Annotated in this window: 92 protein-coding genes; 44 read left to right on the top strand and 48 right to left on the bottom strand. The window is 73.3% G+C overall.

The window, feature by feature from the left end; translation table 11 throughout:
* Positions 1-560: SDR family NAD(P)-dependent oxidoreductase (locus tag ABD324_RS26910; RefSeq protein WP_344422959.1), on the top strand; the 560-nt coding region annotated here is incomplete at its 5' end.
* On the opposite strand, the gene ABD324_RS26905 is transcribed toward ABD324_RS26910, so the two are convergent.
* A complete protein-coding gene (locus tag ABD324_RS26905; RefSeq protein WP_344422956.1) occupies positions 561-1889 on the bottom strand; it encodes an MFS transporter in 1329 nt (442 codons plus the stop codon).
* 85 nt (positions 1890-1974) lie between these two features.
* On the opposite strand from ABD324_RS26905, the gene ABD324_RS26900 reads away from it, so the two are divergent.
* Positions 1975-2970: a LacI family DNA-binding transcriptional regulator gene (locus ABD324_RS26900; RefSeq protein ID WP_344422953.1), complete on the top strand. Its 996-nt coding sequence runs from the start codon at positions 1975-1977 to the stop codon at positions 2968-2970.
* Here the strand turns inward: ABD324_RS26900 and ABD324_RS26895 are convergent.
* The 3 genes from ABD324_RS26895 to ABD324_RS26885 form a co-directional block, all read right to left on the bottom strand.
* Positions 2967-3755 carry an SDR family NAD(P)-dependent oxidoreductase gene (locus ABD324_RS26895; protein WP_344422950.1) on the bottom strand — a complete coding sequence of 263 codons (789 nt, stop codon included), beginning with the start codon at positions 3753-3755 and terminating at the stop codon, positions 2967-2969. The genes ABD324_RS26900 and ABD324_RS26895 overlap by 4 nt on opposite strands.
* Positions 3752-4543, bottom strand: coding sequence for an alpha/beta hydrolase (locus ABD324_RS26890; RefSeq protein WP_344422947.1), 792 nt, complete (start codon positions 4541-4543; stop codon positions 3752-3754). The genes ABD324_RS26895 and ABD324_RS26890 overlap by 4 nt, the downstream gene beginning before the upstream one ends.
* A 61-nt stretch (positions 4544-4604) precedes the next feature.
* Positions 4605-7430, bottom strand: coding sequence for an ATP-binding protein (locus ABD324_RS26885; protein WP_344422945.1), 2826 nt, complete (start codon positions 7428-7430; stop codon positions 4605-4607).
* Positions 7431-7535: 105 nt separating this feature from the next.
* On the opposite strand from ABD324_RS26885, the gene ABD324_RS26880 reads away from it, so the two are divergent.
* Positions 7536-8891, top strand: a complete 1356-nt coding sequence (locus ABD324_RS26880; RefSeq protein ID WP_344422943.1) for a PLP-dependent cysteine synthase family protein — start codon at positions 7536-7538, stop codon at positions 8889-8891.
* Positions 8892-9011: 120 nt separating this feature from the next.
* On the top strand, positions 9012-9584 hold the full coding sequence (locus tag ABD324_RS26875; protein WP_344422942.1) for a hypothetical protein: 573 nt from the start codon (positions 9012-9014) through the stop codon (positions 9582-9584).
* A gap of 141 nt (positions 9585-9725) precedes the next feature.
* Here ABD324_RS26875 and ABD324_RS26870 read toward each other — a convergent pair whose 3' ends face one another.
* From ABD324_RS26870 to ABD324_RS26860, 3 genes are all read right to left on the bottom strand, one after another.
* The gene (locus tag ABD324_RS26870) at positions 9726-11096 is read right to left on the bottom strand and encodes a protein adenylyltransferase SelO (protein ID WP_344422940.1); all 1371 of its coding nucleotides are present in this window, start codon (positions 11094-11096) and stop codon (positions 9726-9728) included.
* A 55-nt stretch (positions 11097-11151) separates the two neighbouring features.
* Positions 11152-11778: a PaaI family thioesterase gene (locus tag ABD324_RS26865; protein WP_344422938.1), complete on the bottom strand. Its 627-nt coding sequence runs from the start codon at positions 11776-11778 to the stop codon at positions 11152-11154.
* Positions 11779-11921: 143 nt separating this feature from the next.
* A complete protein-coding gene (locus ABD324_RS26860) occupies positions 11922-12935 on the bottom strand; it encodes a LacI family DNA-binding transcriptional regulator (RefSeq protein WP_344422936.1) in 1014 nt (337 codons plus the stop codon).
* Between the two features lie 104 nt (positions 12936-13039).
* Between ABD324_RS26860 and ABD324_RS26855 the strand changes: the two genes are divergently transcribed.
* The 3 genes from ABD324_RS26855 to ABD324_RS26845 are packed head-to-tail and all read left to right on the top strand — an operon-like array spanning position 13040 to position 15857.
* Positions 13040-13984: a sugar phosphate isomerase/epimerase family protein gene (locus ABD324_RS26855; RefSeq protein ID WP_344422933.1), complete on the top strand. Its 945-nt coding sequence runs from the start codon at positions 13040-13042 to the stop codon at positions 13982-13984.
* Positions 13984-14973: a Gfo/Idh/MocA family protein gene (locus ABD324_RS26850; protein WP_344422929.1), complete on the top strand. Its 990-nt coding sequence runs from the start codon at positions 13984-13986 to the stop codon at positions 14971-14973. The genes ABD324_RS26855 and ABD324_RS26850 overlap by 1 nt, the downstream gene beginning before the upstream one ends.
* Complete coding sequence (locus ABD324_RS26845) at positions 14970-15857, top strand: sugar phosphate isomerase/epimerase family protein (RefSeq protein ID WP_344422926.1); 888 nt, start codon at positions 14970-14972, stop codon at positions 15855-15857. The genes ABD324_RS26850 and ABD324_RS26845 overlap by 4 nt, the downstream gene beginning before the upstream one ends.
* A gap of 3 nt (positions 15858-15860) precedes the next feature.
* On the opposite strand, the gene ABD324_RS26840 is transcribed toward ABD324_RS26845, so the two are convergent.
* The 24 genes from ABD324_RS26840 to ABD324_RS26725 form a co-directional block, all read right to left on the bottom strand.
* Positions 15861-16622, bottom strand: a complete 762-nt coding sequence (locus ABD324_RS26840; RefSeq protein WP_344422923.1) for a dienelactone hydrolase family protein — start codon at positions 16620-16622, stop codon at positions 15861-15863.
* On the bottom strand, positions 16619-19093 hold the full coding sequence (locus tag ABD324_RS26835; protein ID WP_344422920.1) for a hypothetical protein: 2475 nt from the start codon (positions 19091-19093) through the stop codon (positions 16619-16621). Before ABD324_RS26835 ends, ABD324_RS26840 begins: the two co-directional genes overlap by 4 nt.
* 98 nt (positions 19094-19191) lie before the next feature.
* Positions 19192-20034, bottom strand: coding sequence for an HpcH/HpaI aldolase/citrate lyase family protein (locus ABD324_RS26830; RefSeq protein ID WP_344422916.1), 843 nt, complete (start codon positions 20032-20034; stop codon positions 19192-19194).
* On the bottom strand, positions 20034-21494 hold the full coding sequence (locus ABD324_RS26825) for a dihydroorotase (RefSeq protein WP_344422913.1): 1461 nt from the start codon (positions 21492-21494) through the stop codon (positions 20034-20036). The genes ABD324_RS26830 and ABD324_RS26825 overlap by 1 nt, the downstream gene beginning before the upstream one ends.
* 33 nt (positions 21495-21527) lie before the next feature.
* Positions 21528-22940, bottom strand: a complete 1413-nt coding sequence (locus ABD324_RS26820) for an MmgE/PrpD family protein (protein WP_344422910.1) — start codon at positions 22938-22940, stop codon at positions 21528-21530.
* Positions 22937-23788 (bottom strand): cyclase family protein, encoded by an 852-nt coding sequence (locus tag ABD324_RS26815; RefSeq protein ID WP_344422907.1) that lies wholly within the window; start codon positions 23786-23788, stop codon positions 22937-22939. Before ABD324_RS26815 ends, ABD324_RS26820 begins: the two co-directional genes overlap by 4 nt.
* A 33-nt stretch (positions 23789-23821) precedes the next feature.
* Positions 23822-25018, bottom strand: coding sequence for a CaiB/BaiF CoA transferase family protein (locus tag ABD324_RS26810; RefSeq protein WP_344422904.1), 1197 nt, complete (start codon positions 25016-25018; stop codon positions 23822-23824).
* Positions 25018-25830 (bottom strand): IclR family transcriptional regulator, encoded by an 813-nt coding sequence (locus ABD324_RS26805; RefSeq protein ID WP_344422901.1) that lies wholly within the window; start codon positions 25828-25830, stop codon positions 25018-25020. The genes ABD324_RS26810 and ABD324_RS26805 overlap by 1 nt, the downstream gene beginning before the upstream one ends.
* Positions 25831-25912: 82 nt before the next feature.
* Complete coding sequence (locus ABD324_RS26800; protein WP_344422898.1) at positions 25913-26743, bottom strand: alpha/beta fold hydrolase; 831 nt, start codon at positions 26741-26743, stop codon at positions 25913-25915.
* Positions 26740-28134, bottom strand: a complete 1395-nt coding sequence (locus ABD324_RS26795; RefSeq protein WP_344422895.1) for a M20/M25/M40 family metallo-hydrolase — start codon at positions 28132-28134, stop codon at positions 26740-26742. The genes ABD324_RS26800 and ABD324_RS26795 overlap by 4 nt, the downstream gene beginning before the upstream one ends.
* Before the next feature lie 48 nt (positions 28135-28182).
* Positions 28183-28947: an SDR family NAD(P)-dependent oxidoreductase gene (locus ABD324_RS26790; RefSeq protein ID WP_344422893.1), complete on the bottom strand. Its 765-nt coding sequence runs from the start codon at positions 28945-28947 to the stop codon at positions 28183-28185.
* On the bottom strand, positions 28944-29795 hold the full coding sequence (locus ABD324_RS26785) for an ABC transporter permease (RefSeq protein ID WP_344422890.1): 852 nt from the start codon (positions 29793-29795) through the stop codon (positions 28944-28946). The genes ABD324_RS26790 and ABD324_RS26785 overlap by 4 nt, the downstream gene beginning before the upstream one ends.
* Before the next feature lie 11 nt (positions 29796-29806).
* Positions 29807-30634, bottom strand: coding sequence for an ABC transporter ATP-binding protein (locus tag ABD324_RS26780; protein ID WP_344422887.1), 828 nt, complete (start codon positions 30632-30634; stop codon positions 29807-29809).
* Positions 30635-30674: 40 nt separating this feature from the next.
* Positions 30675-31790 (bottom strand): ABC transporter substrate-binding protein, encoded by a 1116-nt coding sequence (locus ABD324_RS26775; RefSeq protein WP_344422884.1) that lies wholly within the window; start codon positions 31788-31790, stop codon positions 30675-30677.
* Positions 31787-32194: a nuclear transport factor 2 family protein gene (locus ABD324_RS26770; protein WP_344422881.1), complete on the bottom strand. Its 408-nt coding sequence runs from the start codon at positions 32192-32194 to the stop codon at positions 31787-31789. Before ABD324_RS26770 ends, ABD324_RS26775 begins: the two co-directional genes overlap by 4 nt.
* Positions 32194-32505 (bottom strand): hypothetical protein, encoded by a 312-nt coding sequence (locus ABD324_RS26765; RefSeq protein WP_344422878.1) that lies wholly within the window; start codon positions 32503-32505, stop codon positions 32194-32196. The genes ABD324_RS26770 and ABD324_RS26765 overlap by 1 nt, the downstream gene beginning before the upstream one ends.
* 3 nt (positions 32506-32508) lie before the next feature.
* Positions 32509-33579: a class I SAM-dependent methyltransferase gene (locus ABD324_RS26760; RefSeq protein ID WP_344422876.1), complete on the bottom strand. Its 1071-nt coding sequence runs from the start codon at positions 33577-33579 to the stop codon at positions 32509-32511.
* A gap of 38 nt (positions 33580-33617) precedes the next feature.
* On the bottom strand, positions 33618-35645 hold the full coding sequence (locus ABD324_RS26755; protein ID WP_344422873.1) for an oxidoreductase: 2028 nt from the start codon (positions 35643-35645) through the stop codon (positions 33618-33620).
* A gap of 136 nt (positions 35646-35781) precedes the next feature.
* Entirely contained in the window at positions 35782-36288 is a 507-nt protein-coding gene (locus ABD324_RS26750) for a nuclear transport factor 2 family protein (protein WP_344422870.1), read from the bottom strand.
* A complete protein-coding gene (locus ABD324_RS26745) occupies positions 36285-37580 on the bottom strand; it encodes a cytochrome P450 (protein ID WP_344422867.1) in 1296 nt (431 codons plus the stop codon). The genes ABD324_RS26750 and ABD324_RS26745 overlap by 4 nt, the downstream gene beginning before the upstream one ends.
* Before the next feature lie 42 nt (positions 37581-37622).
* Entirely contained in the window at positions 37623-38465 is an 843-nt protein-coding gene (locus ABD324_RS26740) for an SDR family NAD(P)-dependent oxidoreductase (protein ID WP_344422864.1), read from the bottom strand.
* 3 nt (positions 38466-38468) lie between these two features.
* Positions 38469-38978, bottom strand: a complete 510-nt coding sequence (locus tag ABD324_RS26735; RefSeq protein WP_344422861.1) for a (2Fe-2S)-binding protein — start codon at positions 38976-38978, stop codon at positions 38469-38471.
* A gap of 1 nt (position 38979) precedes the next feature.
* Positions 38980-41292, bottom strand: a complete 2313-nt coding sequence (locus ABD324_RS26730) for a xanthine dehydrogenase family protein molybdopterin-binding subunit (protein WP_344422858.1) — start codon at positions 41290-41292, stop codon at positions 38980-38982.
* A 116-nt stretch (positions 41293-41408) separates the two neighbouring features.
* A complete protein-coding gene (locus ABD324_RS26725) occupies positions 41409-42092 on the bottom strand; it encodes an SDR family NAD(P)-dependent oxidoreductase (RefSeq protein ID WP_344422855.1) in 684 nt (227 codons plus the stop codon).
* Between the two features lie 107 nt (positions 42093-42199).
* Between ABD324_RS26725 and ABD324_RS26720 the strand changes: the two genes are divergently transcribed.
* Positions 42200-43642: an FAD-dependent oxidoreductase gene (locus ABD324_RS26720; protein ID WP_344422852.1), complete on the top strand. Its 1443-nt coding sequence runs from the start codon at positions 42200-42202 to the stop codon at positions 43640-43642.
* A 27-nt stretch (positions 43643-43669) separates the two neighbouring features.
* Here the strand turns inward: ABD324_RS26720 and ABD324_RS26715 are convergent, their stop codons facing one another.
* Genes ABD324_RS26715 through ABD324_RS26700 form a run of 4 tightly spaced genes read right to left on the bottom strand, consistent with a single transcriptional unit; the run spans position 43670 to position 46732 of the window.
* Positions 43670-44146 carry a nuclear transport factor 2 family protein gene (locus ABD324_RS26715; RefSeq protein ID WP_344422849.1) on the bottom strand — a complete coding sequence of 159 codons (477 nt, stop codon included), beginning with the start codon at positions 44144-44146 and terminating at the stop codon, positions 43670-43672.
* A complete protein-coding gene (locus ABD324_RS26710) occupies positions 44143-45138 on the bottom strand; it encodes an LLM class flavin-dependent oxidoreductase (protein ID WP_344422846.1) in 996 nt (331 codons plus the stop codon). The genes ABD324_RS26715 and ABD324_RS26710 overlap by 4 nt, the downstream gene beginning before the upstream one ends.
* Positions 45135-45518 (bottom strand): nuclear transport factor 2 family protein, encoded by a 384-nt coding sequence (locus tag ABD324_RS26705; protein ID WP_344422843.1) that lies wholly within the window; start codon positions 45516-45518, stop codon positions 45135-45137. Before ABD324_RS26705 ends, ABD324_RS26710 begins: the two co-directional genes overlap by 4 nt.
* Positions 45515-46732, bottom strand: a complete 1218-nt coding sequence (locus ABD324_RS26700; RefSeq protein WP_344422840.1) for a cytochrome P450 — start codon at positions 46730-46732, stop codon at positions 45515-45517. Before ABD324_RS26700 ends, ABD324_RS26705 begins: the two co-directional genes overlap by 4 nt.
* A 73-nt stretch (positions 46733-46805) precedes the next feature.
* On the opposite strand from ABD324_RS26700, the gene ABD324_RS26695 reads away from it, so the two are divergent.
* The 7 genes from ABD324_RS26695 (at position 46806) to ABD324_RS26665 (ending at position 54804) form a co-directional block, all read left to right on the top strand.
* Positions 46806-47705 carry a TIGR03621 family F420-dependent LLM class oxidoreductase gene (locus tag ABD324_RS26695; RefSeq protein WP_344422837.1) on the top strand — a complete coding sequence of 300 codons (900 nt, stop codon included), beginning with the start codon at positions 46806-46808 and terminating at the stop codon, positions 47703-47705.
* An 84-nt stretch (positions 47706-47789) separates the two neighbouring features.
* Positions 47790-49250 (top strand): FAD-dependent oxidoreductase, encoded by a 1461-nt coding sequence (locus ABD324_RS26690; protein ID WP_344422834.1) that lies wholly within the window; start codon positions 47790-47792, stop codon positions 49248-49250.
* 9 nt (positions 49251-49259) lie between these two features.
* Positions 49260-50282 (top strand): LLM class flavin-dependent oxidoreductase, encoded by a 1023-nt coding sequence (locus tag ABD324_RS26685; RefSeq protein WP_344422831.1) that lies wholly within the window; start codon positions 49260-49262, stop codon positions 50280-50282.
* Complete coding sequence (locus tag ABD324_RS26680) at positions 50279-51277, top strand: Gfo/Idh/MocA family protein (protein ID WP_344422828.1); 999 nt, start codon at positions 50279-50281, stop codon at positions 51275-51277. Before ABD324_RS26685 ends, ABD324_RS26680 begins: the two co-directional genes overlap by 4 nt.
* A gap of 15 nt (positions 51278-51292) precedes the next feature.
* Positions 51293-52513 carry a cytochrome P450 gene (locus ABD324_RS26675; protein ID WP_344422825.1) on the top strand — a complete coding sequence of 407 codons (1221 nt, stop codon included), beginning with the start codon at positions 51293-51295 and terminating at the stop codon, positions 52511-52513.
* A gap of 70 nt (positions 52514-52583) precedes the next feature.
* The gene (locus tag ABD324_RS26670; protein ID WP_344422823.1) at positions 52584-52808 is read left to right on the top strand and encodes a ferredoxin; all 225 of its coding nucleotides are present in this window, start codon (positions 52584-52586) and stop codon (positions 52806-52808) included.
* A gap of 64 nt (positions 52809-52872) precedes the next feature.
* Positions 52873-54804 (top strand): ABC1 kinase family protein, encoded by a 1932-nt coding sequence (locus tag ABD324_RS26665; RefSeq protein ID WP_344422821.1) that lies wholly within the window; start codon positions 52873-52875, stop codon positions 54802-54804.
* A 12-nt stretch (positions 54805-54816) separates the two neighbouring features.
* On the opposite strand, the gene ABD324_RS26660 is transcribed toward ABD324_RS26665, so the two are convergent.
* Positions 54817-55803 carry an amidohydrolase family protein gene (locus ABD324_RS26660; RefSeq protein WP_344422818.1) on the bottom strand — a complete coding sequence of 329 codons (987 nt, stop codon included), beginning with the start codon at positions 55801-55803 and terminating at the stop codon, positions 54817-54819.
* On the bottom strand, positions 55796-57154 hold the full coding sequence (locus ABD324_RS26655) for a metal-dependent hydrolase family protein (RefSeq protein WP_344422815.1): 1359 nt from the start codon (positions 57152-57154) through the stop codon (positions 55796-55798). Before ABD324_RS26655 ends, ABD324_RS26660 begins: the two co-directional genes overlap by 8 nt.
* A gap of 203 nt (positions 57155-57357) precedes the next feature.
* Here ABD324_RS26655 and ABD324_RS26650 point away from each other — a divergent pair, with 203 nt between their 5' ends.
* Entirely contained in the window at positions 57358-58164 is an 807-nt protein-coding gene (locus tag ABD324_RS26650; RefSeq protein ID WP_344422812.1) for an SDR family NAD(P)-dependent oxidoreductase, read from the top strand.
* 58 nt (positions 58165-58222) lie between these two features.
* Positions 58223-59116, top strand: a complete 894-nt coding sequence (locus tag ABD324_RS26645; RefSeq protein WP_344422809.1) for a TrmB family transcriptional regulator — start codon at positions 58223-58225, stop codon at positions 59114-59116.
* Between the two features lie 82 nt (positions 59117-59198).
* On the opposite strand, the gene ABD324_RS26640 is transcribed toward ABD324_RS26645, so the two are convergent.
* From ABD324_RS26640 to ABD324_RS26630, 3 genes are read right to left on the bottom strand one after another with little or no spacing between them, the layout of a single operon-like run.
* A complete protein-coding gene (locus tag ABD324_RS26640; RefSeq protein WP_344422806.1) occupies positions 59199-60194 on the bottom strand; it encodes a zinc-dependent alcohol dehydrogenase in 996 nt (331 codons plus the stop codon).
* Positions 60195-60237: 43 nt separating this feature from the next.
* Complete coding sequence (locus tag ABD324_RS26635) at positions 60238-61023, bottom strand: sugar phosphate isomerase/epimerase family protein (RefSeq protein WP_344422803.1); 786 nt, start codon at positions 61021-61023, stop codon at positions 60238-60240.
* Positions 61020-61961 (bottom strand): ketopantoate reductase family protein, encoded by a 942-nt coding sequence (locus ABD324_RS26630; protein WP_344422800.1) that lies wholly within the window; start codon positions 61959-61961, stop codon positions 61020-61022. Before ABD324_RS26630 ends, ABD324_RS26635 begins: the two co-directional genes overlap by 4 nt.
* Positions 61962-62093: 132 nt before the next feature.
* Here ABD324_RS26630 and ABD324_RS26625 point away from each other — a divergent pair, with 132 nt between their 5' ends.
* The 10 genes from ABD324_RS26625 (at position 62094) to ABD324_RS26580 (ending at position 72108) form a co-directional block, all read left to right on the top strand.
* The gene (locus ABD324_RS26625; protein WP_344422798.1) at positions 62094-62849 is read left to right on the top strand and encodes a class II aldolase/adducin family protein; all 756 of its coding nucleotides are present in this window, start codon (positions 62094-62096) and stop codon (positions 62847-62849) included.
* A gap of 5 nt (positions 62850-62854) precedes the next feature.
* Positions 62855-64000: an alpha-hydroxy acid oxidase gene (locus ABD324_RS26620; protein ID WP_344422794.1), complete on the top strand. Its 1146-nt coding sequence runs from the start codon at positions 62855-62857 to the stop codon at positions 63998-64000.
* Positions 63997-65961, top strand: coding sequence for an oxidoreductase (locus tag ABD324_RS26615; protein WP_344422792.1), 1965 nt, complete (start codon positions 63997-63999; stop codon positions 65959-65961). The genes ABD324_RS26620 and ABD324_RS26615 overlap by 4 nt, the downstream gene beginning before the upstream one ends.
* Complete coding sequence (locus tag ABD324_RS26610) at positions 65958-66755, top strand: SDR family NAD(P)-dependent oxidoreductase (RefSeq protein ID WP_344422790.1); 798 nt, start codon at positions 65958-65960, stop codon at positions 66753-66755. The genes ABD324_RS26615 and ABD324_RS26610 overlap by 4 nt, the downstream gene beginning before the upstream one ends.
* A gap of 142 nt (positions 66756-66897) precedes the next feature.
* Positions 66898-68109, top strand: a complete 1212-nt coding sequence (locus ABD324_RS26605) for an ABC transporter substrate-binding protein (protein ID WP_344422786.1) — start codon at positions 66898-66900, stop codon at positions 68107-68109.
* Positions 68110-68149: 40 nt separating this feature from the next.
* Complete coding sequence (locus ABD324_RS26600) at positions 68150-69013, top strand: branched-chain amino acid ABC transporter permease (protein WP_344422783.1); 864 nt, start codon at positions 68150-68152, stop codon at positions 69011-69013.
* Positions 69006-70082, top strand: a complete 1077-nt coding sequence (locus tag ABD324_RS26595; RefSeq protein WP_344422780.1) for a branched-chain amino acid ABC transporter permease — start codon at positions 69006-69008, stop codon at positions 70080-70082. The genes ABD324_RS26600 and ABD324_RS26595 overlap by 8 nt, the downstream gene beginning before the upstream one ends.
* Complete coding sequence (locus tag ABD324_RS26590) at positions 70079-70873, top strand: ABC transporter ATP-binding protein (protein WP_344422777.1); 795 nt, start codon at positions 70079-70081, stop codon at positions 70871-70873. The genes ABD324_RS26595 and ABD324_RS26590 overlap by 4 nt, the downstream gene beginning before the upstream one ends.
* Complete coding sequence (locus ABD324_RS26585; protein ID WP_344422774.1) at positions 70857-71561, top strand: ABC transporter ATP-binding protein; 705 nt, start codon at positions 70857-70859, stop codon at positions 71559-71561. Before ABD324_RS26590 ends, ABD324_RS26585 begins: the two co-directional genes overlap by 17 nt.
* Before the next feature lie 13 nt (positions 71562-71574).
* A complete protein-coding gene (locus tag ABD324_RS26580) occupies positions 71575-72108 on the top strand; it encodes a hypothetical protein (RefSeq protein WP_344422771.1) in 534 nt (177 codons plus the stop codon).
* Positions 72109-72201: 93 nt separating this feature from the next.
* Here the strand turns inward: ABD324_RS26580 and ABD324_RS26575 are convergent, their stop codons facing one another.
* Entirely contained in the window at positions 72202-73044 is an 843-nt protein-coding gene (locus ABD324_RS26575) for a helix-turn-helix transcriptional regulator (protein ID WP_344422768.1), read from the bottom strand.
* A gap of 103 nt (positions 73045-73147) precedes the next feature.
* Between ABD324_RS26575 and ABD324_RS26570 the strand changes: the two genes are divergently transcribed.
* Positions 73148-74089, top strand: a complete 942-nt coding sequence (locus tag ABD324_RS26570; protein ID WP_344422765.1) for an SDR family NAD(P)-dependent oxidoreductase — start codon at positions 73148-73150, stop codon at positions 74087-74089.
* Here the strand turns inward: ABD324_RS26570 and ABD324_RS26565 are convergent.
* From ABD324_RS26565 to ABD324_RS26555, 3 genes are all read right to left on the bottom strand, one after another.
* Positions 74076-74840 (bottom strand): SDR family NAD(P)-dependent oxidoreductase, encoded by a 765-nt coding sequence (locus ABD324_RS26565; protein WP_344422762.1) that lies wholly within the window; start codon positions 74838-74840, stop codon positions 74076-74078. The genes ABD324_RS26570 and ABD324_RS26565 overlap by 14 nt on opposite strands.
* Before the next feature lie 36 nt (positions 74841-74876).
* Complete coding sequence (locus tag ABD324_RS26560) at positions 74877-75575, bottom strand: ThuA domain-containing protein (protein ID WP_344422759.1); 699 nt, start codon at positions 75573-75575, stop codon at positions 74877-74879.
* Between the two features lie 258 nt (positions 75576-75833).
* The gene (locus ABD324_RS26555) at positions 75834-77219 is read right to left on the bottom strand and encodes an MFS transporter (RefSeq protein ID WP_425565909.1); all 1386 of its coding nucleotides are present in this window, start codon (positions 77217-77219) and stop codon (positions 75834-75836) included.
* A 164-nt stretch (positions 77220-77383) separates the two neighbouring features.
* On the opposite strand from ABD324_RS26555, the gene ABD324_RS26550 reads away from it, so the two are divergent.
* From ABD324_RS26550 to ABD324_RS26540, 3 genes are all read left to right on the top strand, one after another.
* Complete coding sequence (locus tag ABD324_RS26550; RefSeq protein WP_425565905.1) at positions 77384-78034, top strand: TetR/AcrR family transcriptional regulator; 651 nt, start codon at positions 77384-77386, stop codon at positions 78032-78034.
* Positions 78035-78165: 131 nt separating this feature from the next.
* Positions 78166-79362, top strand: a complete 1197-nt coding sequence (locus tag ABD324_RS26545; RefSeq protein ID WP_344422753.1) for a homogentisate 1,2-dioxygenase — start codon at positions 78166-78168, stop codon at positions 79360-79362.
* 71 nt (positions 79363-79433) lie between these two features.
* A complete protein-coding gene (locus ABD324_RS26540) occupies positions 79434-81014 on the top strand; it encodes a class I adenylate-forming enzyme family protein (RefSeq protein WP_344422750.1) in 1581 nt (526 codons plus the stop codon).
* Between the two features lie 91 nt (positions 81015-81105).
* Here ABD324_RS26540 and ABD324_RS26535 read toward each other — a convergent pair whose 3' ends face one another.
* The gene (locus ABD324_RS26535) at positions 81106-82992 is read right to left on the bottom strand and encodes a putative nucleotidyltransferase substrate binding domain-containing protein (protein ID WP_344422747.1); all 1887 of its coding nucleotides are present in this window, start codon (positions 82990-82992) and stop codon (positions 81106-81108) included.
* A gap of 13 nt (positions 82993-83005) precedes the next feature.
* Positions 83006-84541 carry an amino acid permease gene (locus tag ABD324_RS26530; RefSeq protein ID WP_344422745.1) on the bottom strand — a complete coding sequence of 512 codons (1536 nt, stop codon included), beginning with the start codon at positions 84539-84541 and terminating at the stop codon, positions 83006-83008.
* Positions 84542-84759: 218 nt separating this feature from the next.
* On the opposite strand from ABD324_RS26530, the gene ABD324_RS26525 reads away from it, so the two are divergent.
* The 7 genes from ABD324_RS26525 to ABD324_RS26495 all read left to right on the top strand — a co-directional run bounded on the left by ABD324_RS26525 (position 84760) and on the right by ABD324_RS26495 (position 91175).
* Entirely contained in the window at positions 84760-85755 is a 996-nt protein-coding gene (locus tag ABD324_RS26525) for a TAXI family TRAP transporter solute-binding subunit (protein ID WP_344422742.1), read from the top strand.
* Positions 85756-85967: 212 nt separating this feature from the next.
* Positions 85968-87890: a 2-oxo-4-hydroxy-4-carboxy-5-ureidoimidazoline decarboxylase gene (gene uraD / locus ABD324_RS26520; protein WP_344422739.1), complete on the top strand. Its 1923-nt coding sequence runs from the start codon at positions 85968-85970 to the stop codon at positions 87888-87890.
* Positions 87887-88351 (top strand): 2-oxo-4-hydroxy-4-carboxy-5-ureidoimidazoline decarboxylase, encoded by a 465-nt coding sequence (uraD, locus tag ABD324_RS26515; RefSeq protein WP_344422736.1) that lies wholly within the window; start codon positions 87887-87889, stop codon positions 88349-88351. The genes uraD (ABD324_RS26520) and uraD (ABD324_RS26515) overlap by 4 nt, the downstream gene beginning before the upstream one ends.
* A 70-nt stretch (positions 88352-88421) precedes the next feature.
* The gene (gene uraH / locus ABD324_RS26510; RefSeq protein WP_344422733.1) at positions 88422-88715 is read left to right on the top strand and encodes a hydroxyisourate hydrolase; all 294 of its coding nucleotides are present in this window, start codon (positions 88422-88424) and stop codon (positions 88713-88715) included.
* A 1-nt stretch (position 88716) separates the two neighbouring features.
* Entirely contained in the window at positions 88717-89544 is an 828-nt protein-coding gene (gene pucL, locus ABD324_RS26505; RefSeq protein WP_344422729.1) for a factor-independent urate hydroxylase, read from the top strand.
* A gap of 91 nt (positions 89545-89635) precedes the next feature.
* Positions 89636-90043: a YciI family protein gene (locus ABD324_RS26500; RefSeq protein WP_344422726.1), complete on the top strand. Its 408-nt coding sequence runs from the start codon at positions 89636-89638 to the stop codon at positions 90041-90043.
* Complete coding sequence (locus tag ABD324_RS26495; protein ID WP_344422723.1) at positions 90033-91175, top strand: RNA polymerase sigma factor; 1143 nt, start codon at positions 90033-90035, stop codon at positions 91173-91175. The genes ABD324_RS26500 and ABD324_RS26495 overlap by 11 nt, the downstream gene beginning before the upstream one ends.
* Positions 91176-91245: 70 nt before the next feature.
* Here the strand turns inward: ABD324_RS26495 and ABD324_RS26490 are convergent, their stop codons facing one another.
* The gene (locus ABD324_RS26490; RefSeq protein ID WP_344422721.1) at positions 91246-92124 is read right to left on the bottom strand and encodes an endonuclease domain-containing protein; all 879 of its coding nucleotides are present in this window, start codon (positions 92122-92124) and stop codon (positions 91246-91248) included.
* A 139-nt stretch (positions 92125-92263) separates the two neighbouring features.
* Entirely contained in the window at positions 92264-93781 is a 1518-nt protein-coding gene (locus ABD324_RS26485; RefSeq protein ID WP_344422718.1) for a PucR family transcriptional regulator, read from the bottom strand.
* Positions 93782-93874: 93 nt separating this feature from the next.
* Here ABD324_RS26485 and ABD324_RS26480 point away from each other — a divergent pair, with 93 nt between their 5' ends.
* From ABD324_RS26480 to allB, 6 genes are all read left to right on the top strand, one after another.
* Positions 93875-94756 (top strand): FAD binding domain-containing protein, encoded by an 882-nt coding sequence (locus tag ABD324_RS26480; RefSeq protein WP_344422715.1) that lies wholly within the window; start codon positions 93875-93877, stop codon positions 94754-94756.
* Positions 94753-95244 (top strand): (2Fe-2S)-binding protein, encoded by a 492-nt coding sequence (locus tag ABD324_RS26475; RefSeq protein WP_344422712.1) that lies wholly within the window; start codon positions 94753-94755, stop codon positions 95242-95244. The genes ABD324_RS26480 and ABD324_RS26475 overlap by 4 nt, the downstream gene beginning before the upstream one ends.
* A complete protein-coding gene (locus tag ABD324_RS26470; RefSeq protein WP_344422710.1) occupies positions 95241-96581 on the top strand; it encodes an 8-oxoguanine deaminase in 1341 nt (446 codons plus the stop codon). Before ABD324_RS26475 ends, ABD324_RS26470 begins: the two co-directional genes overlap by 4 nt.
* Positions 96578-98848 carry a xanthine dehydrogenase family protein molybdopterin-binding subunit gene (locus ABD324_RS26465; RefSeq protein ID WP_344422707.1) on the top strand — a complete coding sequence of 757 codons (2271 nt, stop codon included), beginning with the start codon at positions 96578-96580 and terminating at the stop codon, positions 98846-98848. The genes ABD324_RS26470 and ABD324_RS26465 overlap by 4 nt, the downstream gene beginning before the upstream one ends.
* Before the next feature lie 57 nt (positions 98849-98905).
* Positions 98906-99265: an allophanate hydrolase-related protein gene (locus ABD324_RS26460; protein WP_344422704.1), complete on the top strand. Its 360-nt coding sequence runs from the start codon at positions 98906-98908 to the stop codon at positions 99263-99265.
* Positions 99262-100392, top strand: a 1131-nt coding sequence (gene allB / locus ABD324_RS26455) for an allantoinase AllB (protein WP_344422701.1), incomplete at its 3' end; no start/stop codon positions are given. The genes ABD324_RS26460 and allB, both read left to right, overlap by 4 nt.

Below are 100392 nucleotides of genomic sequence, written 5' to 3'. Positions count from 1 at the left end.
GCGTCGTCGACGAGGCGGTCGCGCGGCTGGGCCGGATCGACGTGCTGGTGAACAACGCGGCCCGGGCGCCGTCGGGGTCGACCCGGCATCGCGTCACGGACACCGGGTACGACGAGTGGGTCGAGGCCTGGCGCCGGACGCTGGAGGTCAACCTGCTCGGCGCCGCGAACGTCACCTGGGCCGTGGTCCGGCACCTGCTCGGACGCGGCGCCGGCGGCAGCATCGTCAACGTCGGGTCGAGGGGCGCCTACCGCGGCGAGCCCGACCATCCCGCGTACGGGGCGAGCAAGGCCGCGCTGCACGCGTTCGGCCAGTCGATGGCGGTCGCGCTGGCACCGCACGACATCTCGGTGGCGTCCGTGGCTCCGGGGATCGTGGCGACCGAGCGCCTGGAGCCGGCGCTGGAGGCCGACGGCGACCGGTTCCGCGCGCAGAGCCCCTTCGGTCGCGTCGGCACTCCCGAGGACGTGGCAGCCGCGGTGCTGTACCTCGCCTCGCCCGGGGGCCGATGGAGCTCGGGTGCCGTCCTCGACGTGAACGGCGCCTCCCACCTGCGGTGATCAGCGAACGCCGGCCGGGCTCACCTGGCGGACGACCGCCCGGCACGCGGTGGCGAACCGGCTCGGCGCGCGCCCCTGGGCCCGTCGGACGACGCGGCGGTTGACCAGGATGCCGACCACCGCGAGACCCCAGATCGGGTACTGCAGCAGCCACGCCACCCGGAAGGCCTCCGGGGTGAAGCCGCCGAGCGCGGTCAGCACCGCCCCGACGGCGGCCAGCAGCACCAGCGAGGCGCTGTAGCCGCCGATGTTCACCATTCCCTGCGCCACCGCGAGCGCGCTGCGGGGATTGTGGGTGCGGGCGAGGTCGAACCCCACGACGGAGCCGGGCCCGTTGGTCGCGAGCACCAGGACCAGCACGACCAGCAGCCAGCCCGGCGCGCGGCCGGGCCACAGCAGCACCACGGTCCAGGCGGTCGCGGTCAGCGCGATGACGCCGAGCAGGATCGTCGAGCGGTTGCCGGGCAGCCGCGCGGTGAGGGCGCCGATCAGCGGGCCCACGCAGACGGACGCGACGACGAGCATCGTGAGGAGCCACCCCGCGTCGACCGCCGACCAGCCCTGGGCCGAGACGAGGTACGGCACGCCCCAGAGCAGCGAGAACGTCATCATGGAGAACTGGGTGCCGAGGTGGCCGAAGAAGCCGAGCCGGGTACCCGGCCGTCGCCAGATCGCCCGGACCTGGGCGAGGAGCTCGCGGACCGGCACGGGGTCGGTGGGCACGGCGGGGTGCGGTCCGTTGCGCACGAGGAGGCCTGCGACCACGGCGCCGACGATGCTCGCGGCGGCCGCGACGGTGAAGGCGAGGGTCCAGCCGCCGGAGTGCACGAGCAGCAGCAGCGGAATCAGGGACAGCACCTGTCCGGCCTGCCCGACCAGGGTGGTGAGCTGGGTCAGCAGCGGCACCCGGTGGCCGGGGAACCAGCGGGGGACCACGACCATGATCGACGCGAAGACCAGCGCATCACCCGAGCCCACCAGCACCCGGGCGACGGCGGCCGACGGGAGCGAGCCCGCGGTCGCGAGCAGGACCTGTCCGCCGCCGAGCAGCACCCCCGCGACCGCCAGGACCCACCGTGGCCCGAAGCGGTCGACCAGGAGGCCGGCCGGGATCTGCCCCAGCGCGTAGACGCCGATCTGGAGGAACACGAACGCCGACAGCGCCGACGGGCTGATCCCGAAGCGCTCCGCCGCGTCGATCCCCGTGGCACCCAACGACGTCCGCTGCATGACGGCGAGGACGTACGCGAGCAGCGCGGCCGCCCAGACGAGCCAGGCCCTCCTCCCGATCGCCGAGTCCCGTGCCGGTCCACCGGTGGTGGCGCGCATGTGTGTCCCGCTCCTCGTGCTCGATCCGGAGCCCAGTATGGCAACCGGTTGCCATGAGTTGCCAGCCTGCTGGCAGACTCGCGGCATGGATCACAGCGGTGGGGACGGGGGCCGCCGGGCCGTCACCATCTACGACGTCGCCCGCGAAGCCGGCGTGGCCACGTCCACCGCCTCGCGGGCGCTGTCGAACCCGGGCCGGGTCAGCGAGCGGACGCGGCGGCACGTCGAGGAGGTCGCGTCCCGGCTCGGCTACCGCGCCAACCGGCTCGCGCAGGCCCTGCCGTCGGGGCGGACGCGGATGCTGGGCCTGGTCGTCCCGGACGTCACCAACCCGCACGTGTTCGGCCTGCTGCGCGGCGCCGAGGCCCAGGCCGCGGCCGCGGGGTACACGGTGGTGTTCGCCGACAGCGAGGAGCGGCCGGAGCTCGAGGCCGCGCACGTGGAGCGCCTCTCGTCCTTCGTGGACGGTTTCGTCCTGTCGCCCCGCGGCGACGACGCGGCCCTGCGGGCCCTCGCGCAGGTGCGGCCCGTGGTGCTCTTCAATCGCTCGCTGGCGCCCGTGCCGGGGGTGACCTTCGACTTCGACGACTCCAGCCGGCAGATCGTCGACCACCTCGTGGCGCTGGGCCACTCCCAGGTGGCGTACCTGCGTGGGCCCGTGACGTCGTGGGCGGACGGGCGGCGGCGGGCCGCGCTGGCCCGTCACTGCGGCGTACACGGGGTCACGCTCACCGAGCTGGGCCCGTTCGCCCCGACCCTCGGTTCGGGGCCCGCGGCGGCGGACGCCGCGCTGGCCGGACCGGCGACCGCCGTCGTCGCGTTCAACGACCTGCTCGCGATCGGTGTGCTGCAACGCCTGGAGGCCCGCGGGGTCTCGGTGCCGGGGGAGCTGAGCGTGGTCGGCGGCGACGACATCTTCGGCGCCTCGTTCTGCCATCCGCCGCTGACCACGATCGCCGCGCCGACCGAGCAGGCGGGGAGGCTGCTGGTCGACATGCTGACGGGCCGGGTCCCCGGCGACGAGCTGGTGCTGCACGCCCCGCTCGTCGCCCGGGGGTCCACCGGCCCGCCGCGGGTCTAGAGGGTGCCGACCATGCCGCCGTCGATCACCACGTCGGCGCCGGTGACGTTCCCGGCGGTCTCCGAGGCGAGGAGCAGCACCAGCTGGGCGACCTCCGAGGGTCGGCTGAACCGCCCGGTCGGGGTGCCCGCGACGGCGGCCGCCCGGATCGCGGCCGGGTCGGCCCCCTGGGCCTTGCCGAGGGTCTCGGCCACGCCCCCGGCACCGAGCCACAGCGCCGTCTCGACCGGGCCCGGGCTGACGGTGTTGACCCGGATCCCCAAGGGCCCCAGCTCCTTCGACAGCGACTTGCACACGCTGTGCAGGGCGGCCTTGGCCGCGCTGTAGTCGATCACACCGGGATCGGGCAGCGTGGCGTTCACCGAGCAGACGGTGACGATCGCCGACGGGGTGCGCCGCAGGAGATGGGGGACCGCGGCCCGCGTCGCGCGCACCGCGGACAGCAGGTTCACCTCCCAGGACCACTGCCAGTCGTCGTCGGTGACCTGGACGAACCCGCCGGTGCGGGGCCGGACCCCGCCGACGTTGTTGACGAGGATGTCGATGCCGCCGAACCGTGCGACCGCCTGCTCGACGAGGGTCTCGCAGCCGGCGGTGGTCGTCAGGTCGTCGAGGACCACGATCATCTCGCCCTCGTCGGCGAGCGCGGTCAGCTCCGGGGAGCCGTTGAGCGCGCCGGCCGCGACCCGTACACCCTCCCCGACCAGGGCCTGCGCGATCGCCAGCCCGATGCCGCGGCTGGCCCCGGTCACCACCGCCGTCCGTCCGGCGAGGTCGAGCTTCACAGCTGGTGTTCCTTCAGCCAGGTCAGGCAGACGTCCGCGATCTCGGGCCAGCCGGAGTCGATGATCAGCGAGTGGCCGCGGTCGGGGAAGGTCGTGATGTCCGTGACGGCGGCGGAGTGGCGGTACTGCTTGAGCGTCGCGCGCGTGACCGACTCGGGGACGGTGTGGTCCTTCCCGCTGGCGATCAGGAGCAGCGGGCCGCGGTTCTCGTTGCCGGTGGCGATCTTCGCGGGCGAGTGCGGGTCGAAGTTCGCCGACGCGGCCTCGAACAGCGGGCGCCCCGGCGCGGGGATCGTCCAGCGGTCGAAGAGCTCGCCCGACTCCTCCTCCGGCACCGCGTTGGCGAAGGCGAACCGGAACTGCTCGGCCGTCAGCGACACCGAGCGGTGCCGGTTGGCCGGGTTCTTGAACACCGGCAGGGTCGCCCGCAGCGCGGACAGCGGCACCGGGAGGACGCCCTTGATCTGGGCGGCGTCGATCGCGACGGCGGCAAGCGCGCGGTCCTGTCCGAGCAGCTTCTGGGCGATCAGGCCGCCGAAGGAGTGCCCGACGAGGATCGGGGCCGACGGCAGCGTGTCGATGATCGCCGCGAAGTGGGCCACCACGTCGTCGATGCCGTGGTCGGCGATCGCGTCGGGATCGCTGCGGGAGGCCTCCACCGTGTCGCCGTCGCCGGGCCAGCCCGGTGCCTGCGGCTCGTAGCCCGCCTCCCGGAACCGTGCGATCCACGGATCCCACGAGGTGGCGTGCAGCCAGAGGCCATGGATGAACAGCACCGGTGTGCCCACGGGATTCTCCTTCGTCGAGCCGGACGACGACGACGCTAGGCAGGCCGTGGGCCGGCCGGCTTCAGTCTCCGCGACGGGGCAGCGACGGGGTACCGCCCGGCGGGCTAGCGTCGGACGACTGCACGTCGAGGGTGCCCGCGAGCTGGGTGCGGCTGGTGACCCCGAGCTTCGGGAAGATCCGGTACAGGTGCGAGCCCACCGTGCGGTGGGACAGGAACAGCCGTTGGCCGATCTCCCGGTTGGACAGCCCCTGGGCGGCGAGCTCCGCGATCTGGGTCTCCTGCGGGGAGAGCTGCTCGCGGGGGTTGCGGGCCGGCCGCCATCCCCGTTCGCCCGTGGCCCGCAGCTCGCGGTCGGCGCGGTCGGCCCAGGGGTGGGCGCCCACGGCGTCGAACGTGCTGCGGGCGGCCCGCAGCGGTCCGCGGGACTCGACGGTGCGCCGCTGGCGGCGCAGCCAGGACCCGTGGGCGAGCTGGAGGCGGGCGCGGTGCCACGGGAACGGCCGTGCCGCGCCGTCGAGCGCGGCCCGGAAGAGCTCCTCCGCCGTCGCCGGGTCGGCCAGGACGGCGCGCGAGTACTCCAGCGCGATCAGCGGCCCCACGGGCGGTGAGTCGCCCGCGATCTTCTCCACCGAGTCCAGCACGGCCGCCGCCTCGGCGCGGCGACCGGTGTGCACCGCGGCCTCGGCGAGATAGCCGACCGTCCAGAGCTGTTGCACCCGTTGCCATGCGGGATCGGTACGGACGAAGACCCGGTGCAGCTCGCCGTAGGCGGGCTCGGGCCGCTCGGCGCCGAGGGCGGCCACCCCGCGGGCCAGCTGGACGCCGGCGAGCAGGGACGAGCTCGCGTTCGGGATGCGGAGCGCGGTGTCCTCGGCCTCGGTGAGCAGGGGATGCTGGACGTCCCAGCCACCGCCGACCGCCTCGATCGTCGCCACGGCGACGCGCGCGGTCGCGGCCCAGACCGCCTGCCCGGTCTCGTCGGCGAGCCGGCGGGCCTCGTCGGCCGATCTCGACGCGTCGAGGATGCCGAGGTTGATCTCGGCCCAGGAGCGGATCGCGAGCGCCTCGGCCAGCAGACCCAGGCTGCCCTGCGCCCGGAGGGCCTGGATCGCGGCGGACAGGAACGCGACGGCCCGGGTGAAGTCGCCGACGCAGAACGCGGCGATGCCCAGCATGCCGGCGAGATCGGGCCGCCCGCCCGCGTCCGGGGCCCAGCTCCCCAGCTGCTCGACGACGGTCGGGGCCATCGTGAGGGACTCCGACAGGCCGAGGACGGCCAGCAGCCGGGGATCACCCGCCGGGAGCGCGACCTCGTGGACGGCCCGGACGATCTCCTCGCGGACGCTCTCGCCGGGATCGCGCCACCACACCCGCCGCGCCGCACCGAACAGGAGCTGCATCGCGAGATCGGGATCGGCGTCGGCCACGGCGCGCCGCGCCAGGCCGACCAGGTGGCCGATCTCGGCAGGCTCGCTGGACGAGCCGTCGTGGAACACGCCGCGCAGCCAGGTCAGCCGGGCCCGCTCGCGGTCCGGCAGGGCCATCCCCGAGACCTGCGCGGTGATCTCCTCGACCTGGGCGAACCGGCCCAGCTCGTAGCCGAGCTCGGCGGCGCCGAGGAGCCGGGCGGCCCGGTCGTCGGGCCCGGGGCTGAGCGCGGCCGCGCGGTGCAACCACGTCATCGCGGCGGACACCGCACCGCGGTCCCGGGCGTCGGACGCCGCCCGTTCGAGCCCGGCGGCGATCTCCTCGTCGGGGCCGGGCGCGGCGGACGCCCGGTGCCACACGGCCCGGTGCGCGGCGGAGCCGTCCGGGTGGGCGGACAGGACGTCGGCGAGCGCCGCGTGCGCGGCGCGCCGGGTGGCGGGATCCATGGCCCGGCGCAGCGCCGTACCGACGAGCGGATGCGTGATCCGGTAGGTCCGGTCGACGACAGTCAGCAGGCCGAGATCCACCGCCGGCCGGGCCGCGTCCAGGTCCCCGGCCGCCGGCCGGAGGATCCCCGCGGCGGCCAGGACGTCCTGGATGTCGTCGCCGTCGTCGACCGCGGCCACGTCCACGATCACGCGCGCCGCCGCACCGAGCTCGTCGGCCCGCGCGACGAAGGCGCGTTCCAGCCGTGCGGTCATGGGCAGGTCCTCGGCGGACCCCGAGCCCTCACCGCCGTCGGACCCGACGGCGGCGGCGAACTCGACGAGTGCGAGCGGGTTCCCGTCGGCCTGGCGGAGGATGCGGTCGCGGATCCCGGGAGCCGGCTGCGGATCCTGGGTCCCGAGGAGCTCCGCCGCGGCGGCCCCGTCCAGGTGGGGCACCTCGATCCAGGTGACGGCACGGTCGTCGGCGAAGGGCCCCACCCCGAACGGCGCCGTCTCCGCCGAGGTGAAGAGCAGGGCGATGCGCTCCCCGGCGATCCGCCGCGCGACGAAGGCCACCACGTCGAGGGAGGGCTGGTCCATCCGGTGGAGGTCGTCGAGGCAGACGAGCACCGGCGACTCGGCGGCCGCGTCGGCCAGCAGCTCCAGTACCGCCAGGGACGTGAAGAACGGGTTGACGACGGGGGAGGCGCTCATCGCGAAGCAGGCCAGCAGGGCGTCGCGCTGGAGCTCGGGCAGCCGGTCCGCCCGGGCCAGCAGCGGGTGGAGCAGCTGGTGCAGGGCGGCGAAGGGCAGGTGGGCCTCGGACTGGGCACCGCGCGCGGAGAGCACCCGGAAACCGCTCGCCCGGACGCGCTCGGCGACCTCGGCCAGCAGCGCGCTCTTCCCGATCCCCGGCTCGCCCACCAGCCCGATCGCCACGCCGCCGAGCTGCGCACCCTCGACCCGCTCCACGAGGATCCGCAGCTCGTCGTCGCGCCCGATGAGTCGCCGTCCGGGGGTGAGGGTCACGCAGTGGAGCATGCGGTTCCGGGCCGCAATCGTCCAGCATCGTGGCGCTCGCCTCCCCGCCGCCTGCTCCGCCGGAGCGCCGTCCGTCCCGGCTAGCCTTGGCCGATGACCGTGCACGACAGCGTCCTCGACCTGGTCGGCGGGACGCCGCTGGTCCGGCTCCGGCGGCTCACCGCGGGCATGTCCGCCACCGTCCTCGTGAAGATCGAGGCCCTCAACCCCGGCGGGTCGGTGAAGGACCGGGCCGCTCTCGCGATGGTCCGGGCGGCCGAGGAGTCCGGCGCGCTGGGCCCGGGCGGGACGATCGTGGAGGGGACGTCGGGCAACACCGCGGCCGGTCTCGCGCAGGCGGCGGCCGTGCTGGGCTACCGCTCGATCGCCGTGCTCCCGGACACGATCGCGCCGGAGAAGGTCGACGTCCTGCGTGCCTACGGCGCCGAGATCGTCCGGACCCCGGCGCGGCTGCCCCGCGAGCACCCCGAGCACGTCAACAACCTGGCGGCGCGGATCGCGGCGCAGACGCCGGGCGGGTGGCTCGCGAACCAGTACGACAACCCGGCCAATCCGGAGGCGCACCGGCGCACCACGGGCCCGGAGATCTGGAAGGACACCGGCGGCGCGGTCACGCACTTCGTCGCGGGCATCGGGACGGGCGGGACGATCAGCGGCGCCGCGGCCCACCTCAAGGAGGTCAGCGGCGGGGCGGTCACGGTCGTCGGGGCGGACCCGCTCACCTCCGTCTACCACGGCGGGGACGGGTCCCCGTTCCTCGTCGAGGCGGCCGGTCACTACCGGCACCCGGACACCGTCACCGACGTCTGGCCGCGCTCCTACGATCCGTCCGTCGTCGACCGGATCCTGGCGATCCCGGACCGGGAGTCGGTGCTCACGGTGCGCCGGCTCGCCCGCGAGGAGGGCCTGCTCGTCGGCGGCTCGGCGGGCCTCGCGGTCGCGGCCGCGCTCCGGGTGGCCCGCGAGCTCGGCCCCGGGAACACCGTGGTGGCCCTCCTGCCGGACTCCGGACGCGCCTACCTGAGCAAGTACCACTCGGTGGACTGGTTGCGCCGCAACGGTTTTCTCGACGACGACCGGCCCGGCCTGCTGGCGGAGCGGATCGGCCCCGAGCCGGTCGCGACGGTGACCCCACAGGCCACGACCGGCGAGGCCCGGGCGGTGCTGGCCGCGCAGGCGGTGCTCCCGGTGGTGCTCGCCGGCCGCGATCCCGCGCTGCCCGCCTCGGCCGCGGAGATCGTCGGCTGGCTCGTCCCCGAGGACCTCGGCTCGGCCGACTCCGCCGCGCTCCCGGCGGTCCCGCACGGCCGGGCGCCCTTCACCGTGGGCACCGGCGAGACGGTCGACGAGGCCCTCGACCGTGCGGAGCAGGCCGGTGCGGAGCTGCTGTTCGTGCTCCGGGACGGCCGGCTGGCCGGCGTGACCACCCCGGCCGCCCTGCGGGCCTGAGCCGGGCCACCCTCGACCGGCCCCGCGTCGACATCCCGAGCCCGGCGCGCGTAACGGACGAACCGGATCGTCCGAACCGGACCGCAGCCGGATGCCGACGCCGGCCGAGGAGGCTCGTCGATGGCGCTGCGACGTCTGGCTGTGCTCGTCCCGACGCTCGTGCTGTCCCTGGTGGCCACGGTGTCCGCGTGCGGGAGCGGGGGTGGGCCCGGGACGGCGCCGGCCGCGGGGGTCACCAGCGCGAGCGCACCGTCGCCGAGCCGGACCCCCGCCAGCACGACCGCCCGCTCCGGTTCGAGCAGCAGTGCGCGAGCCTCCGCCGCCCCGTCCGCCTCCGCGCGTGCGTCCGCCACGCAGAGCTCGTCCTGCCGGAAGGCCGACTACGTGCCGCTGCGGGCCGTCACCCTCACCAACTCCGGTGGCGACACCGTCCGCATCTGGCGGTCCGGATCGAGCACGCGGCCGTACCGTCCCTACTGGAAGATCAACGGTGGCAAGGAGACCTTCCAGGACACGCTGCCGTACACGCTGCGCGCCGGATCGCTCACCGCCGAGTTCTTCGTGGTCCAGACCCCGAGGTTCGAGCCCGGCTCGGACGGGCGGAACCAGCTGGTCCAGGGATACCAGCTCGTCATGGAGGTCTGCGGGACCTGGAGGCAGACGGACGGCCCCACCGACATCTGGAAGCGCTGACGGCGAGGCCGACGGTCCGTGGCCCGGGACGCAGGCGCGCCATGGCAGTGGCCGGCGTCGTGACCGGGTCATGGAGCAGGATCTCGTCCGCACCGTCGACGGCCTGCTCGCCCGTCAGGTACCCGTCAGGTACCTCAGCCGTCAGGTACCGCAGTAGGTCACGTACCGGCCGTCGGGTCCCGGGAGCGCGTACCGCTCGAGGCCGGGCCGCTCCTCGTAGGGCCGCCGCAGGACCTCCACCAGCCGGTCCAGCGGTTCGCGATCGCCCCCGACCGCCGCGTCGAGCGCCTCCTGCACGAGATGGTTGCGCGGCACGTACACCGGGTTCGCGCGGTCCATCGCCTCCGGATCCGGCCCCTCCGCGCGGAAACGTCCCAGCCACGGGTCGTCGAGCGGGGCCGGGGCGCCGCGCAGGTGGGCGGCGAGGCCGCGGAAGAACGTGGTCGGGTCGGGCTTCGTGCGGGCCAGCAGGGCCACCAGGTCGTCGAGCAGGGCGTCCGGTGCCGAGGCCAGCCCGAGCTTGCGGAGCAGGCCCGCCCGCAGGTGCACCCGGAACTGCCGGCCGTAGCCGGTCAGGACCTCGGTGGCGGCCTCCACGGCCGCGTCCTGGTCGTCCGCGAACAACGGCAGCATGGCCTCGCCCAGCCGGGCGAGGTTCCACTGCAGGACGGCGGGCTGGTTGCCGAAGGCGTACCGGCCGCCCTGGTCGATCGAGCTGAACACCGCGTCCTGGTCGTAGGTGTCGACGAAGGCGCAGGGGCCGTAGTCGATCGTCTCGCCCGAGATCGTGGTGTTGTCGGTGTTCATCACGCCGTGCACGAAGCCGACGAGCATCCAGCGCGACACCAGCTCCGCCTGGACGTCGACGATCCGCCCGTAGAGGCCCAGGTACCCGTCGGCCGTCGGATGGTGGCGGGCGAGGACGTGATCGGCCAGCCGGCGGAGCAGGTCGGTGTCGCCCGTCGCCGCCGCGTACTGGAAGGTCCCCACCCGCACGTGGCTCGCCGCCACCCGGGCGAGTACCGCACCGGGCTCGTAGCCGTTCTCCCGCAGCACGTTCTCCCCGGTGGTGACCACGGCGAGGGCCCGGGTCGTCGGGATGCCGAGCGCGTGCATGGCCTCGCCGACGACGTACTCGCGCAGCATCGGCCCCAGCGGTGCCTTGCCGTCCCCGCCGCGGGCGAACGGCGTGCGACCGGAGCCCTTGAGGTGCAGGTCCCGCCCGTCCGGGAGCTCGCCGAGCAGGAGCGCGCGCCCGTCGCCGAGGCGGGGCGAGTAGTTGCCGAACTGGTGGCCGGCGTAGCCCATCGCCACCGTGTCCGGCACCGCCCCGGTGAGCAGGGCGGTGTCCGCGCGCAGCCGGGCCGGGTCGAGCCCGAGCTCGCCGGCGAGACCCTCGTTCACCACGACGACCTGCGGGTCCGGCGCGGGTGCGGCGGACCAGGACAGGCACAGCTCGGGCAGGTCCCGGGCGAACGTGTGGTCGAGCGTGGCCGATACCGCGAGGCTCATGCCCCGAGGGTACGTGCGCGGGCGGCGCCCGGCGGGGTGCGCCGGGCGGTCCGGCTCAGGACTGCCCCGGACGCAGCTGCACGAACAGCCCCTCGGCCTCGGCGCAGACCCGGTCGCCGTCGCGGAGGACACCGGAGACGAAGCGTTTCCGACCCTCCTCGCGGCCGGTGCGGACCTCGACGGTGAGGTCCGTCCCGATGGGGGTGATGCTGCGGTAGTCCACGTTCAGGTAGGCGGTGCGCGCCGCCGGCCGGCCGTCCCGGTTCGCGAAGCGGCCCATGAGGTCGTCGAACATCAGCGGGATGGCACCGCCGTGCACCGCGCCGTTGCCCCCGAGGTAGTAGCGCCCGAAGCGGACGGTGCCGCGCATGTCGTCCGCACCGTGGACGACGTCGCGCACGGGCGGGATCAGGACCGCGCCGTGGGACGGCAGACCCTCCACCCTCCCGCTCGGCGCCGACCACTCGTCCGTCTCGGCGGGCGCGAGGAGCGCGGCGGCGCGGGTGATCTCCCGGGTGACCTCGGTGACCAGCGCCGCATCGGGCGCGGCGGCCGCGAGCCGGTCCTGCAGCAGCCGCATCGCCTCGACGAGCTCGCCGTAGCCCGGCGGGGCCTCGGGCACGGAGCGCGACTCCCACCAGTTCGGCAGGCCGACGCCCGCCCCTGAACTACCCCCGTGCACACGGCCTCCCGAACGCGCCGACCGCTCCCGGCGCTGTCGGACCCTCTGATCGGACCATACAGAACGGCCCCGGAGCGGCAGGGTGAGCGCCTTCACGCCGCGGCCGGGCGCCGAGCGGAGCGGGTCGGGTGCTCCCGCGCGGGTCAGCGGGGCGCCGGGCCCGTCGTCCCCCGGACCACCAGCTGCGGGGCCAGCACCTCGTGCACCGGGTCGCCGTCCGGCGCGTCCAGTCGGGCCGTGACGGCGCGGATCGCCTTGCGGGCCAACGAGGAGGCGTCCTGCCGGACCGTCGTGAGGTCGACGTGGGAGAGCCGCGACACCCGGTCGTCGTTGTAGCCGACCACCGAGAGCTGCGCGGGGACGTCGATCCCGGCCCGCCGCAGCGTGTCGAGCAGGCCCAGGGCGCAGCGGTCGTTGGCGGCGAGCACCGCGGTGGGCGCGCCCGGACCCGGCAGGCCCTCGGCGAGCAGCTGTCGTGCGGCCGCGACCCCGGCGTCCTCGTGGTAGGCGCCGGGCAGCACCCGGGCCTCCAGACCCGCGGCGCCCATGGCGGCGCGGAAACCCGAACGACGTACCTCGGCGTTCGGCCCGTCCCCGCCGTCGACGTGCACGATCCGCCCGTGGCCCAGGGAGATCAGGTGCTCGACGGCGGCGCGGAGCCCCTCGGCGTCCGCGCTCGACACGCTGTCGACCCCCGGCACGTCCCGGCCGACCACCGCCACCGCCGCGCGGGCGCCCAGGCCCTGCACCAGGTCGTCGCCACCCGAGGGACCGAGCAGGACGAGCCCCTCGCAGCGGTGCGCCAACAGGCTCTCGGCCGCGGCGATGTCCCCGGTGACGGCGGTGCGCGCGCCGAGCAGCACGTCGTAGCCCAGCGCGGCGGCCTCGGCGTGGAGGGTCTCGATGATGTCCGCCTCGAAGGGCTCGCCGACGGTGGTCAGGACGCCGATCGTGCGGCTGCGGCCCCGGGCGAGGAGCCGGGCGGCGTTGTCGGGGCGGTAGCCGAGCTCCGCGGCCGCGGCGAGCACCCGGGCCCGGGTCGCGGGGGACGCGCCGGGGCTGTCCCGGAACACGATCGACACCAGGGCGCGCGAGACACCGGCGCGCGCGGCGACGTCGACCATCGTCGGCCGGCGACGGGAGGGGGATGCGGCCACCGCCATCCTCTCGCAGAGTTTGTCTTGACATCAGCTCTTGGCGCGCCCAGAGTCTCGGTGAGCGCCACTAGCGCGCTCTAGTATCGCCGAGATCGGGAGACGTCGTGGTCAGCACCCCATCCAGCAGCCCGAGGATCCGGGTCGGGTCCGCGCCCGACTCGTGGGGCGTGTGGTTCCCCTCCGACCCGGCGCAGACCCCGGCGGAGCGGTTCCTGTCCGAGGTCTCGTCCGCCGGCTACGAGTGGATCGAGATCGGGCCCTACGGCTACCTGCCCACGGACCCCGCCGAGTTCCTCGAGCAGATGGAGCGCTTCGGCCTGCGGGTCTCCGCCGGTACCGTCTTCGAGCACCTCCACCGCGAGGACTCGTGGGAGGACGTCTGGAAGCAGATCTCCGACGTCGCGGCCCTGACCCGGGCGGTCGGCGGCGAGCACATCATCGTGATCCCCGAGCCGTGGCGCGACCACCGGACGGGCGCGGCGCTGGAGAGCCCCGAGCTCTCGGCCGCGCAGTGGGCCGCCCTCACCGGCGGGATGGACGAGCTGGGGCGCCGGGTGCTGGAGGAGTACGGCCTGGCCGTGCAGTTCCACAGCCATGCGGACAGCCACGTCGGGTACCAGCGCGACATCGAGCGCTTCCTCGCCGACACCGACCCGCGCTACGTGAACCTCTGCCTCGACACCGGGCACGTCTCGTACTACCGCGGCGACAACCTCGAGCTGATCCGCACGTACCCGGAGCGCATCGGCTACCTGCACCTCAAGCAGGTCGATCCGGCCGTGCTCGACCAGGTCGAGGCCGAGGACCTGACCTTTCCCGAGGCCGTGCGGCGCGGCGTCATGATCGAGCCACCGCTCGGCGTCCCGGAGATGGGCCCGCTGCTCGACGCCGTCGCCGCGCTGGACCGCGACATCTACGCGATCGTCGAGCAGGACCTCTACCCCTGCGCACCCGACGTCCCGGCGCCGATCGCCCGGCGCACCCACACCTACCTCGCCGGCTGCGGCACCGCCGCCCTCGAGATCGGCACCCCGAGGGGGACCGTCTGATGGTGAACGTCGCCGTCATCGGGGTCGGCGCCATGGGTGCCTTCCACGCCGATGCGTTGTCCCACCGGGTCCGCGGGGCCCGGGTGTCGGTCGTCAGCGACCTCGACGCCGACCGCGCCGGGGCCCTCGCCGAGACCCTCGGTGCCCGGTTCGAGCCGGACCCGATCGCCGCGATCGGCTCGTCCGACGTGGATGCCGTGGTGCTGGCCAGCCCCGGCTTCGCGCACGAGAAGCAGGTCCTCGCCTGCTTCGACGCCGGCAAGCCCGTGCTCTGCGAGAAGCCCCTCACGATGGACGAGCGCAGCGCCTACGCCCTGGTCCAGGCCGAGGCGGAACTGGGCCGGCGGCTGGTCCAGGTCGGCTTCATGCGCCGCTTCGACCGCGAGTACGCGGCGCTGCGCGCGCTCGTCGAGTCCGGTGAGCTGGGCCGCCCGCTCATGCTGCACTGTGTGCACCGCAACCCGGCCGTGCCGGACAGCTTCACCTCCGAGATGGCGCTGGCCGACTCCGTGGTCCACGAGGTCGACTGCGTCCGCTTCCTGCTGGGGCAGGAGATCGTCGCGGTCACCGCGCTGCGGCCCGCCGCCACCGGCAGCGCCCCGGAGGGCGTGTCCGACCCGATGCTGGTGCTGTTCGAGACCGAGGCCGGCACGCTCGTCGACGTCGAGTCGTTCGTGCGCACCGGCGTCGCCTACGAGGTGCGCACCGAGCTCGTCGCCGAGCACGGCATGGCGACGATCGGGCTCGACCAGAACCTGCTGCTGCGCACAGCGGGCCGCTGGGGCGGCGCCATCGCCGCGGACTTCGTCGAGCGCTTCGGCCAGGCCTACGACTCGCAGCTGCAGGCCTTCGTCGACGCCGCCGCACAGGGCACCGTCACGGGCCCGGACGTGTGGGACGGCTACGCCGCCGTCGCCGTCTGCACCGCCGGCGTCGAGGCCGTCTCGACCGGCTGTCGCGTCGAGATCACGCTGGGGGCCCGGCCGTGAAGCTCGCCCTCGACCCCCAGATGTTCTACGCGACCCACTCGGTGCTGGAGCTGCCGGACGTGGTGGCGCGCATGGGGTATCGCTGGATGGAGCTGTCCCCGAAGGACGACTTCGTGCCGTTCTTCCGCCATCCCCGGGTGGACGACGCCACGGTCGCGACGCTCCGCAAGCGGGCCGCGGACGCCGGGGTCGGCATCGCCTCCGTGCTGCCGGTGCTGCGCTGGTCCGGCCCGGGTGAGGACGAGCGGCAGGCCGCCGTCCGCGCCTGGAAGCGAGCCGTCCAGATCACCGTGGACCTCGGCGTCGACGTCATGAACTCCGAGTTCAACGGCCGCCCGGAGGCCCCGGAGCTGGCCGAGGCCCAGTTCCTGCGCTCGCTCGACGAGCTGGCCCCGGTGTTCGAGCGGGAGGGCGTCCGCCTGGTGCTCGAGCCGCACCCGGACGACTTCATCGAGGAGGGCCACGCCGCGGTGAACATGGTGCGGGGCCTCAACCGGACCTGGATCGATGTCCTCTACTGCACCCCGCACACGTTCCACCAGGGCAACGACGCGCCGGGCATCATCGCGGCGGCGGGGGAGAAGCTCGCCTACGTCCACCTCGCCGACACCCTGGACCACGCGGCGTCGAACGGGCTGCGCTACATCGTGAACCCGCCCGGTTCGACGGTCCGGGTGCACCAGCACGCCGAGCTGGGCCGCGGCGAGGTCGACTTCGACGAGGTCTTCGCCGCGCTGGCCGCCGTCGGCTTCGACGGCGTCCTCTCCAGCTGCGTGTTCGGCTGGGAGGAGCACGCCGCGGAGATCAGCGTGCGGCAGCGCGAGAAGATCACGGCGTTGGTGGAGAAGCACTTCGGCGCGGGCCGCGGCGCCGCGCTGGCCTGAGCGTCAGCCCAGCCGCTCGGTGAGGAACGCGACGACCTCGGCCACCGCGCCGGGATGGCGTTCCTCGCCCGTGAGGGTCGAGTGCGCCTTCGGAACGGGTGGGTCGAAGGTGGTGACGTGCAGGCGGTCGGCCCCCAGCAGGTCCTCGGCGGCCTGCAGCCGTTCCGGCGGCGACAGCGGGTCGCCGTCGTACCGGTACCCGCGGACCCGGAGGTCCGTCCGGGCGCAGAGGGCGGCGCGGTCGTCCTCGCCGAGTCCGAGATCGGCTGCCCAGTGCCGCCGGTCGGCGAAGGGCAACCGGCCCACGGCGGCGGCCGGTGCCGCGGGCTGGGCGACGACGGCGGCCCGCACTCGCGGATCGACGGCGAGCGCGAGCGCGAAACCGCCCGTCATGCACATGCCGACCACACCGCAGGGCCGGTCCTCACCGCGGGCCACCACCTCGTCGAACAGCGTGCGCAGCCACGGGACCGCCGGGCTCGTCCGTCCGGTCCGGAAGAAGTGGACCTCCCGCCGGACGCAGAGCCGCGCGACCGTGCCCGGGGTGGAGGGACGGCCGTCGCGCCCGACGATCGAGGGGACGGTCACGCGGAACCGTTCCGCCAGCTCGCCCGCGAACCGCACCAGGGCGGCGTTGACTCCCGGGAACTCGTGCAGGAGAAGCACTCCCGGCGCGTCACTGTCGCCGAGGACGTAGTAGGCGTGCCGATGCCCACCGTGGGGGACCTCGTGCTGTTCCCAGCCCGCGGGCGGCCACCCGGTCACGACCGGGCCACCTGCTCGTGTGCGGACGCGACCGGGAGGGCGGGGTCGGGTCCCAGCCGGGGGAGCGTCTCGTCGTCGGCGGCGGGCGTCGTGGGTGCGAGCTGCGGGGCGGCCCCGGGGTCCACCGGGTGTCCGGGCAGCAGGTCGCCCAGTGCGGCGTACCAGGCGGCGTCGAGCCAGTAGTCGCCGTGCCCGCGCAGCGCGATCAGGGGGCCGCCCTGCAGCGTCGGATCGGGCGGTGGCGGCGGATCGAGCAGCCGCCAGTCCGGCCCGAACTGCTGGCGCGCTCCGGTGACCACGTCGCCGTCGGGGCCGCCGTCGATCCAGTGGGCCGCCCGGTCGTGGTGGTCCCAGCTCAGTACCGGCCCGGCCAGCGGGTCCGTGTCCCGGTACAGGTTGCGCCAGCGCTTCCCGAGCGTGGCGTAGAGCGCCTCGATCGCGCCGAGGTTCACGTAGGCGGGAAAGGCACGCGAGAACATCACCTGCAGCTGCGACCCGAACGAGAGGAACACGACGCGCGACAGCAGTCCCTTGTCCTCGTCGCGGGCACCGAGCCGGAGGAGCGCCGCGAAGCACAGCAGGCTGCCCTGGCTGTGCCCGCACAGCGCGACCGACCGGCCGGGGCGTCCGACGTGGCGGCGGATCCGGTTCTCGATGTCCGCCACGGCGCGCTGGGAGTAGATCGCCGGCACGAAGGGGTGCGCCGAGCGCGGCCAGAAGGAGATCACGTCCCAGATCACGTTGACCGCGCGTCGGCGGGACTCGCCGAGGATCGCGGTGCGCCCCAACGACACCAGACCGGTCGCCAGCAGCAGGAGCGTGATCGTCCCGACGCTGGTGAAGAACACCTCGGCCGGGTGCGGGGTCGGGCCACCGGAGGCCGTCAGCAGCGACAGCGGCAGCGGCGGGGTCGCGGGCACGCCGCCGACGAGCACGGGGCCGATGGCCACGACGACCGCGGCGGTGAGGACCACACCGACCACGGCGAACAGGGTCAGCACGCAGACGAGATGGTTCTTCAGCCGCGCGGCCCACACGGCGCCGGCGACGCGGGCGAGCCACGGGCCGGGGATCTCCCGGCCCGGACCGAAGTCCTCCGACACGCGGTCGACGAGCGTCCTCCGTGACCGTGAGCGCTGCACGAGGACGTAGCCGACCAGTGCCAGCACCACGAACGCGGTGATGCCCCAGGCGTACACGACCCGGGCCATCAGGTCCGGCACGGTGACCGTGGAGCCCGCGGGGTCGAGGACCCGCGCGACGAACACGGTGAACGACCCGGAGTAGCCGATTCCCACGAAGATCGCCAGCAGCGCGACCAACGTGCATGCCCGCCCGCCCGCGTAGGGCCGGAAGGCGGCCGAGGCAGCCCGATGCCGAGCCTCGGCGGCCCGGTCGGCCCGGTCGGCCTCGGGGGCGGATCCGGTGGACGGAGCGGAGGGGTCGGGACGGCGGGCGAGCACGTCGTTGGCGACCGCCAGCAGGAACGCCCCGACCGCGACGGCGATCACCAGCCACGCGCCGAGGATGTCGATCCCCGGGGCGTGCGGCATCCCCACGGGGTGCGCCGGGGGCGCGGCCCAGGCCAGGACCAGTGCCGCCCCGGCGGCGGCGCCGCACACGACCGCCGACCAGAACGCGATCGTCCGGACGCCGCTCCGCCCGCCCGGGTCGAAGCCGGTGCCGTCCGCGTCGACCTGCGCGGAGCCCTCCGGGTCGCCCATCACGACCGTGCCGGTCGCGACCACGCCCAGCAGCACGACCGCCACGACCACGAACGACCAGTGGACGTCGGCGAGGATCGCACCGGCGACGGCCACCACGGCGAAACCCGTCGCGACGTGCAGCAGACGCAGCGCCGGGGCGTCGGGATCGCCCTCGAAGAAGCCGGGCCGGGTGAGCTCGGTGACGTACCGGCCCTCCGGGGTGGCCGGCGGCGGCCGGTCCTCCGCGATGGTCTCCGGGCGCGCGCGGGCGAGCCAGCGGAACAGGAAGGTGAGCGCGATCGGCGCCGCGAGGGCGACGGCGAAGGTGAAGCCCCGCTCCCCGCCGGCCCGCTGCCACGCCCAGAGATCGACGGTCATCACCGCGGTCGTGTAGACGAACAGGGCGGTCAGCCCCAGGCCGACGAGCCGCAGCATCGCACCCGCCACGGTGTGGGCGGCGCGGCCGATCCGGTCATGGGGTCTCGGCAGCATGAACTGCGCGGCGTTGACCAGCCCGAACGGCGCCAGGAGCAACCACAGCCCCTGGGCCCCCGAACCCGAGGTCAGGCGGCCCCAGTGGTATCCCTCGAGGATCTGCCCGTCACCGGCAGGCAGGACGGCGCCGCGCCGGTCGGCCGGCCGGAAGAACCGGCCGAGCTGGTCCCCGGCCACCTGCTGCACCCGGTCGATGTTGAGCATGCTCTCCGGAGGCGTGGCGTGGACGCCGTGCACCCGCAGCTCGACCCAGTCCCTGTGCTCGTCCACAGTGCACCTCCGTGAGGACACGCTCGCACAGCGCGACCACCCCGTTACACCTCCGCGGGCGGGCGGTTCGTGCCCGGCGGCCCGGGCGTCCACACTCCCTAGCGCCGCTGGCGCGCCAGGACGTCGCGCGCCGACCGGGCGATCGCCTCGTCGATCAGCCGGCCCCGCCGGTCCAGGCCGACCCCGGACCCGGTCCCCGCCAGCCGGTCGACGACGTCGCGGGCCTCCGCGACCTCCTCCGCCGTCGGCGTGAACACGGCGTTGAGCACGGGAACCTGCCGGGGATGGATCGCCGTCCGGGCCCGGAAACCCTCCCGCAGCAGGGCGCGGGTGCGCTCGGCCAGGGTCGCGTCGTCGAGGGTCAGATCGGTCTCGACGGGCGCGATGGGCGCCGGGCGCCCGGCCGCCGCGGACGCGACGACGAGCATGGCCCGGTGCGGGGCGAGCTCGGCCCGGTCGGGTCCCGGCCGCAGGCCCAGGGCCGCGGCGAGGTCCGCCTCGCCGATCCCCATCCGCCGCACCCGGGGGCCCTCGGCGAGCCGGACGACGTCGACGATCCCCCGCGGCGTCTCGACCAGGGGGACGACCCCGAAGGTGCCCGGTACCAGGTCCCGGGCGAGCTCGGCCCGGCACAACGCCTCGTGCGCCTCCAGCAGCAGCTCCGGCTCCGCCTTCGGCAGGAGGATCCCGGTACACGCCGCCATCGCCACCGCGGCGACGTCCTCGTCGAGCAGGTCGGCGTTGACCCGCACCCACAGCTCCGGTCCGTCCGGCGCGGTCGCGAGGAACTCCGCGACCGCCCGTCGCGCACTTCCCTTGGCGTGCACGGCGACCGCGTCCTCCAGGTCGAGGACGAGCGCGTCCGCGCCGCGGCCGGCGGCCGTGGCCATCCGGTCCGGCCGGTCCCCGGGGACGTAGAGGTAGCTGCGGGGGGCGAGCATCAGCGGCCGGTCGGGCGGTGCAGGTAGCGGCCGGACTGCGCGCCGACGACCTTGCCGTCGGCCAGCACCCGCTCGCCGCGCAGGAAGGTGTCCGTGACCGCCGCGGTCAGCTCGAAGCCCTCGAACGGCGTGTACTCCTGCGCCGACTCGGAGTCCGCGGCCCGCACGGTCCAGGTGACCTCGGGGTCGACGAGCGCGATGTCGGCGTCGAAGCCGGGGGCGATGGCGCCCTTGGTGCGCAGCCCGAAGCGGGTGGCCGGGTTCCAGGACGTCAGCTGCGCGATGCGCTGCATCGACAACCCGCGCCGCGAGCCCTCGGTGACCAGCCCGGCGAGCAGGTACTCCGCGCCGCCGAAGCCGGACTTGGCGAGGAACACGTCGTCGCGCGGATCCCCGAACTTCGTCTCGTCCTTGCAGCAGGCGTGGTCGCTCACGACCCAGTCCAGCTCGCCGGCGAGCAGGTGCGTCCACAGTGCCTCGACGTCCTCGCGCGGGCGGATCGGCGGGTTCACCTTGGCGCCCAGGCCCTGTGCGGTGTCGACGTCCGCGAGCAGGTGGCCGATCGTGACCTCGCGGCGGAAGTCGATGTGCGGGAAGGCCTTCGCCATCCGCAGCGCGGCGTCGACCGCCTTCGCCGAGCTCAGGTGCAGCAGGTTGATCTTGGGTAGGCCGGTCTCGTGCGCGAGGTAGGACGCGATGGAGACGGCGAGGCCCTCGGAGTGCGGCGGGCGCGAGGCCGAGTAGGCGTGCAGCCCGGTGAGCGTGCCCTCCTCCTCGACGATCTTCTGGTACGCCGTCATGATCTCGGCGGTCTCGCAGTGCAGGCCCAGCGAGATCTCCTCGGCCAGCTCCGGGAACTGCTCGCGGGCGGCCTGGATGCCGCGCATCACGAACTCGAAGTGCGCGTAGTCGTACCGCTCGCCCTCGGGCGTCATGAGGAACGAGCTCTGGTCCGCGGAGGACCCGTGCAGCCCGTGGCCGCCGTAGAACATGAAGATCTTGAACGACGTCACGCCGAACTCGGAGATCAGCCGCGGGATCTCGCCGATGTGTTCCTTGCTCATCGGCGCGAGGTGGAAGGCGTAGTCGACGTGCGCGCGGTCCGCGGACGCGGCGAGCACCTCGGGGAAGAAGTCCTGGTACGGGCCGCCCTTGTTCAGGTAGTACTGCCCGGTCCGCATGTAGTTCAGCGCCGTCGTGACCCCGCCCTGGGCGCAGGCCCGGCTCTCCACCTCGGTGTCGGTGGCGAGCGGGTTGTAGATGCCCCAGTGCTGGTGGGCGTCGACCACGCCGGGGAAGGCGTACTTGCCGCCGCCGTCGACGACGGTCGCGCCCTCGGTGTCCAGGGCGGGGCCCAGGGCGGTCACGCGGCCGCCGGTGATCCCGATGTCGAGGCGCTCGGGTTCGGGCCGGTCGTGACCGACCACGAGGACATTGGTGAGGACGGTGTCGAAAGCCACGGGAGATGCTCCTAGCGAAATCTGACGGGCCGATCAGACGCTGCGGGCGAGCAGCGCGAGCAGCGGGGTGAGGGACGGTGCGGTGTCGAGGGCGAGCACGGCGCCCTCGATCTCGGCGGCGACGTCGTCGGCCACGATGCCGGCCACGTTGTCGCGGAACTTGCGGGCCAGCTCGGCGTCCGACAGCGGGCGCTGGGGCCCGCCGCGGTTCTCCAGGACCTCCTCGGTCCACACCGTGCCGTCGGTCGTGGTGACCCGCAGCGTCGCGGGGAACTGGTGAGGGAAGATCGCGTCGCAGCGTTCGTCGCCGACGACCTCGACGGTCGCCATCAGCCTGCGCCGCACGGGATCCTGTGCGAGCTCGTCCGTGTAGTCGGCGAGCCCGGCGCCGAGGCCGGTCCCGCCGAGCAGCCCGACGGCCACGGCGTAGGGGCCACTGAACTGCGCCTGGTACCCGGTGTCGGGCGCGCGCTTGACCTCGATCGGCTCGCCGACCGTCCGCGCCACGGCGGAGGGGACGCCCAGCCGCACGGAGCGGACGTCCTCGGCGCGCACGCCGCGCTCCCGCAGCCGCGCCGCGGCGTCCACGGCGGTGTGGGTGAAGTGGTTGGCCGGGTAGGGCTTGAAGAAGATCCCCGGCACCTCCCACCGGACGCCCAGCCCGTCCGTGATCGCCGCGGGATCGAAGCGGTCCCGGATGAACGCCTGGAAGAACCCGAAACGGCCCTCCAGGACCGTCGGGGGACCGGTGAACCCGCGCCGGACGAGCTGGGCGGCGGTGACGGCGGAGTGGGCCGCCCAGCCGCAGTGCAGCCGCTTGACGGTACCGCCGGTCCGGTTGGCCTCGATCACGCCCGATGCCATCGAGGCGGCGATGCCGAGCGCGTCCCGCACGCCCTCCTCGCCGAGCCCGAGCAGGACGGCGGCCGCGGCGGCGCCGCCGAGCGCCCCGCAGATCGAGGTCGCGTGCTGGCCGTGCTCGAAGAACACCGAGTTGCGCAGCTCCGCGTCGTAGCCGGCCATCCCGATCCGGACGGCGGTCTCCAGCCCGACGGCGATCGCGGCGACCGTGGTCGCCCCGCTCGCCCCGGCCAGCTCGGCGGCGGCCAGCGCCGCCGGGATCACGGCCGCGCTCGGGTGCAGCACCGAGGGCAGGTGCGTGTCGTCGTAGTCCAGCGAGTGGGCCGTGACGCCGTTGGCGAACGCGGCCCAGGTGGCGGGCACCGGACCGGCGAGCCCGATCGCGTGTGCCTGCGGGGCTCCGCCCTGCTCCTCGACGTGGTCCAGCGCGGCCCGGCTCGTCGGCAGCGCGGTGGCCGCGACGCACAGGCCGAGGATGTCGAGCACCCGGCGCCGCACGCTCGCGGCGACGTCCTCGGGCAGGGCGCCGGCCGCGGTCTTCGCCGCGAAGGCGGACAGCTCCTCGGAGAGCGTGCGCTCGGTCATCGCCCACTCCCCGACGGTCCGCTCACCACGGCGAGCGGGCGGACCGGCGAGCCGGTGGCGCCGAACAGCGCGAGCGGGCTGAGCACGAACAGGAACTCGTGCACCCCGGCCGCGGAGATCCCCTCCAGGTCGAGCGCCTCGACGATGTAGATCCCGTGCTCCACCAGCAGCACCCGGTGGGCGGGCAGGGTGGCGTGGCCCTCGCCGGGGGCGAGGCGCTCGAAGGCGATCGTGTCCGCGCCGGCGGCGTGCACCCGCCGGTCGGCGAGCCACTGCGCGCCCGCGGCCGAGACACCGGGGACTCCCGAGTCGTGGCCCACGTAGGTGCCCGGATCGGGATCGCCGAAGTTCCGCCCCCAGCCGCTGCGGACGAGCACCACGTCGCCCTCGCCGACCGGCGTGCCCTGGCGCGAGACGGTGGCGTCGAGGTCCGCGGGCGTGATCTCGTACCCGCCGCCGAGGCCGGGCAGCCCCAGCGTGGCGGGCACGTCGAGCAGCACGCCGCGGCGGACGATCGGGGCGATCGTGTGCGCGCCCAGCTCCTCGTACTTCCCGCCGACCCCGGCCGCCACGGCGTCGCACCCGCCGTACATCTTCCCGTCCTGCGAGACGTGGGCCAGCGCGTCGATGTGGGTGCCGACGTGCGTGCCCATGGTGATCATGTCGTTGGCGGCGGACGCCCCGTCCGTGCGGACGCGGTCGCCGTGCCGGCGCGGCAGCGTGTGCCAGTACGGCGGATGGTTCGGCGACTGCGGCATCCCGATCGTCAGCGGGCGGCCGAGGTCGTGGACCTCGAGGCCGCCGGCCACGATCTGCAGCAGCGGGTCCGTCGTCTCGGTCGCGGTCATGCTCCCTCTCGTTCCTTGCAGCGCATCTCGGGCTCAGCCCACGACCCGGCGGTCGCGCAGGGCGGCCACCGTGTCCGGGTCGTAGCCCAGCTCGTCGATCAGCACGGTGTCGGTGTCCGCGCCGCGGCCACGGCCGGTGAACCGGATCCCGCCGGGGGTCCCGGACATCCGGAACAGCACGTCGTGCATCGCCATCGGGCCGAGATCGGGATCGTCGACCGTGCGGATCATGCCGGTGGCGCGGACGTGCTCGTCCTCCACGATGTCCCGCGCGTCGTACACCGGGGCGACGGCCGCCCCCGCCGCGGCGAAGGCCTCCATCACCTCGTCCCGGGTGTGCTCGGCGATCCAGTCGCCGACGTAGGCGTCCAGCTCCTCGACGTGCTCGACCCGTTGCGCCCCGGTGGCGAACCAGGGTTCGGTGATCACCTCGGGATGCCCGACCAGCCGCAGCACCCGCTCGGCGATCTGCTGCGCACTCGTCGACACCGCGACCCAGCGGTCGTCCTTGGTGCGGTAGGTGTTGCGCGGGGCGTTGTTGGTGGAGCGGTTGCCGTGCCGGGTCCCGACGATGCCGAGCTGGTCGAACTCCAGCGGCCCCGGTCCGACGGCGGTCAGGATCGGCAGCAGCAGGTTCATGTCGATCACCTGGCCCTCGCCGCCGCGGGCGTCCCGGTGGTACAGCGCCATGACGACGGCCGAGGAGGCCGCGATGCCGCAGATGCTGTCCGCCAGGCCGAACGCCGGCAGCGTGGGCGGCCCGTCCGCCTCACCGGTCAGGTGGGCGAAGCCGCTCATGGCCTCGGCCAGCGTGCCGAACCCGGCCCGGGAGGCGTAGGGGCCCTCCTGCCCGAACCCGGTGACGCGCACCAGGACCAGACCGGGGTTCACCGCACGCAGCTCCTCGGGGCCGACCCCCCAGCGCTCCAGGGTGCCGGGCCGGAAGTTCTCCACGACCACGTCGGCCGTCGCCGCCAGCCTGAGGAAGGCCTCGGCGCCCGCGGGATCGGACAGGCTCAGCCCGACCGTCCGCTTGTTGCGCGAGATCTCCTTCCACCACAACGGATGGCCGTCCTTGCTGCGGCCGTGCCCCCGCATCGCGTCCCCGGCGACGGGGTGCTCGATCTTGATCACCTCGGCGCCGTAGTCGCCCAGGATCTGGCAGCACAGGGGCCCGGCGAGGATCGTCGACACGTCGATCACCCGCACGCCCTCGAGAGGCCCCGCCATCACGCCTCCTTCATGCTGGCCCGGTGCCCGAGCTCGGCGCTGATCCGCCGGGCCGTCTCGGCGACGAGCGCCCCGTGCGCCGCCGCCACGTCCGGCCGGAACCGGTCGATCGGCCCGCACAGCGAGATGGAGCCGAACACGTCGCCGTTGGCCAGGTGGACCGGCGCCGCGACGCTGCCCGCGCCGGCCTGCCGCTCGCCGGAGCTGAGCGCGTAGCCGACCTCGCGGATGTGGGTGATCTCGGTGCGCAGCGCGTCGACGGAGGTGATGGTCGCGGCGGTGACCGGGTCCAGGGCGTGGGACTCGAGGTACTCGTCGACGTCCGCGTCCGGCAGTCCGGCCAGGATCGCCTTCGACGACGAGCCGGCGTGCAGCGCGTGGCTGGTACCCAGCACCACGGACATGCGGATCTCGTGGGGGGACAGGACCTGGTCGATGTAGACCCGGCCCCAGCCCTGCCGCACGGACAGCGTCGCCGTCTCCGACGTGCGCTGCACCAGCCGCCGCAGGTAGGGGCGCGCGAGGCGCGGCACGTCGAGCCCCCGCAGCGCGGCCAGCCCGACCTGCAGCGCGCCCGACCCGAGCCGGTAGTGCTTGGTGGCGGGGTCGAACGCCAGGAAGTCCAGCGCCACGAGCTCCTTGAGGATCCGGTGGGTCACGGACTTCGACAGGGACAGGTCCCTGGCCAGCACGGACAGCCCCATCGTCTCCGGCGACCGCTCGGCGATCAGCTCGATCACGGTGAGCGCGCGCGCCAGCCCCGAGCGCGATCCCGCGTCGGTCTCCTGACCGGCAATCTCCTGCTCGGGCATGACGTCCCCCTCGTCGGCGGTACTCGGGACAGCGCTCACGGTCCGCCCCGCGTCCCGATGGTGCGGCAGGTCCGGAGCCCGCTCACGCCCGGCCCCCCACGGCGGCCGGCTCGCGCAGGACGAACCGGGCGACCTCCTCGGCGAAGGCCTCCGGCTGCTCGTCCATGACGAAGTCCGTGCCCCCGGGGATGGTGACGAGCGGGGCGCTCGGCAGCGCGGCCGTCACGACCGGGGTGAACCGGTCGACGAGATCGTCCTTGCCGTGCAGGAGGACCACCGGCAGCCGGTCGAGCGCCGCGGTGTCCACCGTGTACTCGAACACGGCCCGGTAGGCGGTGGCGTAGTCCGGCCCGGTGCTCAGGTACTCGACGACCTGCCGGTCGGTCTCCGCGACGTCGAGGCGGGGGTAGAGGCCCTTGATCCGCTCGCGGATCACCTGCACGTGCCCGCCGTCCTCGACGGGCGTGTAGCCGGGCGCGTAGCTGCGCTTCTTCTCGGCGCGCTCCGCGTCGTCGTACAGGGGCAGGCCCTGCAGCAGCACACCGCGGACCCGGCCGGGCTGCGTCAGCGCCATGTCGGCCGCCACGACGGCGCCGGTGTGCTGGCCGAGCAGGTGCACCTCGCCGAGGCCCAGCGCGTCGGCGAACGCCCAGGCCGCGCGGGCGTACTCGGGGATGCTCCAGGGGTCCGGCGTCGGGTCGGACATGCCGAACCCGGGGGTGTCCGGCGCGATCACCCGCAGGCCGCGGGCGACGAGCGGGGCGATGGTGGCCTCGTAGGTCGCCGACGAGAGCGGCGACTGGTGCAGCGCGAGCACCGTGGGCGCCTCCGCCGCACCGCCGTGGCGGTAGTGGACCTGGCCCCACGGCATCCGCACGTACGCGCGGTCCGAGGCCCCGCCGAGGCTTCTCACTGCTGTGCTCCGCTCTGTGTCCCCATCGCCGCCATGATCTCGATGACGTGCTTGATGCCCGCCTTGTAGTCCCCGAGCAGGATGTGCTCGTTCGGACCATCCACACCGGAGTCCGCGCGCGACACCCCGACGCCGACGATCGGGTGCCCGGCCAGCACACCCTGGTTGCCGATCCACTGCGTGTAGGGCTCGATGACGGGCTCGGAGCCGTAGGTCAGCCGCGCGGTGTCCGCCACGAGCCCGACGAACGGGTGGTCGTGGTCGGTCAGGTTCGGCCGGCTGGTGGCCATGACGGCGATCTCGACGTCCGCGAAGCCGCTGGCGCGCAGGTGGCGGCTGATCGCGTCGAGCACCTGCTCGGGATCCTGCCCGGCGACGAGCCGGATCTCGACCTTGGCCGTGGCGGTGGCCGGGATGCCGAGGGTGACGTCCTCGCGGTCGTCGCCGCCCGACAGGCTGGCGACGGTCATCGTCGGCCGGGTCCGGATCGCGATGGCCGCGGCCCGGTCGTCGACGTCGCCCAGGAACGAGGTCACGCCGGCACGGCGGCGGAGGAACTCGCCGTCGAACTCGACCTCGCCCAGCAGCGCGAGCTCCTCGGCCGACGGGGGCTTGGCGCCGTCCGCGAACCCGGGGACGAGGACCGTGCCGTCCGGGCGCTGCATGCTCGCCAGCGCACCGACGAGCCGCAGGGTCGCGGCCGGGAGCAGCGCGGTGTTCTGGCTGGTCAGCTCGCGGGGCAGGGTGCGGACCGAGAGCCGCAGGTAGAGCACGCCCTTCTCGCCCAGCTTGAGCAGCGGGCGGCCGGTGCTGTCCCGCCAGGAGTTCTCCCAGAGCGCGCCGTCGCAGGCCAGCCGGTCCGCGTGCGCCTCGACGAAGGAGCCGAGCCCGGGGGAGTGCAGCATCTGCTTGCCCTCCATGATGATCCGGGTCGTGACGGGTGCCTCGAGGCCCGCCAGCTTCCACGCGGCCACCGCGTGCAGCCGGGACATGATGGCGCCCTTGTCGTCCGCGACCCCGCGGGCGTAGAGCGCGCCGTCCGTGATCTCCGCCGCGTAGGGCGGGGTGATCCAGTCCGAGTCGTCCCCGGCCGGCTCGACCTCGACGTCGTAGTGCGTGAAGTGCAGCAGCCGCGCCGACCCGCCCGGCGTCTCGGCGAGCACGTAGGGGTGCGAGTGCTCCCACGGGATGACCTCCGCGGACCCGCCCCAGCGGCGGACCGCCGCGGCCAGCCAGTCGGCCGTCTCGGCCATCCGGTCCGGTTCCTGGCGGCGGCTGCGGAAGCGGCACAGCTCCTGGAGCTCGGCGACGAAGGTGTCGAAGTGCTCGTCGACGGCGGCCAGAGCGGCCTCGACGGCGGTGCGGTCGGTCACGCGGGGTGGCGCGGTCACGAGGGTCCTCCCGGGGACGTGGTGCTGGGGAGCGGGATCAGGGGTGTCTCAGTGGATGGTCACGCCGCCGTCGACGAAGATCGTCTGACCGGTGATCATGCGGGCGGCGGGGGAGAGCAGGTAGGTCACGGTGTCGGCGACGTCGTCGGCCTCGGCCATGCGCCCCAACGGGATCGTGGCCAGCTTGTCGGCCATGTAGGCCGGGTCGGTCCGCAGGTCGGCGGTCATGTCGGTGGGCACGATCGTCGGCCCCACGGCGTTGACCCGGATCCCCTCGGGCGCCCACTCCAGGGCGAGCACCCGGGCCATGTGCATCACGCCGGCCTTGCTCACGCAGTAGCCCAGCGTGTTCAGCACGGCGATGTGGCCGTTGGTGGAGCCGATGTTGACCACCGAGCCCCGGGTGGCCGCGAGCGCGTCGTGCGCCGCGCGGGTCACCCGGAACGTGCCGACGAGGTTCACGTCGAGCACGTCGGCGATGTCGTCCTCGGTGGTGTCCAGGGCGGACCCGCGCCGGACGATCCCGGCCCCGTTGACGAGATGGTCGATCCGGCCGTGGGCGGCCAGGACCTCCTCGACGACGGCCCGGGCGGAGTCGCCCGAGCGCACGTCGAGGGTGTGCCGGGTATGGGGCGCATCGAGTTTCAGCGTCCACTCACCCGTCGGGAGCACGTCCGCCGAGGCGACGGTGGCCCCGCGCTCGGCGAGGGTCTCGGCGATGGCGGCACCGATCCCGCGGGCGGCGCCGGTGACCAGCGCGACCCGGCCCTCGAAGCGGTTCGGATCCTGGCGCTGCGCCGATGGTTCGCTCACGCCGCGATCACCCGGCTCTCCTCCGCCCAGAAGGCGACCTTGCGCTGGATGAACCGGATCAGGAAGTGCGCCAGCAGACCCAGCACCGACAGCACCACGAGCACGGAGAACATGCCGGCGATGTCGAAGTTGTAGTTGGTCTGCAGCAACAGGTACCCCAGCCCCTGTTTGGCCCCGATGAACTCGCCGACCACGGCCCCGAGGATGGCGAACACGATGCCGATGTCGAGGCCGGCGAAGATGAACGGCATCGCGCTGGGCAGTCGCACCATCCGGAAGATCTGCATCCGGCTGGCGCCGAACACCTTCAGCATCTGGATGCGGTCCGCCTCGGCGGCCCGCAGGCCCTCGATGACGTTGACCAGCATGGGGAAGAACGAGATGACGGCGGCCATCACGATCTTGCTCGTCAGCCCGAAGCCGAACCAGACCACGAACAGCGGCGCGAGCGCCACCTTCGGCACCGTCTGGAAGGCCACGACGTAGGGCATCAGGGTCTTCTCGACGAGCCGGACCTGGGAGATCGCGGTGCCGAGCAGCACCGCGCTGCCCACGCCGATGGCGAAGCCGATGGCCGACTCGCGGACGGTCACCTCGAAGTGGCCCCAGAACAGCGGGTCCGAGAACTGCTGTCCCATCGCCGCCACGATGGAGCTGGGGGTGGGCAGGATGTAGGCGTCGACGCCGAGGGCCGGGACGAGGAACTGCCAGGCCAGGACGATGACGACGAACACGGCCGGCACGAGCAGCAGCTCGGGCCGCTCCCGGACGTCGAACCGTCCGGGCTCCCGCTTCGGCGAGTGTTTCGAGGGCGACCCGGCGGGCCGCTCCACGTCGGTGGTGGTCACGCGGTCCTCCCTCAGTCGATGACGCTGGCGTTGAAGTGGCGCCGGATCCGGTCGACGTACACGCCGGCCCGGTCGCTGGACATGATCGAGAGGTCCCGGGGCCGCTCGAGGTCGATGTCGATGACCTCGGCGATCCGGCCCGGCCGCGCGGAGAGCACCACCACGCGGTCGGACAGGAACACCGCCTCCGGGATGGAGTGCGTGACCAGCACGATCGTCTTCGCGCTGCGCTGCCAGATGTTCAGCAGCTCCACGTTCATGTACTCGCGGGTCATCGCGTCGAGCGCGCCGAACGGCTCGTCCATCAGCAGCACGGCCGGATCGTGCACGAGCGCCCGGCAGATCCCGGCCCGCTGCTGCATGCCGCCGGACAGCTCGTAGGGGTAGCTGTCGGCGAACTCCGCCAGCCCCACCATCTCCAGCAGCTCCAGCGCGCGGGCGCGGAAGCGCTGCTTGTCCAGGCCCTGCACCTCGACGGGGACCATGACGTTCTGCAGCACGGTGCGCCAGGGGAGCAGGGTCGCGGCCTGGAAGACCATGCCGACCTCGGGGAGGGGCCTGGTGACCGAGCGGCCGGCGATGCTGACCTCGCCGGAGCTGCGGGACACGAGCCCGGCGAGGATCTTCAGCATCGTCGTCTTGCCGCAGCCGGACGGGCCGACGAGCGAGACGAACTCGCTGCGCCGCACCGACAGGTCGATGTCGGCCAGTGCGTGCGTCGGCTCGGAGCGGCGGGCCTGGTAGATCTTGTTGAGGCCACGGACCTCGATCCACCGGTTCTCGTCCGGTGCCGGGGCACCGGCGGTCCGGTCCTGCCGCGCCGTGGTGGGGACGCTCACCATGGTTTCCTTCCTCGTCCGGCCTGGTCTCGGGATCGGGTTACGGCTGGCCCTTGGCCGCCTGGGCCAGGACGGCCGCGCTGTCGAAGTTGTTGGCCTCGGTCAGCAGGGACGGGTCCCAGACCTTGTTCAGCGCGATCGGCGCGGTGATCTGGCCGGCGCCCTGGGTGTAGGTCTGGGTCTTGGCCCAGTCCGCGTCGCTGATCGCGCCCCAGTTCTTCCAGTCCGCGGGCTGGCCGGTGGCCGGGGTGGCGGACTTGATCCACGCCGTCAGGGACGCCGTGTCGTTGGTGATCCGCTGGTCGGCCGTCTGGCCGGCGAGGATCTGCGGGTAGACCTGGTAGCCCATGGTCATCGCGGCCTTGGGGTTGGCCGCGGAGAACAGCAGGGCCTTGTAGGAGGCGCGCAGGAACTTGCCGTAGAGGTCCTTGTCCGCGGTCAGCTTGCTCGACGCGGCGGCGAAGCTCAGCGAGCGGATGCCCTGGAACTGGTCGGTGTTCGGGATGTAGGCGAGCTTGGTGCCCGAGAGCTCCAGGACGGTGTAGGCCTGCCCGTAGAGGGCGAGCGCGTCGACGGCCCCGCTGTTGATCGCGGCGGCCGCCTGGGCACCCACGCCGACCGGGATGAGCTCCACGTCGCGGTCCGGCTCGAGGCCACCGCTGCGGATCACGGCGCGGGCGAACGGCGCCGAGCCCGAGGCCAGGCTGATGACGCCGACCTTCTTGCCCTTGAGGTCCGCGGCGGACTTGATCGTGCTGGTCGGCAGCGTCGCGATCTGCCACGGCCAGTTCTGCACCAGGCCGCCGATCACCGTGATCGGGACGTTCTTCTGCACGCCGGCGAGCAGCGAGCCGGTGTCGCCGGGGGTGATGTCGGCGCTGCCGGAGGCGACCGCCTGCACCGCGGCGACCGAGCCGTCGGCGTTGATCGTCTCGACGTCGATGCCCTCCTGGGCGTAGTAGCCCATCTGCTTCCCGACGGAGATGACCGCGACCTCCTCCTTCGGGCCGAGGACCGCGGCCGCGATGGCGACCGTGATCTTCTTCGTGCCACCTGCGCCGGGAGCGGCCTGGTCGCTGCTCCCACTGCCGCAGGCCGCCAGGAGCATCAGGCCCCCGGCCACGGCCACTGCCGCAACCCGTCGTGCCACCTTCATCGCGAACTCTCCAGGGGATGGGGGCGCCGGGCCGGGGCCGCGAGCGCGAGATCGTTGTAGACGTGCTGTTCGGCGATGCGGTCGCCGTCGAGGACGAAGACGTCCACGAACCGGATGCCGGAGAAGGGGCTCCCGTCGAGCCATTCCCCGGCGAGCGTGCCGCGACAGGTGACGACGGTCGGGCCGCCGCCGGTCGCGACCGCGTAGTGCCGTTCGGGCTTGCCGACCCGCCGGTAGAGCCCGGCGGACGCCGCCACGACGGACGGCAGGTCGTGATGGACGGTGCCGCCCTCGGCGCCCGGGAAGACGAGCCGGGCGTCGTCCGTCAGCAGGGCGCCCGCCGCCGCGAGCTCGCGGCGCTCGCAGAGCTGCAGGTACCGGTCGACGAGAACGGCGGGCTCCATCAGCCGGCCTTCTCGGAGAGGGCGTCCTCCCACTGGCTGCGCAGCGGGTGCTCGGCGGGGCCGGCCTCGGTGATGATCCGGACGAGCCGGCGGGTGTACCGGTCCCGCTCGCGGTCGAGGACGACCGCCTCCTGCTCCGAGGGGCGGAAGGTGTCGAGCTCGCCCTCGGTGAGCACGCCGTGGCGGACCAGGGCGGCCTCCAGCGCGCGCTCGCGGGTGCGGGCGACGTGCACCTCGGTGGCGAGCTGCAGGGTCAGGTCGAGCAGCTTCGAGATGCGCGGATCGTCCAGGTAGTCGAACTCGGAACTCATGGATCAGCTCTCCGGGCGGGTGGCGGACAGGACGGCCCAGGGGAAGTGCCATTCGCGGCGCTGGCCCCAGCCGGTGGGGCTCATGCCCGAGGAGCGCTCGTCGAACGGGGTCCAGCGCGCGTTCTCCAGGCCGGCCTCCTCGCACATCGCCACGAGGTCGTTGCCGAACAGGTCCCGGAAGAAGGGCTCGTTGTTGCGCTCGGCGTGCTCGAAGATCGTCGCGTCGCGCAGCGGGTCCCCGGTGGGCTGGAACTCGAGGAAGGCCACGGTGCCACCGGGCCGGACCAGCCGGGCCGCCTCGTCGATCGTCTCCTTGATGACGGCGCCGGGCATCTCGTGCAGCAGCATCGTGCCGGTCACGACGTCGCACGAGCCGGCGTCGATGCCGGACGCGCGGGCGTCCGCCTGGCGGTAGCTGATGTCCAGCCCGGTCTCGGCGGACTCGGCGTGCGCGAGCCGCAGGCCGGGCGCCGCGAGATCGACGCCGATCACCTCGGCGGTCGGGTACCGCAGCTTGAGCGGGCGGGTGCTCTTGCCGAACCCGCAGCCCATGTCGAGGACCCGGCGGGCCTCCGGGATCTCCGGCAGCGCGGTGGTGGCGAACAGCTGGTGGAACTTGTACCCGTCGTTGTCGCGGAGCATCACGATCCGCGCGCCGAACTCGTAGACGTACGCGGACAGGTCGTCGGAGAACACCCCGCCGGGCTGCACGTGGATGTCGTAGTCGGTGTACCAGTCCGGCAGCGGGACCTCGGGATCGAGCACCAGCTCGCCCGGCCCGGAGGCCTCGGCGAACTGCTCCAGGAGATCCTCCCGGCGGGCGATCACGGCGTCGCCGGCGATCTTCCACAGCATCTTCTGCTGCACCCGCTCGAGGTGGCTGAACCACGGGTAGAGCGGCAGGCCGTGCAGCGGGGCCTCGGCCTCGGCGACCGAGCCCGGGCGGGCGTCGGTGGCGGCGAACTCCGCCACCATCGCCGGGTAGACGGTGTCGGACCACCGCTTGCGCAGGCCGAGGACGAAGTCCACGGCCGAACGCTCGTCGAGCGTCAGGCGATCCTCGATGTCGAGCAAGACCAACCTCCAGTAACGGGGTGCGAAATCGGCACGGATCAGCGGGAGAGGGCGAGCAGGATCGGTTCGGGGTCCTTCTCGGACGTCAGTACGGAACCGGCGAGGCGGCCCTCGTACACCGCCTCGAGAGCGGAGCGGGGGGAGTGGGCGTCGCCGGCCAGGTGCAGGCGCGGTCCCTCGGGCAGGTCGTCCAGGGCCCGGTAGAGCGTGTCCTCGGCCAGGCCGATCCCGGCGTCGACGACGAGCGCGACACCGGTGAGATCGCTGCGGGTCCCGCCGAGCGGGTCCAGCAGCGTGACCCGGCCGGGACCGGTGTCGACGACCTTGCGCATCAGGTGGGTCCGGACGTGCAGATCGGCGAAGCGGCGGGTGAGCGCGAGCTTCGAGTACGTGGTGATCCGTGGGGACAGCGCGGCCGCGGGGGAGACCAGGTGGACCTCGGCGCCCAGGGCGGCGAAGGCCTCCGCCAGCGAGGCACCGGCCCAGCCGCCGTCGTCGTCAAGGACCACGACCGCGCCGCCGGGGTTCCCCGCGTCGAGCAGCGCCACGGACTCGTGCAGGTCGGCGACCCGCGGGCCGCCGGTTCCCGGCAGCGTGCGGCGGGCCGGGCGGGATCCGGTGGCCAGCACGACGTCCGCCCAGTCGCCGGCGACGACCTCGGAGGCGGTGACCCGGTGGTCGGTGTGGACCGTGACGCCGGCGGCGCGGACGTCTCGCTCCAGCTCGGCGACCAGCAGCCCCAGGCGTTCCCGCCCCGGCACCCGGGCCGCGATCCGGATCTGACCACCCAGGTCGGGACCGGCCTCGGCGATGGTCACCTCGTGTCCGGCGCGGTGGGCGGACAGCGCCGCCTCCAGCCCCGCGGGCCCGCCGCCGACGACCAGCACGCCGCCGCGGGCCGGTGGCCGGGCCGCCAGCTCGAGCCATTCGCGCTCGGCGCCGACCTCGGGATTGATCAGGCACGAGATCGGCAGGCTCTGCTCGACGCGGGAGATGCAGCCCTGGTTGCAGGCGAGACAGGTGCGGATCTCGTGCGCGCGGCCCTCGATCGTCTTGCGCACCAGGTGCGGATCGGCGATGTGGGGCCGCGCGAGACCGACCAGGTCGGCCTCGCCGTCGGCGATCAGCTCGGCGGCCTCGGCGAGCGAGTCCAGGCGGCAGACCGCCAGGACGGGCAGGCCCGGAAGCGCCTTGCGGAAGAGCGCGGCGTGGTGCCGGAAGGGGGCGTGCGGGAAGCTCATGTCGGCCATCTGCGTGGAGAGCGACCAGCTGCCGTGGTACGCGGAGTGGCTGACGTGGACGTAGGCGAGCGGGTGCGCCTCGCGGAGGATCCCGACGATCTCGACGACCTGCGCGGGATCGAGGCCCCCGTCGAGCCACTCGTCCGCGCTGACCCGCAGGCCGACCGGCAGGTCCGGCGCGGCGGTGCGCACGGCCTCGAGCACCCGGTGGGTCAGCCGCATCCGGTTGGCGAGCGGGCCGCCGTAGGAGTCGGACCGCTGGTTCGTGGCCGGGGAGAGGAACTGCTGCAGCAGGTGACCATGGCCGGCGTGGACCTCGAACCCGTCGACGCCGGCGCGCCGCAGCCGCGCCGCGGCCGCACCGAACGCGGTGACGACGGTGTCGAGGTCCTTGCGCCCCATGGCGTGCGGGGTGTGCGCGCCGGTGTTCCACGGCAGCGGCGAGGCCGACCACGCGACGGTGCGGGTGGCGTCCCCGTTGGCCTGCCGGCCCGCGTGCATGATCTGGGCGAACAGGGCGGCGCCCTCGGCGTGCACGGCGTCGGCGATCGCCGCGAACGCCGGCACCGAGCGCTCGTCGAAGCAGCCCAGGCTGATGTGGCGGCCCGCGCTGGTCGGGTGGACCCGCACGGCCTCGGTGATGATCAGGCCGACCCCGCCGCGGGCGCGCTCACGGTGGTACGCGACGTGCCGCGGCGTCGGCAGGTTGTCCTGCGCGAAGTTGGTGGTGTGGCCGGGGACGAAGATGCGGTTGCGCACCGGGACCCCGCCGAGCTCGGTCGGGCTCAGCGCTGCTGCCAGCGCCGGGCCGATCGCGTCCGTCATGGATCGCTCCTCGGTGTGTTCCGCTCAGAGGGACATCGGTCCTCTCAGAGGGAAACGTTAGTCACCGGCGCGGAGTGCGGTCAATGGCGGCGTTGTTACGACTGGGAGTCGTGACAGGGCATGTCCGGCTCGTCGCTCAGAGCTGCATGTGGTGGCGCCGGGCGCCCGCCCACCCCTCGGTGACCGGCACCGAGTACCAGATCTCGAGGGCGACCGACGCGAAGAGCCACCGGCCGTCCACCCGCTGGTAGGTGTCGGCGAAGCGGCCGGCCAGCACGAAGCTCTGCCCGTGGTAGATCGGCGTCGCGAACAGGTGGCTGGTGCCGGTGGCGGTGTCCCCGTCGACCTCGACGGCGTGGGCGTGGAGGAACTGCCGGACGAACGGGGCGCCCTCCCCGTCGGGCAGGAGCTCGGGGATGCGGGCGAAGAAGGCGCCGATCTCCGCCCGCCCGCTCGCGCTGCCGAGGTAGTCGTAGTCCATCACCGCGTCGTCGGTGAACAGGTCGCCGATCTCGGCCCAGCGGTTCGTGTTCACGTGGTCGTGGAAGCGGTCCCGCAGGATCTGGATCGCCTCGCGGGACTCCAGGGCGTCGATCCGGTGGCGGAGCTCGGCGAGCTCCGCCAGCACGTCCGGCGTGGTCACGAGGGCCGGACGGTCAGGGGCGTGAAGGTCAGAGGCAGGGCCTGCATCCCGTGCATGACGTAGCTCGGGTCGTACCGCGGCACGAAGCCCTCCTGCGCGAGCCAGATGTCGTCGAGCCGCTCCAGGAGCACCTCGAACCCGATGCGCGCCACCGCCCGCGCCAGCGGCGCCCCGATGCAGGAGTGGGGACCGTGTCCGAAGGCCTGGTGCGAGCGCAGCTTCGCCCGGTCCGCGTCGTAGGTGTCCGGCTTGTCGAAGACCGCGTCGTCCCGGTTGCCGGAGGCGTACACGACCCACACGTGAGCGCCCCGTGGGATCGCGACCCCGCCGAGCTCGGTGTCCTCCATGGCGACCCGGAACAGCCCCTGGACCGGGGACTCCAGCCGCAGTGCCTCCTCCAGATACCGCGGCAGGTCCTCGGGGTGCGCCCGCACGTGGGCCATCAGGTCGGGGTCCTCGCAGAGCATCAGCATGAAGGAGGACAGCAGCTTGCTGGTGGTGTCCGCGCCCGCGCCGATGAGCTGGGAGAAGAACCCCACCATCTCGTTGGGCGTCAGCGGCGCGTCCCCCTCGTTGCGCGCCTGGACGACCGCGGTGATGAGGTCGTCGCGCGGGTTCTGCCGGCGGTCCTGGACCTCGTCCTCGAAGAACGTCCAGAACTCGATCTGGGTCTCGAGGGTGCCGAGCAGCTCCTCGTCCGTCATGGACGTGCCGATGGTGGAGTTGATGGCGTCCGCCCAGCGGGCGAAGTCCCCGGAGTTCTCCACGGGTACGCCGAGCAGCGTGGCGAGCGCGTGGATCGGGGCGGGGGAGCAGAAGGCGGGCACCAGGTCCACCTCGCCGGCGGCCGCGAACCGGTCCACGAGGTCGTGGCACAGCTGCCGGATCTGCGGCTCGATCCGCGCGACCGAGCGCGGGGTGAGCGCCTTGTTGAGGATCCGCCGGTGCCGGCTGTGGTCCGGCGGGTCCTGGGTGAACAGCACGTCACCCCGGCTCATGACGACGCGGACGCGCTCGGCGAACTCCGGCGTCACGTCGGTCATGGCCCGGGTGATCGCCGCGATCGCCCCGGACACCGTGGGCCCCATGGGGTTCTGGCTGGAGAACAGCCGGGGCTGGGTGTTGACCCTCTCGATGTCCGCGTGCCGGCTGACGACGTAGATGTCGTACTCCGGGTCGTGGTAGACCGGGGCGGTATCCCGCAGCGCTGTGTAATACGGGTACGGGCAGCGCATCGCCTCCTGGTCCTGGTCGAAGACGGGCTTCGTGGGCCGGTTCTCGGTGCTGGTCATGGCGTCCCCCGACGACGGTGACGGATGGCTGGACGGATGGTTCTACTTGGCGCCCTGTCCCGCGTCGACGCGCAGGATGTGGCCGGTGATCTGGTCGGCGTTGTCCGAGGCCAGGAACAGCACGGCGTCGGTGATGTTCTGCATCTCGGTGCGCCACTTGGGGCCCGGCATGTTCCCCGCCGCGGAGAACATCTCGTAGGCGGCGTCCGGGGTCATGTCGACCTCGCCCGCCAGCCCCAGGACCATGCCCGAGCCCTGACCCTCGCCCGGCTTGATGGTGGCCGGCGCGACGGCGTTGACGTTGATGTCGAACTCGGCGAGCTCGAAGGCCCACGCCGAGGTGAGGCCCTGGATCGCGTGCTTGGCCGCCACATAGTGCGACAGCTGGGCGTGGCCCGAGCCGGTCACCCCGGAGGAGATGTTGACGATCTTCCCCGAGCGGCGACCGATCATGTTCGGCACCACGTACTTCGCGACGTACATGTGCCCCTTGACGATCGTGTCGATCACGGCGTCGAGGACGTTCGACCGCATGCCCTGGATCGTGTCCAGCGCCGCGACTCCGGCGTTGTTCACGACGATGTCGATGCGGCCGTCGAAGAAGTCCAGTGCCTTCGCCACCGACGCCTCCACCTGCGACTCGTCGCGCAGGTCGCAGGGCAGCGGGATGACCCGGCGGTCCAGGTCCTCGATCGCCTTCACCGTGTCATCGAGCATCTGCGCCGTGGCGAGCGGGTAGATGTCCGCGATCGGCTCGGTGATGTCGAGCGCCGCGATGTCGCAGCCGGCGTCGGCGAAGGCCTTGGCGTGGCTGAAGCCCTGCCCCTTCGCCGCTCCGGTGATCAGCACGTTCTTGCCTTCGAGTCCACGCAGTACTGCGGGCATGGGTCAGATCCTTCCGTCGGCGTGAGCGGTCGCGGCCTCGCCCGCGCCGCCGTGGTCGGCCGCCCAGCGCACGGAGTCGACGATCATGTCGTAGCCCGTGCAGCGGCAGAGGTTCCCCTCGATCCCCTCGCGGATCTCCTGCTCGTCCGGCGACTCCCGCTCCAGCAGCAGCCCCGTCGCGGCCATGACCATCCCGGGCGTGCAGTAGCCGCACTGGAGGCCGTGGCACTGGCGGAAGCCCTCCTGGACCGGCGACAGCTCGCCGTCCGCCGCCAGCCCCTCGATCGTGAGCACCTCCGCCTCGTCGGCCGCGACCGTGAGCACGGTGCACGACTTCACGGTGCGGCCGTTCAGCATCACGGTGCAGGCACCGCAGTTGGACGTGTCGCAGCCGACGTGCGTGCCGGTCAGCTGGCGGGTCTCGCGCAGGTAGTGCACCAGCAGCAGCCGGGACTCGACCTCGTCCTCGGTCGCCGTGCCGTTGACGGTGATCCGGACCTTGTGGTGGGACATGTCAGCTCGCCTTCTCCGCCAGGATCCGCCAGACCTTCTGCGGGGTGCACGGCATCTCGACGTCGCGGACGCCGAGGTGGGACAGGGCGTCGACCACCGCGTTGACCACGGCCTGCGGGGCCGCGGTGGCGCCCGACTCGCCGAGTCCCTTGGCGCCCAACGGGTTGAAGCTCGTCCTCGTGACGACGTGGTCGGTCTCGTAGTGCGGGAGGTCCAGCGCGCTCGGCAGCGTGTAGTCCACCAGCGTGCCGGCGCCGGGCTGCCCGTCCCCGCTGTAGGTGACCTCCTCCATCAGCGCCTGCGCGATGCCCTGCGCGACGCCGCCGTGGATCTGACCCTTGGCCATCAGCGGGTTGATCACGGTGCCGCAGTCGTCCACGGCGACGTACCGGCGGATCCTCACCTTGCCGGTGCCGCGGTCGATCTCGACGACGCAGCAGTGCGCCCCTGACGGATAGGACAGGTTCGTCGGCTCGTGGAAGGCCGTCTCGTCGAGCCCGAGGTCGAAGCCCTCCGGCAGCAGATGCGGCTTGAACGCCCGCACGGCGACCTCGCCCATCGTCACGGACTGGGCGGTGCCCTTGACCGTGAACACGCCGTCGACCAGCTCGACGTCGTTCTCGTCGGCCTCCAGCATGTGGGCGGCGATCCTCAGGGCCTTGGTCCGGACCTTGATCGCGGCCTTCATCACCGCGGAGCCGCCGACGGGCACGCCGCGGCTGCCCATCGTCCCGATCCCCTCCTGCACGGTGGCGGTGTCGCCGTGGATCAGGGTGATGCGCTCGAAGTCGATCTGCAGCTCGTCCGCGACGATCTGGGCGAATGCCGTCTGGTGGCCCTGCCCGTGCGGGCTGGTCCCGACCTTGATCACCGCGGAGCCGTCGACGTTGAGCCGCACGTTCGCGGACTCCCAGCCGCCGACGTAGCCGAACTGCTCGAAGAGGGGAGTGGGGCCGAAGCCGCCCATCTCGACGAAGGTGGAGAACCCGATGCCGAGCAGTGGGCCGTCCGGATCCCCTCGCAACCCGGCCTGCTCCGTGCGCAGGGCCTCGTAGTCGACGTGCTCGAGCAGCTTGTCCAGGCAGGCGGGGAAGTCCGCCTCGTCGTAGACGATCCCCTCGAACTGGGTGGCGAAGGGCATCTCGCCGGGCTGGACGAAGTTCCGCCGCCGCACGTCGAGGGGATCGAGACCCAGCTCGGCGGCCACCTGGTCGACGACCCGCTCGATCATGAACGAGGCCTCGGGACGCCCGGCGCCGCGGTAGGAGCCCACCGGCGTGGTGTTGGTGACCACGGAGCGGAAGCTCGGGGCGATCACCGGGATGTGGTAGCAGCCGCCGGCCATGAACGAGGTCAGCGTGGGCAGCCCGATGCCGGTCGCGTCCGGCCAGCCGCCGCAGTCCTGGGTGATCCGCACCCGGAGGGCGAGGAGCGTCCCGTCGTCGTCGAACCCGACCTCGACCTCGTGCCACTGCGCGCGGCCGTGGACCATCGACGTCATGTTCTCGCTGCGCGTCTCGACATACTTGACGGGCCGCCGCAGGCGCTTCGACAGCTCGGCGGTGAGGAGGAACTCCGGGTAGCTCGACGCCTTGGCGCCGAAGCCGCCGCCGACGTCCGGCGCGATCACCCGGACCTCCTGCTGCGAGAGCCCGAAGCTGGCGGCGATCTCGTTGCGCATGTGGTGCGGGGTCTGCGTGGTGGCGTACATCGTGAGGCCGGAGCTCTGCCAGTCCGACAGGCAGACCGTCGGCTCCATCGGGACCGCGGCGCAGCGCTGGTTCTTCAGCCGGATGCTCAGGCGATGGGGCGCCGCCGCGAGCTCCTCCTCGGCGTCGGTGGCCGAGAGGACCTGTTCGAGGGCGACGTTCGACGGCAGCCCGTCGAGGATCGGCGCGGCGCCCTCGGCGAGCGCGGCCTCGACCGTCGCCATCACCGGCAGCTCCTCGTACTCGACGAGGACGGCTTCGGCCGCGTCCGCCGCGAGGTAGCGGTCCGTGGCGACGACGACGGCCACGCACTCGCCCACGAAGTGCACCTTCCCGGTGGCGAGGCAGGGCCGCTCCATGCCGGGGACCGAGCGGTTCGGCGGCAGGCCGGGCAGGTCGTCGTGCGTCCACACGCCCAGCACGCCCGGCATCGCCGCGGCCTCGGCGGTGTCGATCGACAGGATGCGGGCGTGGGCGAGGTAGGAGCGGACGTACGCCATGTGGACCGTGCCGGACAGCCGGATGTCGTCGACATAGGTTCCGCGCCCCGTGAGCAGGGCCGGATCCTCCTTGCGGACCACCGCGGCGCCGACCATCGATCCCATGCGGGCCTCCTCGTGGCTGTCTACCGACCGTGTGGTGGGTGGACGCGCAGCATGTGCCGCGGGTCACGTCCGGCCGACGCTAGGAACCTAACGTCGGCGCGACGCGGCCCGCAAGCTCAGCAGGCGGTCCAGCCGCCGTCCACGGGCAGGAGCACGCCGGTGACCAGCCGTGCGGCGTCGGAGAGGAGGTAGCCGACGGCGGCGGCGATGTCGGCCGGCTCGCCCACCGCGCCGCCCGGCACCCGGGTGGCGAGCCACTGCCGCTGGTCCGGGTCGCCGAGGCGGTCCGCGGTCATCGGGGTGGAGATGACGCCCGGCGCGATGGCGTTGACCCGGATCCGGTCCGGCGCGAGCTCGACCGATGCCGCCCTGACCAGGCCGGCGATGGCCGCCTTGGCGGTGACGTAGTGGATCTGGCCGGCGACGGCGTGGGTCGCGGTGACCGAGCTGATCGCGACGATCGCGCCGGGCTTCTGCTCCGTCTGCCAGCGGCGGGTGCAGCCGCGGACGCCGAGGAACGTGCCGCGCACGTGCACGTTCATCATCCGGTCGAACTCCTCGACCGCCATCTCGGCGATCGGGGCGCGGCTGCGGAAGCCCGCGCAGTTGACCAGCGCGTCCAGTGGGCCCGCCGCGTCCAGCGCCCGGTCCCAGGAGTCCTCCTGGGCCGCGTCGAGCTCCAGCTGACCCTCGCCCGGCTTCAGGTCGGCGCCGACGACCTCCCAGCCCTGCTCCGCGAGGAACATCGCCGTGCCCGCGCCGATGCCCGATGCGGCACCCGTGACCAGTACCCGCGCCATTGCGGCCTCCCTTTCGTCGTCAGTAGGCTAACGCCGCATGCCCGGATCCGGGTAGCTGCGGGCGGGTGTCCGGCGCTGTGGCCGCACCTGCGGAACGGGGGCGCCCAATGTCCGGGACCGATGTCGTCGATCTCGCGATCGTCGGGTTCGGCGGTGCGGGAGCCGCGGCCGCGATCACCGCGCACGACGCGGGTGCCTCGGTGGTCGTGCTGGAGAAGCAGGCCGCGGCGGCGCACACCCCGAGCACCCGGATGTCCGGTGGGCTCGTGATGGCCGCGGACTCGGCGGACGAGGCCGCGGCCTACCTGGACGCCTGTGCGGGCGGCATGGTCCCCGGTGACGTGACGGCGGCCTGGGCGGAGTCGGCCACGGACGTCCTGGCCTGGCTCGAGAAGACGGCCGGGCTCACCTTCAGCCGCATCAACACCGTCGAGCACCCGGAGCTGCCGGGTGCGGCGGGCCTCGGGGTGTACCAGCCGGGGAGGGCCGCGTTCCGGCTCGACCCGTCGGCCGGGGCGGGGGACGCGCTGTTCGCCGCGGTCGCCGGGGCCGTTGCCCAGCGGGGGATCGACGTGCGCTGGGAGACACCCGCGCAGCGGCTGATCGTGGAGGACGGCCGGGTCGTCGGGGTCCGGACGGCGGCGGGGGAGATCCGGGCGCGGGCGGTGATCCTCACCTGCGGCGGCTACGAGTTCGACGAGGAGCTCAAGCGCGACCACCTGCGCGCCTATCCCGTGCACTTCTACGGCAACCCGGGCAACACCGGCGACGGCGTGCGGATGGCCCAGGCCGCGGGCGCCGGGCTGTGGCATATGAACCAGATGATCGGCCGGGCCATCGGGCACTTCCCGCTCGACACCGCCGACGGGGGATGGCTCAACTTCCTGATCGACGTCAACCCGCCCGGGTACCTGATCGTCGACAGGCACGGGCGGCGGTACGCCGACGAGACGATGCAGGCCCAGCTGCTGCACGGCTTCTACTACGAGATGCTCTCGTACGACTACGAGCGGGCCGAGTACGCGCGGATCCCGAGCTACTGGCTGTTCGACTCGCGCCGGCTCGCCGCGGGCCCGCTCACCCTGACCCATCTCGGCGCCTGCAAGGTCGGCCTCTACGACTGGAGTCCGGACAACTCCGCCGAGATCGAGCGCGGCTGGATCGGGCGCGGTGCCACCCCGGCCGAGGCCGGTGCGGCCGTCGGCATGCCGGATCCGCAGTCCCTCGACGCCGCGGTCCGCGACTACAACGCCCTGACGGAGGACCCACTGGGCCGCCCCGCGGAGTCCCTGCTGCCCCTCGAACCGCCGTACTACTGCGTGCCCCTCTACCCGGGCGGCTCCAACACCTCCGGCGGTCCGGTGCGCGACGCCGGCGGGAGGGTCCTCGACCCGTGGGGCGACCCCGTCCCTGGCCTGTATGCCGCCGGCGAACTGGGCCAGCCGGTAGGAATGCTCTATCCCGCGGACGGCGCCAACCTCTCCGAAGCGTTCTGCTTCGGCCGCATCGCAGCCTCAACCGCCCTCAAGACCCGCGTTATGGAACCATAACGTCAATTCAGGCCCCCGAAATTCGCGTTATGGTTCCATAACGCGATTGGGAGGGCTCGACTGGCGGGGGACCCACTCCCAGCTGATCTCGGGGCGGTTCTCGATCACCGCGGCGTGCACTCTCCGCTCCGCCAGTCGCCAGCCTTCCGTGGTTCTCGCGAGGACGTCCAGGTAGCGGAGGTGGGCGCGCCACTGGCGGCCCTCCCACTCCTCGTGGCTCGCGGTCACGTAGGTGACGGCGGTGGCCCGGTCGGGGTTCTCGGCGTCGAACTCGACGCGGCTCTGGCCGAGCTGGTGGTGGGTGCGGCGGAACTGGGCCTGCCCGTCGGCGATCCGGTCGCGGACGTTCTTCCGTCCGGTCACGAGGCCGCCGCGGCCCGGGCCGTAGTCCGTCACACAATCGTCGGTGAACAGGGCGGCGACGGCGTCGATGTCGTACTCGTCGACCCGCTCGCAGTACAGCGCCTGCAGATCGGCGATGGCCGCACGGTCCTCGAGGGTCACGGGGTCTCCTCTTCGGTGGTCGATCGGAGTCGGGGCAGGATCTCCCTGCCGAACGTGGCGAGCCGCTCCACCTGCACCTCGGGCGGCTCGGGGAACAGCAGCCGGAGCACGAGGTGCACGTCCGGCCAGCCGGCCAGCCCGCGCAGCACCTCCCGCAGCCCGGCGACGACGTCGTCCGCGGAGCCGGCAACCTGCACGTACGCGTCGATCGAGCCGAGCGACAGTCCCGCGCCCGACGGGTCCCCGACGAGGCCCGCGTACACGGCCCGGCCCGCCTGGATGGACTCGTAGACCTGTTGCTGTGCGGCGAACGCGCTCCGAGCCGAGGCAGCGGCGCCGCCGGGGGCGTCGAGTACGCAGGTGACGTTGACGGCGCGGGTGAAGTCCGTGCGGGGCGCGCCGAGCTGATCCGAGGCCGTCTCCACGATGTGCGGCACGCCCCGCCCGACGAGGTGCCCGTCGGCGATCCGCCCGGCCCGCACCACCGCCGTCTCCGCGTAGCCGCCGAGCCAGATCGGGATGTCGTGCGCCGGTGTCGGCGTCACCCGGACCCGGTCGAGACCCAGTGCGGCACAGGAGAACTCCTCGCCCGTCCAGGCCTGCCGCAGGGCACCGACCAGCGCTTCGAGGCGGCTCCCGCGGGTTCGCGGATCCACGCCGAACGCGCGGTACTCGTGTTCCGCGTAGCCGAGCCCGAGGCCCAGGACCAGTCGTCCGCCGCTGAGCAGGTCGACCACCGCGGCGTCCTCGGCGAGCCGCAGGGGATGGTGCAGGGGGGCGAGCACGAGCCCCGTGCCCAGCGTGATCCTGCTGGTCACGGGCGCGAGCGCCGCCAGCACGGTGAGCGGGGAGGGGAGGTAGCCGTCCGGGAGGCCGTGGTGCTCGGTGACCCAGAACGAGTCGAAGCCCGCCGCCTCGGCGGCCACGGCGACGGGCACGACGTCGCGGTAGTCCTGCCCCTGCCCCGTCCAGAGGCCGACCCCGACCTTCACCCGAGCGCGTCCCCGAGCCGCTCCCGCCAGACGCCGAGGTCCACGTAGTCGCGGAAGGCCGTGATCAGGCCGGTCCCGGGGTCGACCTCCAGCACGCCGTGGCACTCGATGGCGTACTCCCGGCCCGCGATCCGGAACCGGTCCACGCGCTCGAGCCAGGCCCGGTCGTCGGTGTAGCTCGCCGTGACGATCTCCCACTCGACGTACTCGGAGCGGTCGAGGATCGGCGCGAGCAGGCCGCGCACGCCCTCGGGGCCGTGGACCGGCGGGTGCGGCATGTTGCGGTACGTCGCGCCGGGCGCGAAGCAGGCGGCGGCCGCCCCCGCGTCGCCCGCCCCGACCGCGGCCAGGAAGCGGGCGGCGGCGTCGCGTGCGCTCACGACCCGAAGACCACCGGGTAGCTGCCGAAGTGCTCGCGCGCGGAGTGCGGGTCGCGCTGCGGGGGCGAGTCGGGATCCGGGCGCCCGCCGGCGGCGAGCAGGGCCTCCAGCATGAGGGTGACGGTGCCCAGCACCTGTTCGGACTCGCTCACCGGATGCCCGTCCGGGGCCGGCACGCCGCCGGCCAGCTCGGTGCCGATGCAGGCATGCATGCCGCCGCCGAACGCATGCCCCCACCGGGGGACGTCCGCGGGCACCTCGCGCAGGGGGTCGTACACGTCGGGGCGCTCGAACACGGCGGAGTCCCGGTTCGCGGCGGCGATGTCCAGCACCACGAAGGCGCCCTCCGGGATCTCGGTGCCGCCGCGCAGGGAGATCGGCGCCAGGGCGCGGCGCTGCGCGACGGGGCTCGCCGGGTGCATCCGCAGCGTCTCGTACACGCAGCGCTGCAGGATCGCGGGATCGTGCCGGCCCTTCTCCGCCGCCTCGGGCTCGCGGCGGGCCCACGAGAAGAAGTCGTCCGCGGCATGGCCGAACGCGTCCGCGGTCGAGTGCGAGCCGGCCTGCAGATAGAAGGCGCACTCCCGGCGCAGGATGTCGCGGTCGATCCCCAGCTCGTCCCAGTTGCGCAGCAGCGCGGTCAGCACGTCCCGCGGCAGGTCGTCCTCGGCGATCTCCCCGGCCGCCAGCTGCGCGAGCAACGCCTCGCGGCGGGCGATCGAGGGCTGCAGGAAGATCGCGTCGAACTCCTCGAGGGCCGCGGCGACCTCGGCGCGGACCTCTCCGGGATCCCGGGTGGAGTGCACGAGCGTGGCGCCCTCGGAGAAGGTCTTGGCGAAGCGGTAGAGCGCCTCCGTTGCAGCACCGGCTTCTTCCGGCGCGCCGGTGGGCTGGTCGAGCCCGGCCACCATCGCCGTCAGGTTCATGACGGTGCGATAGCCGATCTCCAGCAGGTCGGCCCGGCCGGCGGCGGCGAACGGCGCGAGGGTGTCCGTGACGACGTCGCGCAGGAACGCCTTCTCCCAGTAGCGGAACGTGCCCCGCCGGAACAGCCGGTTCTCCACGCGGCGGCGCTTGTGGTGCTCCGCGCCGTGCAGCACGAGGAGGCTGTCCGCCATGACCACGCCACCGGCGTCGTACAGCGCCTGCTCCAGGTCGTGCTGGCGGTAGGCGTCGCGCACGTCCGCGTAGCGGTCGAGGGTGATCGTCTGCATCGGCGTTCCCCGGTGAGCATCGGCGTGATAGTTCTAACGACGCTAGCAGGACGAGCTGCCCAGGGGGAGTGCCGTGGAGTTCGGTGCACTGATGATGGAACCCGTGACCTCGGCCGCGCAGTGGCGGGAGCGGGTCCGCAGGGTCGACGACGCCGGCGTCACGACGCTGCAGGTGTCGGACCACTTCGACCGTTCGCCGGTGAGCCCGCTGATCGCACTGGCCGCCGCCGCGCAGGTGAGCGACCGGCTGCGGTTCGGCACCCTGGTGCTCAACAACGACTTCCGGCACCCGGCCGTGCTGGCGAAGGAGGTCGCCTCCCTGCAGGTCCTCTGCGAGGGGCGGCTCGACGTGGGCATCGGCGCGGGCTGGATGGACGGGGACTACGCCGTGTCCGGCATCGTGCGCGAGCCCGCGCCGGACCGGATCGCCCGGCTCGCCGGCACGATCGACCTGCTGCGCGCGGTCGGGGCCGAGCCGGTGGACCTCGACCGGCCCGGGCTCGCCGTGCGCGGGCTGCGCTCGGTGCCGCTGCCCGCGGACCCGGTGCGGCTGATGGTCGGCGGCGGCGGGCGGCGGGTGCTCGGCCTGGCCGGGCGGACCGCCGACATCGTCGGGATCAACTTCGACGTCCGGGAGGGCCGGCTGGGGCCGCACGCCGCCGCCTCGGCGAGCGCGGCGGCCACGGACGAGAAGGTCGGCTGGGTCCGCGCGGCGGGCCGCGATCCGGTGCTGCACCTCATCGCCTACTGGGCCGAGGTCACCGAGCGCCCGCTCGACGCGGCCCGCGCCCGGATCGCCGCGCTCGGCCTGGACCTCACGCCCGAGCAGCTCCTGGCCTCGCCGCACGCGCTGATCGGGGCCGCGGGCGCGGTCCGGGAGCGGCTCGCCGAGCTGCGCGAGCGGTGGGGTTTCGGCGCGGTCACCGTGTACGAGTCCGACCTGGCCGCCCTCGGCCCGTCGTTAGGGTCTTGACGCCGCACCGCGCAGCCGTCAGGGTCGGAGCGTTCCGGGCAGCTCGCGGAAGGCGGCCCCGGGCAACTCGTGAAAGGCGGCGCTGTGGCCGAACCCGTACGCATCGAGGCGGACGTCGTGGTGCTCGGCACCGGGCCGGCCGGGATGGCGGCCGTGTCCGCGGCACTGGCGGAGGGTGCCGAGGTCGTGGCCCTCGAGGCCATGGAGCACATCGGCGGCAACGCGGTGTGGTCCACCGGCTACCTGGCCTTCGTGAGCTCGGGAATGCAGGCCGAGCAGGGGATCGTCGACAGCGAGGACACCTTCGTGTCCGACGCGAAGGCGATGGTCGACCTCGCGGACGAGGACTTCGGCGTCGAGTGGGACGAGACCCAGGTCCGGCTGTTCGCGCGCGAGAGCGCCGAGACCTACCGGATCCTCACCGAGAGGGGAGTGCGGTTCAGCCGCTTCATCCCGCGGCCCCGCCAGCACACGATCGACCGGATGGCGGCGGTCGAGGACTCGTGGATGCTCGGCCGGGCGTTCCAGGACGACTTCGAGCGGGCCCGGACCCTCTTCGGGACGCTCGCGGACCGGCTGCTCACCGACGGCGGCCGCGTGGTCGGGGTCCTCGCGCACTCCACCGACACCCACGGCGGCGAGACCCGCTACGAGATCACCGCGCGCCGCGGCGTCGTACTGGCCACCGGTGGCTACCAGGCCAATCCCGAGCTGCGCCACCGCTATCAGCCCTCGTTCGTCGCCCGGGCGCCCTACCTCGGCGTCGACACCTGCCGCGGTGCCGGGCACCTGCTCGGCCAGGCCGTCGGCGGGGACCTGGTGAACATGACGTTCGTGCCGCCGCTGGTGATCGTCTCCTCGTCCGTGGTGGAGGACGCGATCGCGGTCAACTCGGCGGGCGAGCGCTTCCACGACGAGGCCGGTCCCTACGAGGAGCGCGTCGCGCGGATGCACGAGCAGCCCGGCCGCCGCGCCTGGTACGTCGTCGACGACGTCGTGGCGCAGGAGAAGTCCGGCCTCATCGGGCAGATGCCCGAGCCCCCGGTCCACGCGGACACACTCGCCGGCCTCGCCGCGGCGATCGGGGTCCCGGCCGACGCACTCCAGGCCACTGTGGACCGCTGGAACGCCTTCCTGGACACCGACGCCACGAAGGACCCGGACCACGGCCGCGTCGTGCTCCCGCCGGGGCGCCGGCACTGCGCGACCGCACCGTTCACCGCGGTGCCGATGGTCGAGGGCGTCAACTTCTGCTCCGGCGGCTTCCGCACCACCGAGGACATGCAGGTGATCGACGTCTTCGGGGCGGCGATCCCCGGCCTCTACGCCGCGGGGGACACGACGGCCGGTCTCAACGCCGTCGCGGACCTCGGCGGCATCCGGATCTGCGGCGGGTTCACCCTCGGCCGGGTCGCCGGCCGGGCCGCCGCGCGTGGTGCCGACGACCGCGGCGAGCATGCGAGCGTGCTGCACAAGGGGATGCCGAGCATGCTCGACGCCCGCATCGAGCTCGTCCACCTCGATCCGTCGACCACCCGCGCGTAGGAGGACCAGATGTCCGTCGGAGTGCTGTTCACCCAGGGTCTGGTCACCGGCGACCCGCACACGGTGCTGGGGGAGATCCTCGAGCAGGCGGAGGCCGCGGACCGGCTCGGCTTCTCGCACGCCCTGACCACCGAGCACAAGTACAGCGACGAGTACTTCGGCTCGCCGCTGCACCTCTCGTACGCCATCGCGGCGCGCACGCAGCGGGTGAAGGTGGGGACGGCGATCGCGATCGCCCCGCTCTACAACCCGATGGAGCTCGCGCAGGACTCGGCGATGCTCGACCAGCTCTCGGGCGGTCGCGCGTGGCTCGGCCTCGGCGTCGGCTACATGCCGGTCGACTACTCGACGGTGGGCGTGAGCTGGGAGGACCGTGCGCAGCGGTTCGACGAGACCGTCCGGATCCTGCGCCAGGCGCACACGAGCGAGCGCTTCTCCTTCTCGGACGAGATCTACACGTTCGACGACGTCTCGGTGATCCCGCAGCCCGTCCAGGCGGGCGGCGTCCCGCTGCACCTGGCGGCCTGGACGCCGGGCGGGCTGCGCCGGGCCGGCCGGCTCGCCGACGGCTGGATCACGAACGCCCTGATGTCGCTGCAGACCATGACCGCCATGGCCGCGGACTACCGGGCCGCCGCGGAGGCCGCGGGCCGCACGCCGCACGTCACGTCCATCCGGTTCTGCTGGCCCTACACCTCCCGCGAGGCCGCGCTGGAGAAGTTCGGCGACACCGCGCTCGCCATGGCGCGCACCCTGTTCGACTACGGCGCGATCACGGACCTGCCCGGCGTCAGCTCCTCGGCGGAGATCACGCTCGAGGAGTTCGTGAAGGACCGCTTCGTGTTCGGCACCCCGCAGGAGTGCGTGGAGACGGTCGGCCGGTTCCGCGACGAGGCGGGCGTCGACGACTTCCTGATGATCTTCCGCTACCCGACGGGCCCGGACCACGCCGCGGTGCTGGAGGCCATGGAGCTCTTCGGGGCCGAGGTGCTGCCCGCGCTTGCCGCGGATCACCGCAAGGTCAGAGCGTGACCTTGCGGATCGGGGTGGTCGGGGCGAGCTACGCCCAGGGCACCCACCTGCCCGTCTACGCCGCCCTGGCCGCTGAGGGCGTCGTCGAGCTCGTGGCGGTGGCGACCGCGCACCGGGAGACGGCCGAGGCCGTCGCAGAGAAGTACGGTGCGCGGCCGCACGTCGGGTTCGAGGCGCTGTGTGCCGATCCCGACGTGGATCTCGTCGACGTCGCCACCCGGCCCAGCGGGCACCGCGAGATGGTCCTCGCCGCGCTCGACGCGGGGAAGGACGTGCTCTGCGAGGCACCGCTGGCCCCCACCGTGGCCGACGGCGAGGCGATGGCCGCTGCCCTCGGCGGGCAGCGGGGGATCGTGGACATGCAGTCCCGCTTCCGGCACGGGCTCGTGGAGCTGCGCCGGTTGGTGCGCGACGGGTTCGTCGGCCGCGTCGACAACGTCGCGGTCGAGGCGTTCTACCCGACCTTCACCCAGCCCGCGGCGGTGGCGGGCTCGGGCTGGTGTGCCGACGCGCGGTTCGGGGCGAGCTCGCTGCGGGTGCACGGGCTGCACACGACCGATCTGCTGCGCTGGACCTTCGGTGAGCTGACGGACGTCCGCGGCACCGTGGCCACCCGGCAGCCGGAGTGGCCCGGTGGCGTAGCCGCGACCAGTGTGGACAGTGCTGCCTACACCGCCCGCACCGCGGACGGCGCCGTCGTCTCCCTCCACACGTCGTGGGTGGCCCCGTTCGGCGCCGGCTTCCGGCTCCTGGTGCACGGCTCCGGGGGGATGCTGCTGGCCGAGGCAGCCGGGCACACCGGCCACTTCCCGGTGCGGCTGTCCGGAACCCGGGACGGCGACCTCCGCGAGCTGGTGCCGGCCGAGGGCGGCGCCACCGATCCCTTCGCCGCGCTGGTCCGGGCGCTGGCGGTCGGGGACCACACGGACCTGCCCACCTTCGCGGACGGCATCGCGGCCCTCCGGGTCGCGGACGCCGCAGAAGCAGCCGGATAGGGATCAGGAGGAGCCGTGACCACCACCGAGACGTCGGCCCCGATCGTGCTCAGCACCTTCGCCGACGCGCACGACGCCTACCGCAGCAAGGACCTCCGCCAGGCGCTGTACGACGACGGCGAGGTCGTCATGGGCGGTGTGCTGCTCAACCTGCACGGCCAGGAGCACCGCAACCGCCGCCGGGTGGAGAACCGGATGTTCCGCCGGGAGGTGTTCGAGCGCTACGAGCGCGAGCTCTTCCCCGAGGTCACCGAGCAGACACTCGCCAGGTACATCGCGAGCGGCGGGGTGGATCTCGTCCACTTCGGACACGAGCTGATGCTGAACCTCGCCGCGCTCACCGCCGGCATCGACCGCCCCCTCGGCACCACGGAGGAGACGGCGCGGCTCTACGACTACAACGCCCGCTTCATCGAGGGCGCCACCATGAGCCACGCGACGGGCGACCGGGTGGCGCTGCGCGCCGCGATCGCGCAGGCCATGGCGGACTGGGACGCCGAGTTCCTCGAGCCCTCCGCCGCGCGGCGGCGCGACCTGCTCGCGCGGGAGGCGGCGGGTGAGGACGTGGAGGTCCCGAAGGACGTCCTCAGCACGCTGATGCGCCATGCCGACGAGCTCGACATGTCCTGGGAGCAGATCCGCCGCGAGGTCGCGTTCTTCCTCCTCGCGAGCGCGCACACCAGCGCGACGGCGTTCGTGCGGACGATCGACCATCTCCTCGGCTGGCTCGCCACGCACCCGGATGATGCCGCAGCGGTGCTGTCCGATCCTCTGTTCGTGCAGCGCGCGGTGCACGAGACGGTGCGGCTCAACCCCTCCAGCCCCACCGGGATGCGCCGGGCCCTCGCCCCGGTGACGCTGAAGTCGGGGATCGAGATCCCCGAGGGAGCCACGGTCGTCATCGACCTGCAGGCGCTGAACCGGGACACGGAGCTGTTCGGTCCGGACGCCGAGGAGTTCGACCCCAACCGGGTGCCGCCGCCCGGTGTCGCGCCCTTCGGGCTGAGCTTCGCCGCCGGCATGCACGTGTGCATCGGGCAGGACCTGGCCGCGGGCGTCGTCGCGAAGTCGGACACGGATCCGGACGACCACCTCTTCGGCCTGGTCACCGGCGCCGTCCAGCGGATGTTCGCGGCAGGAGTCCGCCGCGATCCCGACAACCCGCCGCAGCGGGACGCCGCCACCGCCCGTCCGTACTGGGGCACCTATCCGGTGCTGCTGGGGGAGGGATCGTGAGCGAGCTTGCGAGCGAACCGATGACACGGCGCCCGAGCGCAGCGCCGAGCGCGCGCAGCGAGGGAGAGCGATGACCTACCGCATCGAGGTCGACCGGGACGTCTGCATGAGCTCCGGCAAGTGCGTCGCCGACGCCCCCGATCTCTTCCGCTTCGACGACGACGAGATCGCCGAGCCCGTCCCGGGCGCCCCCGAGGACCTCGCCGAGCCCCGCGCCCTGGACCTGGCGAGGGCCTGCCCCTCCGGCGCCTTGCGCGTGAAGAACGCCGACGACGAGGAGATCGACCTCTTCTAGTCGCGTTATGGAACCATGACGTCGATTTCGAGGTCCTTTTTCGACGTTATGGTTCCATAATGCGGTGACGCTCATCCTCGACGTCGGGTTCGTCGACTCGCTGTTGCTGCTGTTGTTCGTGATCGTCGTCAGCCTTCTGGCGGGGCGGGTGCTCGGGGTGCGGCGCGGGTTCTGGCGCGCCGCGGGGGCGGGGCTGCTCGGGACCCTGGTGGGGCTCGCGATCGCCGCGACGTTGCTGGGCAACGACGCCTCGGACTCGGGTGCGGACGTGCTGGTGGTCGCCTTCGGGTTCGCGCTGCTCGCCGCGATGATCATCAGCGTCGCGCTGGAGGCGGTGCTGCGGCCGCGGAAGGGCCGGCGGGGATCGCTGCGGACCCGGGTGCGGACCTTCCTCACCGTCGGCGGGCGGCTCTGGGAGGTCGTGCGGATCGCCCGGCGCAACGGGCTGGCCGGGCCGCGGCTCGCCTCCCGGGCCGCGCTGTCGAGCCCGGAGGGCGCCGCGCGGATCCGCCGGTTCCTGGAGGAGTGCGGCGGCATGTTCGTGAAGTTCGGGCAGATCGCCTCCACCCGGTCCGACCTGCTGCCGCCCGCGGTGGTCGAGGCGCTGGCGGACCTGCAGGCCAACGTCGCGAAGGTCCCCACCCCGCAGATCCGGCAGCGGATCACCGAGGAGCTCGCGGCACCCGTCGGCGAGGTGTTCGCGGACTTCGACGACGAGCCGCTCGCCGCCGCCTCCATCGGCCAGACCCACCTGGCCACCCTGCGGGACGGGGAGCCCGTCGTCGTCAAGATCCGGCGGCCGGGGATCGAGGTCGGCGTCGCCCGCGACTCCGCGGTGCTGCGCTGGGCCAGCCGCTCCGCCGCGCGCCGCTCGGCCGCGGTCCGCTCGCTGGGGCTCGTGCCGCTGGCCGACGAGCTGATCCGCTCCATCGACGGCGAGCTCAGCTACCTCACCGAGTCCACCAGCGCGCGGGCCCTCGCGGCGGCGACCACCGATCCCGGCATCCGCATCCCGGCGGTGCACACCGAGCTGAGCACGGACGGCGTGCTGGTGATGGAACGGGTCATGGGCCGCCCGGTGTCCGACGCGGCCGCCGTCGACGCGACCGGCGTTCCCCGCGCGGAGCTGGCGGACCGGCTGCTCGGCACCTTCCTCTCCCAGGTCATGACGGCCGGGGTGTTCCACGCCGACCCGCACCCCGGCAACATCCTGATCGACGCCGAGGGGTCCCTCTGGCTGATCGACTTCGGCGCCGTGGGGATCATCGACCCGGTGACCATGGAGGCGTTGCAGCTCATGGCCGCCGGGCTCGCGACGCGCCAGCCCGGTCTGATCAGCCGCGCCATGCGGCCGCTGGCCGGGGCGGCGGGGGACTCGATCCGCCCGCAGGCCCTGGAGGCCGAGATCAGCCGGGTGCTGAGCGCCCAGATGCACGCCGGCGGCTTCGACCCGCGCAGCATGCAGGACGTCATCGCGATCATGCAGCACCAGGGCATCCCCGTGCCGCCCACGCTGACCCTGCTCGGCCGGGCGCTGGTCACCCTGGAGGGCACCCTGCGGGCGATCGACCCGCAGGTCGATCTCGCCGCCGCGGCCGCCGGGCGGCTCGGCTCGGTGCTCGACCTGACCCCGGAGGGCAGCCAGGACCTGGTCCGCAACGAGGTGGTGCGCAACCTGCCGTCGCTGCGCGCCCTCCCGGGGCTCATCGAGGACGTGGGCATCCAGCTGCGCTCGGGCAACGCCCGGTTCCAGGTCGACGCGTTCTCCGGGCCGGGCAGCCGTAACGTCACGCGGTGGACGGACCGGGCCACGTTCGCGCTGGTGGGTGCGGTCGGGCTGCTCGCGTCGGCGATCATGCTGGTGGGTGCCGCGATCGCCCCGGCGGGCGGCGCCGCGGGGACGCTGACCGCCGTGGGCTACATCGGCCTCGTGGTGACCTCGGTGATGCTGATGCGCACCGTGGCGCAGATCCTGCGCCGCGAGACGGACCGCTAGCGCCGCAGTTGTTCAGAGGCGGAGCAGCCGGGTGGCGTTGGCGGTCAACGTGTCCGCCAGCGCTCCCGCGGGGTGGTCGTCGCCGCCGGAGTCCCAGCCCGCGAAGTTGGTGCCGAACACCAGGCGTTCCGATCCCGCGTGGTCCACCAGGAGCTGCAGGGACTGTACGTCGTGGACGTGGGTGTCGAACCAGATCCGCCGGTAGTAGTGGTCGAACCCGTTGTCGCGCAGCGCCTGGCTCACCCATGCCCGCTTGGCGACGGCCCGGGCGAAGCGGCCCGAGAGGAAGGCCGCGGCCCCGCCGCCGTGCGAGAGGCACACGTCGAGGCCGGGATGGCGCTCCATGACCCCGCCGAACACCAGTGCCGCGACGGCGAGGGTCTCGTCGTAGGCGAAGCCCAGCATCAGGTCCAGGTCGAAGCGGCGCAGCCGGACGTCGTCCGCGGGGCCGGTGCTGCCCAACGGGGACGGGTGCACGAACAGCGGCACGTCGAGGTCCACGACGGCCTCGTAGAAGCGGTCGAGCTCGGGATCGTCGAGCGTGCGCCCGGCCGGGTCCGTGTCGATGTAGAGGCCCGTCATGCCCAGGTCCCGCACCGCCCGCCCGGCCTCGGCGATCATCGCGTCGACATCCTGGACGGGCAGCTGCGCGGTCGCCAGCAGTCGCCCCGGATGCTTGCCCACCAGCTCGGTCAGCGCGTCGTTGTGCTTGCGCGCGTAGGCGACCGCGTCCGCCACCGGGAGGTCGTTGAAGTACGTGATCGGGTTGGGGGACAGCACCTGCAGGTCGATCCCGGCGGCGTCCATGGCAGCCAGCCGGACGTCGACGTCCATGAATGGGCTGCCCGCGTACTTCACGCCGTGCAGCACGTAGTCGCCCACGCGGTAGAAGGGGGTGCCGTCCTCGGAGGCGCCCAGCTCGGGGCCGGCGGCCCCGGCCGCTCCCTCCGCCATCGGCAGGACGGCGTGGGCATGGACATCGATGACCCGCTCAGACATGCGACATCCGCTCGATCTGCTCCTCGGTGAGTGCCAGCGACCGGGTCAGCGGGCACGCGGCCAGGAACCGCACCTGGTCCGACGAGCGCAGCTTCTGCTCGGGGATGGGGGTGGTGAGGTCGATGCGCTTGCCGGCCTTGATCACCTCGACGATCTTCGTCTTGTCCTGCAGCACCTTCACGTCCGCGAGCGGATCCCCGTCGATCACCAGGACATCCGCGATCTTGCCGTGCTCCAGGGTGCCGACGTCGTCCATCCGCATGGCGAAGGCGCCGTTGCGCGTCGCGGCGACGATGGCCTCCATCGGTGTCATGCCCATGTACTCGGTGAACATCTCCAGCTCGCGGGCGTGCCATTCGCCGACCGGCGTGACCGCGAAGCCCGTCTCGGATCCGGTGAGGAAGGGGACGCCGGCCGCGTGCGCCTTGGTGAGCTGCTTGGCCGTCACCTCGATCTCGGCGCGGAACACGTCGAGCAGCTCGGGCGCGGTACCAACCTTCTCTCCGTAGTCCGCCAGGTTGCCCAGCAGGGTGAAGGTGGGGCACATGGCCGCACCGGCCTCGATCACCGCCTCGATGGCCTCGTCGTCCAGATAGGACGCGTGGTAGATCAGGTCCACACCGGCGCGCGCGGCGTCCCGGGTGGAGTCCGAGTTGCGGCAGTGCGCCACGACCTTCGTGTTCAGCTCGTGCGCCGTGTCGCAGACGATCCGCAGCTCGTCGATGTTCCAGACCTTGACCTCGGGGCCCTTCATCGACGGGATCAGGCCCGTCACCATGATCTTGATCCAGTCCACGCCGTACTTGATCTGGCGGCGGATCTCGTTGACCATGACGTCCCGCCCGGAGACGACGGTGGCGTAGCCCGTGGTGCCGGTGTCCTTGATCATCCGCCCGGCGGTGCCGCCCAGCATGGTCATCAGGGCCTGGCCGCCGGCGCGCATCCGGGGGCCCTCGACGATCCCGGCCTCGATGGCGTCGCGGAGCTCGCAGCCGATGTTCCACAGGCAGTCCGCGTCGAGCACGCTCGTCACGCCGGCCCGCAGGACCTTGCGCGCGTTGTAGGCCGAGAGCATCGAGCTGTAGGCCTCGGTGCGGTGGTGGAAGAGCTCGTCGTTGCCGGTGGGCTCGCCGAAGGTCAGGTGCGTGTGGGCGTCGATCAGGCCGGGCATCACGGTCTTGCCGGTGGCGTCGATCCGCTCGTCCACGCCGCTCGCCTCGGCGTCGGTGCTGGCCTGCGCGCCGAGGGCGGTCACCCGCCCGTCGCGGATCAGCAGGGCCTCGCCGGGGCGTGCCGCGGAGCCGGTCCCGTCGATGAGCGTGCCGCCGCTGATCAGGATGCTGCCGCCCACGCGGGCCTCCACGTACGTCGTCGTGTCGGGAACGAGCCGAACCATACGCCGTCAGAAGCATGACGACTACGCATCCGACGGCGCGTACTGGCGAGAATCGTGGACGCGGGGGGAGGTGGGGCGTTAGCGTCGTCAGAGCACCAACGCCGTACCGCTCCTCGAGAGCACGGTCGGGGTGCGGTGCCCGACGAGGGGAGTGTGCCGTGACGCAGGCTTGGGCAGCGGGATGGGCGGTGGTCACCGGGGCCGGCAACGGCATCGGGGCGGTCATCACCCGGCTCGCCGTCAAGGAGGGGTACCGCGTCGCCGCGTGGGACGTCGACGGGGCGGCGCTCGACGCGCTCGCCGCGGACCTCGGCGCCGCGTGCGTCCCGACCGTCGTCGACGTCTCGGACGAGGACTCGGTGGTCGCCGCGGTCGCCGCGCTGCCGGAGGCCCCGCAGCTGCTGGTGAACAACGCGGGGATCGCCCGGTTCGGCCCGCTGCTCACGCTGCCGGCGGCGGACTGGCGGATCGCCGTGGAGGTCAACCTGACCGGCACCTTCCTGGTCGGCCGGGCCGTGGCCGCGCGGATGATCGAGGCCGGCGGCGGCGCGATCGTGAACATGGCGTCCATCAACGGGATCGCCGCGGCGCCGAACGCCGGCGCCTACACGGCGTCGAAGGCCGGGATCGTGAAGCTCACCGAGCACATGGCGCTCGAGTGGGGCCCGGAGGGGGTGCGGGTGAACTGCGTGGCCCCCGGCCTGATCAATGCGGGGATGTCCGACGCGATCTACGCCGATCCGGAGGTCCGGCGGCTGCGCCAGAGCCGGGTCCCGCAGGGCCGCCTCGGCACCGCGGAGGACGTCGCTGACGCGGTGCTGTTCCTCGCCTCGGCCAAGGCGGGCTACATCTCCGGGCAGACGATCGCGGTCGACGGCGGGATCACCAAGACGGCGCTCATGTCCATGCCGCGGCCGAGGTCCGTCGACTCCGTCGGGCTGGACGCCGCACGCGAGAGCGACTGAGGGACCCGTGCTCGCGGGTGACTCCCGGCTCCCCAGGGCCGGATGGGACGATGGGCGGATGTCCCAGCAGAGCGTCATCGAGGAGCTGCAGCGGCTCGGGATGTCCGGGTACGAGGCGAAGGCCTACGTCGCCCTGGTCGCCGCCGGGACGCCGCTCAACGGCTACGAGGTCGCCAAGCGCTCCGGCGTGCCCCGGTCCACCGTGTACGAGACCCTCGCCAAGCTGGTCGGGCGCGGTGCGGCGTACGAGGTGCGGGTCGCGGACGCCGGCGTCGCGTACATCTCGCTGCCGCCCTCGGCGCTGCTCGACCGGCTGCGCCGCGAGTTCGACCAGTCGATCGACGCCCTGACCTCGGCGCTGCCGCAGGTCGCCGCGCCGTCGCAGGTGCGGCTGGTGCACAACCTCACGGACCGTGAGTCGTTGCTGGCGCGGGCCGAGGACGTGGTCGCCGCGGCCCGCACGGACCTGTTCCTGTCGGGCTGGCCGGCGGAGATCGCGCCGCTCAAGCCGACCGTGCGCAAGGCGGACGACGAGGGGGTGGACGTCACCGTCGTGACCTTCGGCGAGGACCCCGATCCGGTCGGCACCACCTACCCGCACCGCTTCTCGGAGCCCGAGGTCGTGCTGGAGAACCTCGGCTGCCGGCTCCTGGTGGTGGCCGCGGACCGCGAGCAGGCCGTGATCGGCGGGGTGGTCGACGGGGACGCGTGGGGTGTCTACACGGACGACCCGGCCGTGGTTCTGGTGGCCGTGGAGTACGTGCGGCACGACATCGCGATGCACCTGATCGCGGAGAAGATCCCCCCGGAGGAGTTCGAGGCCTTCTGGACCTCGGACCCGGCGCTGCGCCGGCTCCGCGCGGACCACGGCATCCCCGCCGCCCTGCTGGCCCGGGGCCCGGGCGCCGCCGTGCCGCCACGCCGCACCGGCCGCTCCCGTGGCTCGGCCTGAGGCGCAGGCCCCCACGTGATCACCTCGGGCGGTGCGGGGTGGCCGCCGACGACCGCGGGGGCACCGCGGCCGGTGATCGTGGTCAGGGTCTGACCAGCACCTTCACCACGTCCTGCGCGTGGTCGATCGCGTGGGTGAAGGCGGCGGCGACCTCGTCGAGGGGGAGCTCGGCGCTCGCGAAGCGGGCCACCGCCGCGCGCTGCGTGCGGACCGTCTCCAGGGCCTGCGGGAAGAGGCCGGCGCGGGCGCCCACGATCGTCACGCCCTCGAACAGGACCCGCGGCACCGCCACCACGAGATCGTGCGCGGCCACCCCGACGACCACGAGCCGGCCCCCGCGTCCGGTCGCGGCCAGGGCGGCGTCGAGGCCGGGGCGGGTGCCGGAGGCCTCGAAGGAGACGTCGGCGCCGTCGCCGCGGGTCCAGTCCGCGACCGCCTCGGGATCGGGCGCGGTGACGCGGTCCGCGCCCAGCTCCGCGGCCAGGGTGCGCCGGGCACCGACGGGATCGCTGACCAGCACCGCATGGCCGCGGGCGGTGGCGCTCACCGTGATCGCCAGGCCGATCGGGCCACCGCCGACGACCACGATCCGCTCGTCGCCGCGCAGCTCGGCCCGGGCGAGCGCCATCGCCGCGATCGAGAAGGGCTCGACGAGGGCGGCCTCGACCGGCGTCAGTCCGTCGGCGGCGTGGACCTGGCCGACCGGGATCGCGACCCGCTCCGCGAGGCCTCCGGGCAGGGCGACGCCGAGCGCCCGGAAGGAGGTACAGGCCGGCCAGGCACCGCGGGTGCACGGACGGCAGCAGCCGCAGGGGATCGCGGGATCCAGCGTCACCGTCCCGCCGAGCGCGAGCGGGCCGTCGTACCCGCGGGGGAGCGCGACGATCGTGCCGCCCACCTCGTGTCCCTGGCGGAGCGGGAAGCCGGTGTCGTGGCGCTCGCCGAGGAACATGTGCAGGTCGGTGCCGCAGAGCCCGACCGCGCCGACCTCGACCACCGCGTCGCCCGGGCCGGGCTCGGGCTCCCCGACCTGCTCGACGGCGATGGTGCCGGGTCCGGTGGTCACGGCGGCGCGCATGGAGGTCCTCCGGGGATGGGGGCCGACAGGGGTTTCTCCGGACTCAGAGCGAGCCCAGGAAGCTGCGGGCGAGCTCCAGCAGGTGCTTCGCCCGCGCCGGCGGATCGAACCGCGCGGTCAGGTCCTCGGACTGCACCTCGACGCTGAGTGGCAGCCCGGCCGGCGCGTGGGCGAACAGCGCGGCGAGCGGGAGGTCGCCGGCCCCCGGTGGCAGCCGGTGGTGCCGCGCCTCGTTCGCGAGTGCCTCCGGGCCGCCGTCGCCGGGTGCCGCCGCGGGTGCGTCGCAGAGCTGCAGGTAGCCGAGCCGTTCGGCGGTCAGGCCCGCGATCGCCTCCGGTGCGGTGCCGCCGCGGTGCAGGTGCAGCGGATCCACGAGGACCACGGCCTCCGGCGGGGTCAGGGTGAGCGCCTCGGCGAGCGTCCCGACGGCCGTGAACATCATGAACTCGAAGGCCACGAGCGTCGGGCCGCCCGCGGCGGCGGCGCAGAGCCGTTCGAGATCGGCGGTCGTGGCGGAGGGGTCGGGGTGGCCACTGGTCGTCAGCAGGTAGCGGGCACCGAGGATCCCGGCGAGCTCGAGCAGCCGGAGATGGTCGTCGAGCGAGCCCGCCGGGCCCAGCCGGACGACCTCGAGATCGAGGACCCGGACGCCCAGGTCGTCGGCCAGGCCGCGCAGCTCCGCGGCCTCCGCGGGGGTCACGGCCGCGGGATCGAGCCGCAGCCCCGCGGCGTCGAAACCCGCGGACGCCGCGGCGCGGAGGGTACCGGCGGGCCCGGCGTCCAGCACCGTTCCCGCGGCCAGGGACAGCTCGTTCGCGTGTGAGGTCACCGCACACCTGCCAGGTCGAGGAGATCGAGGACCGTGTCGTGCACCGGGACCGGGATCCCGCGGGCCACCGCGAGGGCCCTTACCGCGCCGGCCATGCCGGCCAGCTCGGTGCGGCGCCCTTCCCGCACGTCCGTGCACATCGACGTGTAGTGCTCGCCGGTCGAGGCCCACACCCGCTCGGCGTGTTCCAGCGCGGCGGCGCGGTCGAGCCCGACGCCCTCGGCCGCGGCCACGTCGAGCACCTCGGCCGCCATCCGCCCGGCCAACGCCCGGCCCCGCTCGCTGCCCCAGACCGAGGCGACCGTGACCCGGGGCACCGAGCTCACCGGGCTCATCGACGCCAGCGCGAGCTTGCTCCAGATCAGCTCGTCGACGGCCGGCGAGGCCAGTCCCGGCAGCCCCGCCGCGGTGAGCAGCGCGGCGATCCGGTCGGCCTGCTCGGCCGGGGCCCGGCCACGTCCCATCCGGCCCAGGTCGGTGCGGCACTCGCCGGTCGCCGTGGCCACCGAGACGGTGATCCGGGCGGGCTCCCGGAGGGCGGCGCCGACGGTCGTGGTCCCGACCAGGGTGCGCCCGTCGCCGAAGACGTCGGCGACGGGGACGTCGGTGCCGAGCCCGTTCTGCAACGGCAGGGCCACGCCGTCCGGCGCCAGGACGTGTCCGGCGGACCTCGCGGCCACGCCGAGGTCGTAGGACTTCGTGAGGAGGAGCAGCACGCCGATCGAGCCGGCGGGGACGTCCGCGGCGGTGGCCGCGACCGGGACGTCGACCAGCCAGGGTTCCCCGAGCGGCGGGTCCACCCGCAACGGGCGCTCGGCCAGGGCCCGCACGTGCGGGCTCCCCCGGCCGATCAGCAGCACGTCCGCGCCGCTGCGGGCGAGGTGCGCGGCGAACGCCGAGCCCATCCCGCCCGCGCCCAGAACGCCGATCCGCGTCATGACCACCTCCGTCGCCGCGTCGCTGCGACCCTCGAGAAAGCGTAGTGAGGACACTAGCGTCGTATTGCCGCTGCGGGCTAGCCTCCAGGGGCGAGCGGCCGCGGGGATGCCGCCGGTGGACGAGGAGGTCCGGTGAGTCTGACCGAGAGCGAGACGCACGTCGGCGGGGTGGTCAGCGAGAGCGACCCGCGGTTCCAGATCGCGGCGGCGCGGCGGATCCTGCACCGTGAGGGGCTGGACAGCCAGGTCGGCGGGCACGTCAGCCTGCGCGTGCCGGGGGAGGAGGCCTTCCTCGTCACCCCGTTCCAGTACTTCGACGAGACGCTGCCCGAGCACGTCAGCAAGGTCGGGTTCGACCTGCGGGTGATCGAGCAGGGGACGCTGCCCGCCTCTCCCGGGATCAACTTCCACGCGTCCATCTACGCGGCGCGCCCGGACGTCAACAGCGTGATCCACACCCACGCGCGCAACATGTCCGTGCTCAGCACGACCGGCGAGCCGTTCGGGGTGTACTACGACTACGCGTCCCTGCTGCTCGACGAGGTCGTGCCGTGGACGGATGACCCGAACCTCGTGCCGAGCGAGGAGGGCGAGCTGATGGTCGCCCAGCTCGGCGGCAAGAAGGCGCTGCTCATGGGGCACCACGGGTCGCTGCACGTCGGCGACACCCTGGAGCGGGTGACCATGGAAGCGCTGATCATGGAGCTGTGTGCCGGCTACCAGCTGGCCGCGATGGCGGTGGGCGGCAAGCCACTGGACCGCGCGATCGCCGAGAGCTACCGCGGCGCCTACCTGAAGAACGCGTTCCGCGAGCAGATGTGGACGGCCAACTACCGCCGGCTGTTGCGGAGCGACCCCGACCTGTTCGCAGTACTGGTGCAGGGCTGACCCGGGTGCGCTCGGTCGTCACCGTCGCCGACCTGCGCACCCGGGCGCGGAAACGCCTGCCGCGCATGGTGTTCGACTTCGTCGACGGCGGCGCCGAGGACGAGGTGACCCTGGCGGACAACGCGGCCGCCTTCCGCCGGCTGAGCTTCCGGCAGCGGGTGCTCGTCGACGTGTCGACACGGCCGCAGGCGGTGACCGTGCTCGGCCGGGAGCTCGCGCTCCCGGTCGTGCTCGGGCCCACCGGGCTCGTGCGCATGGTGCGCCACGAGGGCGAGCTCGCCGCGGCCCGCGCGGCCGCGGCCGCCGGCACCGTCTCCGTGACGAGCTCGGGTTCCAGCGTGTCGTTCGAGGACGTCTCCGCCGCGGTGCCGGAACGGCAGTGGTTCCAGCTCTACCCGTGGGGCGACCGCCGGACCGTCGAGTCCCTCATCGACCGCGCGAAGGACCTCGGCTTCGGCGCGATGGTCGTGACCGTCGACGTGCCGGTGGTCGGCGCGCGCGAGAAGGACCTGCGCAACGGGCTCACGGTGCCGCCGCAGGCCACCCCGCGCACCGGCTGGGACCTGGCACGGCACCCGCGCTGGCTGGCGGGGCTGCTCGCCCACCCGAAGCCGACCTTCGCGAACTTCACCGGGGTCACCAACGCGCACGGCGGCACGTCCGGGCTCGCGGTCTACACGAACGGCCTGCTCAACCCCGCCCACACCTGGGCCGACCTGGAGTGGATGCTCGAACGCTGGGGCGGGCCGGCGATGCTCAAGGGCGTCATGACGGCCGAGGACGCCCGCCGCGCCGTCGAGGTCGGCTGCGGCGCGGTGGCGGTGTCCAACCACGGTGGGCGGCAGGCGGACTCGGTGCCGGCCGCCCTCGACGTGCTGCCCGAGGTGGTCGCGGAGATCGGTGGCGAGGCGGACGTGCTGCTCGACGGCGGGATCCGGCGGGGGAGCGACGTGGTGAAGGCACTGGCGTTGGGCGCCAAGGCCTGTCTGGTCGGCAGGCCCTGGGTCTTCGGCCTCGCCGCGGGCGGCACCGAGGGGGTCACCCGGATGCTGGAGATCCTGCACGACGAGATCGACCGGACCCTGGCGCTGATCGGGCGACCCGGCGTCGCGAGCCTCGACGCCACGGCCGTCGGCCCCGCGCGGTGGTGACGGCGGGGACGGAGTTCCCGCGGCTCTTCACCCCCCTGCGGATGGGGCGGGTGGAGCTGCGGAACCGGCTCGTGTTCGCCGGGCACGGCAGCCGGTTCGTCGATCCCCACGACCACGTCCTGACCCGCCGGCAGGCCCACTACCTGGCCGAGCGGGCCCGCGGCGGGGTCGGGCTGGTGATCCAGGGCTCCGGCGTGGTGCATCCGACCGGGCTCACGTTCGGCGGCATCAACCAGACCTGGGACGACGCGTGCATCCCGGCGTACGCGATGGTGGCGGAGGCCGTGCAGGCGCACGGCGCGGCGATCGTCGGCCAGCTCTCGCACCTGGGACGGCAGGGGAGCGGCTTCCCGTCGCACCGCGAGCTGTGGGCGCCGTCGGCCGTGCCCGACCCGGCGAGCCGGGTCGTGCCGCACGCGATGACGACGGCGGACATCGCCGAGCTGGTCGACTCCTACCGGTCCGCCGCCCGCCGGTTCCTCACCGCGGGTTTCGACGGCCTGGAGGTCTACCTCGCGCACGGGTACCTGCTGTGCTCCTTCCTGTCCCGGTTCAGCAACACCCGCACCGACGCCTACGGCGGCTCGCTGGAGAACCGGATGCGGCTGCCACTGGAGGTCCTCGCCGCGGTCCGCGAGGTCGCGGGCCCGGACGTGCCGGTCGGGATCCGGGTGTCCGGGGCGGAGTTCGTGCCCGGCGGCCTGGAGATCGAGGAGAGCCGGGAGATCGTCGCCCGGTTGCTCGCGGCCACGCCCGTGCACTACGTGAGCGTCAGCCAGTCCAACTACGCCACGATGGACCGCCAGATCCCGGACATGAGCTTCCCGCGGGCGCCCTTCGTGCACCTGGCCGGCGCGATCCGGGAGGTCGCCGGCGGTGTGCCGGTGATCGCGGTGGCGCGGATCGTCACGCCCGGGAAGGCCGAGGAGCTGCTCGCGGACGGCATCGCGGACATGGTCGCCCTGGTCCGGCCCCTGATCGCCGATCCCGAGCTGCCGAACAAGGCGCGTGAGGGCCGGACCGCGGAGATCCGGCCGTGCATCTCCTGCAACGTCGGCTGCCGTGGCGGCCCGCACCGCGGTGTCACCGTGGCGTGCCTGGTCAACCCCGTCGTCGGGTTCGAGGAGCAGTGGGGCGCCGACGCCTGGACGACCGCCGGGGAGACCCGGCACGTGGTGGTCGTCGGCGGCGGGCCCGCAGGGCTCAAGGCGGCCGAGACCGCGGCCCTGCGCGGGCACCGGGTCACCCTGCTGGAGGCCGGCGACGTGCTCGGCGGCCAGGTCCTGACGGCGGCGAGCGCGATGCCGTACCGGGACGAGTTCGCGGACTCCACCCGGCACCTGGAGCGCGAGATCCGGCGGCTGGGCGTGGAGGTCCGGCTGGGCACACCCGCAGACGCCGACACCGTCGTCGCACTGGAGCCGGACGTCGTGGTGGTGGCGACCGGTTCCCGGCCCGGCCTGCCCGACGTGCCCGGCGCGGACCTTCCGCACGTGACGACCGTGCAGGCGGCGATCGAGCACGGTGTCACCGGGGCGCGGGTGGTGGTGCTGGACTGCGGCGAGGCGGACTGGAAGAGCCTGACCACCGCCGAGAAGCTGGCCGCGGACGGGCACGCCGTCACGGTCGTCACCCCGGTGCCGGCCGGCGCCGAGATCGACTCGTTCAGCCGGCCGCCGCTGCTGCGCCGGCTCGGCGCGGCCGGGGTGGAGATCCTCGAGTACCGCTCGGTGGTCGCCATCGGGACCGACCATGTCCGGGTGCGGCACGGCTGGTCCGGGGCCGAGGAGTGCGTGCCGGCGGACGCGGTGGTCTGCAGCTGGTACGGCGTGGCCCGCGACGAGCTGGTGGAACCGTTGCGGGACAAGGGTATGGCGGTGCGGGTGGTGGGCGACGCCCTGGCCCCGCGCCGCGCGATCGATGCCGTCTGGGACGGCTTCCGAGTGGGGGTGGAGGCATGAGCAGCAAGGGAACCGGTGGCGCGGAGAACGTCGTGCTGGTGACCGGCGGCGGCGCCGGGATCGGGGCGGGCATCTGCCGGGTGCTGGCCGGGCGGGGCGTCCACGTCGCCGTCAACGATCTGGACGCCGACGCGGCGGAGCGCACCGCCGAGGAGATCGGGGGCACCGCGGTGCCCGGCGACGTCGTCACGGACGGCGAGGCGATCCTCGCGGGCACGCTCGCGATCGCCGGGCGGCTCGACGGGCTGGTGAACAACGCGGGCGTGATCCGGCGGGCTCCGCTCTCCGACCTCCCCGACCGGGATCCGACCCTGGACGTCAACCTGCGCGCGGTGGCGGGCCTGTCCGCCCGCTGCCTGCGGTCGCTGTCCGAGAGCAACGGAGCGATCGTCAACATCGCCTCGATGGCGGCCGACGTCCCGCAGCTCGGCGGTGGGCTGTACGCCGCGAGCAAGGCCGGGCTCGTGGCGTACACCCGGCAGGCCGCCGTCGAGTGGGGTCCGCTCGGCGTGCGGGTCAACGCGATCGGCCCGGGGATGATCCGCACGGCGATGGCCGAGGCCGTCTACGCCGATCCGGTGCTGCACGAGAAACGCCGCACGCTCGTCCCGGTCGGGCGGATCGGACGGCCCGAGGACATCGGCACCGTGGTGGCCTTCCTGCTCTCCACGGACGCCGCCTACGTCAGCGGCCAGCACCTGCTGGTCGACGGCGGGCTGACCCAGACCCTGATGGCGCACTTCCCGCAGCCGTCGGATGCTGCTCCGTCTCCACCGGCGTCGGCAGACGCCTAGCGCCGTTAATGCGCTGTACCGATCCGGGTACTGATCACCACTCGTCGTTAGATGCTTGACGACGCTCGTCACGGCCCCTAGATTCCCCCGAGAGTTGCGGCCGTCACACCGGTCCGCACGACCTCGACGCGGAGGTTCCCCGATGGTTCGCAAGTCCCTGCTGGCCACCGCGGCCGCGCTCACGGCGCTGCTCGCGGCGGCCTGCGGCAACGTCTCGGCCGGCTCGTCCGGTGGGGGGAGCGCGGAAGCGCCCCCCGGTGTCACCCAGGACGAGATCAAGATCGGTGCCACGCTCCCGCTCACCGGCACCGCCGCCGTCTCCGGCCAGGGTCTCCAGGCCGGCATCCAGATCGCGGTCAAGGAGATCAACGACGCCGGCGGGATCGGTGGTCGCAAGCTCAACCCGATCCTGCTCGACGACGGCTACACCGCCGACCGCGTGGTGACCAACGTCCGGCGGCTGGTGTCGCAGGAGAAGGTCTACTCGATCGTCGCGCCGGCGGGCTCCCAGGGCCTGCCCGGCACCTGGCAGTTCATCGCACAGAACAAGACCCCGGTCTGGGGCCCGATCTCGCCGGCCGACCCGAAGCAGTCCGAGGTCTACCTGCTCAGCGCGACCCGGACCAGCCAGGACGAGGTCGCGATCGACTACTTCGCCAAGCTGGGTGCCAAGCGTCTCGGCGTGATCCAGCAGGACAACGACCTCGGCGTCTCGGCCAAGGCGGCGCTCGCCGCGCAGCTGCCGAAGCACCCGGACATGCAGGTCGTCGCCAACGAGACCACGCAGGCCGGCAACACCGAGGTCAGCTCGGCGGTGAACAAGGTCGTGGCGGCCAAGCCGGACGCCGTGCTGCTCGCCGAGGACAACACGTCCGTCGCGCTGATCCTCAAGCAGCTGCGCGCACAGGGCTTCACCGGCCCGGTCTTCGCCGACCAGGGCGGCGCCGGCACCGGCGGCACGTCGACGGTCGGCCCGGCGGGCGACGCGGCCGAGGGCTTCCTCGCCGGCATGCAGGCCGACACCGTGTCCACCAACAACCCGGACGTCGAGCACTGGCGCACGCTGGCCAAGGCGAGCGGGCTGCCGCAGGCCGAGAGCGGCTTCTCGCTCCAGACCTACAGCTTCGTCAAGGCGTTCGCGGAGCTGGTCAAGCGGATGGGCAGCGACCTGTCGTACACCAACTTCACCAAGACCGCCGAGGGGCTGAAGTCGAACCCCATCGCCGTCGGGTCCATCCCGCCGATCGAGTGCGGTCCGCTGCCGGACGGGCACACGTGCGCCGTCCAGGCGGGCATCGCGAAGTACACCGGCGGGAAGTGGACGGTCGCACTGCCGTTCACCGCGCCGGTCTGACCGGTCCGACTGGGCCGATGACGGGGACGGAGAGCCGGTCGTGCTGCAGACGATCGTGAGCGGGCTCGAGGCGGGCAGCTGGTTCGCCCTCCTCGGCCTGGCCATCGTGGTGGTGATGAAGGCGGCCGACGTGCCCAACTTCGCCATGGCGGAGATGGGGCTGGTCGCGACCTACGTCGGGATCAGCATGTCGGGGACCGGGGCCCCGTTCTGGCTCTGCGTGCTCGTCACGCTGGTGGCCGGCGTGGTGATCGGCGTCGTGATCGACGTCGCCCTGATGCGCCGGCTGTCCAAGTACGGGCACTTCCCGCTGCTGCTGATGACGATCGGCCTCTCCCTGGCGCTCAACGCGCTGATCGGGCTGGTCTGGGGGCACGCCCCGCGGAGCTTCCCGGCGCCGTGGAGCGGGGCGTCGGTGCAGCTCGGCGGTGGCGTGTCGATCGGCGTCCCGCAGATCGTGACGATCGTCGTCGGCCTGGTCGGCGCCGTCGCCATCACGCTGTTCTTCCGGACCGGCACCGGCGCGCAGATGCGGGCGGTGGCGGAGAACCGGGCGACGGCGCGGCTGATCGGAGTCGACGCGGGAAGGCTGTCGGCGATCGCCTGGGGCGTCGGCGGGCTGATCGCGGCGCTGACGGTGATGCTGCAGGCCCAGTCGGCGCTGGTCTCCACGCTCTCGCCGACGTCGTTGATCATCTATGGCTTCGTGGCGGCCACCATGGGCGCCTTCACCTCGCTGATCGGCACCTTCGTCGGCGGGCTGGTGCTGGGGCTGATCCAGCAGTTCGTGGGCACCTACCTCTCCACCGCGGCGCAGTTCTCGGTGGCGCTGCTGGTGGTGTTCCTGGTGCTGGTGCTGCGGCCGGACGGGTTCACGAGGAGCGTGAGGTTGCGCGATGTCTGAGACGACCCGGGAGACGGAGACGACGGAGACGGCGGTCCCACCGGCGGCCCCCGTCGTGGGGACCGCGGCGATCGGCGCGGGCATCTCCGCCAACGCGGGAGCGAGCAGCGCCGCCCAGCGCGGATCGGCCCTGCGCAAGGGGATCGTCGCGGTCGCGGCGCTGGTCCTGCTGTTCGCGGTGCCCTTCGTGGCCAACGCCTACCTGGTGTTCGTGGTCGGGCTGACGCTCGTCTACGCCGTGTCCACACTGGGCTTCAACCTGCTCGTCGGCTGGTCCGGGCAGATCGGCCTGGCCCACGCCGCCATGTTCGCGGTGGGCGCCTACGGCAGCGCGGTGGGGATCGCGCACGGCATCCCGTTCATCGTCACGATCCCGCTCGCCGGGATCGGCGCGGCCCTGCTCGCCGTGGTCATCGGCGCGCCGGCGATCCGGCTGCGCGGCTTCTTCCTCGCCATCGCCACGCTGGCGCTGGGCATGGCGATCGTCGAGCTGATCACCTTCGCCGCCCCGATCACCGGCGGCGGCGCCGGCATGAGCGTCGAGGTGTTCACGCTGCCCGGGATCACCGGCAGCGCCTCGACGTACTTCGTGATCCTCGTCGTCGCCGCGATCATGTTCTTCCTGGTCCGGCGCGCGCTGATCGGGCGTTTCGGGCGGACCCTGCAGGCGGTGCGGGACCTCGGGCAGCTCAGCGGCTCGCTGGGGGTGTCCCCGCTGCGGTATCGGCTGGTGGCCTTCGGGCTCTCCGGCTTCATCGCGGCGGTGGCCGGCACCCTCTACGCGCAGCTGCAGACCTTCATCTTCCCGGCCATGTTCCAGATGAACCTGCTGGTCCCGATGCTGGTGATGGTGTTCGTCGGCGGCGCCGGGTCGCTGTGGGGCCCGCTCGTGGGCGCCGCCTTCGCGGTGGTGCTGATCGAGCTGTTCCAGGACCTGGGCGACCAGCAGGCCATCGCGTACGGGGTGCTGCTGATGGTGGTGATCGCGGTGCTGCCGGGCGGGCTGACCTCGTTGTGGCGCACGGTCCGGGACTCCCGGCTGGGCGCACGGTTGCGGAGGGCACGATGACCACGACCGAGCTCGGCACCGTCCTGGAGTTCGCGGGCGTCACCAAGGCGTTCGGCGGCAACTCCGTCCTCACGGACGTCACGCTCGAGGTCCGGCCGGGCTTCACCGGGCTGATCGGCCCCAACGGCGCCGGCAAGACGACCTGCCTGAACTGCGTGTCCGGGTACCTGCAGCCGGACTCCGGCGAGGTCCGCGTGGCGGGCCAGGACGTGCTGGGGCGCAGCCCGGCGGCGGTCGCCCGGCTCGGCGTGTCCCGCACCTTCCAGACGCCGCGGCTGATCCCGAACCTCACGGCCGTCGAGAACGTCATGGTGGGTGGCGGGCGCCACCACCGGCAGGGCCATATCGCCGAGCTGTTCGGGCTGCCCGGCGCGCGCCGGGACGAACAGGAGCAGCGCGAGAAGGCCCGCGCCCTGCTGGAGACGTTCGGGCTCGGCGAGCACCCGGACCGGGCGGCGAACCAGTTCCCGATCGGCAGCCAGAAGATCGTCGAGGTGGCGCGGGCACTGCTCAACGAGCCGGTCCTCGTGCTGCTCGACGAGCCGGCGGCCGGGCTGGGCGCCGAGGACGTCGACACCCTCGTGGAGGGGCTGAACGGGTGGCTGGGTGAGCACCCGGGCGCCGCGGTCATGATCATCGAGCACGACCTGGAGCTGATCACCCGGCTCTGCCCGACCGCCGCCGTCCTGCACTTCGGCCGGATCCTGCTCACGGGGCCGCCGCGCGAGGTGCTGCGCGATCCCGTCGTCGTCGAGGCCTACCTGGGAGCCGAAGTTGCTGCTGGAGATTGAGGACGCGCGCACCGGCTACGGCGGCCTGGAGGTCCTGCACGGGGTCTCCCTGCAGGTCGCCGAGGGCGAGATCGTGACGGTGCTGGGGCCCAACGGCACCGGCAAGACCTCGCTGATGCGCCTGCTGTCGGGCACCCTGCCGCTGTGGTCCGGGAAGATCGTCTTCGACGGCGCCGACCTGGGCAGGCTGCCCCCGAACAAGCGGGCCCGGCTGGGCCTGTGCCAGCTGCCGGAGGGGCGCGGGATCTTCCAGACCCTCACGGTGGGGGAGAACCTGGACCTCGGGCTGTCGGCGCGGAAGGTGTCCGCCGGCGCGGCCCGCAAGGACCGGGACGAGGTCCTGGAGATCTTTCCCGAGCTCGCCGACCGGCTCGACCAGTCGGCGTCGTCGCTGTCCGGCGGGCAGCAGCAGATGCTGGCGCTGGGCCGGGCGCTGATGAGCCGGCCGCGGCTGCTGCTGATCGACGAGCTGTCGTTCGGCCTGGCCCCGCGGATCGTGCGGGACCTGTTCGACGTGGTCCGGCGGCTGCGGGAGTCCGGGGTGACCTTCCTGATCGTCGAGCAGCAGTCGGCGGCGCTGAAGGTGTCCGACCGGACGTACATCCTGCGGGGTGGGCGCAACGAACTGACGCGGGACTCGGCGGAGCTGCTGGCGTCGGACGAGCTCGTGACGTCCTACCTGCGATGACCGGGTCCCTGCGATGAGCGAGCTGCATCTCGATCCGCTGCCCGAGCAGCTCCGGAAGATGGGCGCACCTCCGGAGGTGCAGGCGCTCGTCGAGGCGGAGCACGCCCGCTGGCGCCAGCTCCACGACCGGCTGGTGGCGCTGATCGTCCAGCTGATCGACGTCGGCGCCGAGGGCCGGCCGGTCGCCGAGGTGATCGACGAGCTGATCGGCGGGGCCACGGTCGGCATCGACGATCTCGTCGGCACCACCGTGGACGCCTCCGAGATCGCCGCCCTGCTCCGCTCACACGGCTCGGTCGGTGAGGTCGACGAGCAGGAGGACCGGACCGTCTTCCGGCACCTCTGCGGCAGCGGCGGGCACTACTGGCGGGAGAACCCGCAGGTGGCGATGGTGGCCGAGGGAGAGGTGCCGGGGGTTCCCGGCGACCGGCCGCGGTACTGCGCGCGGTGCGTGCGCAGCATCGAGGCCCACGCCGGCGGCGCGTGGACGGTCGACCCGCCCGAGCACGCCGACCAGCTGTGCATCTGGACGGTCCTCACCCGCTGAGCGGCTTCGAGCGGCTCAGCCACTGAGTGGCTTCGAGCTGCTCAGCCGCTGAGTGGTTTGGAGCGGCTCAGCCGCTGAGTGGTTTGGAGCGGCTCAGCCGCTGAGGGTCTGGGTCCCCAGTACGATCGCGAGCTCCAGCCGTTCGGCGTCCGCCGTGCCCGGCTCGGCGGTGTAGACGGTGATCCGCAGGTCGTCGTTCGCGACGATCAGGGTGTCGCAGTCCAGGGCGAGCCGACCGACGTCCGGATGGTCGACGATCTTGCGCCGCGCCTGGTCCTGCGGGGACGCGGTGTCGGCGCTCTCCCAGAGGTCCACGAACCGCGGGCTCAGCGACCGCAGGGCGGCGATCTGCCGGGCCAGGCCGCGGTCAGCCGGGTAGCGGGCCGCGGTCAGCCGCAGGTCCGCCACCAGCAAGGACACGAACCGGGCGTGCTCCTCGGGCGTGTGGACGGTCCGGTTGCCCGGCCCGACGACGTGCCGCCACACGGCGTTGCGCTCGATCCCGCGCCACGCCGAGGCCCCGCCCATCAACGCGTCGTACGGCGCGTTGGCGACGACGAGGTTCCACGCCGCGTCGTGCACGGCGACCGGCGTGTGCGAGAGCCGGTCGAGGAGCCGCTGCACGCTGGGGGTGATCCTCGTCGGCACCACACCGGCGCCCGGCGGGGCCTGCCCGGCCAGCCGGAACAGCAGCTCCCGGTCACCGTCGCCGAGCCGCAGGGCGCGGGCGAGCGCCTCCAGGACCTGCACCGACGGCGAGGTGGCCCGCCCCTGCTCGAGCCGGGTCAGGTAGTCGACCGAGATCCCGGTCAGCCCGGCGAGCTCCTCGCGGCGCAGGCCGACGGCGCGCCGCCGCCCGCCGACGGGCACGCCCACGGTCTCCGGGGCGACCCGCTCGCGGAAGCGGCGCACGGCCGATCCGAAGTCCCAGTCCACGAGAACCAGTCTGCGCCACGCCGTGCCGGTTGTGGTGGCCCCGGCAGTCCTACGACAGGGGGACGGCTGCCTGGGGCGGCGCGCGGCGCGCACGCTCGGGGACATGAACGACACCACCGGCGGGGGAACCGTCCTGATCACCGGGCCCACGGGCGGCCTCGGTCGCGCCGCCACCCTGGCCATGGCCCGTCGGCCCGCCGCCGAGCGTCCCGACCTGCTCCTGGTGGGCCGCCCCGGCGCCGGGCTGTCCGCGATCGCGGCCGAGGCGCGCGCGGCCGGAGCCGGCGTGCGCGAGATCGGCGCCGACCTCTCCCGGCTCGACGACGTCCGGGCCGCGGCCGCGCGGATCGACGAGGTCCTGGCGGCGGGCGAGCTCCGCCCGCTGCGCGCACTCGTCGCCAACGCGGGCGTGACGGTCACCGACACCCGCACCGCGTCCGCGGACGGGCACGAGCTCACCTTCGCCGTCAACCACCTCGCCCACGCGCAGCTGATCGGGGACCTCCTGGAACGCTCCGCCCCGCCGGCGAGGATCGTCCTCGTCGGGTCGGAAACGTACTGGGAGAACAGGATCCGCAGGATCCTGGGCGTGCCGCCGGCCGAGTGGCGGGACCCGCTGGAGCTCGCCCGCCCGGCCGATCCCGGGACGGCACCGACCGCGAAGGCGGCCGGCGTGGCGTACGCGACCTCGAAGCTCGCCGCCCTCTACTACGCCCACGAGCTGCAGCGGCGCGCCCCGGAGGGGGTCTCCGTGGCGGTCTTCGAGCCCGGGTTCATGCCCGGGACCGGCCTGGCCCGCGGTCACGGCGCCGCCGTCGCACGGATCGGGCAGGTCGTGCAGCGGCTGCCGATCCCGGGCGTCTCGAACCCGGACCGCTCCGGCCCGGCGCTGGCCGCCGTCGCCCTCGACGCCCGCTGGGCCCATCTCCGCGACGGCGGCTACGTGCTGATCGACGACGAGCGGCGCAACCGGCCCGTCGCCTACGACCGGGCACGGGAGGAGCGGCTCTGGGAGGCGACCGAGGAGCTGCTCAGGCGTTCGTGACGCCCAGGCTGAGCCCGCCGTCGACGGTCAGGACCGCACCGGTCGCCCACTCCGCCGTGACCAGGTACTCGACCGCCTCCGCGACCTCGTCGGTGGTGCCGGGCCGACCCAAGGCGTGGGCCGGGCCGAGCGACTCCATCCGCTCGGCGGCGGTGGCGTCGTCGAACAACCCGGCGCGCTGGTTGATCTCGGTGAGCACCCCACCCGGCCGGATGCACCCGACGCGGACGCCCTGCGGTCCGAGCTCGGCGGCGAGTACCCCGGTCAGCGTCTCCAGCGCACCCTTGGTGGCGGCGTAGGGGGAGGCGCCGGGGAAGGCGCGCTGGGTGTGGACCGAGCCGAAGAAGACCACCGCGCCGCGGGACTCGCGCAGCTGCGGCAGGGCGAGCCCGGTGAGCAGCATCGGGCCGATCGTGTTGGACGCGAAGACGGCGTGCAGCGCGTCCTCGGTCAGCTCCTCGAGCTTGCCGCGGTACATGTTGCCCGCGCCGTGGACGATCGCGCCGATCCCGCCGCCGTGCTCGACGGTCGCCGCGACCATCGCCTCGCGGTCGGCCGCGCTCGTCACGTCGCCGACGAACGGGCGGGCGTTCGGCCCGGCCGCGTCGGCCACCGCCCGAACCTTCTCGGCGCGTCGCCCGGACAGCACGACCCGCGCCCCGGCCTTCGCCAGCCGGTGCACCACGGCCTCACCGATCCCGGAGCCACCCCCGGTGACCAGCACGGACATCCCGTCGAGGGCACGTGCCACGTCGATCTCCCGTTCTCCTGCCGCCTGCGGCGGGTGCTAGCCGTTCGTGGTCCAGCGGATCGCCCGCCGGACGATCTCACGGTGCCCCGGCACCGCGTAGGACTCGGGCTGGTGGCCCAGCGCGTCGTAGACGACCCGGCCGCCGCCGTGCTCGCGGGCCCACAGCAGGGGCTGCGCCGGCAGGTCGACACCCGGTGGCGTGGCGTGGAGCAGGCCCTCGGTCCCGGGCCGCATGTCCAGCTCGCTGTAGACCTCGTCGACGATCCCGAAGTCGTCGATGCCGTCGACCAGCTCGTGGGTGCCGGTCACGACCACCTCCACGCGCGGCCCGAACGGCGGATGGCTCGACGATCCCCAGATCCACTGCCCGCCCAGGACATCGCCCCAGCCGGGCCAGTCGTCGAAGCAGATGGACGCCGTGTGCATGCCGAGCACGCTCCCGCCCGCGGCCAGGTGCGCGGCCAGCGCGTCCCGCGCCGCGGGCGACGGGCTCGCGCCCTCGACCGCCGCCTGCTCGCGGTACCGCTCGGGCGTGGCCTCGCCGGTCATGGTCCAGCGCAACGCGTTCACCACGAGCAGCGCGGCGCCGGGCAGCGCCTTCAGTGCGGAGTCCACGCCCTCGGTGCCGGTGTGCACCTCCACGTCCAGGCCCTCGCCGGCGAGCAGCTCGGCCAGGCAGCCGGTCGTCGCGGGGAAGTCGTGGGTGAGCCCACCCGAGAGCACCACGGCCCGCACCGGCCACCTCCAGCTGCCGCCGCACTGCGGCGTGAGTTCCCTGACGACTAGTCGGGACCCTAGCCGCCGGAGCCCCGCCGGGCCAGCCCTCTCCGGAGATCGCAGGCGGCGAGGTCCACCGGCTCGTGCGCCCCGGGTACGACCGTGCGCGCCACGGGATCCGACCCCGCAACGGCGACGACGACCGTCACGGCACCCGGCGAGACCCGGCCCGCGTGCTCGTGACCGCGGCGCCGGCCGCGTCGTACGCCGTGATGGTCACCGTGCCGGCACCGACTGCCCCGCGTCCGTCCGCCCCGGCTCCGCGGGCACGACGGGTGCGGCGGCCGCCGGCGCGCGCCGGCCCGGGATGAAGGCGGCCACCACGAGCGCGACCACCGCGGCACCGGCGCCGATCGCCAGGACCGTCCGGAAGCCGGCCTGGGTGGGCAGCGCGACCCCGCCGAGCCGCATCGTCATGTGCGCCAGTACGACTCCGGCGATCGCGCTCGCCGCGGAGGTGCCGATCGAGCGCATGAGGGTGTTGAGGCTGTTCGCCGAGGCCGTCTCGGAGCGCGGCACCGCGCCCATGATCAGCGCCGGCATGGCGCCGTAGCCGAGCCCGATCCCGGCGCCGATGACGACCGAGGCGAGCACGAAGTGCCAGATCTCGGCCATGAGCAGGATCGTCAGGACGTACCCGACGGCCACGACCGCCGCCGCCACCATCAGCGTGACCTTGGGGCCGCGGGCGCGGGTGATCCGCGCGGAGACCGGGGCCATCGCCATCATCACCAGCCCGCTCGGGGCCATGACCAGGCCGACGGTGAGCATGGTCCGTCCGAGCCCGAAGCCCGTCGCCTCCGGCAGCTGCATGAGCTGGGGGAGCACCAGCGACATTGCGAACATCGCGAACCCGAACACCACGGAGGCGATGTTCGTGAACAGGACGGGTGCCCGGGCGAGCGTGCGCAGGTCGACCAGCGGCGCGCTGCGGCTGAGCTCCCAGCGGCCCCAGGCGAGCAGGACCGCCGCCGCGCCGACGAACAGCCCGAGCGTGAGACCGCTGCCCCAGCCCCAGTCGGCGCCCTTCGACACCGCGAGCAGGAGCGCGACCAGGGCGACGGACAGCCCGAGCACGCCGACGCCGTCGATCCGCCCACCCGTGCGCTCGGCGGACTCCGGCACGAGCAGCACCACGAACACGGCCGCGACCAGGCCGAGCCCGGCGGCACCCCAGAACAGGACGTGCCAGTCCGTCTCCTGCGCCACCAGAGCGGCGAGCGGCAGTCCGAGGGCCCCGCCGACGCCGAGCGAGGCGCTCATCATCGCGGTGGCCGAGGCCAGCTTCTCGGTGGGCAGCTCGTCGCGCATGATGCTGATCCCCAGCGGGATCACGCCCGAGGCGAAACCCTGCAGGGCGCGGCCGATCACGACCGGGACGAGCGTGCTGCTCAGGGCGACCACCACGGAGCCGACCACCAGCAGGGCGAGGCTCACCAGCAGCATCCGGCGCTTGCCGAACATGTCCCCGAGCCGCCCCATCGTCGGCGTCGCGACGGCGGCGGCCAGCAGGGTGGCGGTGATCGCCCAGCTCGCGTTCGAGGCGGTGGTGTCGAGCAGGCCCGGCAGCGCGGGCACGAGCGGGATGACGACCGTCTGCATGAGCGAGACGACGATCCCGCCGAAGGCCAGCACGGCCACGACCGGACCGGGCCGCGGGACGGCCGGGGCATGAGCGGACACGAAGACTCCCAGGATTTCAATCAGGTGATTGAGATCCTGGCACGGCTGGCCGCAGAAGTCACTCAGCTGATTTAATTCGTGGTGTGCGACGACAGGACCGGTCGGACGCGACCCGCGAGGTCATCCTGGTCACGGCCGAGCGGCTGATGGCCGAGCGCGGCGTGTACGCGGTCTCGAACCGTCAGATCAGCGAGGCCGCCGGCCAGGGCAACACGGCGGCCGTCGGCTACCACTTCGGCAGCAAGACCGATCTGGTCCGCGCGATCCTGCAGCGGCACTGGGCGGACGTGGAGATCCGCCGCGCGGTCCTCGTCGCCCGTGCGGAGGGCTCGCAGGACGTGCGGGACTGGGTCGCCTGCCTGGTGCTACCCATGACCCGGCACCTCGAGGCGCTCGGCAGCCCCACCTGGTTCGCCCGCTTCGCCGCCCAGGTCATGACGGACCCGGCACTACGGGCGGTGGTCTCCGAGGAGATGGCGGGCTCGCGCTCGCTGCTGGCCGCCCTCGGCGGCCTGCACGCGTGCCTCCCGGACCTGGCCGTGCCCGTCCTCGCCGAGCGCGGGGACATGATCCGTCAGCTGATGGTGCACATGACCGCCGAGCGCGAGCGCGCTCTGGCCGACGGCGCGCCCACGCCCCGTCCGACCTGGGACGCCGCGGCCGCGGGGCTGGTCGACGCGATCACCGGGATCTGGCTCGCCCCGGTCGTCTCCGGCGCCCATCGGGCGGTCTAGTCCTACGATCGCCCTCGTGAGCAGCGTGCCGCGAACGGGACGAGCCCCTCGCCGAGGTCGCCCTCGACCGGACCCCGGCGCGGCATCCACCCGCGCCGTCGGCCACCGCTGCGGACCCGAGGAGGAGCGCCATGGCGTACTACAGGCGAGCCGGTAGCGTCCCGCCCAAGCGGCACACCCAGCACCGCACCCCGTCGGGCGGCCTGTACCGCGAGGAGCTGATGGGCGAGGAGGGCTTCAGCTCGGACTCCTCGCTGCTCTACCACTCGGGGGTGCCGTCGGCGATCGTCGACGCGAGCGTGTGGGAGTTCTCGGACCTGCGCACCACCGAGAACCTGCCCCTGCTCCCGCGGCACCTCCGGCTCCACGAGCTGACCGCCGAGGACTGGAAGGCCGTGGACCCGGTGACCGGCCGCCGGCTGCTGCTCGGCAACGCCGACGTGCGGATCTCCTACGTCGCGGCGGGGGAGACGTCGTCGCTGTACCGCAACGCGGTGGGTGACGAGTGCGTGTACGTCGAGTCCGGCACCGCGACCGTCGAGACCGTGTTCGGCACCCTGACCGCGGTGCAGGGCGACTACGTGGTCCTGCCTCGCTCCACCACCCACCGCTGGATCCCGACGGGCCCGGAACCGGTGCGGCTCTACGTGATCGAGGCGAGCTCGCACATCGCCCCGCCCACGCGCTACCTCTCGCGGTTCGGCCAGCTCCTCGAGCACGCGCCCTACTGCGAGCGGGACCTCCACGGGCCCGACGAGCCGCTCGTCCTGGAGGGGAGCGACGTCGAGGTGCTCGTGAAGCACCGCGGTTCCCGCGGCGTCGTGGGCACCCGCTACGTCTACCCGACCCATCCCTTCGACGTGGTCGGCTGGGACGGCTGTCTCTACCCGTACACCTTCAACGTGGCGGACTTCGAGCCGATCACCGGCCGCGTGCACCAGCCGCCGCCGGCACACCAGGTGTTCGCGGGCACGGGCTTCGTGATCTGCAACTTCGTACCGCGCAAGGTGGACTACCACCCGCTGTCGATCCCGGTGCCGTACTACCACTCCAATGTGGACTCCGACGAGGTGATGTTCTACTGCGGCGGGAACTACGAGGCGCGCCGGGGATCCGGCATCGAGCAGGGCTCGGTCAGCCTGCACCCCGGCGGGCACAGCCACGGCCCGCAGCCCGCCGCGATCGAGCGCTCGCTGGGCGCCGAGTTCTTCGACGAGCTCGCCGTCATGGTCGACACCTTCCGTCCGCTGGAGGTCGGCGAGGGCGGCACCGCGTGCGAGGACCCGGCGTACGCCTGGACCTGGGCGGGCCGCGGTCCCGGTTCCTGAGGCCCTTGCGGGTTTCGCAGAAGATATACAAACTCGGGACCGACTCAACGGCGACGTGAGCGAGGTGTCGAGTGACGGCAGCGCCCGATCGGACGGAGACCGGAGCCACCCCGGGCCCACCCGGACTCACCTTCCTCGAGGTGCTCGACGACCTGGTGGCCCGCACCCCGGACGCCGAGGCGGTCGTGGCCCCGGAGGGCCGGGTCACCTGGGCCGCGCTGGCGGACCGGGCGGAGCGGTTCGCGCAGGTCCTGGCCGGGGCCGGGCTGCGGCCAGGCGAGCGCCTCGGGATCCTGCTGCCCAACGGCCTGCGCTGGATCGTCGCCACGCTCGCGGCGCACCGGGCGGGGCTCACCGTCGTCCCGATCAACACCTGGTACCGGGCCCCCGAGATCGCCCACGTGCTCGACGAGGCCGGCGTGCGGCTCGTCGTCACCGAGGAGTCCGTGTTCGGTCGCGACACCCTCGCCGAGCTCGCCGCGGCGGGGATGCCCGAGCGCTTCCCGGGCACCGCACAGCGCCCGGGTGCGCTCGTCTGGCCACGTGGGGACACGCTGCCGGCGACGGCGGACGGTGCGGTGCCGCTGCCCGGGGTGGGTCCCGAGGACCTCGCGTACGTGCTGTTCACCAGCGGGTCGACGGCGAAGCCGAAACCCGTCCCGATCGCGCACGGCAAGCTGATGCGCAACACCTACGAGATCGGCCGGCGCATGCACCTGGTGCCCGGGGACCGGCTCTGGATCGCCGCGCCGTTCTTCTTCGCCTACGGCTGCTCGAACGCGATGCCGGTGGCGATGACCCACGGCGCGACCCTGTGCGTGGAGGAGCGGGTGACCGGGGACGGCTCGCTCGCGTTCCTCGCCCGCGAGCGCTGCACCGTGTACTACGCGCTGGCCGCGGCCACCCGGATCCTGCTCGCCGCCCCCACCTTCGGCCGGCACGACATCTCCGCCCTGCGCACCGGGAGCACCGGGTTCACGGCCGAGGACAAGCGACTGGTGATCGAGGAGCTCGGGGTCGACGGGGTGTGCAGCGTCTACGGCCTGACGGAGGCCTACGGCCACTCCACGGTGTCCGACGCCCACGATCCCGTCGAGGTCCGGCTGGCGACCGCCGGCCACGTGGTGCCGACCCAGGAGATCCGGATCACCGGTGACGACGGCGAGGTGGTGTCGGCCGGCGGGACCGGCGAGATCGAGCTGCGCGGCTGCGTGATCGACGGCTACCTCGGCGATCCGGCGCTCGGCGCGGGGGTGTTCCGCGAGGGTGGCTGGATGCGGACCGGCGACCTCGGCACCCTCGACGACGAGGGCCGGCTGCGGATCGTGGGGCGGCGCAAGGAGATGCTGAAGGTGAAGGGCATCAACATCGCGCCGGTCGAGGTCGAGGAGCTGCTCTGCGCCCATCCGGCGGTGGACCAGGCGTTCGTCGTCGGGGTGCCGGGGGTCGACGGCGACGAGGTCATGATCGCCGCGGTCGTCCCGCGCGGGGCGCCGCGCGCGGACCTGGCGGACCTGCTCACCGCCCATGTCCGGGAGCGGGCCGCCTCGTACAAGGTGCCCTCCCGGATCGAGGTGCTCGCGCAGGCCGACGTCCCGCTCACGGACACCGGGAAGACCAGCAAGCGCCTGCTGCGGGAGCGCTATCTCTAGGGCCGCACCGGCGGGAGGACGACCTCGTCCACGACGGACTCGGTCACCGGCAGGGTGTCGCCGCCCCCGGGCCCGAACGCGCGCGGGTCGATCAGCCCGGGTGAGCGCCCGGTCCGCGGCCGCCCCGGGCCGGCGGCGCCTCCCACTCCTCGGGCGCGCTGTACTCCAGCAGGTTGGCCAGCCGCTTCTGCACCGTCGAGATCTCCCGGACGCTCTGCGCCACGACGGTGCGGTCCAGCCGGGGGAGCCGGCGCATCCACACGAGGTCGGTCACCGTCTCGCCGCGCTCGCGCTGGGCGAGCTGCTGGCGCAACCGGATCTGCTGCAGCACCTCGAAGACCTCGGCGAGGGTCGCGGCGTGCTCGGTGGAGAGCAGCATCGAGCCGGAGGCCGCGGCGAGCCGGGCCCGGGTCGACAGCTCCGGGGCACGCACGGCGAGGGCGGCCCAGCGGGCGATCTCCACGACGGGCCGCAGGGCGTGCGTCTTGAGGTCGAACGTGCCGCCCCGCCCGGCGAGGACGTCCCGCACCGACCGCAGCTGGGCCCGGTGCGACAACGACTCGCGGACCAGCAGCTTCATCGTGCCCGGATGGTCCCGGACGTCGGCGAACACCTCGCGCACCGCGGGGGTGCGGGGGTCGCCCTGGACCGGGCGGCCGTCGATCATGAGGGAGGCCATGAGCATGCCCTGGTCGTCGAGCGGGCTGCGCAGCCACTGCCGGGCCGCGGCGCGCCACTGCGTGCGCGTCCGGCTGAACCGGGCCGCGGCCGGGGTGGCGCCGTGGTCGTCGACCCGCAGGCCGGCCCGCCGGAGCTGGACGGCGACCTCGGCGAACGCCGCGCGGTAGGCGGCGGCCCGGGCGCCGGTGACGGACTCGGCGAACACCACGGCCGAGTCGATGTCCGACCCCAGCGTCGGCTCGCGCCGGGCGTTGCTGCCCAGCAGGAGCCAGGTCACCTCGGACTCGTCGAGATCCGGGTGCTGCGCGAGGACCAGGGTGAGCAGCCGCCGCTGCACGGCGTCGACCACCGCGGAGTAGACGGCGGTGGTCTCGGTGGCGTCGCGGCGCCGGGCCACGAGGTCCTCCAGCAGCACGGGCATGTCGGCGGCGAGCGCCACGACCTCGTCGATCCGGGTGGCCCGGGCGACCTGCTCGCGCAGGAGGATGCCGGCGCCCGGCGGGGTGGCGAGGAAGTCCTGCGGGTCCACCGCGCCCTTGAGCGCGCCGGCCTCGTCCGTCACCAGGATGTAGTCGAAGCGCTGCTCGGCGAGCTCGCGCAGCACGTCCCCGGTCGGCGTCCCGGTGCGTACGGTCGGCCCCCAGCGGACCATGACCTCCGCGACCGGCGTGGTGTCCGGCAGGCCCGCGGCGAGCACGCGCTCGCGCAGCACGGCGTCGGTGACCAGGCCGAACCGGCCGTCCTGGGGTACGGCGACGTACCGGCAGCCGCGCTCGGTCATCAGCCGTGCGGCGTCTCGCACCGTCATCGCCGGGTCGCCGACGATCGGGGCGGACACCACCAGCTCGTCCACGGTGCGCAGCCGCGGGGGCACACCGCGGCGCCGCGAGGCCGAGAGGTCCGCGGCCAGCAGCCGCACGCCGGCGGGGGAGGCGAACGCCTCCGCCACCGCCGCGCGCGGGATCTGGATCAGCCGCGCCGGGCCGAGCGTGACCGCACGCGGCCCGACCGTGGTCCGGCTGAGCACGCTCGACTGCCCGAACAAGGCGCCCCGCCCGATCACCTCGTCCGCCGCCGGTTCGGGATCGGTCGGCCCGGGCTCGTGCGTCCAGAGCTCGACCTGGCCGGTGAGCACCACGAACAGGTCGTCCCCGGCCTCGGTGAAGGCGTCGAGCACCTCGGTGGCGGCGGGGTAGTCGACGACGCGGGCGGCCGCGGCCACCTTCTCGCACTCGGGTTCCGCGAGCGCGTTGAAGGGCGGCTGCGCTGCGAGGAACTCGCCGACGGACCCTCCCACGGCGCCCATCGTGTCAGGTGATGCCCGAGGCGTCGTCCTTCTCGGCGGGGGAGTTGGCCGCGTCCGGGTTGTGGCCCTCGAGCGTCCAGACCGGGCCGATCTTGCCGCCCGTGTTCGCCAGCACCTTGGGCTTCGCGATCATCCAGCCGATCGCCAGCAGTACGGCGATGATCGGGATCCCGATGACGACGACGATGAAGTCCGTCTTGTGCCAGAACGCCTCGGAGCTCTGCCAGCCCGACACCGCCATGCCCGCGATCACGAACGCGAGGAACCCGAGGCCGACGTAGCTGGTCCACGGGCTGCCCGGCATCCGGAACGTGCTGGCCGGGACGACCCCGCGGTCGCTCAGCTGCCTGAGCCGTATCTGGCACAGGAAGATCGACGCCCAGGTGAACACCACGCCGATGGACGCGGCCTCCAGCGCGGTCTCGAACGCGTCCGGGTCGACCGCGTTGAGCAGGGCGCCGAGCACGTAGATCACGGACGTCATGACGATCCCGGCCCACGGCACCCCGGACGCGCTCATCTTCAGCGTGAACGGCGGCGCCTGCTTGCTCATCCCGAGGCTGCGCAGCACGCGCCCGGTGGAGTAGAGCCCCGAGTTGAGGCTCGACATGGCCGCGACGATGAGGATCGCCTGGATGACGTCGCCCATCCAGTTCAGCCCGAGCGCCCCGAAGACGCTGACGAACGGGCTCGTGCCGCTCGTGTACTGGCTCGTGGGCAGCATGCTGACCAGCAGCAGGATCGAGCCGACGTAGAAGACGCCGATCCGGAAGACGACGGCGTTGACGGCCTTGGGGACCTCGCGCTTCGGGTCGGCCATCTCGCCGGCCGCGACGCCGACCATCTCGATGGCGGCGTAGGCGAACACGACGCCGGACATCACGAGGATCGGGCCGTACCAGTGGAACCCGTCCATGGTGGGCCAGAACCCACCCGGGTTGGACCACAGGTTGGAGAAGCCGGCCTCGTGCCCGCCGATGTTGAACTGCCCGATGACGACGACGAGCCCGACCACCAGGAACAGCACGATCGCGCCGACCTTGAGGACCGAGGCCCAGAACTCGAACTCACCGAAGGCCTTGGCGGACAGCAGGTTCACCACGAGGACCACGGCGAGGGCGATGAGTACCGTGAGCCAGCTCGGCATCCCCGGCAGCCAGTGCTTCACGTAGATGCCGACCGCGGACAGCTCGGCGATTCCGGTCAGCGCCCAGTTCAGCCAGTACATCCAACCGGTGATGTACGCGGCCCGTTCGCCGAAGAACTCGCGCATGTATGACACGAAGGCGCCGGAGGTCTGCCGGTGCAACACCAGCTCGCCCAGCGCCCGCATCAGCAGGTAGGCGATGATCCCGACGAACGCGTAGCTGAGCACGAGCGCCGGGCCCGTGCTGTGCAGGCGCGACGCCGACCCGAGGAACAGCCCGGTGCCGATCGCGCCGCCGATGGCGATCATCTGGACCTGACGCCGGCCGAGGGACTGCTTGTAGCCCTCCTGCTCCGCGTCGAGCCCGGTCCCCGGGCTGAGCGTCTCCGTCATGCGAACTCCGATCCCCCGACTGCGTGTCGCCGTGAAACGGCAGGGTAGAGACCTGCGGTCCGCACCGCTGGGTGACCCGCGAAAATTCTGTGTCACGCCGGGTAGCCGGGTGATCACCCGCGTCGCATCCGGCGCGGAGCGCCCGCCCGGCATACGATCCTTTCCCGACGTAACGCTGCGTCGGTTCCACGTCGGTCCGCTCGAGGGGGAGACACCCGATGGCGATGGTGCGGTCAGCCCGGATCCGGATCGGAGCGGGGGTCGGCGCGATCCTCGCGACGGTGCTCGCGGGCTGTGGGAGCGGCGCGCCGTCGAACGCCGCGGCGCCGGACTGCGGAGCGCCCGCACGCCCGCTGGTGATCGCCACCGGGACCGCGTCCGGGGTGTACTCGGCGATGGGCACCGAGCTGGCCCGGCTGATCTCGGCGGGCACTCCGTTGCAGGCCAGGGCCGTGCAGACCGGCTCGACGCTCGGCAACGTGCAGCAGCTGGCCAGCGGCGAGTACGACATCGCGTTCGCCCAGGCGGACGGCGCCGCGGACGCGGTACGTGGGCAGGGCGTGTTCTCCGAGCCGCAGAAGATCCAGGCCCTCGCGCGGATCTACCCGGACTACACCCACGTCGTCGTCTCGGCGGGGTCCGGTGTCTCGAGCATGGCGGACTTCCGGGGGAAGCGGATCTCCACGGGCCCGGCCAAGTCCGGTACCGAGCTGATCGCGGACCGGCTGCTGCAGGCCGCCGGCCTCGACCCGGCCAAGGACGTGCAGGCACAGCACCTCGACCTCGACGCCACCGTCGCCGCGATGCGGGCGGGGACCCTCGACGGCTTCGTGTGGTCCGGCGGGCTGCCCACCGGCGGGGTGGCGGACCTGTTCGCCTCGGACGGGTCGCGGATGAGGTTCGTCGACGTCAGCACCCTGCTCCCGGCGTTGCAGCGCGACGACGACGTCTACTCGGCGGGCACCATCCCGGCCGCGGCCTACCACACCTCGGGCGACGTCCCGACGATCACGCTGCCGAACATGCTGGTCGTCCGGTCGGACTTCTCGCCCGAGGCGGCCTGCGCGGTGACCAAGGTGCTGTTCCAGCAGAAGGCGGCGCTGGTGTCGGCCGCGCCCGCGGCGGTCGGGATCGACCCGAGGACCGCCGCGGACACGGGGCCGGTCGAGCTGAACCCGGGCGCCCGCGCGGCGCTCGGGCAGCTCACCGGCTGAGCCCGGGCTCCCGGCCGTCGGCTCGCGGTCGTCCCGGTGCCCGCGGTCGCTTCGGTGCCCGCGATCGGTCGGCTCGAGGTCTGTCGGATCGCACAAACCCACGGTGCCCGGGGCCCGGGCGTTCGTGCACGCCGTGCCTGCCCCGCCGCGCGAGGGCGGGTCACCGTAGGAGGCGCCCACCACCCGTCATCTCTCGACGCAGCGAGGTGCCCGTGCGCTCTTCCTCCCGTCCGGCCGACCGGTCGTCCCCGACGTCGGCCCGACGCAAGCCCCATCCGGTCGACGAGGTCCTCCCGGCCGGCAAGCTCGCCGTCTACGGCATCCAGCACGTGCTCGCCTTCTACGCGGGGGCGGTCATCGTGCCCATCCTGCTGGCGGGCGCGATCGGGCTGTCGGAGCGCGAGCTCATCCACCTGATCAACGCGGACCTGTTCACCTGCGGCATCGCGTCCATCATCCAGAGCATCGGCTTCTGGAAGGTGGGCGTGCGGCTGCCGCTGCTGCAGGGCGTCACGTTCACCGCGGTCAGCCCCATGATCGCGATCGGCATGGCGGCCGGCGGCGGCACCGACGGGCTGCTGGTGATCTACGGCGCCGTGATCGTCGCGGGGCTGTTCACCTTCCTCGTCGCCCCGTGGTTCTCCACGCTCATCCGGTTCTTCCCACCCGTCGTCACGGGCACGGTGATCACGATCATCGGGCTCGCGCTGCTGCCCGTGGCCGCGGCGGACGCGGTCGGCGGCGGCTCGTCGCCGGACCCCACCAACGGCCGGTACCTGGCGTACGCCCTCGGCACGCTCGCCGTGATCGTGCTGATCCAGCGCGTCTTCCGCGGGTTCGCCGCCACCGTCGCCGTGCTGATCGGGCTGGTCCTGGGCACGGCCGTGGCGTGGATCCTCGGCGACGTCTCGTTCGCGAGCGTGGGCGACTCGTCCTGGTTCGGGGTGACCACGCCCTTCTTCTTCGGCTGGCCCAAGTTCGCCGGCGCCGCGATCGTCTCGATGATCGTCGTCATGCTGATCACCGCCGTGGAGACGACCGGCGACGTGTTCGCGACCGGCGAGATCGTGGACAAGCGGGTCGGCAAGGAGGACGTCGCGCGGGCGCTGCGGGCGGACGGGCTCGCCACGACCATCGGCGGCGTCCTCAACTCGTTCCCCTACACCTGCTTCGCCGAGAACGTCGGGCTCGTCCGGCTGACGCGCGTGAAGAGCCGCTACGTGGTGGCCGCGGCGGGCGTGTTCATGATCCTCATCGGGATGGTCCCGAAGGCGGGCGCGATCGTGGCGAGCATCCCGCACCCGGTGCTCGGCGGCGCGGCGCTGGCGATGTTCGCGACCGTGGCCGTCGTCGGCTTCCAGACGCTGTCGCGGGTCGACTTCCACGACCACCGCAACGTCGTCATCGTGGGGACGAGCGTGGGGCTGGCGATGCTCGTGACCGCGCAGCCGGACGTGGCCAAGGCCCTGCCGGGCTGGGCGCAGATCGTCTTCGGCTCGGGCATCACCCTGGGCAGCATCACCGCCATCGTGCTCAACCTCGTGTTCCATCACGTCGGCCGTGGCCCGGCCATCGCGGGGGCGCCGGGCACCCCGACCATCCGGCTCAACGCCGTCAACGGGATGACCCGCGGGGAGTTCGTCGCCGCCTTCGGCCGGCTCTTCCAGGGACCCACCGACGTGGTCGGGCGGGCCTACGACCGCACGCCGTTCGCGGACACCACGGCCCTGCGGACCGCCTTCCAGGAGGCGCTGTTCGCCACGCCCCGCGAGGAGCAGCGGGCGCTCATGGCGGCCTATCCGGACCTGGGCGGCGACCTCGTCGACGAGGACTCGGTGCACGAGCAGGAGTGCGCGGGCCTGACCCGGCTGGCCGACGACGACCGGAGCGAGTTCGAGGCGCTCGCCGCGAGCTACCGGGAACGCTTCGGGATCCCGCTGATCGTGTGCGTGCGCGACCATCCGGACCGGGCCGCGATCCTCGCCGAGGGCACGCGGCGGCTGGGCAATGCGCCCGCCCAGGAGCACGCCGCGGCGCTGATCGAGATCGCGAAGGTGGCCAACCGCCGGTTCGAGGACCTTGTTACAGAGGCGAACCCCATCGCGGCGGCCCGTGTGGGAGCGTTCCGCCGGTGATCTCCTTCGACACCCTCCCGGCCGAGGACGCCGAGGCCCTGCTCCTGCAGGTGTGCACGGCGCCACGCTGGGCCCGCGAGGTGGCGGCCGGGCGGCCGTACGGGACCCCCGAGAAGCTGCAGGCCGCGGCGGCGGCTGCCCTGTCCGCCGCGGACCTCGACGACGCGCTGGCCGGGCATCCGCGGATCGGGGACCGGGCCGCCGCGGCAGAGGCCGGCAGCGAGCAGGCCGCCGTCGCCTCCGCCGATGCCGCGGTGCTGGCGGCCCTCGACGAGGGCAACCGGGCCTACGAGGAACGGTTCGGGCGGGTGTACCTGGTGTGCGCCAGTGGCCGCAGCGCCGAGGACCTGCTCGCCACGCTGCGGTCCCGGCTGGGCAACGCCCCGGGCGAGGAGCGGCTCGTGGCGCTCGGGGAGCTGGCGGCGATCAACCGGCTGCGGCTCGGCGCGGTGCTCGCATGAGCGAGCCCGCGAGCGACTCATCGACACAGCGCCCGCGCGAAGCGCCGACCTCGCGCAGCGAGGGAGAGCGATGAGCCTGTCCACGCACGTCCTCGACGCAGCCACAGGAACGCCCGCCGCCGGCATGACGGTCGTTCTGCGCGCCGACGGCCGCGAGCTCGACCGGATCGTCACGGACGCCGACGGCCGCGGCCGGTTCGCCGAGCCCGGGGCCGGCGTGCACACCCTGACCTTCGCCACGGCGCCGTGGTCGCCGTTCTACCCCGAGGTGACCGTGGCCTTCACGGTGACCGACCCGCAGCAGCACCTGCACGTCCCGCTGCTGCTGTCCCCCTTCGCCTACTCGACCTACCGCGGGAGCTGACATGGGAATCAGGCTGGGCGCCAACGACTACGGCAAGGCGGAGAACCGCGTCGTCCGGATCTACCGGGACACGCCGCGGCACGAGATCCGCGACGTCACCGTGTCCACCGCGCTGCAGGGCGACTTCTCCGCCGCGCACCTGCACGGGGACCAGAGCCGGGTCCTGCCCACGGACACCCAGAAGAACACCGTCTACGCGTACGCCAAGGAGAAGGGGCTCCGCGAGATCGAGGACTACGCGCTGACCCTGGCCCGGCACTTCGTCGCGGACGTGGAGCCGGTGTCCGGGGCCCGGATCGCGGTCGACGAGTACTCGTGGGAGCGGCTCAACGACCACTCGTGGGTGCGGCGGCAGTCCGAGGTCCGCACGACCGTCGTCGAGGTGACCTCCGCGGGTGAGCGCGTCGTGTCCGGTCTCAAGGACCTGGTGCTGCTGAAGTCGACCGGCTCGGAGTTCGCGGGCTTCCTGACCGACGAGTACACGACCCTGCAGGAGACGCACGACCGGATCATGTCGACGTCCCTCGTCGCGACCTGGACCTACGCCGGGACGGCGGTCGAGTGGGACAAGACCTGGTCGGAGGTCCGCGCGATCCTGCTGGAGCGCTTCGCCTCGGTGCACTCCCTCGCGCTGCAGCAGACCCTCTGGGAGATGGGCAAGGCGGTGCTGGAGGCCCATCCGGAGATCACCGAGGTGTCGCTGTCGGCGCCGAACAAGCACCACTTCGTCGTCGACCTGTCGCCCTTCGGCCTGGAGAACCCCAACGAGGTCTTCCACGCCGCCGACCGGCCGTACGGACTCATCCAGGCAACGGTCGTCAGGGACTAGTCAGGGAGGGATGTCGAGAAGCCGGGACCGGCTCCGTCCCCGGGGCGGAGGCGGCCAGAATGGGCCGCCACGCACCGAGGGAGAGACGACGATGGCCAAGTACCTGCTCCTCAAGCACTACCGCGGCGCGCCGACCCCGGAGGGTTTCGTCCCGATGGACCAGTGGACGCCCGCGGAGATCACGGCCCACATCACCTACATGCAGGACTTCGCGAAGAAGCTGGAGTCCACCGGGGAGTTCGTCGGGGAGCAGGCGCTCGCCCCGGAGGGGCGCTGGGTCCGCTACGACGGCGAGGGACGTCCGCCCGTCACGGACGGCCCGTTCGCGGAGACGAAGGACCTCATCGCCGGCTGGATGATCATCGACGTGGACAGCGAGGAGCGGGCGTACGCGCTGGCCGCGGAGCTGTCCGCGGCGCCGGGCAAGGGCGGCGAGCCGATCCACGAGTGGCTCGAGGTCCGGCCCGTCTACGGGGAGCTGCCGGCCAGTGCCGAGTAGCTCCGCCCCGGAGCTCCGGGAGCTGTCCCCGGGGGTGCTGGGTGTCCTCGTCCGCCGCGGAGCCGACTTCGCGGCGGCCGAGGACGCCGTGCAGGAGGCGCTGGTCGAGGCCGTGCGCGCCCGGGAACGGCCTGCCGATCTCAAGGCTTGGCTGGTCACGGTGGCGTGGCGCAAGTTCCTCGACGCCACGCGGGCGGACGCGGCCCGCCGTCGCCGGGAGGACCGGGTGGACGCCGAACCCGAGCCGGGCCGGGCGTCCGACGTGGACGACACGCTCCAGCTCTACTTCCTGTGCGCCCACCCGTCGTTGACGCCCGCGTCGGCGGTGGCGCTGACGCTGCGGGCCGTCGGCGGGCTGACCACGACGCAGATCGCGCAGGCCTACCTCGTCCCCGAGGCGACCATGGCGCAGCGGATCAGCCGGGCGAAGAAGACCGTGTCGGCGGTGCGGTTCGACCGCAACGGCGACGTCGGGACCGTGCTGCGGACGCTCTACCTGGTGTTCAACGAGGGCTACTCCGGGGACGTCGACCTCGCCGCCGAGGCGATCCGGCTGACCCGGGTGCTCGCGGCGGGGATCGACCATCCCGAGGTCGCCGGGCTGCTCGCGCTGATGCTGCTCCACCACGCCCGGCGCACCTCCCGGATCGCGGCGGACGGCAGCCTGGTCCCGCTCGCCGAGCAGGACCGGAGCCGGTGGGACACCGAGGCGATCGCCGAGGGCGTCGCGATCCTGCAGGCCGCGCTCGCCCGGGATCGGCTGGGGGAGTTCCAGGCCCAGGCCGCGATCGCCGCCCTGCACGCGGACGCGCGGACCGCCGCGGAGACGGACTGGGTCCAGATCGTGGAGTGGTTCGACGAGCTGGTGGCGCTGACCGACAGCCCGGTCGTGAAGCTCAACCGCGCGGTCGCGGTGGGGGAGGCGGACGGCCCACAGGCCGGCCTGAAGGCCCTGAGCGAGCTGGACGAGAACCTGCCCCGCCACACCGCGGTCGCGGCCTACCTGCACGAACGAACCGGCGATCTCGAAAGGGCGGCGACCCTGTACACCGAGGCGGCCCGACAGGCCCCGTCACTGGCGGAACGCGACCACCTCATCCGCCAGGCCGCCCGCCTGAACTCCCACCCCTGACCGCATCATGGAGCCACAACTGTCGTTCTCGACCCTCGAATTGACAGTTGTGGCTCCATAATGCGGTGGGTCAGCGGGACGAGAGGGCCGCGCTGATCTCCGCGACCATCCGGTTCGGGGTGCGGAGGAGGGCCGCGGTCACGAAGACGACCCGCCAGCCGGCCTCCTGAACGCGGTTCAGACGGGCCCGGTCGCGGTTCAGCGCCCAGGTCTCGCCGTCCCGCCAGCCACCGTCGTACTCGACGGCGACCTTCCGCGCCGGGAAGGCGAGGTCGACCAGGGCGACCTGCTCCCCGTCGAGCTCGATCCAGTGCTGGGGCACCGGATCGAGCCCGGCGAGGACCAGATGGACCCTCACCTGCGACTCCGGCACCGAGTCCGCGTTGTCGATCGCCAGCGCCTCGGCGTGACGGGCGACGACGATGCCGTTGTCGCGACGAGCACGCAGCATCGCGCGCAACCCGTCCCGGTCGACCAGCCGGCACCGGAGAACCTGGTCGAGGTCGGCCACGGAGTCCGGCAGCGCGCGTCCGACCAGGAGGTCGAGGCACATTCGCAGTGGTGAGGCAAGGAGCCCACCCGCCCAGGGCTCGTGCTCCACGGCGGTGAGGTCGGCGCGGCGAACCAGCAATCCGGTGCGCCGGTCGACCCGCGCACCGAGCGGGACGGCGACGTGCACGGGATCGTCCGGCCAGCAGATCGGCGCCCCGCGCACCGCCGCCGCGGACCGTCCGGTGATGACGACGCCCGCCGGGAGGGCCATCGCCGCGGCCCGGGCTCGGAGCTCGTGGGTGACCGGCACGCCGTTCCAGGTGTAGACGTCCCGGAACAGGCGCCGGTAGCGCCCGGCGCGCAGATCCCGGTGCGTGATCATGCCCTGGGCGATCGCGTCGGTGCCACGGAAGAGGTCCAGCTCGCGGAGCTGGGCGGTCAGGTAGTCGGGTTCCATGGATGCAGCGTGCGCACCCCCTACGACACAACCGCGCCATCCGCTCGAGTTGTCCACACCCCGGCCGCATTATGGAGCCACAACTGTCGAATCCGACCCCGGAAATGACAGTTGTGGCTCCATAATGCGGTCAAGGGAGTCAGCGGGAGCGGAGGGCGAGGAAGACGTCCACTCGGTCGGGGAAATGGGAGAGGGTGCGGGCGGTGAGCTCCTCCACGCGGCCGATGCGGTAGCGCACCGTGTTGACGTGCAGGTGGAGGTGCTCGGCGGTGCGGCTCCAGCTGCCGGAGTGCTCCAGGAAGGCCTCCAGGGTCTCCATCAGACCGGAGTCGTTGCGGGCGTCGTAGGCCAGGACCGGGCCGAGGACCCGCTCGGCGAAGGTCCGGCGGACGTCGTCCGGCACGGCGGCGAGCAGGGCCACGTGCGAGGTCACCTCGGTTGCGGTGACGACGTGCAGGGCGCCGGGCCGTTGCGCGGCGAGGGTCCGTGCGTGGACCGCCTCCTGCAGCGCACCGGTGAGGGCCGCGATCGCGGCGGGCCGGCTGATGCCGATCGTCAGCCGGTCCCCGGCGAGCCCGGGTTCGAGGCGGGCCAGGGCAGCGTCGAGCACCGCGGTGTCCCCGGGGACGAGCGCCACCGCCATCCCCTCGTAGGTTCCGACGACGGGTGGTCCGAGGTGGGCGGCGGCGTCGACCAGGACCGAGCGGGCGGTCTCGACGCGCCCGGGACCGCTGAAGGCGGCGACCGCGACGGCGAGGTGCTCGGCCGGGTCCAGGCCGGCCTGCCGGAGCCGCACCGGGAGCTCCGGGCGCTCGCCGGCACCGTCTGCCACCAGGGAGATCGCGTCGTCCGCGATGTCGCGCGCGAACCGCAGTCCCTCCCCGCGACGCGCCCGGTCCAGGGCCGCGACGGCCACCAGCTCCCCGACGGCCTCGGTCGTCTCCTGGTCCCACTCGGGGTGCGCCCCGTCGACCGCGACGAACCACGAGGTCGGCCGCAGCTCGGACGCGGGGCCCACCGGGAACACGCTGCGCGGGGTCCCCGGGACGACCGCGGGGAGGCGGTCGGCGGTGAGGAACCGCCGCACCGCGGCGTCGCGCTCCTTCTCCGGCAGGGGCTCTGGACCCGCCGCCAGGGCCCGGCCGGTCGCGGTGAGGACCCGGCACGTGAGCCCGATCGCCATCCCGACCTGCGCGGCCAGGTCCTCGAGCCCCATCCCGCCGGCCACCGCCGCCAGCAGGCGGCGCTGCCGCCCGACGGTCACGGCGAGCCGGTCCCCGCGGGCCGCCGTCACCGACCCGACGACGACCTCGGTGAGGGCGCCGAACGACACCTCCTCGGGCACCTCCAGGAGGGGCACGTCGTGGCGGCGGCAGGCCTCGACGACGTCGTCGGGGATGCCGTGGAAGACGGCCGCCCCGGCGGCGAGGGCGGCGACGCCGACCTCCGCGATGGCGGCGACGAACCGCTCGCTGTCCGCGGGCTCGTTCCGCCAGATCAGCCCGCTGATCACCAGCTCCCCGCCGGACAGGTAGCGGGCGGGATCGCGCAGGTCCGTGGTGTAGACCCAGCGCACCGGACGGTCGAGGGCGGCCTCGTCGCCGTGGAGCAGCCGGAGCCGGAGGTCGGCCCGTCCGACCAGGTCCCGCAGCAGCATTGGAGGAACCTACAACCGCGACCCACGGGACCGCCACGGCTTCGTCTCACCGGGGACTCGTGACCGTGACGAACGGGAGGTGTACTTCTCGGCATGGACTTCCTGGCGCCGGCCTCCTGGGCGGAGGCTCTCGAGTGCAAGGCCGCACACCCCGACGCGGTCGCGATCGCGGGCGGCACGGACGTCATGGTGGAGCTGAACTTCGACCACCGACGCCCGCCCGCCCTGCTGGACCTGACCCGGGTCCCCGAGCTGCGGGAGTGGGCGTTCGACGACGGCCGGGTCCGGCTGGGCGCGGGGGTCCCGTACGTCCGGGTGATCTCCGAGCTGGGTGGTCACCTGCCCGGCCTGGCGATGGCGGCCCGCACGGTCGGCTCGCCGCAGATCCGCAACCGGGGCACCGTCGGCGGCAACCTCGGCGCGGCCTCGCCGGCGGGGGACTCGCACCCGGCGCTGCTGGCGGCCTTCGCCGCCGTGGAGATCGCGTCTCTCCGGGGCACCCGCGTGGTCCCGGTCGCCGAGTTCTTCACCGGGGTGAAGCGGAGCGTCCTGGAGCCGGACGAGCTCATCTCGGCCGTGCTGATCACGCCGCCGTCCGGCCCGCAGCAGTTCTCGAAGATCGGCACCCGCAACGCCATGGTGATCGCGGTGTCCGCCTTCGGGTTCGCGCTGCACCCCGATCGCCGCGTCGTGGGCACGGGGATCGGATCGGCCGCGCCGACACCCCGGCCCGCGGTGGCGGCGGCGGAGTTCCTGGCCGGCGAGCTGGAGGCCGCCGGGCTGTGGGACTCCCGCGGCCCGCTGCCCGCGTCGCTGGCCACGGAGTTCGGTCGCCGGGTCCGGGACGCCGCGGCCCCGATCGACGACGTCCGCGGTTCCGCCGCCTACCGCCTGCACGCCCTGTCCGTGATGGCCCGTCGCACCGCGACCTGGGCCTGGGATGCCTACCGCGACGAGAACCGGAGCGCCGCATGAGGATCGAGCTGACCGTCAACGGCGTCGCCCGCGAGGCGGACGACGTCTGGGAGGGCGAGAGCCTGCTCTACGCCCTGCGCGAGCGGCTGGGCCTGCCCGGCTCGAAGAACGCCTGCGAGCAGGGCGAGTGCGGTTCCTGCACCGTCTACCTCGACGGGACCCCCGTCTGCGCGTGCCTCGTGGCCGCCGGCCAGGCGCAGGGGCGAGAGGTCACCACCGTGGAAGGCCTGGCGGGCGAGGAGCTGGACCCCGTGCAGCAGGCGTTCGTGGAGAAGGGCGCGGTGCAGTGCGGCTTCTGCACGCCCGGCTTCCTGATGTCCACGAAGGACCTCCTGGACCACAACCCCTCCCCGAGCGACCCGGAGATCCGGGAGGCGTTGGCGGGCAACCTCTGCCGCTGCACGGGGTACGAGAAGATCCTGGATGCCGTGCGGAGCGCGGGCGAGGCGCGCATCGATGCCGCGCGGTCTGCGGCGGTCAGCCGATGATCATCGAGAACGCCCACGTCGTGACGGTGACCGGCGAGGAGATCGCCGGGGGCCACGTCGTCGTCGAGGGGAACCGGATCACCGCCGTCGGCCCCGGCCCTGCCCCGGACCGAGCCGGCCACCGGGTGGTCGACGCCCGCGGCGGCCTGCTCACCCCCGGCCTCGTCAACACCCACAACCACCTGTACCAGTGGGTGACCCGCGGCCTCGCCGTGGACCACACGCTCTTCGAGTGGCTCACCACGCTGTACCCGGTCTGGGCCGGCATCGACGAGCACGCCGTCCACACCGGCGCCACCGGCGCACTGGCCCAGCTCGCGCTCACGGGCTGCACCACCAGCACCGACCACCACTACGTCTTCCCCCGTGAGGGCGGCGACGTGTTCGCCGCCGAGATCCGTGCCGCCGCCGAGGTGGGTCTGCGGTTCCACCCCTGCCGCGGCTCGATGGACCTGGGGCGCAAGGACGGTGGCCTCCCGCCGGACCACGTCGTGGAGGACCGGGACGCGATCATGGCGGCGTCCGAGGCGGCGATCGACCGCTGGCACGATCCCTCGCCGGGCTCGATGCTGCAGGTCGCGCTGGCCCCGTGCTCGCCGTTCTCCGTCACCGGGGACCTCATGCGGGAGTCCGCTCTCCTGGCGCGGCGGCGAGGTGTCCGGCTGCACACCCACCTCGCCGAGACCATGGACGAGGACGACTTCTGTCGCGAGCGCTTCGGCTCCTCGCCGCTCGACTACGTGGAGTCCCTGGGCTGGACCGGGGAGGACGTCTGGTTCGCCCACGGCATCCACTTCGACGACCAGGCCGTCAAGCGGATCGGCGCGACCCGGACCGGGGTGGCGCACTGCCCGTCGTCCAACGCCCGGCTCGGGGCCGGGATCGCCCGGACCCGTGACCTGCGGGACGCCGGTGCCCGTGTCGGCCTCGGCGTCGACGGTGCGGCGAGCAACGAGGCGGGCAGCCTGCTGGAGGAGGTCCGGCACGCGGTGCTGTTCGCCCGCGCCGTGGGCGGCCCCACCGCGCTGACCGTCCGGGACTCCCTGGAGCTGGCCACCATGGGCGGTGCGCGGGTGCTCGGACGGGAGGCGGAGATCGGCTCGATCGAGGTCGGCAAGCTCGCCGACCTGGCCCTGTGGGACCTGAACGGTCTGGGCCACGCGGACGTCGCCGATCCCGTCGCGGCCCTGGTGCTCGGCTCGCCGCCGCCGCTGGAGCTGCTGCTCGTGAACGGCCGCACCGTCGTCGAGCGCGGCCGCGTCACCACCGTGGACACCGATGCCGTGGCGCGCGAGTGCGCCCGCGTCCACCGCACCCTGTTGGAGAAGGCGTCATGACCTCGACCGAAACGCGGACGGCAGGCCGGCTCGGGGACTCCCCGCTGCGGCCGGACGGCACCCTGAAGGTCACCGGCGAGTTCGCCTACTCGTCCGACCTCTGGCACGACGACATGGTCTGGGGGGTGACGCTCCGCAGCCCGCACCCCAGCGCCCGGATCCGCGGCATCGACATCACGGACGCGCTGAAGGTCCCCGGCGTCTCGGCGGTCCTCACCTCGGCGGACGTCCCGGGGGAGAACGCCGTCGGGCTGGAGCACCTCGACACCCCCGCGTTGGCCGACGGCGTGGTCCGCTACCAGGGCGAGCCCGTCGCGCTGGTCGCGGCGGACCATCCCGAGACGGCGCGGCGCGCGGCGAAGCGGATCGTGGTCGACTACGAGGTGCTGCCCGCGGTCACGGACCCCCGCACGGCGCTCTCCGACGGCACCCCGTGGGTGCACGCGGGCCACGACAACCTGGTGCGGGACCTGAAGATCCGCCGTGGCGACCCGTCGCCCACGGCACCCGTCGTCGTGGCACTGGACTTCGAGGTCGGCATGCAGGACCAGGCCTTCCTCGGCCCGGAGTCGGGGCTCGCGGTGCCGGACGGCGAGGGCGGCGTCGATCTCTACGTCGCCACCCAGTGGCTGCACGTCGACCAGTCGCAGGTCTGCCGGGTGCTCGGGCTGCCGCCGGAGCGGGTGCGGCTGACGCTCGCCGGCGTCGGCGGCGCGTTCGGCGGCCGCGAGGACCTGTCCATGCACGTCCACGCCTGCCTGCTCGCGCTGCACACCGGCAAGCCGGTGAAGATGAGCTACGCCCGCGACGAGTCGTTCTTCGGGCACGTGCACCGGCACCCCGCGTGGCTGCGCTACGAGTTCGGCGCCCGGGAGACCGGCGAGCTGGTCTACGCCAAGGCGGACATCCTGTTCGACGGCGGCGCCTACGCGTCGTCGACCACGGCGGTCGTGGGCAACGGCGGCACGCTGGGGCTGGGCCCGTACCGGATCCCGAGCGTCCACGTCGACGCCCGCGGCGTCTACACGAACAACCCGCCGTGCGGTGCGATGCGTGGTTTCGGCTGCGTGCAGGCGGCGTTCGCGCACGAGGCGCTGATGGACGAGCTGGCCGACCGCGTCGGCATGGACCGGGTCGAGATCCGGGCGCTCAACGGCATGGTGGAGGGCGACCTCAACATCACCGGCCAGGTCATCGACTCGGCCGCGCCCGTCGCCGAGCTGATCCGCACGGTGCGCGACCTGCCGTTGCCCGCCGACCCGGTGGGGGAGAGGGACATCCGTGAGCTCCCCGGCGGCGCGTCGAACACCACGCACGGCGAGGGCGTCCGGCGCGGCATCGGGTACGCCGTGACCTACAAGAACGTCGGGTTCTCGGAAGGCTTCGACGACTACTCGACGGCCCGGGTCCGGCTGGAAGTCGTTGCGGGAGAACCGGTCGCGACCGTCCACACCGCCGCGGCGGAGGTAGGGCAGGGGCTGGTCACCATCGAGCAGCAGATCTGCCGCACCGAGCTCGGCGTGGAGCGGGTCGTGGTGCACCCCAAGGACACCACCGTCGGCTCCGGCGGCTCGACGTCCGCCTCCCGCCAGACCTACGTCACCGGCGGCGCCGTGAAGGCGGCGTGCGAGGCGGTGCGGACGACGGTCCTGAAGCGCGCCACCGAGAGTCTCGGCATCCCGGAGCTGCGGCTCGACGGGGAGAAGATCGTCGCGGCCGGCGGGGACGTCGTCGCCTCCCTGGTGGAGATCCTGACCGAGCCCGTCGAGGAGACGGTCGAGTGGCACCACCGCCCCACGTTCCCGATCGACCCGGAGACGGGCCAGGGGAACGCGCACGTCCAGTACGCCTTCTCCGCGCACCGCGCCGTGGTCGACGTGGACGTCGAGCTGGGGCTGGTCAAGGTCGTCGCGCTGGACACCGCGCAGGACGTGGGCCGGGCGCTGAACCCGGACGCCGTCGTCGGGCAGATCCAGGGCGGCAGCGCGCAGGGCATGGGCCTGGCCCTGATGGAGGAGATCATCGTGCAGGACGGGATCGTGAAGAACCCGTCCTTCACCGACTACCTGATCCCCACCATATTGGACATGCCGCCGATGCAGGTGAAGGTCCTGGAGTACGCGGACCCGCACGCGCCCTACGGCGTCCGCGGCGTCGGCGAGCCCCCCACGATCTCCTCCGGCCCGGCGGTGGCTGCGGCCATCCGAGCCGCGACCGGCAAACCCCTCCGCCGCGTCCCGGTCCGCCCCGAGCACATCACCTTCTGACCCTGTGAGCGGCGATGGTTGCCGGAGCGACCATTGCCACTCACGAGAGGAACCGGCATGCCCCGGATGTTCCTGAACGGCACCGCGATGTCCGGCGGCGCCGACCACCACCTGGTGGGCGACGCGCCGCTGGTCGCCCGCACCACCACGGCCCCGCGCTACCGCTTCCACGCCGTCGACGGCCGCTACCCGGCCCTCGAGGACGGCGGCACCGCCGCGGTGCACGGGGAGGTCTACGAGCTCTCGTTCGACCAGCTCCGTGAGGTGCTGCTGCCCGGGGAGCCGGACGGGCTGGAGCTCGGGGTCGTCGAGCTGGCCGACGGCTCCGGGTCCCTCGCGATGATCCTTCGCCCGGAGCACCCCGCACCGCGCACCGACATCTCGGAGATCGCGAGCTGGCGGGAGTACCGGTCGTGAGGACCGTCTTCCGCGGACGCGTGATCGTCGACGGCGCCGAGCGCCCGGCCGCGGTCCTGGTCGACGGCGAGCGGATCCTCCAGGTGTTGCCCGTCGATGCGCCGGTCGACGCCGCCGAGATCCGGCTGGCGGAGGACGAGGTGCTCATCCCCGGCCTCGTCGACACCCACGTGCACGTCAACGAGCCCGGGCGCACCGAGTGGGAGGGCTTCGCCTCCGCGACGAGGGCCGCCGCGGCCGGCGGCGTCACGACGATCATCGACATGCCGCTCAACTCGCTGCCGCCGACGCTCGACGCGGGATCCCTCGACGTCAAGCGCAAGGCGGCCGACGGACAGTGCAGTGTCGACGTCGGGTTCTGGGGTGGGGCGGTGCCCGGCAACGAGCCCGATCTCCCGGGCCTGCTCGCCGCGGGCGCCTTCGGCGCCAAGTGCTTCCTGCTCGACAGCGGGGTCCCGGAGTTCCCGCCGCTCCCGGACCCGCGCACCGCGCTGCGGGTCATGGGGGACGCCGTCCTGCTGGCCCACGCCGAGGACGCGGCGTTCATCGGCTCGACGGAGGGCCCGCGCTACGCGGACTTCCTGGCGTCACGGCCCGCGCAGGCGGAGGACTCGGCGATCGCCCGGCTGCTCGATGCCGCGCGCGAGACCGGTGGCCGTGTGCACGTCGTGCACCTGTCCTCGGCGGCCGCGTTGCCGCTGCTCGCGCAGGCTCGCGCCGAGGGCGTCCGGGTGACGGTCGAGACGTGCCCGCACTACCTCGCGCTCGCCGCCGAGGAGGTCCCGGACGGCGACACCCGCTTCAAGTGCTGCCCACCGGTCCGCGAAGAGGCCAACCGCGACCTGCTCTGGCAGGGCCTCGCGGACGGCGTGATCGACATGGTCGTCAGCGACCACTCGCCGGCGACCCCCGAGCTCAAGGGCACCGGGGACTTCGGGTCGGCGTGGGGCGGCATCGCGTCCCTCCAGATCGGACTCCCCGTCGTGTGGACCGAGGCGCGCGGGCGCGGCTGGTCGCTCGCCGCCGTCGTCGAGAAGATGGCGACGGCGCCGGCCGACCTGGTCGGGCTGCGGCACAAGGGCCGCATCGCCCCCGGCGCGCACGCGGACCTCGCGGTCGTCGCGCCC

The sequence above is a fragment of the Pseudonocardia ailaonensis genome (assembly GCF_039531635.1).
In the GTDB taxonomy this organism is placed as follows: domain Bacteria; phylum Actinomycetota; class Actinomycetes; order Mycobacteriales; family Pseudonocardiaceae; genus Pseudonocardia; species Pseudonocardia ailaonensis.
Note: the sequence above shows the minus strand (reverse complement) of the source record. Positions and strands in the feature narration are given on the sequence as shown.

Bases quoted from the DNA above. Each gene is read 5' to 3' on its own strand.
- ABD324_RS26905 (WP_344422956.1), bottom strand. From the start codon at position 1,889: ATGCGCGCCACCACCGGTGGACCGGCACGGGACTCGGCGATCGGGAGG.
- ABD324_RS26900 (WP_344422953.1), top strand. From the start codon at position 1,975: ATGGATCACAGCGGTGGGGACGGGGGCCGCCGGGCCGTCACCATCTAC.
- ABD324_RS26880 (WP_344422943.1), top strand. From the start codon at position 7,536: ATGACCGTGCACGACAGCGTCCTCGACCTGGTCGGCGGGACGCCGCTG.
- ABD324_RS26875 (WP_344422942.1), top strand. From the start codon at position 9,012: ATGGCGCTGCGACGTCTGGCTGTGCTCGTCCCGACGCTCGTGCTGTCC.
- ABD324_RS26870 (WP_344422940.1), bottom strand. From the start codon at position 11,096: ATGAGCCTCGCGGTATCGGCCACGCTCGACCACACGTTCGCCCGGGAC.
- ABD324_RS26850 (WP_344422929.1), top strand. From the start codon at position 13,984: ATGGTGAACGTCGCCGTCATCGGGGTCGGCGCCATGGGTGCCTTCCAC.
- ABD324_RS26830 (WP_344422916.1), bottom strand. From the start codon at position 20,034: ATGCTCGCCCCCCGCAGCTACCTCTACGTCCCCGGGGACCGGCCGGAC.
- ABD324_RS26820 (WP_344422910.1), bottom strand. From the start codon at position 22,940: ATGACCGAGCGCACGCTCTCCGAGGAGCTGTCCGCCTTCGCGGCGAAG.
- ABD324_RS26815 (WP_344422907.1), bottom strand. From the start codon at position 23,788: ATGACCGCGACCGAGACGACGGACCCGCTGCTGCAGATCGTGGCCGGC.
- ABD324_RS26810 (WP_344422904.1), bottom strand. From the start codon at position 25,018: ATGGCGGGGCCTCTCGAGGGCGTGCGGGTGATCGACGTGTCGACGATC.
- ABD324_RS26805 (WP_344422901.1), bottom strand. From the start codon at position 25,830: ATGCCCGAGCAGGAGATTGCCGGTCAGGAGACCGACGCGGGATCGCGC.
- ABD324_RS26775 (WP_344422884.1), bottom strand. From the start codon at position 31,790: ATGAAGGTGGCACGACGGGTTGCGGCAGTGGCCGTGGCCGGGGGCCTG.
- ABD324_RS26770 (WP_344422881.1), bottom strand. From the start codon at position 32,194: ATGGAGCCCGCCGTTCTCGTCGACCGGTACCTGCAGCTCTGCGAGCGC.
- ABD324_RS26765 (WP_344422878.1), bottom strand. From the start codon at position 32,505: ATGAGTTCCGAGTTCGACTACCTGGACGATCCGCGCATCTCGAAGCTG.
- ABD324_RS26755 (WP_344422873.1), bottom strand. From the start codon at position 35,645: ATGACGGACGCGATCGGCCCGGCGCTGGCAGCAGCGCTGAGCCCGACC.
- ABD324_RS26745 (WP_344422867.1), bottom strand. From the start codon at position 37,580: ATGACCAGCACCGAGAACCGGCCCACGAAGCCCGTCTTCGACCAGGAC.
- ABD324_RS26740 (WP_344422864.1), bottom strand. From the start codon at position 38,465: ATGCCCGCAGTACTGCGTGGACTCGAAGGCAAGAACGTGCTGATCACC.
- ABD324_RS26735 (WP_344422861.1), bottom strand. From the start codon at position 38,978: ATGTCCCACCACAAGGTCCGGATCACCGTCAACGGCACGGCGACCGAG.
- ABD324_RS26730 (WP_344422858.1), bottom strand. From the start codon at position 41,292: ATGGGATCGATGGTCGGCGCCGCGGTGGTCCGCAAGGAGGATCCGGCC.
- ABD324_RS26725 (WP_344422855.1), bottom strand. From the start codon at position 42,092: ATGGCGCGGGTACTGGTCACGGGTGCCGCATCGGGCATCGGCGCGGGC.
- ABD324_RS26720 (WP_344422852.1), top strand. From the start codon at position 42,200: ATGTCCGGGACCGATGTCGTCGATCTCGCGATCGTCGGGTTCGGCGGT.
- ABD324_RS26700 (WP_344422840.1), bottom strand. From the start codon at position 46,732: ATGCAGACGATCACCCTCGACCGCTACGCGGACGTGCGCGACGCCTAC.
- ABD324_RS26685 (WP_344422831.1), top strand. From the start codon at position 49,260: ATGTCCGTCGGAGTGCTGTTCACCCAGGGTCTGGTCACCGGCGACCCG.
- ABD324_RS26670 (WP_344422823.1), top strand. From the start codon at position 52,584: ATGACCTACCGCATCGAGGTCGACCGGGACGTCTGCATGAGCTCCGGC.
- ABD324_RS26660 (WP_344422818.1), bottom strand. From the start codon at position 55,803: ATGTCTGAGCGGGTCATCGATGTCCATGCCCACGCCGTCCTGCCGATG.
- ABD324_RS26645 (WP_344422809.1), top strand. From the start codon at position 58,223: ATGTCCCAGCAGAGCGTCATCGAGGAGCTGCAGCGGCTCGGGATGTCC.
- ABD324_RS26640 (WP_344422806.1), bottom strand. From the start codon at position 60,194: ATGCGCGCCGCCGTGACCACCGGACCCGGCACCATCGCCGTCGAGCAG.
- ABD324_RS26630 (WP_344422800.1), bottom strand. From the start codon at position 61,961: ATGACGCGGATCGGCGTTCTGGGCGCGGGCGGGATGGGCTCGGCGTTC.
- ABD324_RS26610 (WP_344422790.1), top strand. From the start codon at position 65,958: ATGAGCAGCAAGGGAACCGGTGGCGCGGAGAACGTCGTGCTGGTGACC.
- ABD324_RS26605 (WP_344422786.1), top strand. From the start codon at position 66,898: ATGGTTCGCAAGTCCCTGCTGGCCACCGCGGCCGCGCTCACGGCGCTG.
- ABD324_RS26595 (WP_344422780.1), top strand. From the start codon at position 69,006: ATGTCTGAGACGACCCGGGAGACGGAGACGACGGAGACGGCGGTCCCA.
- ABD324_RS26590 (WP_344422777.1), top strand. From the start codon at position 70,079: ATGACCACGACCGAGCTCGGCACCGTCCTGGAGTTCGCGGGCGTCACC.
- ABD324_RS26580 (WP_344422771.1), top strand. From the start codon at position 71,575: ATGAGCGAGCTGCATCTCGATCCGCTGCCCGAGCAGCTCCGGAAGATG.
- ABD324_RS26570 (WP_344422765.1), top strand. From the start codon at position 73,148: ATGAACGACACCACCGGCGGGGGAACCGTCCTGATCACCGGGCCCACG.
- ABD324_RS26555 (WP_425565909.1), bottom strand. From the start codon at position 77,219: ATGCAGACGGTCGTCATCCCGCTCGTGCCCGCGCTGCCGGGCCTGCTC.
- ABD324_RS26545 (WP_344422753.1), top strand. From the start codon at position 78,166: ATGGCGTACTACAGGCGAGCCGGTAGCGTCCCGCCCAAGCGGCACACC.
- ABD324_RS26530 (WP_344422745.1), bottom strand. From the start codon at position 84,541: ATGACGGAGACGCTCAGCCCGGGGACCGGGCTCGACGCGGAGCAGGAG.
- ABD324_RS26525 (WP_344422742.1), top strand. From the start codon at position 84,760: ATGGCGATGGTGCGGTCAGCCCGGATCCGGATCGGAGCGGGGGTCGGC.
- uraH (WP_344422733.1), top strand. From the start codon at position 88,422: ATGAGCCTGTCCACGCACGTCCTCGACGCAGCCACAGGAACGCCCGCC.
- pucL (WP_344422729.1), top strand. From the start codon at position 88,717: ATGGGAATCAGGCTGGGCGCCAACGACTACGGCAAGGCGGAGAACCGC.
- ABD324_RS26500 (WP_344422726.1), top strand. From the start codon at position 89,636: ATGGCCAAGTACCTGCTCCTCAAGCACTACCGCGGCGCGCCGACCCCG.
- ABD324_RS26490 (WP_344422721.1), bottom strand. From the start codon at position 92,124: ATGGAACCCGACTACCTGACCGCCCAGCTCCGCGAGCTGGACCTCTTC.
- ABD324_RS26485 (WP_344422718.1), bottom strand. From the start codon at position 93,781: ATGCTGCTGCGGGACCTGGTCGGACGGGCCGACCTCCGGCTCCGGCTG.
- ABD324_RS26480 (WP_344422715.1), top strand. From the start codon at position 93,875: ATGGACTTCCTGGCGCCGGCCTCCTGGGCGGAGGCTCTCGAGTGCAAG.
- ABD324_RS26475 (WP_344422712.1), top strand. From the start codon at position 94,753: ATGAGGATCGAGCTGACCGTCAACGGCGTCGCCCGCGAGGCGGACGAC.
- ABD324_RS26470 (WP_344422710.1), top strand. From the start codon at position 95,241: ATGATCATCGAGAACGCCCACGTCGTGACGGTGACCGGCGAGGAGATC.
- ABD324_RS26465 (WP_344422707.1), top strand. From the start codon at position 96,578: ATGACCTCGACCGAAACGCGGACGGCAGGCCGGCTCGGGGACTCCCCG.
- ABD324_RS26460 (WP_344422704.1), top strand. From the start codon at position 98,906: ATGCCCCGGATGTTCCTGAACGGCACCGCGATGTCCGGCGGCGCCGAC.